The 115,343-nt window shown below is 70.7% G+C and carries 94 protein-coding genes and 4 pseudogenes; 57 read left to right on the top strand and 41 right to left on the bottom strand.

The features are described from left to right. Positions 1-32: 32 nt before the first annotated feature. From IF67_RS45110 to IF67_RS0121995, 3 genes and pseudogenes are all read right to left on the bottom strand, one after another. A pseudogene (locus IF67_RS45110) lies at positions 33-552 on the bottom strand (urease accessory protein UreD); the annotation flags it as partial. A 42-nt stretch (positions 553-594) separates the two neighbouring features. Then, positions 595-976 (bottom strand): annotated as a pseudogene (locus tag IF67_RS39455) (urease accessory protein UreF); the annotation flags it as partial. Between the two features lie 272 nt (positions 977-1,248). Beyond that, on the bottom strand, positions 1,249-2,193 hold the full coding sequence (locus IF67_RS0121995; protein ID WP_158713143.1) for a LysR family transcriptional regulator: 945 nt from the start codon (positions 2,191-2,193) through the stop codon (positions 1,249-1,251). A 559-nt stretch (positions 2,194-2,752) separates the two neighbouring features. Between IF67_RS0121995 and IF67_RS0121990 the strand changes: the two genes are divergently transcribed. From IF67_RS0121990 to IF67_RS0121955, 9 genes are all read left to right on the top strand, one after another. Next, positions 2,753-3,007, top strand: coding sequence for an NAD(P)-dependent oxidoreductase (locus IF67_RS0121990; RefSeq protein ID WP_030988203.1), 255 nt, complete (start codon positions 2,753-2,755; stop codon positions 3,005-3,007). 103 nt (positions 3,008-3,110) lie between these two features. Next, positions 3,111-4,553 (top strand): MFS transporter, encoded by a 1,443-nt coding sequence (locus IF67_RS0121985; RefSeq protein ID WP_051818417.1) that lies wholly within the window; start codon positions 3,111-3,113, stop codon positions 4,551-4,553. 223 nt (positions 4,554-4,776) lie between these two features. Beyond that, complete coding sequence (locus IF67_RS41840) at positions 4,777-5,466, top strand: hypothetical protein (RefSeq protein WP_158713142.1); 690 nt, start codon at positions 4,777-4,779, stop codon at positions 5,464-5,466. A gap of 3 nt (positions 5,467-5,469) precedes the next feature. Next, the gene (locus IF67_RS41835; protein WP_078889558.1) at positions 5,470-5,772 is read left to right on the top strand and encodes a MoaD/ThiS family protein; all 303 of its coding nucleotides are present in this window, start codon (positions 5,470-5,472) and stop codon (positions 5,770-5,772) included. Further along, positions 5,769-6,983 (top strand): cytochrome P450 family protein, encoded by a 1,215-nt coding sequence (locus IF67_RS0121975; protein WP_030988197.1) that lies wholly within the window; start codon positions 5,769-5,771, stop codon positions 6,981-6,983. The genes IF67_RS41835 and IF67_RS0121975 overlap by 4 nt, the downstream gene beginning before the upstream one ends. Beyond that, the gene (locus tag IF67_RS0121970; protein WP_030988196.1) at positions 6,980-7,936 is read left to right on the top strand and encodes a 2-dehydropantoate 2-reductase; all 957 of its coding nucleotides are present in this window, start codon (positions 6,980-6,982) and stop codon (positions 7,934-7,936) included. The genes IF67_RS0121975 and IF67_RS0121970 overlap by 4 nt, the downstream gene beginning before the upstream one ends. A 2-nt stretch (positions 7,937-7,938) precedes the next feature. Beyond that, complete coding sequence (locus tag IF67_RS0121965) at positions 7,939-9,021, top strand: histidinol-phosphate transaminase (RefSeq protein WP_030988193.1); 1,083 nt, start codon at positions 7,939-7,941, stop codon at positions 9,019-9,021. 141 nt (positions 9,022-9,162) lie between these two features. Then, on the top strand, positions 9,163-11,034 hold the full coding sequence (locus IF67_RS0121960) for a RiPP maturation radical SAM C-methyltransferase (RefSeq protein ID WP_063754376.1): 1,872 nt from the start codon (positions 9,163-9,165) through the stop codon (positions 11,032-11,034). Further along, positions 11,031-11,756 carry a DUF5825 family protein gene (locus IF67_RS0121955; protein WP_158713140.1) on the top strand — a complete coding sequence of 242 codons (726 nt, stop codon included), beginning with the start codon at positions 11,031-11,033 and terminating at the stop codon, positions 11,754-11,756. The genes IF67_RS0121960 and IF67_RS0121955 overlap by 4 nt, the downstream gene beginning before the upstream one ends. Positions 11,757-12,097: 341 nt before the next feature. On the opposite strand, the gene trpS is transcribed toward IF67_RS0121955, so the two are convergent. Next, entirely contained in the window at positions 12,098-13,210 is a 1,113-nt protein-coding gene (gene trpS / locus IF67_RS0121950; protein ID WP_030988185.1) for a tryptophan--tRNA ligase, read from the bottom strand. 493 nt (positions 13,211-13,703) lie between these two features. Between trpS and IF67_RS45105 the strand changes: the two are divergent. Next, a pseudogene (locus IF67_RS45105) lies at positions 13,704-13,867 on the top strand (HD domain-containing protein); the annotation flags it as partial. Positions 13,868-13,955: 88 nt separating this feature from the next. Here IF67_RS45105 and IF67_RS0121940 read toward each other — a convergent pair. From IF67_RS0121940 to IF67_RS0121905, 8 genes are all read right to left on the bottom strand, one after another. Further along, the gene (locus IF67_RS0121940; RefSeq protein WP_030988181.1) at positions 13,956-14,456 is read right to left on the bottom strand and encodes a DedA family protein; all 501 of its coding nucleotides are present in this window, start codon (positions 14,454-14,456) and stop codon (positions 13,956-13,958) included. 615 nt (positions 14,457-15,071) lie between these two features. Next, positions 15,072-16,265, bottom strand: a complete 1,194-nt coding sequence (locus tag IF67_RS0121935; protein ID WP_078889557.1) for a M48 family metalloprotease — start codon at positions 16,263-16,265, stop codon at positions 15,072-15,074. A 69-nt stretch (positions 16,266-16,334) separates the two neighbouring features. Then, positions 16,335-16,841: a Pycsar system effector family protein gene (locus IF67_RS0121930; protein WP_051818413.1), complete on the bottom strand. Its 507-nt coding sequence runs from the start codon at positions 16,839-16,841 to the stop codon at positions 16,335-16,337. Further along, complete coding sequence (locus IF67_RS0121925) at positions 16,838-17,959, bottom strand: hypothetical protein (protein ID WP_030988177.1); 1,122 nt, start codon at positions 17,957-17,959, stop codon at positions 16,838-16,840. Before IF67_RS0121925 ends, IF67_RS0121930 begins: the two co-directional genes overlap by 4 nt. Positions 17,960-18,029: 70 nt before the next feature. After that, a complete protein-coding gene (locus tag IF67_RS0121920; protein ID WP_030988176.1) occupies positions 18,030-20,141 on the bottom strand; it encodes a hypothetical protein in 2,112 nt (703 codons plus the stop codon). Continuing rightward, entirely contained in the window at positions 20,138-20,995 is an 858-nt protein-coding gene (locus IF67_RS0121915; protein WP_030988174.1) for a hypothetical protein, read from the bottom strand. Before IF67_RS0121915 ends, IF67_RS0121920 begins: the two co-directional genes overlap by 4 nt. A 130-nt stretch (positions 20,996-21,125) precedes the next feature. Further along, entirely contained in the window at positions 21,126-21,821 is a 696-nt protein-coding gene (locus IF67_RS0121910) for a Crp/Fnr family transcriptional regulator (protein ID WP_030988172.1), read from the bottom strand. 348 nt (positions 21,822-22,169) lie between these two features. Continuing rightward, a complete protein-coding gene (locus IF67_RS0121905; protein ID WP_030988164.1) occupies positions 22,170-22,592 on the bottom strand; it encodes a secondary thiamine-phosphate synthase enzyme YjbQ in 423 nt (140 codons plus the stop codon). Between the two features lie 145 nt (positions 22,593-22,737). Here IF67_RS0121905 and IF67_RS46335 point away from each other — a divergent pair, with 145 nt between their 5' ends. The 6 genes from IF67_RS46335 to IF67_RS39450 all read left to right on the top strand — a co-directional run bounded on the left by IF67_RS46335 (position 22,738) and on the right by IF67_RS39450 (position 29,135). Further along, positions 22,738-22,830 (top strand): putative leader peptide, encoded by a 93-nt coding sequence (locus IF67_RS46335; RefSeq protein WP_340488909.1) that lies wholly within the window; start codon positions 22,738-22,740, stop codon positions 22,828-22,830. Between the two features lie 539 nt (positions 22,831-23,369). Next, positions 23,370-24,296, top strand: coding sequence for an ABC transporter permease (locus IF67_RS0121900; RefSeq protein WP_234341240.1), 927 nt, complete (start codon positions 23,370-23,372; stop codon positions 24,294-24,296). Beyond that, positions 24,269-25,120 carry an ABC transporter ATP-binding protein gene (locus IF67_RS0121895; RefSeq protein WP_030988160.1) on the top strand — a complete coding sequence of 284 codons (852 nt, stop codon included), beginning with the start codon at positions 24,269-24,271 and terminating at the stop codon, positions 25,118-25,120. The genes IF67_RS0121900 and IF67_RS0121895 overlap by 28 nt, the downstream gene beginning before the upstream one ends. A gap of 257 nt (positions 25,121-25,377) precedes the next feature. After that, a complete protein-coding gene (locus IF67_RS0121890; protein WP_030988159.1) occupies positions 25,378-26,424 on the top strand; it encodes an ABC transporter substrate-binding protein in 1,047 nt (348 codons plus the stop codon). Position 26,425: 1 nt separating this feature from the next. Further along, positions 26,426-27,631 (top strand): LLM class flavin-dependent oxidoreductase, encoded by a 1,206-nt coding sequence (locus IF67_RS0121885; protein WP_030988157.1) that lies wholly within the window; start codon positions 26,426-26,428, stop codon positions 27,629-27,631. Between the two features lie 256 nt (positions 27,632-27,887). Continuing rightward, positions 27,888-29,135: an NAD(P)-binding domain-containing protein gene (locus IF67_RS39450; protein WP_037839681.1), complete on the top strand. Its 1,248-nt coding sequence runs from the start codon at positions 27,888-27,890 to the stop codon at positions 29,133-29,135. 569 nt (positions 29,136-29,704) lie between these two features. Here IF67_RS39450 and IF67_RS0121870 read toward each other — a convergent pair. Continuing rightward, positions 29,705-31,009, bottom strand: a complete 1,305-nt coding sequence (locus IF67_RS0121870) for an MFS transporter (RefSeq protein WP_030988152.1) — start codon at positions 31,007-31,009, stop codon at positions 29,705-29,707. A gap of 123 nt (positions 31,010-31,132) precedes the next feature. Between IF67_RS0121870 and IF67_RS0121865 the strand changes: the two genes are divergently transcribed. The 5 genes from IF67_RS0121865 (at position 31,133) to IF67_RS40405 (ending at position 36,799) form a co-directional block, all read left to right on the top strand. After that, the gene (locus IF67_RS0121865; protein ID WP_030988150.1) at positions 31,133-31,885 is read left to right on the top strand and encodes a (Fe-S)-binding protein; all 753 of its coding nucleotides are present in this window, start codon (positions 31,133-31,135) and stop codon (positions 31,883-31,885) included. Continuing rightward, a complete protein-coding gene (locus tag IF67_RS0121860; RefSeq protein ID WP_030988148.1) occupies positions 31,882-33,426 on the top strand; it encodes a lactate utilization protein B in 1,545 nt (514 codons plus the stop codon). Before IF67_RS0121865 ends, IF67_RS0121860 begins: the two co-directional genes overlap by 4 nt. Then, on the top strand, positions 33,423-34,100 hold the full coding sequence (locus IF67_RS0121855; protein ID WP_030988147.1) for a LutC/YkgG family protein: 678 nt from the start codon (positions 33,423-33,425) through the stop codon (positions 34,098-34,100). Before IF67_RS0121860 ends, IF67_RS0121855 begins: the two co-directional genes overlap by 4 nt. A gap of 75 nt (positions 34,101-34,175) precedes the next feature. Continuing rightward, positions 34,176-35,627: a hypothetical protein gene (locus IF67_RS45100; RefSeq protein ID WP_234341239.1), complete on the top strand. Its 1,452-nt coding sequence runs from the start codon at positions 34,176-34,178 to the stop codon at positions 35,625-35,627. 257 nt (positions 35,628-35,884) lie between these two features. Further along, positions 35,885-36,799 (top strand): hypothetical protein, encoded by a 915-nt coding sequence (locus IF67_RS40405; RefSeq protein WP_051818411.1) that lies wholly within the window; start codon positions 35,885-35,887, stop codon positions 36,797-36,799. Here the strand turns inward: IF67_RS40405 and IF67_RS0121840 are convergent. Beyond that, positions 36,693-37,277 carry an NUDIX hydrolase gene (locus IF67_RS0121840; protein ID WP_063754375.1) on the bottom strand — a complete coding sequence of 195 codons (585 nt, stop codon included), beginning with the start codon at positions 37,275-37,277 and terminating at the stop codon, positions 36,693-36,695. The two genes, IF67_RS40405 and IF67_RS0121840, sit on opposite strands and share 107 nt — an antisense overlap. Before the next feature lie 115 nt (positions 37,278-37,392). Next, entirely contained in the window at positions 37,393-37,833 is a 441-nt protein-coding gene (locus tag IF67_RS0121835) for an Lrp/AsnC family transcriptional regulator (RefSeq protein ID WP_030988139.1), read from the bottom strand. 77 nt (positions 37,834-37,910) lie between these two features. Between IF67_RS0121835 and IF67_RS0121830 the strand changes: the two genes are divergently transcribed. From IF67_RS0121830 to IF67_RS0121820, 3 genes are all read left to right on the top strand, one after another. Next, a complete protein-coding gene (locus IF67_RS0121830; protein ID WP_420708702.1) occupies positions 37,911-38,843 on the top strand; it encodes an SMP-30/gluconolactonase/LRE family protein in 933 nt (310 codons plus the stop codon). Between the two features lie 99 nt (positions 38,844-38,942). Further along, positions 38,943-39,761, top strand: coding sequence for an SDR family NAD(P)-dependent oxidoreductase (locus IF67_RS0121825; RefSeq protein WP_030988135.1), 819 nt, complete (start codon positions 38,943-38,945; stop codon positions 39,759-39,761). Positions 39,762-39,987: 226 nt separating this feature from the next. Continuing rightward, complete coding sequence (locus IF67_RS0121820; protein WP_030988133.1) at positions 39,988-41,178, top strand: GDSL-type esterase/lipase family protein; 1,191 nt, start codon at positions 39,988-39,990, stop codon at positions 41,176-41,178. Here the strand turns inward: IF67_RS0121820 and IF67_RS0121815 are convergent. The 3 genes from IF67_RS0121815 to IF67_RS0121805 all read right to left on the bottom strand — a co-directional run bounded on the left by IF67_RS0121815 (position 41,136) and on the right by IF67_RS0121805 (position 43,849). After that, positions 41,136-41,471: an ASCH domain-containing protein gene (locus IF67_RS0121815; RefSeq protein ID WP_078889556.1), complete on the bottom strand. Its 336-nt coding sequence runs from the start codon at positions 41,469-41,471 to the stop codon at positions 41,136-41,138. The genes IF67_RS0121820 and IF67_RS0121815 overlap by 43 nt on opposite strands. Before the next feature lie 17 nt (positions 41,472-41,488). Then, positions 41,489-41,884, bottom strand: a complete 396-nt coding sequence (locus IF67_RS0121810; protein WP_037839680.1) for a membrane protein — start codon at positions 41,882-41,884, stop codon at positions 41,489-41,491. A gap of 147 nt (positions 41,885-42,031) precedes the next feature. Continuing rightward, on the bottom strand, positions 42,032-43,849 hold the full coding sequence (locus tag IF67_RS0121805; RefSeq protein ID WP_030988127.1) for an ABC transporter ATP-binding protein: 1,818 nt from the start codon (positions 43,847-43,849) through the stop codon (positions 42,032-42,034). Between the two features lie 135 nt (positions 43,850-43,984). Here IF67_RS0121805 and IF67_RS0121800 point away from each other — a divergent pair, with 135 nt between their 5' ends. Both IF67_RS0121800 and IF67_RS0121795 read left to right on the top strand, forming a co-directional pair. Beyond that, positions 43,985-44,470: a MarR family winged helix-turn-helix transcriptional regulator gene (locus IF67_RS0121800; RefSeq protein WP_030988126.1), complete on the top strand. Its 486-nt coding sequence runs from the start codon at positions 43,985-43,987 to the stop codon at positions 44,468-44,470. Between the two features lie 31 nt (positions 44,471-44,501). Further along, a complete protein-coding gene (locus IF67_RS0121795; protein ID WP_030988125.1) occupies positions 44,502-47,465 on the top strand; it encodes an FAD-binding and (Fe-S)-binding domain-containing protein in 2,964 nt (987 codons plus the stop codon). Here IF67_RS0121795 and IF67_RS0121790 read toward each other — a convergent pair. After that, complete coding sequence (locus tag IF67_RS0121790; protein WP_030988124.1) at positions 47,455-48,825, bottom strand: alpha-amylase; 1,371 nt, start codon at positions 48,823-48,825, stop codon at positions 47,455-47,457. The two genes, IF67_RS0121795 and IF67_RS0121790, sit on opposite strands and share 11 nt — an antisense overlap. 331 nt (positions 48,826-49,156) lie before the next feature. On the opposite strand from IF67_RS0121790, the gene IF67_RS0121785 reads away from it, so the two are divergent. Beyond that, the gene (locus IF67_RS0121785; protein ID WP_030988123.1) at positions 49,157-50,590 is read left to right on the top strand and encodes a Gfo/Idh/MocA family protein; all 1,434 of its coding nucleotides are present in this window, start codon (positions 49,157-49,159) and stop codon (positions 50,588-50,590) included. A gap of 56 nt (positions 50,591-50,646) precedes the next feature. Here the strand turns inward: IF67_RS0121785 and IF67_RS0121780 are convergent, their stop codons facing one another. Both IF67_RS0121780 and IF67_RS0121775 read right to left on the bottom strand, forming a co-directional pair. Then, positions 50,647-52,068: a cation:dicarboxylate symporter family transporter gene (locus tag IF67_RS0121780; protein WP_037839679.1), complete on the bottom strand. Its 1,422-nt coding sequence runs from the start codon at positions 52,066-52,068 to the stop codon at positions 50,647-50,649. A gap of 293 nt (positions 52,069-52,361) precedes the next feature. Next, positions 52,362-53,120 carry a hypothetical protein gene (locus IF67_RS0121775; RefSeq protein ID WP_051818409.1) on the bottom strand — a complete coding sequence of 253 codons (759 nt, stop codon included), beginning with the start codon at positions 53,118-53,120 and terminating at the stop codon, positions 52,362-52,364. Between the two features lie 233 nt (positions 53,121-53,353). On the opposite strand from IF67_RS0121775, the gene IF67_RS0121770 reads away from it, so the two are divergent. After that, the gene (locus IF67_RS0121770) at positions 53,354-55,156 is read left to right on the top strand and encodes an ABC transporter transmembrane domain-containing protein (protein WP_030988120.1); all 1,803 of its coding nucleotides are present in this window, start codon (positions 53,354-53,356) and stop codon (positions 55,154-55,156) included. After that, positions 55,153-56,934 (top strand): ABC transporter ATP-binding protein, encoded by a 1,782-nt coding sequence (locus IF67_RS0121765; protein ID WP_030988118.1) that lies wholly within the window; start codon positions 55,153-55,155, stop codon positions 56,932-56,934. The genes IF67_RS0121770 and IF67_RS0121765 overlap by 4 nt, the downstream gene beginning before the upstream one ends. Before the next feature lie 206 nt (positions 56,935-57,140). On the opposite strand, the gene IF67_RS0121760 is transcribed toward IF67_RS0121765, so the two are convergent. Next, the gene (locus IF67_RS0121760) at positions 57,141-57,932 is read right to left on the bottom strand and encodes a metal-dependent hydrolase (RefSeq protein WP_030988115.1); all 792 of its coding nucleotides are present in this window, start codon (positions 57,930-57,932) and stop codon (positions 57,141-57,143) included. 938 nt (positions 57,933-58,870) lie between these two features. Here IF67_RS0121760 and IF67_RS0121755 point away from each other — a divergent pair. After that, the gene (locus tag IF67_RS0121755) at positions 58,871-61,381 is read left to right on the top strand and encodes a DEAD/DEAH box helicase (protein WP_030988113.1); all 2,511 of its coding nucleotides are present in this window, start codon (positions 58,871-58,873) and stop codon (positions 61,379-61,381) included. A 52-nt stretch (positions 61,382-61,433) separates the two neighbouring features. Next, the gene (locus IF67_RS0121750; protein WP_030988112.1) at positions 61,434-62,303 is read left to right on the top strand and encodes an acyl-CoA thioesterase; all 870 of its coding nucleotides are present in this window, start codon (positions 61,434-61,436) and stop codon (positions 62,301-62,303) included. Here the strand turns inward: IF67_RS0121750 and IF67_RS0121745 are convergent. Beyond that, positions 62,234-63,130, bottom strand: coding sequence for a DUF6397 family protein (locus tag IF67_RS0121745; RefSeq protein WP_030988111.1), 897 nt, complete (start codon positions 63,128-63,130; stop codon positions 62,234-62,236). The genes IF67_RS0121750 and IF67_RS0121745 overlap by 70 nt on opposite strands. A 79-nt stretch (positions 63,131-63,209) precedes the next feature. Next, positions 63,210-63,617 (bottom strand): roadblock/LC7 domain-containing protein, encoded by a 408-nt coding sequence (locus IF67_RS0121740; RefSeq protein WP_030988108.1) that lies wholly within the window; start codon positions 63,615-63,617, stop codon positions 63,210-63,212. A 169-nt stretch (positions 63,618-63,786) separates the two neighbouring features. On the opposite strand from IF67_RS0121740, the gene IF67_RS0121735 reads away from it, so the two are divergent. Continuing rightward, positions 63,787-64,215 carry a PPOX class F420-dependent oxidoreductase gene (locus tag IF67_RS0121735; RefSeq protein ID WP_030988106.1) on the top strand — a complete coding sequence of 143 codons (429 nt, stop codon included), beginning with the start codon at positions 63,787-63,789 and terminating at the stop codon, positions 64,213-64,215. A 75-nt stretch (positions 64,216-64,290) separates the two neighbouring features. On the opposite strand, the gene IF67_RS0121730 is transcribed toward IF67_RS0121735, so the two are convergent. After that, positions 64,291-64,905, bottom strand: coding sequence for a GTP-binding protein (locus IF67_RS0121730; protein ID WP_030988103.1), 615 nt, complete (start codon positions 64,903-64,905; stop codon positions 64,291-64,293). Positions 64,906-65,213: 308 nt separating this feature from the next. Between IF67_RS0121730 and IF67_RS0121725 the strand changes: the two genes are divergently transcribed. Both IF67_RS0121725 and IF67_RS0121720 read left to right on the top strand, forming a co-directional pair. Continuing rightward, entirely contained in the window at positions 65,214-66,701 is a 1,488-nt protein-coding gene (locus IF67_RS0121725; protein WP_030988101.1) for a purine-cytosine permease family protein, read from the top strand. After that, on the top strand, positions 66,698-67,309 hold the full coding sequence (locus IF67_RS0121720; RefSeq protein WP_030988099.1) for a class I SAM-dependent methyltransferase: 612 nt from the start codon (positions 66,698-66,700) through the stop codon (positions 67,307-67,309). The genes IF67_RS0121725 and IF67_RS0121720 overlap by 4 nt, the downstream gene beginning before the upstream one ends. Positions 67,310-67,350: 41 nt before the next feature. On the opposite strand, the gene IF67_RS0121715 is transcribed toward IF67_RS0121720, so the two are convergent. Together IF67_RS0121715 and IF67_RS39445 are read right to left on the bottom strand one after the other, a co-directional pair. Then, positions 67,351-68,247 (bottom strand): oxygenase MpaB family protein, encoded by an 897-nt coding sequence (locus IF67_RS0121715; protein WP_030988097.1) that lies wholly within the window; start codon positions 68,245-68,247, stop codon positions 67,351-67,353. A gap of 109 nt (positions 68,248-68,356) precedes the next feature. Beyond that, a complete protein-coding gene (locus tag IF67_RS39445; protein ID WP_037839676.1) occupies positions 68,357-68,773 on the bottom strand; it encodes a hypothetical protein in 417 nt (138 codons plus the stop codon). Between the two features lie 110 nt (positions 68,774-68,883). On the opposite strand from IF67_RS39445, the gene IF67_RS0121705 reads away from it, so the two are divergent. Next, positions 68,884-69,666, top strand: coding sequence for a hypothetical protein (locus IF67_RS0121705; RefSeq protein WP_030988093.1), 783 nt, complete (start codon positions 68,884-68,886; stop codon positions 69,664-69,666). 728 nt (positions 69,667-70,394) lie between these two features. Here the strand turns inward: IF67_RS0121705 and IF67_RS0121700 are convergent. Continuing rightward, positions 70,395-70,577 carry a hypothetical protein gene (locus IF67_RS0121700; protein WP_030077786.1) on the bottom strand — a complete coding sequence of 61 codons (183 nt, stop codon included), beginning with the start codon at positions 70,575-70,577 and terminating at the stop codon, positions 70,395-70,397. Positions 70,578-70,725: 148 nt separating this feature from the next. Between IF67_RS0121700 and IF67_RS0121695 the strand changes: the two genes are divergently transcribed. Both IF67_RS0121695 and IF67_RS0121690 read left to right on the top strand, forming a co-directional pair. Further along, on the top strand, positions 70,726-73,716 hold the full coding sequence (locus IF67_RS0121695) for a DEAD/DEAH box helicase (protein ID WP_030988090.1): 2,991 nt from the start codon (positions 70,726-70,728) through the stop codon (positions 73,714-73,716). Beyond that, entirely contained in the window at positions 73,713-75,053 is a 1,341-nt protein-coding gene (locus IF67_RS0121690; protein ID WP_030988088.1) for an SWF or SNF family helicase, read from the top strand. Before IF67_RS0121695 ends, IF67_RS0121690 begins: the two co-directional genes overlap by 4 nt. A 34-nt stretch (positions 75,054-75,087) precedes the next feature. Here IF67_RS0121690 and IF67_RS0121685 read toward each other — a convergent pair whose 3' ends face one another. Next, the gene (locus IF67_RS0121685; RefSeq protein WP_030988086.1) at positions 75,088-76,008 is read right to left on the bottom strand and encodes a LysR family transcriptional regulator; all 921 of its coding nucleotides are present in this window, start codon (positions 76,006-76,008) and stop codon (positions 75,088-75,090) included. Between the two features lie 252 nt (positions 76,009-76,260). On the opposite strand from IF67_RS0121685, the gene IF67_RS46000 reads away from it, so the two are divergent. The 11 genes from IF67_RS46000 (at position 76,261) to IF67_RS0121635 (ending at position 89,344) form a co-directional block, all read left to right on the top strand. Beyond that, the gene (locus IF67_RS46000; protein WP_324608891.1) at positions 76,261-76,356 is read left to right on the top strand and encodes a putative leader peptide; all 96 of its coding nucleotides are present in this window, start codon (positions 76,261-76,263) and stop codon (positions 76,354-76,356) included. 349 nt (positions 76,357-76,705) lie between these two features. Next, on the top strand, positions 76,706-77,878 hold the full coding sequence (gene sfnG / locus IF67_RS0121680) for a dimethylsulfone monooxygenase SfnG (protein ID WP_107050265.1): 1,173 nt from the start codon (positions 76,706-76,708) through the stop codon (positions 77,876-77,878). Positions 77,879-77,976: 98 nt separating this feature from the next. Beyond that, positions 77,977-79,194 (top strand): acyl-CoA dehydrogenase family protein, encoded by a 1,218-nt coding sequence (locus IF67_RS0121675; RefSeq protein ID WP_030988082.1) that lies wholly within the window; start codon positions 77,977-77,979, stop codon positions 79,192-79,194. A gap of 107 nt (positions 79,195-79,301) precedes the next feature. Beyond that, positions 79,302-79,856, top strand: a complete 555-nt coding sequence (ssuE, locus tag IF67_RS0121670; protein WP_030988080.1) for an NADPH-dependent FMN reductase — start codon at positions 79,302-79,304, stop codon at positions 79,854-79,856. A 55-nt stretch (positions 79,857-79,911) separates the two neighbouring features. After that, positions 79,912-81,117 (top strand): SfnB family sulfur acquisition oxidoreductase, encoded by a 1,206-nt coding sequence (locus IF67_RS0121665; protein WP_030988078.1) that lies wholly within the window; start codon positions 79,912-79,914, stop codon positions 81,115-81,117. 86 nt (positions 81,118-81,203) lie between these two features. Further along, positions 81,204-82,367, top strand: coding sequence for an LLM class flavin-dependent oxidoreductase (locus tag IF67_RS0121660; protein WP_030988077.1), 1,164 nt, complete (start codon positions 81,204-81,206; stop codon positions 82,365-82,367). Between the two features lie 153 nt (positions 82,368-82,520). Further along, positions 82,521-85,592, top strand: coding sequence for a glycoside hydrolase family 2 TIM barrel-domain containing protein (locus IF67_RS0121655; protein ID WP_030988075.1), 3,072 nt, complete (start codon positions 82,521-82,523; stop codon positions 85,590-85,592). A 193-nt stretch (positions 85,593-85,785) separates the two neighbouring features. Further along, positions 85,786-86,706 carry a homocysteine S-methyltransferase gene (gene mmuM / locus IF67_RS0121650; protein WP_030988073.1) on the top strand — a complete coding sequence of 307 codons (921 nt, stop codon included), beginning with the start codon at positions 85,786-85,788 and terminating at the stop codon, positions 86,704-86,706. A 216-nt stretch (positions 86,707-86,922) separates the two neighbouring features. Then, positions 86,923-87,720: an ABC transporter substrate-binding protein gene (locus IF67_RS0121645; protein ID WP_030988071.1), complete on the top strand. Its 798-nt coding sequence runs from the start codon at positions 86,923-86,925 to the stop codon at positions 87,718-87,720. 11 nt (positions 87,721-87,731) lie between these two features. Further along, positions 87,732-88,517, top strand: coding sequence for an amino acid ABC transporter permease (locus IF67_RS0121640; protein ID WP_030988070.1), 786 nt, complete (start codon positions 87,732-87,734; stop codon positions 88,515-88,517). Continuing rightward, positions 88,514-89,344 carry an amino acid ABC transporter ATP-binding protein gene (locus tag IF67_RS0121635; protein ID WP_030988068.1) on the top strand — a complete coding sequence of 277 codons (831 nt, stop codon included), beginning with the start codon at positions 88,514-88,516 and terminating at the stop codon, positions 89,342-89,344. The genes IF67_RS0121640 and IF67_RS0121635 overlap by 4 nt, the downstream gene beginning before the upstream one ends. Positions 89,345-89,492: 148 nt before the next feature. Here the strand turns inward: IF67_RS0121635 and IF67_RS0121630 are convergent, their stop codons facing one another. Continuing rightward, positions 89,493-90,335: a hypothetical protein gene (locus tag IF67_RS0121630; protein ID WP_030988066.1), complete on the bottom strand. Its 843-nt coding sequence runs from the start codon at positions 90,333-90,335 to the stop codon at positions 89,493-89,495. Between the two features lie 134 nt (positions 90,336-90,469). On the opposite strand from IF67_RS0121630, the gene IF67_RS0121625 reads away from it, so the two are divergent. Beyond that, positions 90,470-91,435 (top strand): acetylxylan esterase, encoded by a 966-nt coding sequence (locus tag IF67_RS0121625; protein WP_030988064.1) that lies wholly within the window; start codon positions 90,470-90,472, stop codon positions 91,433-91,435. A 26-nt stretch (positions 91,436-91,461) separates the two neighbouring features. On the opposite strand, the gene xylA is transcribed toward IF67_RS0121625, so the two are convergent. Beyond that, entirely contained in the window at positions 91,462-92,625 is a 1,164-nt protein-coding gene (xylA, locus tag IF67_RS0121620; protein WP_030988062.1) for a xylose isomerase, read from the bottom strand. Positions 92,626-92,755: 130 nt separating this feature from the next. Here xylA and xylB point away from each other — a divergent pair, with 130 nt between their 5' ends. From xylB to IF67_RS0121595, 5 genes are all read left to right on the top strand, one after another. Next, positions 92,756-94,186 carry a xylulokinase gene (xylB, locus tag IF67_RS0121615; RefSeq protein ID WP_030988059.1) on the top strand — a complete coding sequence of 477 codons (1,431 nt, stop codon included), beginning with the start codon at positions 92,756-92,758 and terminating at the stop codon, positions 94,184-94,186. A 64-nt stretch (positions 94,187-94,250) separates the two neighbouring features. Further along, on the top strand, positions 94,251-95,528 hold the full coding sequence (locus tag IF67_RS0121610; RefSeq protein WP_030988058.1) for an ROK family transcriptional regulator: 1,278 nt from the start codon (positions 94,251-94,253) through the stop codon (positions 95,526-95,528). A 165-nt stretch (positions 95,529-95,693) separates the two neighbouring features. Continuing rightward, on the top strand, positions 95,694-97,106 hold the full coding sequence (locus IF67_RS0121605; RefSeq protein ID WP_030988056.1) for a family 2B encapsulin nanocompartment shell protein: 1,413 nt from the start codon (positions 95,694-95,696) through the stop codon (positions 97,104-97,106). A 132-nt stretch (positions 97,107-97,238) separates the two neighbouring features. Then, the gene (locus IF67_RS0121600) at positions 97,239-98,654 is read left to right on the top strand and encodes a family 2B encapsulin nanocompartment shell protein (RefSeq protein ID WP_030988054.1); all 1,416 of its coding nucleotides are present in this window, start codon (positions 97,239-97,241) and stop codon (positions 98,652-98,654) included. Between the two features lie 245 nt (positions 98,655-98,899). Further along, positions 98,900-99,532, top strand: coding sequence for an N-acetylmuramoyl-L-alanine amidase (locus IF67_RS0121595; RefSeq protein WP_030988053.1), 633 nt, complete (start codon positions 98,900-98,902; stop codon positions 99,530-99,532). Between the two features lie 86 nt (positions 99,533-99,618). Here the strand turns inward: IF67_RS0121595 and IF67_RS0121590 are convergent, their stop codons facing one another. Further along, positions 99,619-100,476 (bottom strand): phosphatidylinositol-specific phospholipase C/glycerophosphodiester phosphodiesterase family protein, encoded by an 858-nt coding sequence (locus IF67_RS0121590; RefSeq protein WP_030988051.1) that lies wholly within the window; start codon positions 100,474-100,476, stop codon positions 99,619-99,621. Between the two features lie 87 nt (positions 100,477-100,563). Here IF67_RS0121590 and IF67_RS0121585 point away from each other — a divergent pair, with 87 nt between their 5' ends. Beyond that, the gene (locus tag IF67_RS0121585; RefSeq protein WP_030988049.1) at positions 100,564-101,778 is read left to right on the top strand and encodes a phosphodiester glycosidase family protein; all 1,215 of its coding nucleotides are present in this window, start codon (positions 100,564-100,566) and stop codon (positions 101,776-101,778) included. A 58-nt stretch (positions 101,779-101,836) separates the two neighbouring features. Here the strand turns inward: IF67_RS0121585 and IF67_RS45095 are convergent. Continuing rightward, positions 101,837-102,083 (bottom strand): annotated as a pseudogene (locus IF67_RS45095) (MFS transporter); the annotation flags it as partial. A gap of 81 nt (positions 102,084-102,164) precedes the next feature. Then, a complete protein-coding gene (locus tag IF67_RS0121575) occupies positions 102,165-102,359 on the bottom strand; it encodes a hypothetical protein (RefSeq protein ID WP_030088015.1) in 195 nt (64 codons plus the stop codon). A 437-nt stretch (positions 102,360-102,796) separates the two neighbouring features. Between IF67_RS0121575 and IF67_RS0121570 the strand changes: the two genes are divergently transcribed. Together IF67_RS0121570 and lysX are read left to right on the top strand one after the other, a co-directional pair. Then, positions 102,797-103,657: an Ig-like domain-containing protein gene (locus tag IF67_RS0121570; RefSeq protein WP_030988047.1), complete on the top strand. Its 861-nt coding sequence runs from the start codon at positions 102,797-102,799 to the stop codon at positions 103,655-103,657. A 68-nt stretch (positions 103,658-103,725) separates the two neighbouring features. Then, entirely contained in the window at positions 103,726-107,043 is a 3,318-nt protein-coding gene (lysX, locus tag IF67_RS0121565; protein ID WP_030988045.1) for a bifunctional lysylphosphatidylglycerol synthetase/lysine--tRNA ligase LysX, read from the top strand. Positions 107,044-107,184: 141 nt separating this feature from the next. Here the strand turns inward: lysX and IF67_RS0121560 are convergent, their stop codons facing one another. The 7 genes from IF67_RS0121560 to IF67_RS0121530 form a co-directional block, all read right to left on the bottom strand. Continuing rightward, positions 107,185-108,375: an alkaline phosphatase family protein gene (locus IF67_RS0121560; protein ID WP_030988043.1), complete on the bottom strand. Its 1,191-nt coding sequence runs from the start codon at positions 108,373-108,375 to the stop codon at positions 107,185-107,187. A gap of 41 nt (positions 108,376-108,416) precedes the next feature. Further along, positions 108,417-109,391 (bottom strand): hypothetical protein, encoded by a 975-nt coding sequence (locus tag IF67_RS0121555; RefSeq protein ID WP_030988041.1) that lies wholly within the window; start codon positions 109,389-109,391, stop codon positions 108,417-108,419. Next, positions 109,388-111,256, bottom strand: coding sequence for a class I SAM-dependent methyltransferase (locus IF67_RS45780; protein WP_030988040.1), 1,869 nt, complete (start codon positions 111,254-111,256; stop codon positions 109,388-109,390). The genes IF67_RS0121555 and IF67_RS45780 overlap by 4 nt, the downstream gene beginning before the upstream one ends. Before the next feature lie 5 nt (positions 111,257-111,261). Next, the gene (locus IF67_RS0121545) at positions 111,262-112,590 is read right to left on the bottom strand and encodes a glycosyltransferase (protein WP_051818407.1); all 1,329 of its coding nucleotides are present in this window, start codon (positions 112,588-112,590) and stop codon (positions 111,262-111,264) included. Positions 112,591-112,592: 2 nt separating this feature from the next. After that, the gene (locus tag IF67_RS0121540) at positions 112,593-113,384 is read right to left on the bottom strand and encodes an alpha/beta fold hydrolase (protein WP_030988037.1); all 792 of its coding nucleotides are present in this window, start codon (positions 113,382-113,384) and stop codon (positions 112,593-112,595) included. A gap of 7 nt (positions 113,385-113,391) precedes the next feature. Further along, positions 113,392-113,709 (bottom strand): phosphopantetheine-binding protein, encoded by a 318-nt coding sequence (locus tag IF67_RS0121535; protein ID WP_037839671.1) that lies wholly within the window; start codon positions 113,707-113,709, stop codon positions 113,392-113,394. Continuing rightward, positions 113,699-115,343: 4'-phosphopantetheinyl transferase superfamily protein (locus tag IF67_RS0121530; protein ID WP_030988033.1), on the bottom strand; the 1,645-nt coding region annotated here is incomplete at its 5' end. The genes IF67_RS0121535 and IF67_RS0121530, both read right to left, overlap by 11 nt.

The raw sequence follows: 115,343 nt of genomic DNA, 5'->3' as shown, positions 1-115,343 counted from the left end.
CCGGCGCCCGTCGGCGTTGTCAAGAGGCTCCTCCTCGAAGGCCGGGTCGACGAGCAGGAGTTGCCCGGTCGCACGGTGACCGGCGAGAACGGCCGGACCGTCCCAGCCGGGTACACCCGGTCCGTACTCGGCCTGTTGGTCCAGCAACGTGTGCCCACCACGTCGGACGGTGAGACGAGTCGCCACATGGCCGGACGGCTCACCCGTCCGTCCAAGGATCTGCTCCTCACGCAGGACCAGCCGTGCGGTGGGGGCGAGGCCGAGCGTCCAGCTCTGCCGCAGCTTGCTGCCGGCCGCGCAGATCAACGGCTTGGGGAGCCAGTGGAGCTGCGCTTGTTCGGCGTCCTCACGGGTGTAGATGTCGTTGGTGCCCACAGCGATGGACAACTCGTCACGCAACGCCCGGCACAGCGCGGCGACGGTGGCGGTCTTGCCCGAACCGACCGGGCCGCCCAACCCGATGAGCAGGGCCCGCCGGTTGCCGTCGGGGTGGTGGGGGTCAGCGCTGTAGGTGTGACGCTCGGGGAACGTCTCTGCATGGTCAAGATGCATACGGGCTCCAGTCCGGTGTGAGGTGTCGTGGTCGCGGTGGCGTCAGGAGGCGAAGAGACGAACCGGCCATGCGGCATGCTGTTGCGCGGTGATGTCCAGCAACGGCGCGGAGGCGGCAGGCAGCGCGTCGGTCCCTTCCTCGGCGAGGCGGTCGGCGGCCGCGGTGGCTGCGGTGGCGGTCCGGTCGACCTCGGGGGCGAGTCGGGCAAGGACCGCGGTGGCCTCGAACGGGTCCAGGCTCAGCAGCCGGACCGCCGCCGTTGCCGGCCCGCTGACGGATTCGTATGCCGCCGCATACGCGGCATCCAGCGGTGTCAGCCCGGCCGACCGCGCGGCCAGGCCCAGCACCACCGGGGTGGTGCGCGCCTCGCGGACGGGCCGCGGCCAGCGCATCCAGCTCGTTCGACGGCCACGTACGTCGAGATCCTGTCTTGACCGACCACGCCGACTTGACCGACCACATCGAGCAGCCTCATCCGGACAGGGCGTCCGCGGCGAGACGCGCAGCCGGTGCACCAGCCCCTCCTCGGGCCCAGACCATCCGCACGATGTGCAACACCTGACAATGCGTCAGGCATTGTCACCGCGTCACGTCTCTGCCGGCGCCCACCCCTGGCCCGGCTCGTGCTCGACCGGGCCGAGCAATGCCACAAGGGCCGGCGGGGGCTGACAGGACATTCCCGATAGCCCCTTTTCTCATCCGGCCGGAGAAGTCCCGCTTGATTCAGGTCTTCCGAAGAGCTTTCCGCCGGCCAGGCCCTGGGCTGCGGCCTGCGCGCACCTGACGGCGAGCCTCACCAGTTCGGAGTCGGAACCCTCGCGCCAGGCAAGGGACAACCGGGCGGCAGGCACATCCGTCACCGGTATGAAGACGACGTCCTGACGGTGCTGGACTGCGATGACGGAGGCGGGGACGAGTGCGGCCGCGTTCTCGAGGGCCACGAGGTCGATGGCCTCGTCGATGCGCGTTGCAGTCGGATGTTCCTTCCAGGTGCGATTGCCTGGGCGCACCTTCCCACCCCAGAAGTCGGACCATTCGGGTGACCCTCCGGCGGGCCGGATGATCGGAACCTCGCTCAGGTCGTCAATGGACACGGACTCACGACTGGCCAGCTCGTGGGCGGATGGCAGGCAGACGACTCGGGGCAACATGGCCACGGTCGCGCTCTCGAGGCCCGTGTGGTCTGCGGGCTCCAGCACGAAGGACACGTCAGCATCCCCCGCCTCCAGACACGCCGTCTGGTCGGTCCACTGTACGTACCGGGGTAATACTCGACATTCAGGGTTTTTTTCGCGGATGAGTTCAATGGTCCGGTGCGCCAGAGGGTGACAGACGGCCGGCCGGAACGCGATGACGAGCCGTTGGACCTCCTGCCACCTCACCTGCCGCATCCCGTCTACCATGCGCTGCCACTGTTGCAGCAAGCTCTTCGCGCGGTTCAGGAATTCACTACCGGCCGAGGTGAGTTCGACCCCATTGCCGGTTCTGTCTAGAAGCTGGAGGCCCAGCTCTCCTTCGAGTTGACGAATCGCCACGCTCAACGGCGGCTGCGTCATGTGCAGTCGGGCTGCGGCTCGTGTGAATCCGCCTTCCTCGGCTACGGCCACGAAGTACCTGAGGTGCCGCAAGTCCAGTTCCATACGAACAGCATATGACGCCATGCCCAACGCGTATTGGCGCTGTCTGTAGACGTCTGCATACGCTCATCTATGCAAGTTGCAGCCATCGAACCCTCGGCTCTTTCGCTGCGGGCTCTGTGGAAATTGCCATTGGGGGTCTTCTTGTCTGTGTCGCACGAAGTGGCTTTCAACGGGTGTACTGACGCGAACGTCACTCACGCATTGGCTGTGACTGGAATCCTCAATCGGCTCGGCGCCGGCGACACATCACACACAATTGACGATGTCTGCGCACATGAGGTGATGAAGCCTCAACTGCGTCGGTCGCTGTCGGCCGGCGCCACGTCACTGGGCAGCACGGTCACGCAAGACGGCCGTCTTGGGCTCAGGGCTCACGATCGCGTCTCTCATCCCGATGCCGGCTTCTCCGTCTATGGCGTCGGTGGGCGGCGCGATGTCGCGCGCGCTCCCTGAACTCGCCCCAGCTGTCGCGGAGGGTGAGCGCACAGTGCATCGGACGGACACTACGTGACGCCGGGGGCCGGGTCGGCCGGTCAGCGCATCCGGCGTCGGCGCGGTCATGGATGAGGCAGCGCTGCTCGAAGCCTTGACCTCGGATCGGCTGCCCGGTGCGCTGCTCGACGCATACGAGACCGAACCGCTGCCGCCCGACAGCCCGCCGTGGCGCAGGGAGGACGTCCCGGCGCTGCCCCACCGTATCCGGCATTCCCCTTACACCCGGCCGCGCGTCAACGCGGCGTTCGCATCGGAGCTCCGTCGACGGCTGCGAGGACAGCCCCTCGGCGACGTCGTCGACCTGGACGCTTGGCACTGAGCCACTACGCCTCCCATGCTCGCCTCGACCCCCTCCCCCCCACGGCAGGTTCCCTTTGTCGTACAACGGCTCTTCGGCATCTTCACCGTCGACTGGCGCAACGATGACGCTGATCGCCACCGGCGTATCCGTGCTCTCCTACGCACTCATGCAGACCATGGTCGTCCCGGCCTTGCATGTACTCCAGGTGCAGTTGCACACGACCCCCACGTGGTCGGCGTGGATCCTGAGCGTGTTCCTGCTGACCAGTGCAGCGAGCACGCCCTTGCTGAGCAAGCTGGGAGACCGCTACAGCAAGCGCAACGTCTTGTTGCTGGTGCTCGCCGCCTACCTGATCGGCACACTCGGCTGCGCTGCGGCAGGCAACATCGGGGTTCTGATCGGGTGCCGTGCATTGCAAGGAGTCAGCCTCGCGGCCCTCCCCCTGTCATTCGGCATCCTGCGCGACGTGCTTCCTCAGCACCGGCTGCGTTCGGGCCTCGGTCTGGTATCCGGGACCATCGGTGTGGGTGCCGGCATCGGACTGGTCGTGGGAGGCCTGGTCGTCGACCACCAGTCATGGCGCTGGTTGTTCGCGATCGCTGCGGTACTGATCCTCGGAGCGATGGGCCTCGTTGCGAAGTACGTTCCCGACCGGCGGAGCGGATCCAGCGAGCCGGTGGACGTGCCCGGGGCCGTGCTCCTGGCCTTGGTCCTCGTGGCGTTGTTGCTCGCACTGACCAAGGGCACCTCGTGGGGATGGGCATCCACAGGAACGCTGGTCCTGTTCGGAGCCTCCGTGGTTCTCCTGGCTGTGCTGGTCGTCGCCGAGCGAAAGTCCATCGCCCCCCTGATCGACCCCGCAGTCGTGGCCGGCCGCTCCTTGCTCTCGGTACACGGTGCGGCGTTCGTGTTCGGCGTGGTCTCGTTCGTGTTCTACGTCCTGCTGCCGGCATTCGCCCAGACCGCAGCAGACCAGCGGCTACCGGGAGGAAGGACGGTCGGCTACGGGATGGGGGCTGATGTCACCGTGGCGGGCCTGCTCCTTCTGCCCGGCTCACTGGCGCTGTTGCCGACGGGACCGCTCGCCGGTCTGCTGCAGCGCCTGACGTCTGCACGTGCGACGCTCGCATCAGGCTTTGCCGTCATGGCGGTTGGGGCGATCTCACTGTGTTTATGGAACGGCGACGGGTGGCAACTGGCGGCCGGGTACCTGGTGGTAGGGATCGGTTCCGGACTGGTGCTGGGCGGCATCCCGTCGGTGATCAGTGACTTGACGGAGGTACGGCGAACCGCAACCGCCAACGGCGTGAACACGGTGGTCCGTACGGCGGGCGGCGTCGTGGGCAGTCAGCTGGCTGCCGCCTTGCTGGCCGCGTGGCACATCTCCGGTTCCGAGATACCGACGCGCAGCTCCTTCATCACCGCCTTCTGGATCGCTGCCGCGGTAGCGGCGGCTGGGGGGCTGTTGTGCTGGGCCGGCATCAGGAGCTCCACGATCCCAGCCCCCCGTCCGCCAGGGGTCGCTGCCCTGCGTCACCAGAGCACAGGGAAACCGCACCCATGAGCGCTCCGCCGATCCGTCGGACTTCCCAGGGGCTTCTCCAGCGTCCAGCCCCCTGGGCACGTCCAGCCGCAGCACTCCGAGCCCGCTCGCGACCTCTCGCTACGGATCAACAACCTGTACCGCGATGACGAACCGTGTGCTTCTGCCCGTCTGTTCAAAATCAGGATTTGACCAGGAAATCGCAGGGGAGGCATAAGTGTCAGACACGAAAAATGCTCAGCGTGTGACTGCTGCTGCGGACTACGGTGTGGCCGGCACGGCAGACAGTGCAGCACTGTTCGGCGATCTGCCAGTGACCGTCCGATTTGAAAACGAACCTGTCAGGCGTTTCATCAGTGATGCGCTGCAAGAATACCAAAAATGCCTGGACAGCCGCGACGCCGACGGAGTTCCGAGCCATCTGCCGCGTGCGTCGGGTTTGCTGTTCGGGCAGTCGGACGGCACCGAAATATCCATCAGCGATATCGAATTCGTGCCGAATGTCCGCGACAGCGACGAGAGCATCATGGCTGAATTCGAGGCGACGATCGTCCCCCAGTTCGGCGATGTGTACAGGAATCCGAGGCGAGGATTCTGGTCCGACGAAAAGGGTGTCCTACGGGCAATCATGCAACAGTCCGCAAACGGCCTGGAGTTGATGGGCTCCATACATTCACATCCGAACTGGCATGAAATCGGCCCGCCGCACGAGCGCTACCAGAGGCTGAGTGAAAATCCGACACGGATGGACGAATACCTCTTCCGGCAGTCCTGCTGGCCGGTAAACGTCATCTGGTATGTACATGAGGGCAGCGGCGGTATCGCACATCGAGTAGCGGGCTGGCGGCCCGGTCCGGAGCAATGCGACAGGCTTGACATAAAAATTCCGTCGGCGATCCATGAGCAATTCGAAGTCCTGCTCGAGGAGGAATAAGAGATGCCCGATGTCAAACTTCCCGCGGCCTTCCATCTCCTGACCGGCGGGCGGAGGCAGCTGCCCGTCGAGGGCGGCAGCATCCGGGAGGTACTGACCGGTCTTGACCGAGCTTGTCCCGGTGTCCTCGAACGACTCATGGACCAAGAAGGGTCCGTGAAGCGCTACGTCAATGTCTACCGAAATGACAGCGACATCAGGAGCCTCGACGGCCTCGAAACGAAAGTGGAGCACCATGACGTCATCTGGATAGTGCCGGCGGTAGCTGGTGGCAGCGGCGTGGCACGAGCGGAGGAATCACGATGACGGACGTAATTCCCACAGAATTCTTCACTGAACCCGGTTCGAACCCGCACGCAGCAGCCGCGGAGTACCGGTCCAAGTGTCCGGTCCATCGGATCAATGTTCCCCCCGGCGCCGACGCGTACGCAGTCCTGGGGAGCAAAGTCGTTGAGGAAGCGCTCAGCGACTCACGCCTGTCCAAGCAAGTCGAGAACTTGCCCGCCCGGTATCGGGACAAGGCCGTGGCCAGCAGTCTGCTCGTGGTCGGTAACCTGGGGTTTGCCGACGTGCCCAAGCACACCCGGCTGAAGAAGCCGATCAGCCGCGCCTTCCTGCCGGCCACGATCGCCCGGCTACGCCCGCGCATCCAGGACATTGTCGACGATCTCATCGACGCCTTCCCGGAGAACGGTGAAATCGACCTGCTCAGTGACTTCGCTCTGCCGATGCCGCTTACCGTCATATGCGAGTACCTGGGGATACCGGTGGCGGACAGGCCGCTGTTTCTGGAGTGGAGTTATATCCTCAGCCAAGATCCGTTGCAGCACGACGAGGCGGAGCTGAAGGCGGCGAGCGAAGCGTTCGCGGACTATTTCACCGAGCTCGTGGCCGAGCGGCGCATGGACCTGCGGGACGACCTGCTGAGCGAGATCATCAGGGCCAGAGACGCGGGCATTTACAGCGAAACGGAGCTGCTGTCGACGCTCCTCCTGCTGATCATCGCCGGCCACAAGACGGTCGCCAACATGATCGCAAACGGAACAGCGCTGTTGCTCCGCCATCCCGAGCAGCTCGAGATGCTCCGAGCCACTCCCGAGCTCATTCCCTCGGCGATCGAGGAGATCCTGCGCTACGAGGGGTCGGCCGCCTGGGCCTCGCTGCGGGTGGCGGCGGAGGACATGCGGCTCGGCGAAGTGGACATACCCAAGGGGAGCTTCGTGCACCTGTCGCTGTCCAGCGCGGGTCGTGATCCCGACGTGTACGACGACCCGGACCGTTTCGACGTCACCCGGTCGCCGAACCGCCATCTGTCCTTCGGCCACGGTCCCCACTTCTGTATCGGCGCGCCGCTGGGCCGGCTCCAGGGCGAGATCGTTTTCTCCACCCTGTTGCGCCGACTGCCGCGGTTCGAGCTCGCAGTGCCTCCGGAAGAGGTTGCCTGGCTCTCCGACAGCTCGCTCAGTCGGGGCCTTGAGGCCCTCCCCATACGAGTGCAGGAGAGGTTGCCCCGATGACGGAATCAAGCAGCCCGAGCGTTGCTGTGGTGGGAGCCGGCGGAGTAGGCGGCTATTTCGGCGGCCTGCTTGCCGCCGCTGGGCATGATGTGCGGTTCCTGGCCCGCGGTGAGAACCTCGCTGCGCTCAGGCGAAAGGGATTGCGCATCAGCAACGGCTCAAGTGAGTGGTCTGTGCCGGAGGTGCGGGCATCGGACGACCCGCAGGACATCGGCGAGGTCGATTTCGTACTGCTCTGCGTCAAGACTCATCAGCTGCCGGCAGCTCTCGACGCGCTGGGACCGCTGGCCGGTGAGGACACTGCCGTGGTCACTGTGCAGAACGGGGTGGAAGCTCCTGAGCAGGTCGCAGCCAGGATAGGTCGCCGTCGGGTACTCCCCGGCAATGTCAGGGTCGTCGCCTCGGTGACTGGTCCGGGTGAGACAAGGCACGTGGGTCCCCCCGGTGCACTGGGCTTCGCAGAGTGGGACAGCACCGTGTCCGACCGGGTGGTTCGACTGCGCGAGGTGCTGCGTGATGCCTCGGTGACGGTGCCGGAGCCGAGCGACATCTGGGCCGACCTGTGGGCGAAGTTCCTTTTGGTGGCTCCGATCGGAAGCCTTGGAGCCGCCACCGGTGGGGCGACCATCGGCGAGCTCCGGTCGCGAGCCGGCACCCGGAACATTCTGATCGCCGGCATGCGGGAGATATACGAGACCGGGGTCGAGCTCGGAATCAAGCTGCCGGGAGATGCCGTGGACACCGCGACAGGGCTCATGGACCGGCAGTCGCCCGACGTCACCTCCTCGCTGCAACGGGACATCCTGGCGGGACGGCCGTCAGAGCTTGAAGCGTGGACCGGGGCCGTGGTCCGCCTTGCCGGCCGGGCAGGCCGGACCGCGCCGGTCCACGAAATGCTCTACGAACTGCTTGCCATGCGCGAATCACGGACAACGAGGAGTGTCCAGCCGTGAACATGAGATTCGCAGAACGCAGCACCCTGCGGGCCGTGAGGGCATACCGGGACACGGAGTCGTCGAACGCCGAAGGCAGCTCGCCCATCACCTTCGATCTGTCCAGCAACGAGCTGGTTCTTCCCCCGCTGCCTACCGTGCTTGCCGGTATCGAGAAAGGCTTTCCGCAACTTGCTCGGTACCCTGACCCCACAGCACGGGACCTGACGGCAGAGATTGCCAGGCACTTGTGCGTCTCCGCGGAGGAGTTGGCAGTCGGTCCCGGGAGCGCGGGCGTGCTCCAGCAGCTCCTTCTCGCACTGTGCGGCAAGGGCGACGAAGTCGTCTACGCCTGGCCGGGGTTCGACGCATATCCAACGTTGGTCGCCATTTCAGGTGCCACCAGCGTCCACGCGCCACTGGCTGTGTCCGGAGGACACGATCTCGATGAGATCCGCACCCGGGTAAGTGCGCGGACCAAGGTAGTGATCCTGTGCTCCCCTCATAACCCGACCGGCGTCACGATTGATCACGGCGAGTTGCACAGTTTCCTGAATTCTCTGCCGGATCATGTGGTCACGGTTCTCGACGAAGCGTACGTGGAGTTCGATCGGGGCAGCGATCCTCCGGGCACACCGGTGTTGCTGCGCGAGCACAGCAACACCGTGGTACTCCGAACCTTCTCCAAAGCCTACGGGCTGGCCGGCCTGCGGGTCGGATATGCAGCCGGGCCACGGCAGGTCATGGCCGCCGTCCGCAAGGCGGCGATCCCTTTCGGAGTGACGCGCTTCGCGGAACAAGCCGCAATCCTCTCTTTGCGCAGTGAGGTCGAACTGCTTGAACGTCTGGCCGCAGTGGCGGCGGCGCGCGAAGAACTGACTGCGGGCCTGCGGGAATTGCGGCTGCCTGTCCTGCCTTCCCGCGCCAACTTCGTCTGGCTCCCGCTCGCCTGGGCCGCCGAGTCCTTCGCCCGGGCCGCAGCCACCGCAGGGGTCAAGGTCCGAGCCTATCCGGGACATGGTGCACGGATCTCCGTGGGAGAGCCCGAGGCACATCGGATGCTGCTGACGGCGCTGGACCGGAGAGACCATGGAGACGCGTTCTGAGATGCCTTGACCACGGCTGGAGAATTACTCGAGTTTTCTCCGGGGGTTCTTCCGCGCCCGCCTGTTCTGAGAAGTCTCTGAAGAGATTTCTTTGCCCGTTCTCATGCAGCTCCTCGACAGACACCCTAGGGTAGGCATTCTGTGAAAATCCTGATGATCGCCATGCCGTGGCAAGGTCTCGACACACCGTCCAGCGCACTGGGAGTACTGGGGCCCTGCGTCCGCAAAAACGCCGCCGACTGGACCGTCGATGAGCTGTACGCCAACCTCCGATGGGCCGAATGCCTGATGGGTGAGAGCAACGGCTCCATCACGTGCGAGGATTACGGGAACGTCGCGGATCAAGTCTTCCACGGCGTAGGTGACTGGGTGTTCACCCCCGCGCTGTACGACGTCGACAGTTATCAGGTCGATGAGTACTCGAAGTTCCTCGAGCAGCGGGACACAGACCCGACGCTTCCCGTTGAGATGCAGAAGTACGCCCGGGGATTCATCCGGGATCTCGCGGCCGAGATCGCTGCCGACCCACCCGACGTGGTCGGGTTCACGAGCACCTTCATGCAGAACGTGCCGTCACTCGCGCTGGCCAGGGAGCTGAAGAAGATCGCACCGGGCATCCTCACGGTGCTGGGCGGCAGCAACTGTGACGGAGCACAAGGTCCTGCCCTGCACCGGAATTTCGGGCAACTCGACTTCGTGATCAGCGGCGAGGGCGAACGTGCACTGCCTGCGTTGCTGAATCGCATCGCCAAGGACGAGAGCCTCGCTGACGTTCCGGGGCTCAGCTGGAGGGGAGACGACGGGCAGACGGTGGTGAATCCACCGTCCAAGGCGGCACTGCCGTTCGCCATGGTGCCTGCACCCGGTTACGACAGCTACTTTCAGGCAGTGGACAAGTCAGCCGTCCGGCACCACGTCCGTCCGATGCTGGTGCTGGAGACCTCTCGCGGTTGTTGGTGGGGAGAAGCTCATCAATGCACGTTCTGCGGCCTGAACGGATCGAATATTGACTTCCGGAGCAAGGCCCCTGAGCGCATCGCTCAGGAAGTCCGCGAGCTGGCCGAGCGACACCAGGTTCTCGACCTGGTCATGGTGGACAACATCCTCGACATGAAGTATCTCCATACGGCCATGCCAGAGATAGCTGCTCTCGACTGCGATCTGAGAATCCACTACGAGATCAAGTCGAATATGAACCGGGAGCAGTTGAGCAAGCTGAAAGAGGCGAACGTCCTGTTCGTGCAGCCCGGCATCGAGAGCCTGAGCAGCCATGTGCTGCGCCTCATGGACAAGGGCGTCAGTGCCGCACACAACGTGCGGATGCTGCGTGACGGGCAGGATCTCGGGCTCAACGTGACATGGAGCATCCTCTACGGCTTCCCCGGTGAGACCGAGGGCGAGTACCGCAAACTGCTCACGAAAATGGCGACACTTGAGCATCTGGAGCCGCCGAGCGGGGCCTGGCGCATTGCACTGGAGCGGTTCAGTCCCTACTTCGAGGAACCCACCCAGGGCTTCATGTTCCGCCGCCCATCGGAAATATACGACTTCATCTACCAGGTCCCACGAGATCAGCTGTACGACATGGTGTTCTTCTTCGACACCAGCGTCCAGGGAATCTCGGGGCCCATCGAGGACGAGATGAAGCAGGCATGCGAAGAATGGGCCAAGGCGTATCCGCAGAGCACCCTCTCCTACTGGACCGATGACCGAGGCCGCGTCACCCTCGAAGACCGTCGTGCCAGCTGGCCGGAGGAAGTAATCGAGCTGGACGACGTCCAGAGCAATGTGTACCTCGGCATGTTCCAGTGCGCCGCCCGCGAGGGCATACGCCGGCGGCTTGCCGACAGCGGGCACGTCGTCGGCGACGGGGAGATCGAGGAGATGCTCCGATATTTCGTCGATCGCGGCCTGGCGTTCGAGGACGAGGGGCGCTACGTGAGCGTCGCCCTGGAGGTTGACCCGTATCGCCGAAAGCTGGTTGGCGGCAAGGAGGTGGCGGCTTCACTATGAGCGCATTGATGGAAATCGATGAACTCAAGGCCCGAGGTTCGGACGAGGGACGGGTGCCGGCCGGTGGCCGGCCCGCGACGCTGGCCCTCGGATCCGACTGGGCTGAACTTCCCGCCGCCGCCGAGCTGGCGGCGCTACTGCTCCGGGTGCCTGTCGCCGGGGTGCAGCTGACGGAGCCCGCCGACTTCTCGGCACTCCCCAGTCACATGATCGTGCGGATCATCGCCTTGCTTCGCGAATGTTCCGCGATCGGTGCCAGGGTTACCTGGTCACTGATCCTGGGCGCCGAACAGCTCGACCTGATCCCGTGTCTCGATCACCTGCCCGCACCCGTCAGCATCACGGTGCTGGAGAAAGGGATTCCGTCCGTCGGCGAGTGGCGGTCTTCCAGTAATTTCGGGCTCCTGTACTTCCGCAAGGGACCGAAATTCTTGTCCGTCGTCGATCAACGGCCCGAATCCAAGAGCCTGATCACTGTGAACGATCCCACCACGATGGAGGTCTTCCTCCAAGGCCTGGAGGGGTGCACGTGGGCCGAGGTGACCCGGGACCCGCGGTACGCCGCCGCCGCGCGGGATCTGGTGAACAAGGGCCTGGTCATGCACATCGGGGATCATTACGTGACCCTTCCAGTGCACATGCGTTCATGGCCCCTGGGTGTGGCGCTCCTGGGGGGCACCTTGGCCTCAGCCGGGAAGAAATCGGAAGATTTCACAGAGTAGTTCGGGCGATACCGGGGATGGGGTTCCTGTCGCGAAAGGCTCGCGCGCGAGATGACAAGAGCATGCGTGGGCCGCAGGCGGGAACCCCTGCCGCTGGAAGGGTCCGCATGCCGCCCGCGGACGCGTTGATCCGATGCAACAGTGCGCGTGGCCAGCGGTTGCAGGAGGTCAGCGCGACACGTGCTCGTCTCCAACGTCTCCACAGCGGACGCCTGTTCGGACTCGACCTGGGCTGCTCGACGGTGCGGCCGTTGCGCAGCCGGGAACGGAGGGTAGGAGCTGGGCGGTGAGACACCGATTCGTCACAAGAGGACGACGGTGTCTCACCGGGCCGGGGATTGTCAGTAATGGCTGTTCATGGCAGCACGCACCTCGGCGAGAGTGGCATCAGCCACCGCTCGGGCTCGCTCGTTGCCTTCGCGCAGCGTCTGGCGGAGGTAGGCACGGTCCTGCGCGAACTCGATTCGGCGGGCCCTGATCGGGGCCAGGTACTCGTTGACCGCCTCGGTCACGGTCTTCTTCAGCGCGGCGGCTCCCGCAGAGCCGATGTCGGCGGCCACCTGCTGGGGTGTGCTGTCCAGACAGAGGGCCGCCAGCAGGAGGAGGGAAGACACCTCCGGGCGAGTGGTCGGGTCGTAGGTGATGTGGCGCTCGGAGTCGGTCTTGGCCCCCTTGAGCAGACGGGCGGTCTCGTCGGCGTCGGAGGCCAGAGTGACGGCGTTGCGGCGGCTCTTGCTCATCTTGGTGCCGTCCGTGCCGAGCAGGAGCGGTGCGCTCGACAGCAGGGCATCGGGCTGGGGGAACACGGCGGTGCCGTTGCCGTAGTGGTCGTTGAAGCGGCGGGCGATGGTGCGGGTGAGTTCGAGGTGAGGAAGCTGGTCCTGACCGACCGGGACCACGTTGCCCTTGCAGAAGAGGATGTCGGCGGCCTGGTGGACGGGGTAGGTGAACATCAGGCCGCTGACGGACGACTGGCGCGAGTGAGTGATTTCGTCTTTGACCGTGGGGTTGCGGTTGAGCTCGGCGACGGAGACGAGGCTGAGGAAGGGCAGCATCAGCTGGTTGAGGGCGGGGACGGCACTGTGCGTGAAGATCGTGCTGCGCGCCGGATCCACACCGATGGCGAGGTAGTCCAGTACCAGTTCCTCGACGTACCCGGTCAGGTTCACCGCTACATCGCGGTCGGTCAGTACCTGGTAGTCCGCGATGATCACGAACATCTCTACTCCGAGGTCCTGAAGACGTACTCGGTTCTGCAGCGTGCCGAAGTAGTGGCCCAGGTGCAGGCGGCCGGTCGGGCGGTCGCCTGTCAGCACACGGAATTGCGCGGGGTCCTTGAGGATCAGCTCTTCCAGCACCGCACTGCGGTCCTGCGCGGCAGAAATCCCGAGCGTGTCGGCGGAGGGACCTGAAGCAGAGGCGTCGGGGCCTACGGTCTGGGGGGTGGTGTTCACGAGGTCTCCTGGTGGGCGGTCTCGCCGTCCGGATGACTCGAGCCCTGGTCCAGGGGACGTAAACGGGCCGTCCATCCGAACGGCCCGGTCATGCATGAGAGGCGGCCGCTCCTAAGAGGAGCGCCACCAGCTCAGACATGACGAAAGATGCATGGCCCCATCATAACGTCAGCTGCCGTGATCCGGGTGGATTCGCGCTCGCACGGTGGAGGACTCCTGCCATCCATCGGCCAGTCAGGAGGGGGGAGTTCGGGCCGGAGAGGCCCGTGCCCGGATGGCGCCGAGCGGCCTGCTTCTGCCGACGTGGCGCGGGATGCGCGAGGCCACTGGGCACCACGCAACCGCCGAGCCCGGTGATTCCGGTGACTACGCGGGACTTCGGTTCAGTGCATTACGCACTACGCGAGATTCACACGTAGCACACCGGAAGACGCATCTCATGGCGGACATCGAGCAGGAGCAGGCGAAGGGCACATCAGACTTCCTGCCGGAGATGGGGGTGGGGATGGGATGGGATGGGATGGGGATACTGAACGGGCCAAGCGGTCTGGCTGGTGGATCGCCGGCGTCAAGGACCCCGAGACGGTCGCCGAGCACAGCTTCGGGGTCGGTCTCATCGGCTCTGTGCTCGCGATGATGGAGGGCGTCGCCCCGGCCGTACCGCGGAAGATCTCTCCGTTTCGGCACGCAGGGTACGGAGAATTTCGCGGCCCTCCCCAGGACGATCTCGGTCAGCCCAGGAAGCTCAGTCGGACCTGAAGGTTGACGTTGTCGAGGTTGGTGTCCGCGAAGCTCCGACCGCAGCGTGTTTGCGCCGGTACACCCCCACGCCGCAGACCGCGAGGAGGAGGGCGGCGACCACGGCCACTCCGAGCGCCGTCTGCTCGGCGAACAGCTTTGCCAGCATTTCCAGTGCGCCGATCCCGGCGGTCGCGTAGACCAACGCCCAGCCCGCTCCCCCCACGAACAGTGCAGGGAGGTAACGCAGCAGGGGCATGCGCAAACTCCCCGCGAGGAAGTTGGCAGCAGTCTGGAAACCGACGGTCAGGAAGGAGAGTGCCACCACCGGCGCGCCCCACCGCTGGATCAACCGTTCGGCGCGCTCGAACTTGGCCGGGGGGATCCGCTCAGCGAACCTGCTGCGCCTGACACCGGCACCGGCGAGCCACCCGACCGTGAATGTCCCTCCGGCTCGCAGCAGAACGATCACGTAGAGACCTGCGGCCGTGAGCGCGACCTTATCCACGACGCCTCGCCCTCGGCGCCAGGCCCTCGCCGTGGCCGGTCTCCCCCGCCACCCGCTTTCGCGGTTCTCGCCGAAGCGGGCACACGACGGGCACGAGCCTGTTGTCCATACCTCACCCGCATCTGCTTCTGCCGGTTCCGTCCCTGCGTTCGTGCCGGGGCGGCGCCGGTTCCCGGGCCCGACGCAGAGCACTGCTGCATCTGGGGCTTCCAGGTACGGCCCCTCGCCAGGGGCACCCGACACAGCCAGGGTAAGCGAACGCGCGTGCCCCCGGTGGACGGCGCCGGGCGACGGAGAGGCAAGACGTGGCTTCTCGGCCGTCGAAGCTGCGGACGGCCTCGCTGAGAGGCGTAGCCGGGTGGCATCGCGCGGCAGGGCCCTGAAATGATCAGATCTGGGGCGGCGCAGAGGCCATGCCTTGGCCTGGACCGGCGAGGACCTCAGACGCTACGCGCCGTGCCCTGGAACACCTTCGGCCCCCGTACCGGCCGATGTCCGAGCTCGCCGGGCCGGGCTGGCGACCGCGCGCCGAATCCGACGGACCATGGTTCGTGGTTACCAGGGCCCGCAAGGGTGCGGCGGCAGCGCAGCCCCAGGATCCGACTTGGAGCAGATTCATCGCCGCTCCAGATACGGCGCCAGGTGGTGCAGGCGCGTGTAATAGTCGGGGTGCGAGGACAGAAGCTTGCCCGAAAGGCTCCGCCTACCGCCGCGAGCAGCGGTTCCCGGGTCAATCGCAGCCGTCTTGCCGCACCCGGACAGAGCGGAACCCGTCGCATGCCCGCCCTCCCGTTCCGCCGCCTGCATCAGGTGCAACACCTCGGCGAGCATCGGCCCGAAACCAGCCGCTACCGCATGGTGATCCGCCCTCAGTTCGGTCCGACGGGTCACGGCGGCGAGGAGATACGGAGCGGCCACCAGCGTCAGGGTGAGGAACCAGTACTCCCACGCGACCGCCAGCACGATGGCGCCCACCGCAAGAAGCAGCACTGCCGCCCAGAAGCTCATGCGCCCACAGCCCACGACGGTGACGAGCCGGATCAGCCTCCGCACAGCGGCCCACGCAAATCGCCCCGGAACCGCATACCACTGCCCCAGGATCAAGGACCACGCGTGACCGCGGACGTGGTGCCCCAGCTCATGAGCGAGGACGGCGGCCAACTGGCCATCAGACAGACGCTCCAGTGAAAACCGGGTGATGCCCACGATGTGAACCGCCGCGGCCAGGGCGTTGAGGTGATCGCTGTCCTCGATCCACAGCTCGTAGGCGCGGCCCTCTACACCCGTCCGCGCCGTCACTTCCCGCCACAGCGGTTCCAGCCGGTTCAATTCCCCCGGGGTGGGGTGACGGAGGTGAAGCAGATGACGGGCCAGGGCTCTTTCGGTGGGCCGGTGAAACGCCATGGCACCTGAAGCGAGCCAGAGCAGAACCCCCAACCAGCCCATGCCGGGGAACAGGAGGTGGGAGAGTGTCGCCACGATCACCAGGCCGGCGAGGAACGAGGGCAACTGCAGCAGCAGTTGGCCCACGGCCGTGGCGTCGATGCCCCGCTGCCGCTTGGCGAGGTGCACACGCCCACGACGGCCGAGACCCTCTTGCGGCGCGCGCTTCTCGGAACCGGACTGCTGTTCCGGCTTCCCGGCGGGGTGAGCGGCCTCGGACGGCGTCGCGCTGCCCGGGTAGGGCGGTGGAGGCGGAATCGTCTCGTCCGGACAGCGCGGGGATGGAAAGGGAACAGCAGCCGGATAAGCCGGAGCTTCGGGCAGGGAAATGCGGCCGGGGTGGGCGGAGTCGAAGGGAGTGGTCATGAGAGATTCCTGTCTCGGCATACGGCCGGATCATGACGACGCGGTAAGAGGCAGGCCGGCGCGGTGCGTTCAGCCGACGAGCCGCGCGATGGGCAGAAGCACCACGCCCGCGCAGTAGGCGGCCAGACCGACGCGGATCCACCGGTGTTTGGCACCGACGATGCGGCTGTTCTGGGCCAGCGCCTCCAGTACTCCGTCGGCCTGGTGTGCCTCGGTGACGGCGAGGGCCTCGGCGAGCCGGCCGCCCTCCGCGGCACGGCGGATGTCGTCGAAGTACGTCAACGGCCGCCCCGGAGACCACCGGCTGGTGCCGTACCGGGGCAGGACGGCGAGGAGCAGGCATCCCAGTGCGCCGGCCAGAGCGGCCATGGCCACCCACAACAGCACGCTCCCGGGGGCGGAGAGCCCGGATAATGACCATCCCCGAGCCGCGAGCAGGCCACCGAGCAGGCTCACCGTCATGCTCATGGCCCCCAGGAGCAGCGACGCCTTGCTGTCCGCACGAGCTGTCTCGGAGCGCAGCTCCGTGAGCAGACGGGCTCCCACCGTCGGAGTTAGCACACCACCACTGCTCATCGCCCCTCCTCGGTGCTGTCGGCGGACGTCCCGCCCCGCTGCTTGTGGAAATGCACCGAGGTGCCGGGGGACCCGGCCCAGGGCAGGGAGCCCGGTGCGGGAGGAGCAGAAGCGATACCGGGCAAGTTACGTGCGAGGAGCCCCTCCAGGATCTCCACGGCCTGCTTGTTCAGTCCCGCACGCTGGTAGTCCTCCGGGTTCCCTTCCTTCAGCACCTGCAGGGCGACCTCTGACTGACTCCGGATCAGCTGCAGTTGGTCCCTCTGCAGGTTGTCCATGACCAGCCGGGAATCCTCCGGGTGCTGTGCCAGGTGCAGGGCCCACATCGCCACGCCGCCGTGCTGGAGGTGATACTCGTAGTAGCGGACCTTCTTCGCCTCCAGCTCCTTGGCTTCCTCATCCTGACGGCCCTGCAGCATGACCAGTTCGTGATCACGCCGGGCCTGCTCCACATTCCGCTCCGCCCTGAGCCGGTCCTCCCGCATCGCCACGTCGTGCGACAGTCCCAGCTGTTCGTCGCTGTACCGGATCCGGCGGAGCTCCCGCTGGTGGCCGATCGCCGCGTCGTCCAGTCTGAGCCGCACGGCGTACGACGTGCGCAGCCCCGCCTCATCCCCCAAATTGCCCGCTCTGGCGAGAACTTGGTACACGGCGCGTTCGGCGTCCGCGCTCCGGTCGAGCGGGAAACCGCGGCTTACCGGGTACATCAGCTTTCCCAGCCGGCGCCTCAGGAGAGCGGGCACGTCCCGTTCTCCGCCGGCCACGAACCGTTGCGGCCGGGTCACCTGCCAGGTCAGCTCCACCTCGGCAGTGAAGTCGAAGGCGTCGTTGTCGCTGGGCAGCAGCAGGGACACGCTGCAGGCGTGCACCCCCATGTCGACTTCGTAGACCGCCGTGTACCGCGTCGCGGCGAACAGGGAGCGCGTCGGCCGATGGGGTGGCAGGTAGACCTCGAACTCCCCTTTGTCCGTGGTGAATACCAGCGCGTTGTCGATCCGGCTGTAACCCCTGCGGTGGTCGAACCGGGACAATTGACGCACGGTCAATACCGGGTCGATCAGCTCGCTGTGCCGGTCTGCGCCCTGGTCCCAGTCGGGTTCGCGACGGAAGTCCGCCATGGTGCCTCTCTCCTCACTCAGTGGTGTTCCGAAACTTCGCGGCCCGTGGCCGCAGACGAGAGGCGGCACCTCACAGCACGCCCCGCAGACGGTCGGCCACCGCGGGTGGGGCATCCGCACTCCCGCGGCGACCGCGCAGCGTCAGGAGCATGTGATCGAGGCGCTTGCGGTCCTCGTCGGAACCGACCAGCGTCGGAAGCAGCATCGCCAGTTCCCGCTCGGCCTGCGGATCGCCGTCCGCCTCACGAGCCCAGCCGGCCAGCGCCTTCAACGCATCGGCGGTGTACCCCAGATCGCCCATGGCGGTCCGCCACAGCAGGGACAGCTGTTGCGCGTCCTCGGCCGGGCCCTCTGAGGCGGCGGCCGCGTACCACCGAAGCATCAGCCGGCTGTCGGCGCGCGTGCAGGCCAGGACGAATGCGTGCAGCGCCAGTCGGCGGCCGGAAGGCCCGTCCCGGAGGATTTCGAGGAGACCCCGCAGCAGCCGGCTGCGCACCTGCGCCGATTCGTCGCTCAGCAGCAGCGCGACGGACTCGGCGATGTGCTGCGCCTCCTGCTCGTCGTCCCCAGTGCGAGCGGCTTCCGCCAACGCCTTCAGGGCTTCGTCGGGCATCCTGGCGCCCACCAGGGCGTAGGCCCGGATGGCTGTCCAGCGAAGCCGTGGTCCGGCTTCCTCGTCGCACCAGGAGCGGAGGATCTGCGGGATGTTCGGCGCACCGATGGCATGCGCCGCCGCGAGGGCGTTGGCGGCGACGAGGCAGTCGCGATACGCCTTCGACTTCGCCCAGCCCTCGATGAGCAGTGCCATCGCCGACGGCAGGTCGGTCTGGGCGAGCACCGCGGCCGTCACTGCCGCGCGGGTACGTACCAGCGGCCGGCCGTCCTGTGCGAGCTTCCGGAGCCACGCGAGCAGAGCAGGCCGCGCGGAGGGGTGACTCGTCCAGACCTCGCGGAGGACTTCTACAGAGGCTCTGGGCTCCTGGAATCGGGCCATGCGCTGGAACACGGGGCCCCACTCGGTGTGCTCCTCCTTCCGGTACTCGACGGCTCGGGCCAGGCGCAGGCGTTTGGTGATGGACGTCCCAAAGATGCCGACCTGGGGCTCCCTCCCGGCGTCCTCGGTTCTCTGGAACTCTGCGTACAGGGTGTCGCTGAGCTCCGCGGTCAGGGCGTAGGCGGCTTCGTCGAACGCCGACAGGGAGATGAGGAAAGCCCTGTCCCGGAGAAGGGTCTCGTCGTCCCCGAACCATTCCCTGACCTGCTCACGGACCAGCTCCGGGCCGACGTCCGCCAGCTTCTCCCGAGTGATCGTGCCGTCCGCGTGCCCGGCCAGGGCCTTCGCGAACTGCGCCGCCTCCCGCAGCTGGTGGTCGTCCCGGTCGAGGAACTCCCGGGAGAGGTCCAGCGCCAGCAGATCGCGCTCTCTCCGCGGGTCATCCACCAGGGCGTGCAGATGTGACCGGAGCACCGCCTGAGGCGACGGCGGTTGCCACGAGACGGCGTCGATGCCCCGCAGGATCGCGAGCAGGTCGACGGTGATGACCAGATAGGCATCCTTCTTCCGGAGAACATCCCGCATGGCCCACAGGTCGATGTCGCGCAGCGGGTTCTCCCTGCCCGTCACCAGATCGCTGACGAGGTAGCCGTGCTGATCGCCGTTGACCTCGTCCATCAGCGCGGTCGGCCGGGTGTTGGGATCGATGGCGCGTACGGGCACGGCATCCAGGGAGCGCAGCAGCATCAGGGCGGCGCTGCGACGGCCGGTGAAGGGCGCGCCGTACAGCACGAGGACCCGCTCCTCCCGCAACCGGTCGCGCAGGGGGTGCACAAGTTCCTCGTATCCGGCGAACTCCAGGGCCAGCTGGTCGAGTTCGGCAGAGGGAATGTTTCCGGAGATGTGGGTGGTGGCGCCGAAGCGGTAGTGGTGCTCCACCTTCGTGCCGAGGACAACGTCGCCTCCTACGCTGCCCCCGCTGACCCCGGTCTGATCGCCGCCGACGAGGCTGCCGCCGACGGCGGCCGGGACGTGTTCGTACAGATCACGCCGGGCCGCCCAGGCGTCCTGCGGGCGGTCATCCTCCGTTTCAGTGTGCTCGTCGTTCGTCTGCTCCTGTTTGCCGTCCGCCGGGTCGGTGTCGTCCTGAGGACGGTCCGATGGCTTGTCACCGGGCTGCTCGCTCATGCCTGCTCGCTCCGGCCCTCATGCCGGACCGTGCCCATGATCACGTCGCCCGTGACGTTGCCGCCCCTGACCCCGGTCTGACCGCCGTTGACCTGGCTGCCGCCGACCGACACCGTTCCGCCGTTGAAGGCGAATGCTGCCCCACTGCTCACAGGCGCCCCGGCAGGTGCCGCCGGAGACTGCCCGGCGGCACCCTCGTGCGCACCCCTGCCGCCGCGCCCCGCGGACGCCGGCTCCGGTACAGGGGTGGTGGTGCCGTCCGGCAGGGACCCGTGCAACCACAGGTCAAGCCGGTCCTTCTTCACGGACACCGCCGCGTGGTGGAACTCCTCCGGGCGCAGCCCGCGGTGTCCGTGGCGAACCACGCCTTCGTAGACGGGGGACGAGACCCCCAGCACACAGTCCGCTTCCCCCTGCGCGAGCGCTTCGCGCAGGGCGTCGGCATCGAGCAGCCGGCAGGACTGGTTGAGGTCGTGGCCGACGAGCCCGCCCACCGTGCCCTGCTTCGGGTCGAAGGCGACCTCCCCTGCGGCCAGCACCATCCGCAGCCGCATCTGCGCGCTGCTCGATGCCAGCCGGTTGTACTGGCACAACGCATCCGGGACGGTCGTCAACAGGGCCCGGAGCAGCACCGTTTTCGGGATGTCGGCACTGACCAACATGATCAGACCGTCCCCGCGGTCCTCTCGGTACTGCATGTTCCGCTCGACACCCGCCGCGGCCAGAGTGTCCTCCACCACGTTGTGCAGTTCCCGGCGCAGGCAGGCCTGCACCACATCGTCCCGTCGGCTGAAGTCCTCGATGTCCAGCAGCAGAATGGTGCGGTTGACGGGTTCCGTCAGGACCAGGGTCATGGGTGCCTCTCGGACGGTCGGGCTCGGTCCGGAGCACTATCTCGTGGGGGTCTGACAATGGAGAAGGAACACCTGCACACAGCGTCTGTAACCGATGGCACACAACTCGCCCCGGCTGCACGGCCGTCGGCTATTCGCCGCCCGCTATCCGGCGCAGCTGGTCCGGGCGGACGATGACCAGTCCCCTGCGGCTGGTCCGGACGACGTCGCGTTCCCTCAGTTCCTTCAGAAGCCTGGCCACCGCCTCGCGAGAGGCTCCGACCGCGCCTGCCAGCTCGTGCTGGCTGAGGCCGCTGGTCAGGCGCACTCCCTCCGCGTCCTGCACCCCGTGTGTGCGCGACAGCTCCAGGAGCAGGAGCGACAACCGCTGACGGGCTCCGAGTGCGCCTTGCTCCACGCGTCGCCGATCGCTGGCCTGTGTCCGGTCTCCGATAAGGCTGAGCAGCTGGAGGGACGAGGCCGGGAATTCCGCGAGATGGCCCAGGAACCGGTCCCTCTCGATCGTGACGGCCTCAACCTTCCCGAGCGCGGTAACCGTCGCCGAGCGCGGGCGGCCGCTGACTGCGGAGGCCTCCCCGATGACGTCGCCCGGACCCCGCAGGGCAAGCAGCGCTTCGTAACCATTGGCTGTGGAGCGGGTGACCTTGGTCCAGCCGGCGAGGATGACCACCACGTGGGTGGACGGTTCGTCCTGACGCACCAGTACGGACCGCGGGCTGTACTTCATGGGCCGGCCCAGCTCCAGCAGCGCGACACGTTCCTGGTGTTCCAACCGGGCCAGGAACGGAACTTGGTCGTCGAGCCTGCCGGTTCGTGGCGGTGCCATGGGCCTGCACGGCACGGAAACGGCCGCTGGTCCCTGCTGCCCCGGCACAGGGCCGTCCACGCCGTCGGTTTCCACCCGCACTCCCCCAAGGCCAGTTCGCCCCATGGCATTTCAGCGAAGCCTTCCCCTCACGCTGTGCATCCAGCCTATGACATATGGATCAGAGCACCCCAGTTGCGCGCTTCCTCCGGGTGCCGCCACAGGCCTACGTCTGGGAAGGCGTGACACCGTCGACGTCGGCCCCACCGAACGAACCGGCGCGGCGGGCACCGGGCCCTGCAGCCCTGCCTCCCGGGAGCGCGCGAGAGCCGGCAACCGGAACAGGCCTGGCAGGGGCCCGGCTCAAGGTCACCCCAGGAAGCTCACCCGTACCTGCCGGTGCGGATTGTCCACGTTCGTATCGACCAGGCAGACGGACTGCCACGTGCCGAGCTCCATCCGGCCTCCGACGACGGGGAGGGTGGCGTGGGGTGGGACGAGGGCGGGGAGGACGTGGTCGCGGCCGTGGCCGGGGCTGCCGTGGCGGTGGCGCCAGCGGTTGTCGGCGGGGAGGAGGTCGTGCAGGGCGGCCAGGAGGTCTTCGTCGCTGCCTGCGCCGGTTTCCAGTACGGCGATGCCGGCGGTGGCGTGGGGGACGAAAATATTCAGCAGGCCGTCACGGCCGTCTGCTGCCTCTCGGAGGAAGGCGGCGCAGTCGGCGGTGAGGTCGGCGACGGTCTCGGTCGCCCCCGTGGTGAGGTCAAGGGTGCGGGTGGTGAATGCGGTGCTCATGCCTTCATTTTGGTACGGACATCCCGCCCTGGTTCGCCACCCCGCGGGCGTCTCCCGCAATGCTGCCTCAATGCTCCGGCAACAAAGGTCCACCAGCCGAGATGACGTTTGACCCCCCTTACAGCGCACCGCTACGTTCAGCGACATGTCTACATCAGCCCTGCTCACCACGCGCGGTCACATCGACCTGCTGCGGGTGGCCTCTGCCGCGTGTCGCCGCGGCGGCTGTTGTTGTTGATGCCGCGTTGCTGTTGATGTCGTTGCAGCGCCGTTGTCGTTGTCGTTGCTGACGCCGTTGCTCATGCCGTTCTAGGTTTTGTGCGCGTTGCGGCGGGGCTCTTCGTCGGTTTCCTTGCGGCTCTTCGCGGCTGTTTCGAGGCTTCGGCTTTCTGGTCCGGCTCTGGCTCTGGCTCTGGCTGCCTTTCGGGGGTGGTTTTCAGGGACTGTCGTGGATCGATTTGGGTTCGCTCGTGGTCGGTTTTCCGGTTGTCGGTAGTCGGTTCTCTGTTGTCATTTCGCCGGGTTCCGGGCTTCCGGCTTGCGCGGCCGGCTTGCGCGGTTTGTCGCCTTGTCGGCCTGGCCCTTTGTCGCTTGTTGGTGCCTTTGTTGGGCCGGCCGGCTTCGCCTGTGCGTTGTGGCGTCGGGCGTTCGGACGTTCGGGCGTGACATGTGCCTTCGGTTCCCGTCCCGCTGCTCCCCGGCCCCGCTGTTCGTCGTCCCCTCCCCCGCCCCCGCTGTTCTCGCATTCTTCCTCCCTCACCTCCCTGTGGAGCATTGATGACTCTCGATCAGGCCGTGGCCCGCGACGCGCCACCCGATATAGCTGCTGATGCAGAGCAACCGTCCCTTGCGAAGGACGTCGTGGAGGCGGCGGTGACATCCGCGTCCGGCACCGAGGGGCTGGAGCTTGCTCGGGTGGTTCCGGTTTCCGGGCGTCGGTGGTCGGTGCCGCGGTGGTTGCGTCGTACGGTGGGGCCCCTCGCGCTGCTGGTGCTGTGGCAGGTGCTCAGTGCGGGCGGTGTGCTGGAGGCCGACATTCTGGCGTCGCCCGGGACCATCGCCGCCACCGCCGGGGACCTGGTTGCGGACGGCACGCTGCCGTCGGCGATGTTGGTGTCGCTCCAACGGGTCGCGGTCGGGCTGTTGTTGGGTGGCGTGACCGGCGTGGCGCTGGCGCTCGCGTCGGGGCTTTCGCGGCTCGGCGAGGATCTGGTCGACGCGACGGTGCAGATGCTGCGGTCCGTCCCCTGGGTGGGCGTGATTCCGCTGTTCATCATCTGGCTGGGCATCGGCGAGGCACCCAAGATTGCCCTGATCTCGTTGGGCGTTGCCTTCCATCTTTATCTGAACGTCTATGCCGGGATTCGTGGTGTGGATGCGCAGTTGGTGGAGGCGGGGAACTCGCTCGGGCTGAGCCGATGGGGCCTGATCCGCCATGTGGTGCTGCCCGGCGCGCTGCCGGGTGCCATGACCGGGCTGCGCTATTCGCTGGCCACCGCATGGCTCGCGTTGGTCTTCGGCGAGCAGGTCAACGCCGATGACGGCCTCGGCTTTCTGATGAACCAGGCCAGGGAATTCTTCCGCACCGACGTGATCGTGGTGTGCCTCGTGGTCTACGCGATCCTCGGGCTCATCGCCGACTTTCTCGTCCGTACCCTCGAAAGGCTGCTGCTGCAATGGCGACCGACGTTCACGGGTCAGTGACCGACACCCGGCACGAGGAGCGGCCGGACTCCGCAGCCTCCGGTTCCGCTGTGCAGGTGAGCGGGCTGGTGCGCGCCTTCGGCGAGCGGGCCGTCATCGACGACCTCCAACTGTCCATCCGGCCGGGCGAGTTCGTGGCGCTGCTCGGGCGCAGCGGCTGCGGAAAGTCGACCTTGCTGCGTGTGCTGGCCGGCCTCGACCGGGAGATCGAGGGCGAGGTGCTGGTGCCGCGCCGCAAGGCCGTGGCGTTCCAGGCCCCACGGTTGATGCCCTGGAAGCGGGTCTGGCGGAATGTGCTGCTGGGGCTGCCGGGACGGCCGGAACGCGACGCCGCCGTACGGGCGTTGGAGGAGGTCGGGCTCGGTCATCGGTCGGACGCCTGGCCCAAGACGCTGTCCGGCGGGGAAGCCCAGCGGGCGTCGCTCGCCCGTGCCCTGGTGCGTGAGCCGGATCTGCTGCTGCTCGACGAGCCGTTCGGTGCCCTCGATGCGCTGACCCGGATCAAGGCCCAGCGCCTGGTGTCCGAGCTGTGGCAGGAGCGTGGCTGCGCGGTGCTGCTGGTCACCCATGACGTGGAGGAGGCCCTGCTGCTGGCGGACCGGGCGCTGGTGATGGAGGGCGGCCGGATCGCGTACGAGACCACGGTGGACCTGCCGCGACCGCGCGATATCGCTGATCCGCACTTCGGCGCGTTGCGTGCCCGATTGCTCGACCGGCTCGGTGTGGAGGCCGCGGACGGCGGTGGAGGTTCCGGAGCGGATGCGGAGGGCGCGCCGGTGGCCGCCTCTCCCGGCACGACCGAGACCTCCCCTGCCGCCGCCTGACACCTGAGCGGATTGCACGGCAGTTGCATTGCGCGGCAGTGCATTGTTCGGCAGTGCATTGCGCGGGCGTTGCGCGGCAGGTCGCCCGGCGCCCGGTGCCCATCTGACGACCGCGGGCGGAACTGAGAGCTGACAGCCGGCGCGCACCCCTCCACATCCCCCACCCAGATCAGCCCCCGACCGCAAGCCACCTACTCACCCCACCGCCTTCCCCCAACCTCACCCCAGTCCCACCCCAAGAACGAAACGGACGCCCCATGAGAGCACGCCCCATCGCCCCAGCCGCCCTGTTGCTCCCGCTCACCCTGCTGCTGGCCGCCTGCGGTGGTTCGTCGGGGGCCGCGGGAGCCGGCGGGGGCGCCGGTAGCGGGACGGACGGCGAGGGGTCGTTGACCCTCAACGTCGGTGACCAGAAGGGTGGTTACGAGGCGTTGCTGCGGGCGGCCGGCGAGCTGGACGACCTTCCGTACAAGATCAAGTGGTCTACCTTCACCTCGGGACCGCCGCTGTTGGAGGCGGTCAACGCCGGGGCCGTGGACGTCGGTGGGGTCGGCAACACCCCGCCCGTGTTCGCCGCCGCGGCGAAGTCGAAGATCAAGGTGATCGCCGGGACGCACAGCAGCTCGGACGGCGAGGCGGTCCTGGTGAAGAAGGGCTCCCCGCTCAAGCGGCCTGCGCAGCTGAAGGGCAAGTCGATCGCCGTTGCCCAGGGCAGCTCCGCGCACTACCAGCTCATTGCCACGCTGAAGAAGGCCGGGCTGACGCCGAAGGACGTCACGCTCAACTACCTTCAGCCGGCCGATGCGCTCGCCGCTTTCACCCGGGGGAAGGTGGATGCCTGGGCGGTGTGGGACCCGTACACCTCGCAGGCCCTGGACCAGGCCGATGCCCGGGTGCTGACCAGCGGGCAGGGCGTCGTCAACGGACTGGGCTTCCAGGTCGCGGCGCCTGCCGCGTTGGACGACAAGAAGAAGGCGGCGGCGCTGAAGGACTACACGGGCCGGGTGCGGCGGGCGCAGAACTGGGTGTTCAAGCACCCCGACGTCTGGTCGAAGGCCTGGGCGAAGGAGACCGGGCTGCCGGAAAAGGTAGCGCTGGACGCGGTCAAGCGCACCCGGGGAACGGCGGTCGCGGTCGCCGTGGACAAGGACGCCATCGCCTCCGAGCAGCAGATCGTCGACTCGTTCGCGGCGCTGAAGCTGATTCCCCGCTCCTTCGACTTCGGGGAATTCGTCGATCCCCGTTTCAACGGTGGCCTGCCGCCTTCGAGCACGGCGCCGCGTACCTATGGAAAGGCTCAGTGAGATGTCCGTACACCTGCATTGGTTTCTGCCCACCGGCGGCGACGGGCGGACCCTCGTCGACCGGCATGCCTACACCGACGGCGGCATCCGGCGTGACCGCATCACTCCGGTCAGCGGGGTACGCGCCCCGGACATCGAATATCTGGCCCAGATCGCCAAGGCTGCCGAGCAGTTGGGGTTCGAGGCGGTGCTCACGCCGACCGGTACGTGGTGCGAGGACGCCTGGCTGACGACGGTCGCGCTCGCCCAGGTCACCGAGCGGCTGAAGTTCCTGGTCGCGTTCCGGCCAGGGGTGATCTCGCCGGTGCTGGCGGCGCAGATGGCGGCGACCTATCAGCGGATCTCGCGTGGACGGCTGCTGCTGAATGTGGTGACCGGGGGCGATTCGACCGAGCAGAAGCGGTTCGGCGATCATCTCGGCCATGACCGGCGGTATGCCCGTACGGATGAGTTCCTACAGGTCGTACGGGGTGTGTGGGGCGGCAAGCCGTTCGACTTCCGGGGCGAGCACTATCAGGTCGAGGGCGGCCTCACGGCGCTGCCGCCGGACCCCCTGCCGCAGATCTTCTTCGGCGGCTCGTCCGCCGCCGCGGGGCCGGTCGCCGCCCGGAACGTGGATGTGTACCTCACCTGGGGCGAGCCGCCCGAGGAGGTCAGGCAGAAGATCGACTGGATCCGCGGGCTGGCGGAGAAGGAGGGGCGTACCGTCCGGTTCGGCATCCGGCTGCACACCATCTCCCGGGACTCCTCGAAGGAGGCCTGGGCGACCGCGGACCGGCTGCTCGACGACCTCGATCCGGAGACGGTCGCGGCCGCGCAACAGGCACTGGGCAGGAGCGAGTCGGTGGGGCAGCAGCGGATGCTGGCGCTGCACGGCGGCTCGCGCGACAAGCTGGAGATCTCGCCCAATCTGTGGGCGGGTGTCGGCCTGGTACGCGGTGGCGCCGGCACCGCGCTGGTGGGCAGCCATGCCGAGGTGGCCGACCGGATCGAGGAATACCACTCGCTGGGCATCGAGCACTTCGTGCTCTCCGGCTATCCGCACCTGGAGGAGGCTTACTGGTTCGGCGAGGGGGTAAGGCCGGAGCTTGCCGCCCGTGGGCTGCTGGATGCGGGGCCCGCTCCGCTGGACGGCGTGCCGGCCGCCCATGGCCGACCGGCATCCGCACCGGGCGGGGCGCCGCTGCTGGTCGCCGGCGGCCGCTGAGCGGGATCCGTGCGCTGCGCCCGGCAGAGGTTGCCGCCGGGCGGGATCCGTGGGGCGCGCCCGGCCATCGCTGTCGGCGAGCGAGTTCTGTGGGGCGCCCCGGCCGTCGTTGCCGGCGAGCAGGTCCGCAGGTCGGCCCGGCCGGCCTGCGCCCCGCCGGGGCGTCCCACAGAACCGCAGCGGCGCGCGGCGCGCGTCGCGGAAGCCGGCCGCGTCCCCCGGGAAGAGATCCAGCCCACCCCGAGTTAGGTGAAACATGAACTACACCGGGGTGCGCGAAGTCGATGTCGTGGTGATCGGCGCCGGGCAGGCCGGCCTGGCCGCCGCCTTTCATCTGCGGCGGGTGGGTGGAGTACCGGACCGGGACTTCGTGGTGCTCGATCACTCTCCGCGCCCCGGCGGGGCCTGGCAGTTCCGGTGGCCCACGCTGACGTACGACAAGGTGCACGGGATGCATGCGCTGCCGGGCATGGAGCTGACCGGCGCCGACCCGCAGCGCCCCTCGTCCGAAGTGATCGGCGCGTACTTCGACAGCTACGAGCAGACCTTCGGGCTGCGGGTGCACCGGCCGGTGAGCGTGACGGCGGTGCGCGAGGGCGGTGGGGTTCCCCCGTGGGCGGAGCCTGCCGGATGGACGGGGACTGCCGGATGGACGGGGACTGGTGGAGGGACAGAGCCCGTCGGATGGGCGGGCACTGGTGGACGGACGGAGCCTGTCGGAGTCCTTGGGAGAGGACGTCTGCTGGTCGAGACGTCGGTGGGGGACTATGCGACGCGGGCGCTGATCAATGCCACCGGGACCTGGGACCGGCCGTTCTGGCCGCGGTTTCCCGGGCAGGAGACGTTCCGCGGCCGTCAGCTGCACAGTTCCCGGTACCCAGGGCCGGAGGACTTCCGCGATGCACGGGTCGTGGTGGTGGGCGGCGGCACGTCGGCCGTTCAGCAACTGATGGAGATCGCGCCGGTCGCGGCCGCCACGACCTGGGTGACCCGCCGGCCGCCGGTGTTCCGCGAGGGGCCGTTCGGTGAGGCGCAGGGCCGGGCCGCGGTCGCCCTGGTGGCGGAGCGGGTCAGGCAGGGGCTGCCGCCGCGGAGCGTGGTGAGCGTGACCGGGCTGCCCATGACCGAGGCGATCCGGCAGGCCCGCGAGAGCGGCGCGCTGGAGCGGCTGCCGCTCTTCGAACGCATCACGCCCACGGGCGTGGTCTGGGACGACGGACGCGTCGTCGAGGCCGATGTGATCCTGTACGCGACAGGGTTCCGCGCCGCCATCGACCATCTGGCCCCGCTGCGGCTGCGCGAGCCGGGCGGCGGTATCCGGATGGACGGCACCCGCACGCTGCGTGATGCGCGGGTCCATCTCGTCGGTTACGGGCCGTCGGCGAGCACCATCGGCGCCAACCGCGCGGGCCGTGCCGCGGTCGGCGAAATCCGCCGGCTGCTCGCCGAAGACCCTCAACCGGCGGACGGGCAGGCGGGGTTGGCGGGCAGCTTCGTCTCGTAGGGCGGGTCCGCGCGCTCGACCGGGCGGCGGTCCCGAAGTCCGGCAACGCCGACGAACCGTCCGCGCGGCGAGGCACCGCGAGCCCCCCGGCCACGAGTCCCCTTCGCGCCCCGTACGCAACCCGCGCGTGTCCCGTACGCAGCCCGCGCCCGTCCCGTACGCACCCCCTACGCACCCCCCAGGCGACTCGCCATGTGACTCGCCATGCGAACGAACGACCCCGGGATCACCCGTTCCCCAGTAAGCATGATCGAAGAGGTGAGGGCTTCAATTGACTCATTGCGACCGGCAATGATGACGGGGCGCGAGCGGCGGAATGCAGTCCGTTACCGCGTCTCCGGCCGATACCCCTTGCTGGGCCGGAGAGTTGAGTCCCCCAACTTCAAGGAGAAGATTCCGATGGACATCCTCACCGCCCTCCTCGCCCACGTACTCCACCTCGTGGGCTGGCTCGTCTGACAGACCGCGCTCCGAAGGCGCCGCCCCTCCCTGTCCCGGGACGGGCGGCGCCTTCATGTGTTCCGCAGAGCGCGGTCCGCCGGGCCTGGTCCCCGCGCTCACCCTCCGGGCTATTTCTCCAGCTTCTGCCGGGAGGTCTCCGGAAGCGTCAGATAGACGAGGAACGAGACGAGGCAGAGCGCGGACACGTACCAGGGGAAGAGGTCGGCGTGGCCGGCCTGCTTGAACCAGGTGCCGACGTAGGGGGCGGTGCCACCGAAGAGGGCGACGGTGAGCGAGTACGGGAAGCCGATGCCGGCGGCACGTACCCGCGCGGGGAACACTTCGGCGTTCACCGCCGCGGCGATCGCGGTGTAGCCGGTGAGCAGCACCATGCCCGCGCACTGCACCAGCAGCAAGGAGGCGAACGAGTCGGTCACCAGGTGCAGGAGCGGTACGGCCAGGACGGCGAAGCCCAGCGAGAAGCCGAGCAGCAGCGGTTTGCGGCCGATGCGGTCCGAGAGCATGCCGCCGAGCGGCTGGAGCAGGGCGAAGAAGGCGAGCGAGAGGGTGCCGACGGTGAGTGAATCGCCCTTGTCGAAGCCCGCGTTGACCTGTGCGTAGGTGGGCAGATAGGTCGTCCACGTGTAGTAGGCGATGGTGCCGCCCGCGGTGATGCCGCAGATGAGCAGGGACTGCCGGGGGTGGCGGCGCAGCGCCTCGAAGATCCCGGGGCGGTCGGCCGCCTGCTGCTCGGAACTGCGCGTCTCTTGGGCGCCGCGCCGGATCCACAGGCCCAGCAGGCTCAGCAGCGCGCCGACGAGGAACGCCACCCGCCAGCCCCACTCCCCCATCTGCTGTTCGTTGAGCAGGGCCGCGAGCAGCGCCGCCGTCCCGGAGGCCAGCAGCTGGCCGGCGGTCGTGGACACGTACTGGAAGCTGGAGAACAGCCCACGCCGGCCGGGCCCCGCCGATTCGACGAGGAAGGTCGTGGAGGCCGCGAATTCGCCGCCCACCGACAGGCCCTGCACCAGGCGTGCGACGACCAGGGTGAGGGGCGCCAGTACGCCGGTGGCCGCGTAGGTGGGGGTGAGTGCCACCAGCAGGCTGCCACCGCCCATCAGCAGGATGGTCAGGGTCAGTGCGGTCCGCCGGCCGCGGCGGTCGGCGACCGCACCCATCAGCAGTCCGCCGACCGGCCGCATGAAGAAGCCGACCGCGAAGACGGCGAAGGTGGAGAGGAGCGGCACCAGGGAGTTCCCGGCGCCCTCCGGGAAGATCTGCCCGGCGAAGTAGACCGCGAGGAAGGAGTACGCGTACCAGTCGTACCACTCGACGGCGTTGCCGATGGAGGCGGCGGCCAGCTGCCGCAGCCGTGACGGCGGGCGGGCACCGTCCGGCGCCTGGTCCTTGGCTATGTGTTCGGCACTCGACATGGTCCTCCGCTCCTGGTTCTTCTCCTTGGCCTGCTGCTGGGGCAGGATGAGCCGACAGGTGATCATGTACCGCGGAAGCGGATGACCGCCAGAGGCCGGGGGCGGCCGAAAGGAGATGGCAACGTGCGGGTAGCACTGTTCGTCACCTGTATCAACGACTTGCTCCATCCGCGGACGGGGCAGGCGGTGGTGGCGCTGCTGGAGCGGCTGGGGGTGGAGGTCGATTTCCCCGCCGAGCAGAGCTGCTGCGGCCAGCCGCAGTTCAACACCGGCTACCGGCATGCCACCGAGCCGCTGGTGCGCCGCTTCGACCGGGCGTTCCGGGACTACGAGTACGTGGTCACGCCGTCCGGCTCCTGTGCGGCGATGGTGCGTGACAACTACTCGCGGATCGGGGCGAAGGCGGCCGCCGAGGGACGGGGCCGGGGGCTCATCGACGCGGCGGCGGTCGCGGTGCCCAAGACGTACGAGCTCACCGAATTTCTGGTGGATGTGCTGAAGGTGGAGGATGTCGGCGCCTATTACCCGCATACCGTCACCTATCACCCCACCTGCCACGGACTGCGGCTGCTGGGACTGGGCGACCGGCCGCGGCGGCTGCTGGAGCACGTCAAGGGGCTGGAGCTGCGGGAACTGCCGGGCGCCGAGGAGTGCTGCGGCTTCGGCGGCACCTTCGCGGTGAAGAACCCGGCCGTCTCGGCGGCGATGGGCGCCGACAAGGTCCGCAACATCGTCGGGACCGGCGCCGAGGCGGTCTGCGCAGTCGACAACTCCTGTCTGCTGCACATCGGCGGCACCCTCACCCGCCAGGGCTCGGCGGTCCGCCCGGTCCATATCGCCGAGATCCTGGCCAGTACGGAAGGGAGCGTGCGGTGAGCGGCACCTACCTGGGCATGCCGGCCTTCCCCCGGGCCGCCGCCATGTCCACCCGCGACAGCCAGCTGCGCGCCAACCTCACCCACGCCACGCACACCATCCGTGACAAGCGGGCCAAGGCCGTTGCGGAGCTGGACGACTGGGCGCAGCTGCGAGCCGCGGGCGCCGCGGTGAAGGACCGTACGCTGCGCCATCTCGACCACTATCTGGAGCGGCTGGAGGCCGCGGTCACCGCCGCGGGCGGGCAGGTCCACTGGGCCGTGGACGCCGACGAGGCCAACCGGATCGTCACCCGGCTGGTACGGGAGACCGGCGAGACGGAGGTCGTCAAGGTCAAGTCGATGGCGACTCAGGAGATCGGGCTGAACGAGGCCCTGGCCGAGGCCGGTATCCGCGCGTACGAGACGGATCTCGCCGAGCTGATCGTGCAACTGGGCCACGATCTGCCGTCCCACATCCTGGTCCCGGCGATCCACCGCAACCGCTCCGAGATCCGCGACATCTTCCGCCGGGAGATGGGCAGTTGGGGGCGCCCGGCACCCGAGGGGCTGACCGACTCCCCCGCCGAGCTGGCCGAGGCGGCGCGGCTGCATCTGCGGGAGAAGTTCCTGACCGCGAAGGTCGGGATCTCCGGCGCCAACTTCATGGTCGCGGAGACCGGCACCCTGGTCGTCGTGGAGTCCGAGGGCAACGGCCGGATGTGTCTGACCCTCCCCGAGACGCTGATCTCCGTCGTCGGCATCGAGAAGGTGGTGCCGAGCTGGCAGGACCTGGAGGTCTTTCTCCAGTTGCTGCCCCGTTCCTCCACCGCCGAGCGGATGAATCCGTACACCTCCATGTGGACGGGCACGACGGACGGGGACGGGCCGCGGACCTTCCATCTGGTGCTGCTCGACAACGGGCGCACCGACACCCTCGCCGACACCGTCGGGCGGCAGGCCCTGCGCTGTATCCGCTGCTCGGCCTGTCTGAACGTCTGCCCGGTGTACGAACGGGCCGGCGGGCATGCATACGGCTCGCCGTACCCCGGCCCGATCGGCGCCATCCTCACTCCCCAACTACGGGGAACGGAAGGGTCGTTGGAGGCGTCGCTGCCGTATGCCTCGTCGCTGTGCGGGGCCTGCTACGAGGTGTGTCCGGTGGCCATCGACATCCCCGAGGTGCTGGTGCATCTGCGGGAGCGGGTCGTGGAGGGCGGGCCGGTCACCCGGGGCGGGGCGCGCACCGTCCTCAAACCGGCCAAGGGCCACGCCGCGGAGCGGGCCGCGATGCGCGCGGCGGCCTGGGCGTTCGACCACCCGGGCGCGCTGCGCAGCGGAATGCGCCTGGCGGCCCGTACCCGTCGGCTGCATCCACAGCGGCTGCCGGGCCCGGGCCGCGCCTGGTCACGGACGCGCGATCTGCCTGCGGTGCCGGCCGAGTCCTTCCGCGACTGGTGGCAGCGCACCCGAGGGACGGCATCGGAGCACGGGACGGCGTGGGAGCACGGTACGGCTTCGGAGCGCGGGACGTCGTCGGAGCAGCGAGGAGGCGCCGAGTGAGCAGCCGGGACGTGGTGTTGGCGCGGGTGCGCCGGGCGCTGGTGGATGTGCCGCGCGGGGAGGGACCGGGCGGTTCGCCGGTGGCGCGTGACTACCACCGGGTGCACGGGTCCCGTACGAGCGCGCAGAACGTCGATCTGCTCGCGGAGAATCTCGCGGACTACCGGGCGGTCGTACACCGCAGTGATGCCGAGGAGCTGCCGCGGCTGATCGGCCGGCTGCTGGCGGAGCGCGGGGCGCGGACGGTGCTGGTGCCGCCGGGCCTGGACGCCTCATGGACGGCCGGCAGCGATGTCACCCTCGTCGGGGACCGCGCATCGAGCACTCCCCGTGAACTCGACGCCGTGGACAGTGTGCTGACGGGCTGTGCGGTGGCCATCGCGGAGACCGGCACCCTGGTCCTGGACGCCGGTCCCGACCAGGGCAGACGCCGGATCACACTGGTGCCGGACCATCATCTCTGTGTCGTACGCGTCCCCGGCCAGGTGGTCGGCTCGGTGCCCCAGGCGCTGCCGCGGCTGGCGCCGGACCGCCCGCTCACCTGGATCTCCGGGCCGTCCGCGACCAGCGACATCGAACTCGACCGGGTGGAGGGGGTGCACGGGCCGCGGACACTGGAGGTGATTCTGCTGGCAGCGGCGTCGGAGGCAGAGGTGGAGCCGGAGGCGGACTGAGCGAAGGCGCGGGCGGGGAGTGACTGCGACAGGTGTGCGACCCCGCTGTCAGTGGGGATTCCTACACTGATCGGGATGCCCTGCGCACACGCGGTGCGGGGGCGCGCGCCCGGGGTGGGGAGGGAGCACATGGTGCTGCGGCAGGTCTTACCACCACGGCGTTCCGGCGCGACAGGCCGCTCGCCCGCACCGGATCCCGGACCGCCGCCCGCTGCCGACGCGCCCGCCTCCGCACCGTCCCGGCTGCTGACATGGCTGGGGCGGCTGGGCGTCCCGGCCGCCGCGTTCGCCGTGTTCCAGACGCTGCTGGGGATCCTGCCGCAGAACCTCGCGGGCGAGGCGGCACGGTACTTCGTGGCGGCGACCGCCGGATGCGGGGTCGGCGCCGTGGTGTGGCTGGCGGCGGCCCTGCTGCGGACGCGCGCCGCGGCCGCCCTCGCCGCGTCGCCGCCCGACCCCGCGCCCTCACCCGCCGGATCGCTGCCCGAGCTGATGGACGGCACGTACCAGGCACTGCGGCGCGGTCTCTCGGTGATCGAGGTGTCCGGACGCGGACCGCTCACCGGCTGGCCGCACTCCCTCGCGGAGAGCGATCCGCCGGTGCACCCGACGGCGTTCGGCACGGCGTACGGGCTGCATCTGCTGCTCGACATCGCGCCGTACGACGGCCGCATACGGGCGGGGCAGGTGGCCGAGACGCTGTGGCGGCTGCGCCTTCCCGGCGGCGGGTGGGCCGCCCGCTCCCAGGGCAGCGGAGCGCGGCCCGAGGTGACCGCGGTCGTGCTGGGTGCGCTGGCGCGGGCCGGTGCCGATCCGCGGCTGCTGGAGGCGGAAATACGCTCCTGCGAGGTGCTGTGGAACCCCGACCATGACGCGTCGGGGCTGGCAAACACTTATGTGGTGACGAATGTGCTGCGCGGGCTGCTGCGTGCCGCGCCCGGCTCCACCGCGCTGGACGGACTGCGCGAGGTGCTGGTGAACGGCGCCACGGCCGACCCGGCGCGCGGCAACCACCGCTGCTGGGGCGCGGCGCTGGCCACCGGCCGCGGCAATCCGGCGCCGTCCGCGGCGCACACCGCGCGGGCGGTGGTGGCGCTGGACCGGGCCGCACGGGTACTGGGCGAGGACGAGCGGCAGCGCACAGTACGCGAGGAGGGGCTGCGCTGGCTGCTGGCCGCCCCCGCGACGCCGGCGGGCGGGGTGGCCGATCTACAGAACTGCCAGGAGGAGGTACGCCGACCGGACCAGGAGGATCCACTGCATCAGGAGCTGCTGTCCGTACGGCATTTCGCGGCCGCATGGGTGGCCCGTGCGCTGATGACGGACGGTGCCCGGAAGGTCGCCGCCGAGGGAGTGGGGCCGGCGGCGTGGGAGGCGCAGCTGACCGCCGCCGTGGCGCGGGTCCGCGGCATGCAGCGGGGCGGGGTGTGGCGGTGGGACGACGGGCCCATGGGTCACCCGGTGTGGATGGCGTACCAGGGCCTGTCGGTACTGCGGCGGCATGCGCTGATGGTCTACCGGCCGTGAGGCGGACGGCAGGGTTCCGAGGGGGCGGGGCCAGGCCTGGTGGTGCTCCCGCCCGGTGAAGGCCAGGGGCGGGTCGGTTCGGATCGGGTCGGTTCGGATCGGGTCAGGTCAGGTCAGGACGGGTCAGGACGGGACGGTCAGGGGCACGAGGGCTGTCGGGCGGATGATGAGGGCCGGTGTGATCAGCGCGAGTGTGATCAGTGCCGGGGCGGTCAGGGTCGGGGCGGTCAGGGGGTCGGCGAAGGGAAGGCGGTCTCATGCAGGTCGAGGAAGCCCGGCGGCTGTTGGCGGAACGGCTGGGCGGCGGGCCGGCGCCGCCGTCGCCCGAGTCGGCACGCGCGGTGACCGCCCGGCTGGCACACCCCGATACGCTCGGTCCGCTGGTGCGCCGATTATCCGCCGGCGATCTGGACCTGGCGGAGTGCACCCGGCTCTCGTACCGCCATGTGCTGGGCTTCGACAAGCTGTTGCTGCTGGCCGGCGCCCCGCGGTTCATGCTGCGGGTCCATTTCTGGCACGGCAGGACCGGCCCGGCCCCCGAGGACATTCACAACCACCGGTGCGCGATCGCCTCGGCGGTGCTGCGCGGAAGCGTCCGGATGGAGTGCTACGAGCCGGCCGCGGACGGCGTACCCGCGACCGCCTACCAGGAGACGATCGACGGCCCCGGCGGCGCCTGGCGGCTCCAGCGGGTCGGGGACGCACGCCTGCGGCTCCTGTGCACGGAGCAGTACGGCCCCGGCCGGAGCTACGGCCTGGCCGCCCGTACGCTGCACCGGGTGGTGAGCGAGGGGCCGACGGTGACGCTGTTCCTGGAGACCGCCCCACAAAGGTCGGTGACCGATGTGTACGTCAGGAACAGCAGCCACGTCACGAGCACCGGGACCGGGCGCAGCGACTCCGCCTCGGACGGCGGCCCCGCCACGTACAGAACTTCCGCCACCGCCGGAGGTTCCGTCACGGACACCGGTTCCGTCACGGACATCGGCGATGACCGGATCACCGACCACGACCGAAGCAGCGGCGACGACCGAAGCGGTGGCGACAGCCGGACCGTCGGCGATATCAGGACCGGCGGCGCCGAGCGGGCCGGTCCGCCGCCCAAGACTCCGCTGCCGCCGGCCGTCTATCTTGCCGAACTCGACGCGCTGGCAAGGTCTTTGGGCTACTGAAGGCCGGTGGCGCCGGGTAGCGGATGCGGGCCGTCATGGCGTGGAGCCCGGCCGCGTCCAGCCGGCCGGCGAGCGCCTGGCGGATCACCTCGAGGTTGTAGGCGTCCACCCCGATCTCCGCCAGTTCGGCGGGCCGTGCCCACAGATAGGCCTGATCCGGGCTGGGCAGGACGACATCCAGCGTCAGCGGCCGGACGATGAAGTTCTCCTGGTGGTTGTGGACACGGCGGCCCCGATAGTCGCTCAGGAAGCTGGACGAGCCGGTGTGCGCGACGATGGTGCCGAGGATTCCGGTCTCTTCCTTCAGCTCCCGCAGGGCACCGCTCTCGGCGGACTCCCCGCGATCGAGCTTCCCGCACGGCACGCCCCACGCGCCGGGCAGAAAGCGCTCGCGGTAGCTGCGGCGCACGATCAGCACACAGGCCTCGTGCACCACCACCGCCGCGGCCAGATGGGTATCGGCTGCAATCTGGTTCATCGGACATCTCGCAATCCGAAGAGACGGGCACAGGCCCGTGGCGGAGGTCCACCGTACCGACGATGACGCAGCTACGGGCCGGTTCCGGGGCACCCGCCGGAGCACCGTGAGGCGGCTACCCCCGCGGGGAAACCGGGCGCTCGAAGAAGGTCTCCAACGAGATGATCGCCTGGGTTCCGCTGACCCCCTCGATCGCATACAGCCTGCGCAGGACGTCCTGAAGCCCCTCGGTGGTGGCGGTTCGCACCTTCACCAGGACGGAGGCGCTGCCCGCGATCACATGTGCCTCCTGGATCTCGGGGACGGCAAGGAAGGCGGCGGCCGAATCGCCCATCCATGCCGAGGACTCGACCATGACGAACGCCAGGACTCCGCGGCCGAGGGCAGCGGGGTCCACGTCCACGGTCGTACGCCGGATCACTCCGCGCTCCCTGAGCTTGCGGACCCGCTCATGGGCGGCACCGGCCGAGAGGCCGACCGCCTTGCCGAGCGCCGCATAGGCCTGGGTGGCGTCCTGTTGGAGCAGGGCAACGAGTTCACGGTCGACGTCATCCATGCTTGCCACCATATCTCGTTCCGAGATATCACTACACTGCTGAATGTGGTTCAGGTCCTCACTCAGAGAGGCTTAACGTGTCTGATTCCCTGGCGACTTCGCCATACGAGATACTGGACGACCGCTTCCGGACCGGAAGGTGCGCGAACGGCGACGCACGCCTGGAGACGCTGCACGAGAACTGCCGCTGGGCCGAGGGCCCGGTCTATCTGCCCGCCTGGCGTCAGTTGATCTGGAGCGACATCCCCAACGACCGGATGCTGCGCTGGGACGAACCGACCGGCACGGTCGGCGTCTTCCGTTCCCCGGCCGGACACAGCAACGGCAACACCCTCGACGGGCAGTCCCGGCTGATCAGCTGCGAACAGGGCAACCGCCGCGTCACCCGCACCGAGCACGACGGAACCCTCACGGTGCTGGCCGACCGCTTCGAAGGCAAGCGGCTCAACAGCCCGAACGATGCGGTCGTGCACTCCGACGGCACCCTCTGGTTCTCCGATCCGGACTTCGGAATCACCAGCGACTACGAGGGCCACCGCGCCGAGAGCGAGATCGGCGCCTGCCATGTCTATCGGATCGATCCGTCGACGGGCGCCGTCACCCTTGCCGCGGACGGCTTCGGCGGGCCGAACGGGCTGGTCCTCTCCCCCGACGAAGAGCAGTTGTACGTCTCGGACACCCGCGCCGGTCAGATCCGGGTCTTCGACGTACGGGCGGACCGGTCGCTCTCGGAGGGCAGGGTCTTCGCCGAAACCACCGACGGCGAGAGCCGGTTCGACAACATCCGCTTCGATGACGAGGGCCGGCTGTGGGCGGCCGCCATGGCCGGCGGGGTGCACTGCTACGCCCCGGACGGCACCCTGATCGGGCGGCTCCGCGTCCCCGAGGCGGTCTCCAACATCGCCTTCGGCGGCCCGAAGAACAACCGCCTCTTCATCACGGCGACGACCACGCTGTACTCACTGGTGATGTCGGTGACGGGGGCGCCCCGGATCCGCCGCCCGCGCTGATTCCGCGCATCGTCGCGGAACGGCCCGAGCCTGGTGGTGACGACACCAGGCTCGGCCCGTACTCCCCAGTCACCGCCCCGTGCCGTCACGCTGGCTGTCATGAACCCACGCACCACCTTGATCACAGGCGCCACCCAGGGGCTGGGCCGCGGCCTCGCGCTCGACCTCGCCGCCCGCGGCGGCACCGTCCTGCTGCACGGCCGCGACCGCAGCCGTCTGGAGCACGTGGCGGCCGAAGTACGGGCCGCCGCCCCTCGGTCCACTGTCCGCACCTACCTTGCCGATCTGGCCGACCTCGGCCAGGTGCACGCGATGGCGGCGCGGATCCGTGCGGCGGAGCCCCGGCTCGACGGCTTGATCAACAACGCCGTCGCGGGCGGTGGCACCGAGCCGCTCAAGCGCGAACTGAGCCACCAGGGACACGAGTTGCGGTTCGCCGTGAACCACCTCGCCCCGTACGCCCTCACCCGCGATCTGCTGCCGCTGCTGACCGCCTCGGCACCCGCCCGCGTGGTCAACGTCGCCTCGATCGGGCAGGAGGCCCTCGACTTCGACGACCTCATGCTGGAGCGGGACTACGAAGGACTGCGCGCCTACTGCAAGAGCAAGCTCGCCCTGATCATGGCGACCTTCCACCTGGCCGCCGAGCTGGAGGGCACCGGCGTCACGGTGAACACCCTCCATCCGGCCCATCTGATGGACACCGCCGGTGTGCGCGCGTACGGCCTGACACCGGTCACCGGTATCGACGAGGGCGTACGCCCCACCGTCCGGCTGCTCATCGACCCGGACCTCGCCGCCACCACGGGCCGCTACTTCGACCAGTTCACCGACACCCGGGCACACGCCCAGGCGTACGACACCGAGGCCCGGGAGCGCCTGATGAAGCTGACGCACGCCCTCATCGACCAGGACTGACCGGCCGGATCGCGGCGGCACGTGCATGCACGGCCCGCCGCGCCCAGGCCACGACATCGCGCCGCGCGTGAGGCCTGCCGCCCGCAGAGCGGTGAGGCGACAAGGGTGACCCTGGTCTTGGTAGGCATCGGATGCGTACCAAGACCAGAGGTCTGGGTAGCCCTCGCGGCCGCCCGCAGACTCTCTGTCATCGCCACCGGGCGCACGGCAGAGAGGCAGCAGCAGCATGAACCGCACCGTCACCGGCCACGCCGACTCCCCCTTCTGGAGGGCCGGTTGGTCCGCCGCCGTACAGCGCCCCAGCGAGGGGTTCCACAAGAACTGGGCGCTGGAGGGGTTCGCCGACCAGACCGTGCGCCAGATCGTGCGGGTCACCGGCTCCGGCACCTCGGCCCGTATCAAGCTCTCCCACCGCTACGGGACCACGCCGCTGGAGGTGTCCGGTGCCACGATCGCCCGTACGGGCCAGGGGGCGGCCGAGCAGGCCGGCACGGTTCGGCGGCTCACCTTCGGCGGGGCCCATGCGGTGCGGATTCCGGCAGGCGGCGAGATCTACAGCGACGCCGCGGAGTTGAGCGTGGCGCCGTTCGACTCGGTGACGGTGTCGCTCCACTTCGCACGGCCGACCGGCCCCGCCTCGTTCCACGCCCAGGCGTACGCCACCACGTACCGGGCCGCGGGCGACCGGCTCGCCGCGGCCGATCCGGTCGTGTTCAGTGAGACGACGGTGTCCTGGTACTACCTCGCCGCCGTGGAGCTGACGGACGGCACTCCGGCGCGGGACGACACGGTGGTGGTCTTCGGTGACTCCCTCACGGACGGGTTCGCCTCGACCATCGACGGCAACCACCGCTACTCGGACGCGCTGGCCGAGCGGCTGGCCGACCGGGGCATTCCACGCCCCGTGCTCAATCAGGGCATCGGAGGGAATCTGCTGCTCAGCGACTCGGCATGGTTCGGCGAGCGGGCCGGGGGCCGCTTCCGCCGCGATGTGCTCGGCCAGCCGGGGGTGTGCGCGGCGGTGGTGCTGGTGGGCCTCAACGACATCGGCTTCAGCGAGGTCGAGCTGCTGACGTACCGGCCGAATCCGGACCGGTCGGTGGCTGAACTCATCGCCGGTTACCGCGAGTTGATCGCCATGGCGCGCGCGGCGGGCGTGCGGGTCACCGGTGGGACGATCATGCCGTTCAAGGGGGCGGAGTATCACACGCCGGCCGCCGAGGCGAAGCGCCGGGAGGTCAATGAGTGGATACGCCACGCGGGCGAGTTCGACGCGGTGGCCGACTTCGCCGCGGCGCTGGCCGATCCGGCGGACCCGGACGCGCTCGCGCCCGCCTACGACAGCGGCGACCACAAGCACCCCAACGATGCGGGCTACCGGGTCATGGCCGCCGCCGTCGACCTCGTCGCGCTCTGATCCCGGCAGCCGTCGCCCTCGGCCCGCGCATGCGCCCGGTCGACCTCCGCCAGGCGCAGCACCCGCACCCCGGTCACCTCGATCACGGCCACCGGCCGGCCGGCGGAATCGGGCATGACCGACCGGTGGCCGACGGACGGCACCGGCTCGGCACAGCGCTCGTACTCGGTCAGCAGCCCGGTCGTGGCGGTCTTGGTGCCGGAGAGCACCGCGGCGACAAGCCGGTCGCGCAACGGGCCGGGGAATCCGAGGGCGAACTCCGGGAGTTCCGGGCGGTCCTGGGGTGGGGTCATACCGCGCAGCGTAGGCGCTACCGCCGCGGGGCGCCCGTGGTCCGGCGGGCCGCGTGGGCGGTGTGCAGGGCCCAGCCGATCAGTGGGAGCTGGCCGGGCAGCCGCGCGTAGGCCAGGGCCTTGAGCGGCGCAGGGCGGTGCCGCCAGTCGTGCGCCATCTTGATGTTGGCCGGGAAGACGGCGGCGAACAGGCCGGCCGCCGCCAGGGCACCGGCCCGGCGGGTGCGCGGCAGGGCGACGGCGGCGGCGACGGCGAGTTCGGCGACACCGCTGGCGTACGTCCAGGTGCGGGGGCTGCCGGGCAGCTGCCGGGGCACGATCGCGTCGAACGGCTTCGGGGCGAGGAAGTGGAGGGTCCCCATCCCCGCCAGCAGACGGGCCAGCGCGTGGGCGGAACGGTCGTCAGCTGTCACGGAGAGCTCCCTGATCGGACGGGCAGAGGCAGAGCAGGAAGGGCAACGGGTGCCGGAACCCGCAGGCCGGGCGGCCGGGGAGTGGGTGCGGCGGCCACCCCGACCAGTGAACTGGCCGCCGCGACTCCGACCTTACCCGCGGGTCACTTACTGGGCCATCTCTTGATCGGCGGCCGGGGTGAGGTGTGCGTCACGCCGTACCAGCGCCGCATAGCGCCCGTCCGCGGCGAGCAGCTCGTCATGGGTGCCGCGCTCGGCGATCCGGCCGGCGTCCAGCACGACGATCTGGTCGGCGTCGCGGACCGTGGAGAGCCGGTGCGCGATGGTGAGGGTGGTGCGGCCCTCGGACAGCTCGTCGATGGCCTGCTGTACGGCGCGTTCGGTGCGGGTGTCCAGAGCGCTGGTCGCTTCGTCCAGGACGAGGACGGGCGGATCGCGCAGGATGGTGCGGGCGAGGGCGAGGCGCTGTTTCTCGCCGCCGGAGAAGCGGTAGCCGCGCTCGCCGACGAGGGTGTCGTAGCCGTCGGGCAGGGCGGCGATGTGGTCGTGGATCTGGGCGGCCCTGGCGGCGCGTTCGATCTCGTCGTCGGTGGCGTCCGGCTTGGCGAAGCGCAGGTTGTCGGCGACCGAGGCGTGGAAGAGGTAGGTCTCCTGGGAGACCACACCGACCGAGCGGGCGAGGCTGTCGAAGTCGAGGTCGCGGACGTCCGTGCCGTCGAGGGTGACCCGGCCGCCGGTCACGTCGTAGAGCCGTGGCACGAGATAGCTCAGGGTGCTCTTGCCGCTGCCGGTCGGTCCGACGACGGCGAGGCTGCCGCCGGCGGGGACGGTCAGATCGATGCCGTCGAGGGTGGGGGCGGCCGCGGGGTCGTAGCGGAAGCGGACGTTCTCGAAGCGGATCTCGCCGCGCGGCGCCGGGAGGCGGACCGGCTCGGCGGGCTCGGTGATGGCGACCGGCAGATCGAGGTATTCGAAGATGCGCTGGAAGAGCGCGAGCGAGGTCTGCATCTGTACGCCGGTGGACAGCAGGGAGACGGTGGGCCGCAGCAGGCCCTGCTGGAGCGAGACGAAGGCGACCAGGGTGCCGAGCGAGAAGACCGGGCCGCCGAGCCGGAGCACCATGCCCGCCGCCCAGTAGATCAGCGCGGGCATGGCGGCCATGACGATGCCGATGGTGGCCATCCGCCAGCGGCCGGCCATGTTGGCGCGGACCTCCAGGTCGACCAGGCGCTCGGACTCGTCGGCGAAGGTCTTGGTGAGGGAGTCGGCGCGGCCCATCGTGCGGCCGAGCAGGATGCCGCTGACCGAGAGGGATTCGGTGACGATCGCGGACATCGCGGCCATCTGCTTCTGCCGCTGGGTGGTGATCTTCTTGCGTTCGTTGCCGACCCGGCGGCTGATCCAGACGAAGAGCGGAAGCAGCAGCAGCGAGACGACGGTCAGCCGCCAGTCGAGGGCGAGCATCGCGCAGACGGTGGCGATGACAGAGGTCAGGTTGGATACCAGGGAGGTGGCGGTGGTGGTGACCGTCGCCTGCATTCCGCCGATGTCGTTGGCGATCCGGGACTGGACCTCGCCCGTGCGGGTGCGGGTGAAGAAGGCCAGCGGCATCCGCTGGAGTTTGGCGTAGACGGCGGTGCGCAGATCGTGCATGACGCGCTGGCCGACGGTGGTGGACAGCAGGGTCTGAAGTACGCCGAAGACGCTGGTGGTGACGGCGGTGACGATCATGCCGAGGGCGAGCAGGGTCAGCAGTCCCGTGCGCCGGCCGGGTATCGCCACGTCCAGGATCTCGCGGAGGAGGAAGGGGGAGGCGACCGAGACCAGCGACGAGGCGCCGACGAGCAGGCCGACGAGGCCCAGCCGGGCGCGGTAGGGGCGGAAGAGAGCGAGGATCCGCCGCAGCTGGACCGGCTTTTCCGGATCCTTGGGCGGTGGAGTCCACTGGGGTTCGTCGCTGCGCATGGGCTCCTTCGAGGGGTGTGGCTGCGCGGGGCAGGACAACGGACAGGCAGAGTCCGAGACAAACAACGTGGAGCCTAGCTCATTGTTACCTATGCTCACAATGAATTACGTCCTGTCATCCGCTATCCTCGCGCCATGCCCTCCCCCGAGCCGACGGTCAGCACCACCAACCTCGCCGAGCAGCTGGTACGGCTGACCCGCCGGATGCACCGCGCCCAGAAACACCACCTGGAGCACCTGGACATCGCCTTCACCCCCGCACAGTCCCGGCTGCTGCGGATCGTCGACCACTACCGCGACACCCCGCCGCGGATGGCCGACCTCGCCGAGCGGCTGGAGGTCGTACCGCGGGCGGTGACGACACTGGTGGACGCGCTGGAGGCACATGGCGCGGTGCGCCGGGTGCCCGATCCGGCCAACCGCCGGGTGGTACGGATCGAGCTGACCGGCACCGGCCGTTCCACGCTGCGCGCGTTGCGCAGCGCGCGCCGGGCCGCGGCGGAGGAGATCCTGGCCCCACTGACCGCCGATCAGCGCGAGGTGTTCGGCGACCTGCTGTCCACCCTGGTCGACGATCCGGACCGGCCGCATCGACCGGACCGACCGGACCGACCGCATTGAGCTGACGCGGAGTCAACCGGAGGAGTGCCGCATGCCCCTGCTGGAGCCGAACCCCCAGACCCTGCGCCCCACCGCCCCCGGCAGCCCCGCGCACGACCGGGTGGCCGGCCACCTGGCGTCGGGCACCCCCGAGCCACTGCGCGGTGACCTGACCGCGCTGCTCGGCCCGGACAAGGTGCTCCACAAGATCTCCGACCTGGTCCGCTACGCCTCCGACGCCAGCCCGTACCGCTTCGTCCCGCAGGTCGTGGTGGTGGCCGAGGACCTCGACGACATCTCCGCGGTCTTCTCCTACGCCCACGGAAAGGGCCGCAACGTCGTCTTCCGGGCCGCCGGGACCTCGCTCAACGGCCAGGCCCAGGGCGAGGACATCCTCGTCGACGTCCGCCGGCACTGGAGCGGGATCCAGGTGCTCGACAACGGTGCCCGCGCCCGGATCCGGCCGGGCACCACCGTGCTGCGCGCCAACACCGCCCTGGCCCGGTACGGCCGGCTGCTCGGGCCCGATCCGGCCAGCGCGCTCGCCTGCACCCTGGGCGGTGTGGTCGCCAACAACGCCTCCGGGATGACGGCCGGCACCACCCGTAACTCCTACCGGACGCTGGCCTCGGTCACCCTCGTCCTGCCGTCGGGCACGGTCGTGGACACCGCCGAACCGGACGCCGACGCGGAGCTGGCGCACGCCGAACCGGCGCTGTGCGCGGGCCTGCTGGCGCTGAAGGCGGAGATCGAGGCGGATGCGGAGCTGGTGGCCAGGATCCGCGCCAAATACCGGATCAAGAACACCAACGGCTACCGCCTGGACGCCTTTCTCGACGGCGCGACACCGGTACAGATCCTGCGCGGGCTGATGGTCGGCTCCGAGGGCACCCTCGGCTTCCTCGCCGAGACCGTCTTCGACACCCTGCCGCTGGACCGGCGCACCTCCAGCGCGCTGCTGTTCTTCCCCACGCTGAGTGCCGCGGCCGCGGCCGTCCCGCGCTTCAACGAAGCGGGTGCACGGGCCGTGGAGCTGATGGACGGCAATACGCTGCGCGCCTCGGTGAGCGTGGCCGGGGTGCCGGCCGACTGGGCGGCGCTGCCCAAGGAGACCACCGCGCTGCTGGTGGAGTTCCGGGCGCCCGACGAGGCCGCTCAGGAGGCGTACGAACGGGCCGCGGCACAAGTACTGGCGGAGCTGGAGCCGGTCGCGCCGGTCGCGTCCGTCACCAACGCCTTCACCCGCGACCCGGCAGTCATCGGCGGCTACTGGAAGGCACGCAAGGCGTTCGTGGCCGCGGTGGGCGGTACCCGGCCGTCCGGTACGACGCTGATCACGGAGGACTTCGCGGTGCCGCCGGACCGGCTCGCGGACGCCTGTACGGCCCTGCTGGAACTCCAGGTGCGGCACGGCTTCGACGCGGCGGTCGCGGGTCATGCCGCCCACGGCAATCTGCATTTCCTGCTCGCCTTCGACGCGGCGAAGCCGGCGGATGTGGCGCGCTATGCCGCGTTCATGGACGAGTTCTGCCGGCTGACGGTCCGGCGCTTCGACGGATCGCTGAAGGCCGAGCATGCCACCGGCCGGAACATCGCACCGTTCCTGGAGCTCGAATGGGGCCCGCGGGCAACGGAGTTGATGTGGCGGATCAAGCAGATCGTGGATCCGCACGGCATCCTGGCTCCGCGCATCCTGCTCGACCGTGATCCGCAGGCGCATCTGCGCGGGCTGAAGACCATCCCGGAGACCGAGGCCGTCGCCGACCCGTGCATCGAATGCGGCTTCTGCGAACCGGCCTGCCCCAGCGGAGATCTGACCACCACGCCCCGCCAGCGGATCGTGCTGCGCCGGGAAATGCTGCGCCAGCCGCCGGGCTCCCCCGTCACCACCGAGCTGCTGGACTCGTACGGCTATGACGCGGTGGACACCTGCGCCGGCGACTCGCTCTGCCGGCTGTCCTGCCCGGTGGGGATCGACACCGGCGCACTGATGAAGGACTTCCGGCACCGGCGCCACTCACCGCGCGAGGAGTGGGCTGCCGCGCAGACCGCCCGGCAGTTCAAGGCCGTCGAGAAGGCGGCGCGGCTGGCGGTGGCCGCCGCCGACCGGATCGGCGACCGGCTGACGGCGTCGCTGACCCGCGCCGCCCGCAGAGCCGTACGCCCCGACCTGGTGCCCGAGTGGCTGCCGCGGATTCCTGGCGCGGCGGCCCGTACGCTGCCCGCGACGCGGCGGGCCGGGGCGGCCGCGGTCTACTACCCCGCGTGTGTGAACCGGATCTTCGGTGAGCCCGCCGGGTATCGGGGGCCGTCGCTGCCGGAGGCGGTGGTGGCGGTGTCGCAGCGGGCGGGCCGGCCGGTGTGGATCCCGTCGGACGTGGCCGGGACCTGCTGCGCCACGATCTGGCACTCCAAGGGATACGAGCGCGGCAACGTGGTGATGGCCAACCGCATCGTCGAGGCGGCCTGGGGGTGGACGGCCGGCGGCACACTGCCGCTGGTGGTGGACGCGTCGTCGTGCACCCTGGGCCTCGCCCGGGAGGTCGTGCCGTATCTGACGCCCGACAACCGCGCGCTGCACGCCGAGCTGACGGTGGTCGACTCGGTCGTCTGGGCCGCCGAGGAGCTGCTGCCGCGGCTGGAGATTCTGCGCACGGTCGGCTCGGCGGTGCTCCATCCCACCTGTTCCATGCAGCACTTGGGGGACGAGGCGCAGCTGCGCCGGGTCGCCGAGGCGTGTGCGCGGGAGGTGGTGGTGCCGGACGACACGGGCTGCTGTGCCTTCGCCGGTGACCGCGGGATGCTGCACCGGCAGCTGACGGAGTCGGCCACCGCGAAGGAGGCTGCCGAGGTCACCTCGCGGCACTTCGACGCGCATCTGTCGGCGAACCGGATGTGCGAGATCGGCCTGGATCATGCGACGGAGGGCCGAGGCTATTACTCGGCCCTCCTGGCGTTGGAGCGGGCCACACGGCCTGTTCCTCAGCCTCCTTCCGGAGCGCACCTCAACGCGTGACGTGCAGCGCCACCGCTCCCTTGGCCGGAACCGAGAGCTGCGCCTTCCCGTCGTCGCCGACCGTGACCGTGTGGCCGTCACACGAGGACGGTGCGGCCGCGACGACATTGCAGTACGTGCCGGCGGGCAGCGAGGTCGCAAACGTGCGTGGCAGCTCGGAGTCCCCGTTGTTGAGCGCCACGAACCCCTTGCCGCCCCGGCCGAAGGCGATGGCGCTGCCCCCGTTGTCCCACCAGTCCGTCAGCTCTGCCGAGCCCACCGCGTTGCGGAACCCCACCATGCCCGTGATGGCCTGCTTGGCATGCTGGTTGGTCCAGCCGCCGCTGCCGCTGGGCGGTCCGGCGTCCTTGTCGGACCACTCGTAGCCGGAGTAGACGTTCGGTGAGCCGTAGGGCGAGGCGAGCATGAAGACGTTGGCGAGGGTGTGGGCGGCGCCGTCCTTGTAGGTCAGCGTGGAACCGTTGCGCTCGGTGTCCCAGTTGTCGACGAAGGTGCGGGCCCTGTCGCTGCCGAGCTTGCCGTCCGCGACGGACTTGAGCTGAGCGAGGTTGCCGCCCTGGAAGGCGCTCTTGAGGTGGCTGCCGTAGCGGAATTCGTCGACATCGCCGGTGCCGGTGTACTCCTCGGGCCGGACCGCTTCGCCGGCGCCGGAGATGACCTCCTGCACCCAGTAACCCGGGTCGCGCATCTTGCCCTTGATGGCGGCGAGGTCGGTGGCGGAGAGGTGCTTGGCGGCGTCCACCCGGAACCCGTCCACGCCCAGCGACCGCAGGTCGTCGAGGTACTTGGCGAGGGTGGTGCGGACGTGGTCGCTGCCGGTGTCGAGGTCGGCGAGCCCGACGAGTTCGCAGTTCTGGACGTCGTCGCGGTCGGTGTAGTCGGAGATGCTCTTGCGGCAGCCGTGGAAGTCCTGGTCCTGGTAGTAGCCCGGGTAGTGGTACTTGGTGTACTGGGTGCCGCCGGTGCCCGTACCGGATCCGGCCGCCATGTGGTTGATGACGGCGTCGGCGATGACCTTGACGCCCGCGCCGTGGCAGGCGCTGACCATCGAGGCGAACGCGGTCCGGTCGCCCAGCCGTCCGGCAATCTTGTAGCTGACAGGCTGGTACGAGGTCCACCACTGGTCGCCCTGGATGTGCTCGGAGGCGGGTGAGACCTCGACATAGCCGTAGCCGGCCGGGCCCAGCTGATCGCCACAGGCCTTGGCGACATCCGCGTACTTCCACTCGAACAGCGTGGCGGTGACGGTCTTTTCACCGGGCGGGGCGGCCTGGGAGGACCACGGCGCGAAGGTGGCGAGGCCGGCCGCGGCCAGCACTCCGGCCAGCGCCCCGCCCAGCACACGGGAACGTTGCTGCATCTTGCGGCTCCTTCGTCATGGGGCACGGCAGGGCACACCGCGCCCACGAGTGCAGCCACGCGCCGGGCCGCCATGGGGGGATTCGCCTCGGAGCCTGCCGTTTACCTCGCGGACACGTCAAGGCTTTCTGCAAGGGTTTTCAGCGGCTTGCGAAAGGTACTGGCGGCGGCACCCTCGGTGTTGCCATGAGCCGTCCGGTATTGCGGCAAAGAGTCCAAGAGTGCCGCATCAAGAGTCCAATCGGCCCTCTTGTGCCTCAGGCCGTCGGCCGACAGGGTCCTGACCGAGGTTCACGTATGCCCCGGCACGCCAGCGCTCCCCTGGAGGACCGATGAACGAGGCACCATCGCAGAACCACGACCACAACGAGGCGGGCCCGAGCCGCCGTTCGGTCCTGTGGACCGCCGGTGCGGCGGGCGCCGGACTGGGGCTCGGCGGCCTCGCGTCCGGGACGGCAGCGGCGGCCGCCCCCACCGCGGCCGGCTCCGCGACGGCCGCCGCCGCATCCTCCGACACCAAGGCCAGAACCATGATCGGGGTGCCGTTCGAGCGGCGCAGCACCGTACGCGTCGGCATCGTCGGGCTCGGCAACCGCGGCGGCAGCATGATCGATCTCTTTCTCGCGATGCCGGGCGTCCGCGTCGTCGCCCTGTGCGACCCGGTGAAGGAAAAGACCGCCAAGGCCGCCAAGAAGGTCACCGCCGCGGGACAGCCCGCACCCGCCGTCTACACCAACGGCGACCACGACTTCGAGAACCTCTGCAAGCGCGGCGACATCGACTTCGTCTACGCGGCCACGCCCTGGGACTGGCACTTCGAGATGGCGAAGACGGCCATGCTCAACGGCAAGCATGTGGGCGTGGAATGCCCCCTCGCGCTGCGCCTGGACCAGCTGTGGGAGCTGGTCCATCTCTCCGAGCGCACCCGCAGACACTGTATGCAGCTGGAGAACTGCTGTTACGGCAAGAACGAGATGCGGGTGCTGCGGATGGCGCACGCGGGGCTGTTCGGCGATCTGCTGCACGGCGCCGGTGGGTACAACCACGATCTGCGCGGCCTGATGTTCGATCCCAAGTACTACGAGGGGCCATGGCGCCGGCTGTGGCACACCCGGCTGCGCGGCGACCTCTACCCCAACCACGGGTTCGGTCCGGTCGCCAACTACATGGACGTCAACCGCGGCGACCGCGCCGTTCGGATCTCCAGCTTCGGCACCCCCGCGCTCGGCCTCGCCGCCTACCGCAAGGAGCACATGCCGGCGAACGACCCGAGCTGGAAGGAGTCGTACATCGAGAGCGACCGGACGATCAGCCTCGTCCAGACCGCCAAGGGCCGGGTGATCCGGCTGGAGCACGATGTCTCCACCCCGCACCCCTACAGCCGCATCAACAGCCTCGGCGGCACCAAGGGCGTCTTCGAGGACTACCCCGAGCGGATCTACCTGGAGCCGGACCAGAGCAATGACGAGTGGGGCGACTTCGCCAAGTACGCGGAGTGGGACCACTGGCTCTGGAAGGAGCACGCCAATCCGCCCGGCGGGCACGGCGGCATGGACTACATGCTGGTCTTCCGGCTGATGCAGTGCATGCGGCTCGGCCTCGTACCGGACTTCGACGTCTATGACGCGGCAACCTGGACCGCGCCGGTGCCGCTGAGCGATCTCTCGATCAAGGCGAACGGCGCCCCGCAGGAGATTCCCGACTTCACCCGTGGGCTGTGGAAGAAGGCGCGGCCGGGGATGGATTCGCAGAAGCCGGAGGAGTAAGGGCCCCGGCGCCGTGGGGCCCGGCGGGCGGCTGTGCGCCCGCCGGGCCCGTCGCGTCAGGTGTCGCGGGTGGTGACGGAGGCGGCGCCCGGCCCGGCCGCCGCCTCCCGCGGCTTCGCCGCATCCGCCGTCGCCGGTTCCGCCGCCCGCTCCTGCTCCGCCGGGCGGTCGGGCTGCGCGGTGGCCGGCAGCTCGCCGTTCAGGACCTTCTTCGCCGTCACCCGGTCCAGTGCGCCCTCCCAGCGGGACACCGCGAAGACCGCGACACAGTTGCCGAGCAGATTGGTCGCCACCCGCATCGAGTCCATGATCCGGTCGACACCGAGCAGCAGGGCGACCGCGGCGGCCGGGATGACGCCCAGCGCGGAGGCCGTCGCGGACAGCGCGAGGAATGCCGAACCCGGCACGCCCGCCATGCCCTTGCTGGTCAGCATCAGTACCAGCACCACGGTGATCTGCTGGCCGAGCGACAGATCGACACCGATCGCCTGGGCGATGAAGAGCGTGCCGATGGAGAGATAGATCGAGGCGCCGTCGAGGTTGAAGGAGTAGCCGGTCGGCAGCACCAGCCCCACCGCATCGTCCCGGCAGCCCGCGGCGCGCAGCTTCTGCATCATCCGCGGCATCACGGTCTCGCTGGAGCCGGTGCCGAGCGCCAGCAGCAGCTCCTCGCGGGTGTAGCGGACGAACTTCCACAGGCTCAGTCCGGTGACGGCCTTGAGCGCGCAGCCGAGCAGCACGAGGAAGACCAGCGCGACGCCGTAACAGACCGCGATCAGCTTGCCGTATGTCGACATCGCGCCCAGGCCGTACTCCCCCACCAGGTGGGCGGTGGCACCGAGGACCGCGAGCGGGGCGAGCTTCATGAGGAAGCCGACGATGGTGAACACGACGTCCTGAGCCTGCTCGATCACCGGCAGGATCTGCGGCACCTTCTTCTGCCCGAGGTGCAGCAGCGCGGCGCCCACCAGGCAGGCCAGCACCAGGACTTGCAGCAGCGAGTTCTCGGCGAACGCGCCGACCGCGCTGTCCGGCAGCGACTCCAGGACGAACTGGGCGGCGGAGGGCAGCTGGCCGCCTCCCGTCTTGGCGTCCACCGCGCCCTTGTCCAGGGACGCCGGGTCGATATGCATCCCGGCGCCGGGCGCGAAGACATTGCCGGCCAGCAGACCGACGACGAGCGCGATGCTGGTCGCCACCTCGAACCAGATCAGGGCCTTGACCCCGATCCGGCCAAAGGCCTTGAGATCACCCGCCTTGGTGATCCCGGCGACGACGACGCAGAAGACCAGCGGCGCGATCATCGCCTTGATCAGACGGACGAAGCCGTCACCGAGCGGCTGGAGCGACGCCCCCGCCTGCGGCCACAGGCGCCCGACGAGCACACCGAGGACCAGGGCGACGAGTACCTGCGTGAACAGGCTGGTGCGCAGGAAGCGGCCTGCGCGGCGGGTGAGGCTTGCGGTGGCGTGCGGCACGGGCACTCCTCCATGGACGGATTCTGTGATGCGGAAGTGGACTTCCGCGATCCGTCACTATGGTCGCTTGTTGTTCACCACGAAAGAGGTCCGTGTAACTTCCTGGGAAATCTTGGAGCTTGATCCAAGGGGCAGCGCACGGGCCATCCACTTTCGGGCAGGGGTGACCGCCGCGTCCACTTCCTCCTGCTTTGCCGTGCCGCGTGGCGCCGCGCCCCGTGAGCCCGCGCGCCCCCGCCACCCGCGTACCCGTTGACCCGCGCGCGCCTCGTCTGCGCGCCGCGCCCGTACGCTCAGGCCGCCAGGTGCGCCTTGTCCCCCATGACCACCACCGGGTGCCGCGCCGGGTCGAGGGCGCGCAGCAGTGCCTGCATCCCGGACTTCGGAACGCTGACGCACGCGGACGTTCCGCTGCCGTGGTCCATGTGCAACCAGACCCCGCCCCCCTTGGACTGCCCCTGCGGGCGGGTCGGGTCCAGCGGGGAGGTCCCCTTGACGCGGTTGTAGTTGATCGCGACGACGTAGTCGAAGTCGTGACGGGTGTTCTTGGACCAGTACGACGGCGGGGTGAACGCCGATGAGTGCGTATAGGGCAGCTTGGCACCGGGATCCGCCAGCACGCCGCCCGCATCGGTCAGGGGGAAGACTCCGACGGGGCTGCGCTTGTCCCCTTCGTGATGATCCGCCGTCCAGCCGCGACGGCCGTTGTGCGCGTCCCAACTCCCCTTGCGGTCCCAGCCCTTGGGGCCCTTGTCGTAGAGGACGACGGTGGCGTCGGCGGAGTTCACGTCCTTGCCGTAGACGGCCACGACCTGCCGGGAGCCGGCCGGGAGCCGCGAGCGCAGGGCGGTACCGACCTCGGGGATGTTCTTGAGGTGGGTGGTGGCCGACGAGCCGCGTGCCGGACCGCCTGGGCGCTCCCCCTTGCCCGCGCCGTCACCCTTGCCGTCACCGTGGCGGCCGCCGCTCGCACCGCCTCCGCAGCCCGCCAGAAGAACCAGCCCCGCAGCGGCCATCGCCGCCGTCCGCATCGCACCGACCGCTGTTCGCATGCCCCCATGGTCGCACCGTCCGGCTGACGACCGTTCAGCACCCGGCCACCGCCCACCGGCCGCCGCACGATTGTCCGAATCGCATGGCCACAGCGGAAAAACCGTTTGAAATCAACCCAGGGCGCGGGCCAATCTTCCAGGACCTCGGCCGGAGGCGAGACGGGCGAGAGGGGCATTTCGGCTGCCGGGACGTCCTGTTGCCGACCACCCACCACGACTTCGCCTGGGACATCATGCACATTCGCGATCTTCCGCATCCCGACCCGGGCGTCCCGGACGTCCGTACGGGCGGCGCCTTCCTGCTGTGGCTCTACAAACAACAGCTCGGCGGACAGCTCAAGGCCCTCGCCTGGGGGCTGGTGAACGTCGGCGCCATCGCCGCCTCACCGCTGCCGGTGGGGCTCGCCGTGCAGGCCGTCGTGGACCGCGACGGCGGCCGGCTGCTCCTGGCCGGCGGCCTGATCATGGCCTTGGGCGTACTCATCGCCCTCGGCGGCACCATGCTCCACCGCGAGGCCGTCACCAACTGGATCACCGCCGTCGCCCGGATGCAGCAGCTCCTCGCCCGCAAGACCACGGAACTGGGGTCGGCCATGACCCGACGGGTGGCGGCCGGTGAGATCGTCGCCGTAAGCACCGGCGACCTGGAGAAGATCGGCTGGTTCGTCGAGGCGGTCTCCCGGTTCGGCGCCTCCGCGGTCACCACGGTCGCCGTCGCCATCGCCGTGGCCGTCTACCAGCCGGAACTGGGAGTGCTGGTAGCCGTCGGCGTACCGGTCATGGCGCTGGCCGTGCTGCCGTTGCTGCCGCCCGCCACCCGGCGCGCCGACGCACAGCGCGAGAAGGCCGGCCGGGCCACCGAGCTGGCCTCCGACACCGTCGCCGGGCTGCGCGTACTGCGCGGCATCGGCGGCGAGGAACTCTTCCTCGGCCGCTACCGCAGCGCCTCCCAGGAGGTGCGCAAGGCCGCCGTCCGCAGCGCCCGGATGTGGTCGCTGATCTCGGCCGTCCAGGTACTGCTGCCGGGCCTGCTGCTCATCGCGGTGGTCTGGTACGGCGCCCGGCTCGCCCTCGACGGCACGATCGCCGTCGGCGACCTCGTCACCCTCTACGGCGCGGTCGCCTTCCTGCTCTTCCCTCTCCGGCACTTCGAAGAGATCGCCCAGGCCTACTCCTTCGCCAAGCCGTCGGCGAAGCGCACCGTCCGCGTACTGGCACAGACCCGGCCGTCCGGCGGCCCGGCCAGGAGCCAGGGGGCGACGCCCACCGGCGATCTGCACGACCCGGTCAGCGGCCTGACCCTTGCGGCCGGCCGGCTGACCGCGGTGGTCTGCGGCGACCCCGACACCGCGGGCCGGCTCGCCGAACGCCTCGGCGGACACCCGCCGCAGCACGACGAAGACGGTGCTGACAGGACCGGCCCGCTGTCCGTCGTCCTCGGCGGTACCCCGCTGGACGAGCTGCCGCGCGACGTCGCCCGGGAGGCAGTACTCGTCCAGGACAAGGACCCGATGCTGCTCTCGGGCACGCTCGGCGAACTGCTCGACGTACCGGCCTCCGGGCGGGTGGGCGCGACGAAGGCACTGGCCGCCGCCCAGTGCGGCGATGTGCTGACCGCACTGGCACAGGCGTCCGTCGACGATGCGGGAGACCCGATGCACACCCACATCACCGAGCGCGGCCGGTCGCTGTCCGGCGGGCAGCGGCAGCGGCTGGCACTGGCCAGATCGCTGGTCACCGACCCGGAGGTGCTGGTGCTCGACGAGCCGACCAGCGCCGTCGATGCGCACACCGAGGCCCGGATCGCCGACGGCCTGCGGGAGATCAGGACGGGGCGTACCACCGTCGTGCTCACCTCCAGCCCGCTCCTGCTGGACCGGGCCGAACAGGTGGTCTTCCTCCAGGAGGGCAAGGCCGTCGCCGAGGCCACCCATCGCGAACTGCTGCACAGCCACCCTGCCTACCGCGCGGTCGTCACCCGCGAAACGGACCCCGAGCCGGCGATGTCGACCGGCCAGACCGAGGAGAGCGCATGATCGGCCTGGCGCCGCCCGAGCACGATCCGGACGCCCCGCAGATCCTCACGACCCTGCCCGTCGGCTCACCGGCAACGGTGCGCAGCTATGTCGGGGGCCTGATCCGCCGACACCGCACGGCGTTCACCCTGCTGGTCGCCGTGAACGCGCTCGCGGTGATCGCCTCCATGGCCGGCCCGTATCTGCTCGGCGGCGTCGTCGAGAAGCTTGCCGCGGGCGCCCGGGACCTCCAACTGGAGCGCACCATCGGGCTGTTCGCCGTCGCACTGGCCGCCCAGACGGTGTTCGTCCGCCTGGTACGGCTGCGCGGGGCGATGCTCGGCGAACAGATGCTGGCGGATCTGCGCGAGGACTTCCTCGTCCGCTCCGTGGCGCTGCCGCCGGGCGTCCTGGAGCGGGCCGGTACCGGCGATCTGCTGTCGCGGATCACCACGGACATCGACCGGCTCTCCAGCGCGATGCGCGAGGCCGTACCACAGCTGGCCATCGGCGTGGGGTGGGTGGCGCTGCTGCTCGGCGGGCTGACCGTGACCGCGCCGCCGCTCGCCCTGTCCGTACTGGTCGCGCTGCCACTGCTGATCGTCGGCTGCCGCTGGTACTTCAAGCGGGCGCCCGGCGCCTATCGCTCGGAGGCGGCCGGTTATGCCGCGGTGTCCGCGGTGCTCACCGAGTCCGTGGACGCGGGACGCACGGTCGAGGCCCATCGGCTGGGCGCCCGCCGGATCGCCCTGTCGGAGCGCCGGATCCGCGAGTGGACCCAATGGGAGCGCTACACGCTTTTCCTGCGCTCGGTGCTCTTCCCCGTCGTCGATCTGACCCATGTGCTGCTCCTGGGATCGGTGTTGCTGCTCGGCGGAGCGTTCGTCATCCAGGGCTGGATCACTCCGGGACAGCTGACGACGGGGGCGCTGCTGGCGCAGATGATGATCGAGCCGGTGGGCATGATCCTGCGCTGGTACGACGAGTTGCAGGTGGCCCAGGTGTCCATCGCGCGGCTCGTCGGCGTCCGGGAGATCGAACCGGAGGCCGCCGGCACGGAGCGGCTCCCGGATGGCCGGGACGTCCGCGCCGACGGGGTGAGCTTCGGCTACCGTGCCGGCGTCGACGTACTGCGTGAGGTCTCGTTGCGGGTCCCTCCGGGAACCCGGATGGCGCTCGTCGGGCCGTCCGGCGCCGGCAAATCGACACTGGGCCGGCTGCTGGCCGGAATCTACGGTCCCCGCGTGGGCACCGTCACCCTGGGCGGGGCCGAGCTCTCCGCGATGCCGGCGGAGCGGGTCCGTGAGCAGGTGGCACTGGTCAACCAGGAACACCATGTCTTCGTCGGCTCGCTCCGCGACAATCTTCTGCTGGCGCGCGGGGGTGCCGCCGATGCCGAACTGTGGGCCGCGCTCGGCGCGGTGGACGCCGGTGACTGGGCGCGGGCCCTCGGCAAGGGGCTGGACACCGAGGTCGGCTCGGGCGGGCACACGCTGACGCCCGCCCAGGCCCAGCAGATCGCCCTGGCCCGGCTGGTGCTCGCCGATCCGCACACCCTGGTGCTGGACGAGGCGACGTCGCTGCTCGACCCGCGGGCGGCCCGCCATCTGGAGCGCTCACTGGGCAGGGTGCTGGACGGCCGTACGGTCGTGGCGATCGCGCACCGGCTGCACACCGCGCATGACGCCGATGTGATCGCGGTCGTCGAGGACGGCCGGATCAGCGAACTGGGCAGTCACGACGAACTGGTCGACGCCGATGGCGCATACGCGGCGCTCTGGCGCTCGTGGCACGGCTGAGCACGGCTGACAACGGCTGAGCACCTCCGACACGGCTGACACGGAACGGGAGCGGCGGGGCTCGGGGCCGAGGAAACGGGGGTTCCGGGGTCCGACAGAGGGCTCCGGTGCCCGGGGCCCCGCCGGTAGCTCCGGTTCGGTCCCCTGCGCCCGCCGTGCGCGTCAGATGCGCCGCGCGCGTCAGAGGTGAGCGTCAGGAGTACGCGTCAGATGTAATTGAGCGCGCCCAGACCGCCGAGGCCGCCCAGCACCATGAAGACCGGCATCAGCACCTTCAGCTCCACCCAGCTGCCTGCCTTGAAGCGCATGCCCTTGGGCGGGCCGAGCGGATACCAGCGCTTACGGCCTATCGGTATGGGCCACAGGACGGGGCAGCCGGAGACGGTCAGGGCATCGCCGATGTCATGGACCAGCGCACCCAGGACGACCGGCAGACCCAGCCAGAGGTACTGCTGCCCCGGTTCGGCGAACAGCCAGCTCGCCCCGTTGCCCGGCTGGTCGAGAATGCCGGCCAGGATCCAGGCCGAGGCCGCGCCCAGCAGCCACACCAGTACATCGCTGGAGACCCGTGCCGCCCGCCACAGCAGCCCTTCGATGGCGAGCACCATGTGGACGAAGAGGATGCCGAGCACCGCCCAGCGACCGCCCTGCATCGCCAGCAGCGACATCCCGCCGCCGACCAGCACCGCCCATACCCAGGTGTGGGTGAGCGTGCGGTGACCTCCGTTGCGGGTCGAGTCACCGCGCATCTTGGTCGCCTTGTAGACCGCGTGCGAGATCGCATCGACCACCTCGCACAGCAGCCGCGAGAGCGGTCCGAAGGCCCGCGAGATGGTCGCGGACTTGTGGTCGAGGTCCGGGGCGAGCGCCGCACCGGCACAGATCAGAGCCCCGCAGACGATTACCGGCCAGGGCATCGGATGACCGGCGGCAGCGGCTGCCGCGCCCACCCCCAGCCAGGCCGCGGCCCCGGACAGCGAGTGCGCCGGTCCCATCATGGTTGTCCCCACCCCTTGTTCTCTTGCGCCGCTTGTTCTCCTGCGCGCGCCGTCTGCCTCGCGCACTGCTGAGCCGCGCCTCTGACGCCCGGTCGGCGACTCAGCGTAGCGTCAGATGATCTCCCTACGAGGAGGGGGTGAGCCAACCTCTGTGTGCGGGCGTCGGCAGAACATCAGCAGGACCGACCACCGGAGCGGCGCCGGACTGCCGGAGCCAACTGCTCACTACAGGCGACTTCCTGGCTTTTGTCCCGGAAAGCGCCCGGGGAACGCGCCCCACCTTCTGCACCAACTCCGCCTGCACACACCGCCCTTGGTATGGACATCCCCACTGGGACCAACACCCCCGCATGACTGCCTGACCGGACTCGCCGTCCGAGGCCACCGACCGCCGGCGGAACGATCCCGAGCCGCCTGCCTCGACTCCGGGTTTCTTGATCGCGCACCTTTGCTCGGTCTCCCGACCGGGTGCTGTGATCCCGTTTCTCGATCCTGTTCCTTGATCGGGCCTCGGGGTCGGGCCTCTTGGTCAGGTCTTGAGCCGGGTCTCTTGATCGGGGCTCTTGAACCGGACGAGGTGCGTGCTCTGCTTGCCGCGCTTGCCGCGCACGGTGCGTGAGGTGCGTAAGGCGGGTGATCTCTGACACGTACCGGCGGCGCCGCGGCGCAGAGGGTGATCGTCGGAGACGACAGCGCGCCCAGCAGTTTGTACGGAGGGTGATGGCGCTGCACCATGCGCCTTTCCGGCCTGCGCTGGCGCGGAACAAGATTCCGCAGGTCAAGGCTGCCGAAGCGGCGTCTTGGGCCGACGCGGCGGGTGGGACGGCGGGGCCCGGGGGTCCGCCGGCCGGGCGGGTTTCGGCGTTGTCGATCATCAGCTGATCTCCGTCCGGGTCGCCGGTTCCCTGATCCGGGCCGAAGGCAGGCAGTATGGGGGCGTGACCCTCATCGATCATCTCCCGAACGACGCCGACCCCGATGCCCTCTTCGAAGCCTTTTCGGGCTGGGCCGAGCAGCAGGGCATCTCGCTCTACCCTGCCCAGGAGGAGGCGCTGATCGAGGTGGTCTCTGGGGCGAACGTCATCCTCTCCACCCCCACCGGCTCGGGTAAGAGCCTGGTGGCGGCCGGTGCGCACTTCACCGCTCTCGCCAATGACCAGGTCACCTTCTACACCGCGCCCATCAAGGCGCTGGTCTCGGAGAAGTTCTTCGACCTGTGCAAGTTGTTCGGCACCGAGAACGTCGGCATGCTCACCGGTGACGCCTCGGTCAACGCCGATGCACCGGTCATCTGCTGCACCGCCGAGGTCCTCGCCTCGATAGCGCTGCGGGACGGCAAGGACGCCGACATCGGCCAGGTCGTGATGGACGAGTTCCATTTCTATGCCGAGCCGGACCGTGGCTGGGCCTGGCAGATTCCGCTGCTGGAACTGCCGCAGGCGCAGTTCATCCTGATGTCGGCGACGCTCGGCGACATGTCGCGCTTCGAGGAGGACCTGACCCGGCGCACGGGGAAGCCGACGTCGGTGGTGCGCTCGGCGACGCGTCCGGTGCCGCTGTCGTACGAGTACCGCACGACGCCCATGACGGAGACGCTCACCGAGCTGCTGGAGACCCGCCAGTCCCCCGTGTACATCGTGCACTTCACTCAGGCCGCCGCCGTGGAGCGGGCACAGGCCCTGATGAGCATCAATATGTGTACACGTGCGGAGAAGGACCAGATCGCCGACCTCATCGGGAACTTCCGGTTCACCACCAAGTTCGGCCAGAACCTGTCGCGGTATGTCCGCCATGGCATCGGCGTGCACCACGCCGGCATGCTGCCGAAGTACCGCAGGCTCGTCGAGAAACTGGCGCAGGCGGGCTTGCTGAAGGTCATCTGCGGTACGGACACCCTCGGCGTGGGTGTCAACGTCCCCATCCGTACGGTGCTGTTCACCGCACTGACCAAGTACGACGGGTCGCGGGTGCGGACGCTGCGGGCGCGGGAGTTCCACCAGATCGCCGGGCGTGCCGGCCGGGCCGGCTTCGACACCGCGGGCTTTGTGGTCGCGCAGGCCCCCGAGCATGTCGTGGAGAACGAGAAGGCGCTGGCCAAGGCGGGCGACGACCCCAAGAAGCGCCGGAAGGTCGTGCGCAAGAAGGCGCCGGAAGGCTTTGTCAACTGGGGTGAGAACACCTTCGAGAAGCTGATCGCTTCCGATCCGGAGCCGCTGAACTCCCGTTTCCGGGTGACGCACGCGATGCTGCTGTCCGTGATCGCCCGGCCGGGCAATGCCTTCGAGGCGATGCGCAAGCTCCTCGAGGACAACCATGAGCCGCGCAAGAATCAGCTCAGGCACATCCGGCGGGCCATCGCGATCTATCGCTCGCTGCTGGACGGCGGGATCGTCGAGCGACTGCCGGAGCCGGACGCGGGCCGGATCGTCCGGCTGACCGTGGATCTTCAGCAGGACTTCGCGCTCAACCAGCCGCTGTCGACATTCGCCCTCGCCGCGTTCGATCTGCTCGACCCCGAGTCGCCCTCCTACGCGCTGGACATGGTCTCGGTCGTGGAGTCCACGCTGGACGATCCGCGCCAGATCCTGGCCGCGCAGCAGAACAAGGCGCGTGGCGAGGCGGTCGCCCAGATGAAGGCCGACGGCGTCGAGTACGAAGACCGCATGGAACGGCTCATGGACGTCGAGTACCCCAAGCCGCTGGAGGAGCTGCTCTTCCACGCCTACGGCCTGTACCGCAAGAGTCATCCGTGGGTCGGCGACCATCCGCTGTCGCCGAAGTCGGTCATCCGCGATATGTACGAACGCGCCATGACCTTCACGGAGTTCACGTCCTTCTACGAGCTGGCGCGCACCGAGGGGATCGTGCTGCGCTACCTGGCGAGTGCGTTCAAGGCCCTGGACCACACCGTGCCGGACGATCTGAAGTCCGAGGACTTCCAGGACATCATCGCCTGGCTGGGCGAGATGGTGCGGCAGGTCGACTCCAGCCTGCTGGACGAGTGGGAACAGCTCGCCAATCCGGAGGTGGAGACGGCGGAGCAGGCCGCGGAGCGGGCGGATCAGGTCCGGCCGGTCACATCCAATGCGCGGGCGTTCCGGGTGCTGGTGCGCAATGCGATGTTCCGGCGGGTGGAGCTCGCGGCACTGGACAAGGTCGAGGAGCTCGGCGCGATGGATGCCGAATCCGGCTGGGACGAGGACGCCTGGGGCGAGGCGATGGACGCCTACTGGGACGAATACGACGACCTGGGCACCGGTCCGGACGCACGCGGCCCGAAGCTGCTGCAAATTCAGGAGGATGCCGAGCACGGGCTGTGGAAGGTGCGGCAGACTTTCGCCGACCCGAACGGTGATCACGACTGGGGCATCTCCGCGGAGGTGGATCTGGCCGCCTCCGACGAAGAAGGCCGTGCGGTGGTGCGGGTCACGGATGTGGGTCAGTTGTGAGGCGACGGCTTCGACCGAGGCCGCCGAAGGATCTGACGGAGGGCCACCGGTCATGACCAATCCCGCCGATAAGCTGGTCGATCTGCTCGATCTCGAGCAGATCGAGGTGAACATCTTCCGGGGCCGCAGCCCGCAGGAATCGTTGCAGCGGGTCTTCGGCGGGCAGGTAGCGGGCCAGGCGCTGGTGGCGGCCGGGCGGACCACGGAAGGTGACCGCCCGGTCCACTCGCTCCATGCGTACTTTCTGCGGCCGGGCCGGCCCGGGGTGCCGATCGTGTACCTGGTCGAGCGGGTCCGCGACGGGCGGTCCTTCACCACCCGCCGGGTCGTCGCCGTCCAGCAGGGACGCACGATCTTCAATCTGACCGCCTCCTTCCACAAGCCGGAATCCGGCTTCGATCATCAGTTGCCGTTGCGTCGGGTGGTGCCCGACCCGGAGGAGCTGCCGACGGTCGCGGAAGAGGTCCGCGAGCGCCTGCACGATCTGCCCGTATCGCTGGAGCGGATGGAACGCCGGATGCCCTTCGAGATCCGGTATGCCGACCGGCTGCGCTGGACCCCGGAGGAGATCGAGGGTGCGGAGCCCCGCAGCGCGGTGTGGATGCGCGCGGTCGGGCCGCTGGGCGACGATCCGCTCGTGCACACCTGCGCGCTGACCTACGCCAGCGATATGACGCTGCTGGACGCCGTCCGCATCCCCGTCGAGCCGCTTTGGGGTCCGCGCGGGTTCGACATGGCCTCGCTCGACCACGCGATGTGGTTCCACCGTCCGTTCCGCGCGGACGAGTGGTTCCTCTACGACCAGGAGTCGCCGATCGCCACCGGAGGCCGCGGCCTGGCCCGCGGGCGGATCTACGACCGGGAGGGCAGGCTGCTGGTCTCGGTCGTCCAGGAAGGGCTGTTCAGGAAGCTCGGGGACTGACCCGGGCGGGCGCTGGAGGGAACGGCGGCAGGGGTCCGCAGCCGCCCCGGATCTTCTCGGCGGGCCCTTTCCAGGCACCGGGAGAGATGGACGCGGTACCACAGCACTTCGTCGAACTCATCCGCCGTCAGCACCCGCTCGTAGGACTCCCGGGCGGCCGGGGTCACCGTGATCACGGACGCCAGGGTGGGCCTGAGCCGGCGCAGCAGGGACCGCTCCAGTGGTTCCTCGGCCACCGAGGCCAGCTCCTCCGGCGGCAGCACGGCGGCGATCACCGCTGCCGCTTCCCAGGGGTCGTCGGTCTGCCCCATGAGCTGGGCGACCCGTCGGCTGCGCCACTGGCGTGCCCGCCAGTCCTGTCCGCTGTCGAGCATCACCCGCATCGCCGGCGGGGTGTTGCCCCGCATCAGGTCGGGTTCGCGGTCGGCGAAGTCGGCGACCTCGGCCGCGAGATAGAACCAGACCACCGCGCCGAAGCGGTTCACATAGAAACGGACGGGGCTGAAGCAGCCGGCCCGGGTCAGACGCCCGGCCCGGCCGGGGCCGATGCCCATGAGTGCGGCGGCCTCGGTCGTGCTGACCGTGCGGATCCGGTCGCGGAGCGCGTCCGGGAAATCCGGCTCGGCCTGTAGCCGGGTGATCTCCTCCGCGGGGACCCGGCGCCTGCCGAGCGATCCCGTCCCGGCCGACCGGTCGTCGGTCCCGGCCGGGACCGTCCGCACTTCTCCGAGCTGGGTGGCGAGCTCGAACTCGCCGGTCCTCAGCTCCAGTTCGCGGGCCGCCCGCCCCATCGTGAGCGTCTGCTGCCCCTCGCACATCACTGTCATGCCGCTTCCCCCGCAACTCGGTCGATCACTGACAGTGACGACGATAGCCGCAGGTGGTGACAGTGGGTCAAGCCCCGCCTCAGACCTGTGGATAACTCTCCGGCTGGCGGACCGCAACGCCCAGATGCTCCCCTACGCGATTGACCAGCAGCGTCATTTCGTAGGCGACCTGGCCCATGTCGGCGTCGGCGCGCGCCAGCACGCACAGACAGCTGCCGTCCCCCGCCGCCGTCACGAACAACACCCCGTCGTCGAACTCGACCATGGTCTGGCGCACCCGACCGATGCCGAAGTGGAGCGCCGACCCTTTCGCGAGGCTGTGCATTCCCGAGGCGACCGCCGCGAGGTGCTCGGCGTCGCCCCGCTCCAGTCCCTCGCTCGCCCCGGTCACCAGCCCGTCGTTGGAGAGCACCAGCGCGTGCCGTACCTTCTCCACCCGTTTGGTCAGGTCGTCCAGCAGCCAGTCGAGTCCGCTGCTCAATGCCATTGCGGCTTCCTCCCCGTGTCCCCGTCCGCGCTCCTGGCCGGACGGCAGCCCGCGGCCCGTCCGCGACCTGCCGTGCCAGCCTGTCCCACCTCCGCCGTCTCGGCAAGCGGCCCCACGGACCGGCGTGCCACGCGGCGGTCGGATGTGCCGCATGGCTGAGGATGTCGGCATGGCACACAAGATGACGAAGGATGCGTGGCAGAGGTTCCTTTCCGAGGGCACCCGTACCGGGAAGCTGGCGACCGTACGGGCCGACGGCAGCCCGCACCTCGCCCCGGTGTGGTTCCTCATGGACGGTGATGAGCTGGTGTTCAACACCGGCGAGGACACGGTCAAGGGCCGCAATGTCGCCCGCGACGGCAGGGTGGCACTGTGCGTCGACGACGAACGGCCGCCGTTTGCCTTCGTGGTCGTACAGGGGACGGCGGAGGTGAGCGACGACCTGGCGGACGTACGTCACTGGGCGGCCCGGATCGCGGCCCGCTACATGGGCGAGGACCGGGCGGAGGAGTACGGCGCCCGCAACGGAGTGCCGGGCGAGCTGGTGGTACGGATCAAGATCGACAAGGCCGTCGCCCTCGCGGCTGTCGCCGACTGAGGCGTGCGTGGCGCCGGCCGAGACATGTATGGCGCGGGCCGTCCCGACCTCCGCGCCACGTCGGCCGTACGCCGGTCAGCCCACCGGATCGAGCACCCGGGCGGAGTGCCGCCGTCCCGCGTGCTCGACGAGCCGGACCAGCACCTCCTTGCCGGAGTCGCGGTCCCTTGCGTCACAGAGCACGACCGGTGTGCCACGGTCCAGGTCCAGTGCGCGGGCCACCTCGTCGGCCCCGTAGGACCGTGCCTCCGCAAAGCAGTTGACGGCCACCAGGAACGGGATCGCGCGGCGCTCGAAGTAGTCGACGGCCGGAAAGCAGTCCTGCAACCGCCGGGTATCGGCCAGCACCACGGCACCCAGCGCGCCCTCCGACAGGTCGTCCCACAGGAACCAGAAGCGGTCCTGTCCAGGGGTGCCGAAGAGGTAGAGGGACAGGCCCTGCCTGATGGTGATGCGGCCGAAGTCCATCGCCACCGTGGTGGTGCCCTTGTCGTCCACTCCCCCGGTGTCGTCCACGGTCTCGCCCACCTCGCTGAGCCGTTCCTCCGTGCGCAGCGGGTGGATCTCGCTGACCGAGCCCACCAGGGTCGTCTTGCCCACGCCGAAGCCGCCCGCGACTAAGATCTTCAGGGTCAATTCGGCGTCGGGGTCCGGGGCTGCGTCCTCCGGGGCCCCTTGTGCGGCGTTCATCGGCCGTCTCCTCCAGGATGCAGGGTCCTGCGCGTCACGGGGTATGCGGATCCATGGCTCGGCGGGGAGCGAGCCTTCGGCGGCGGAGGGCCGTCCGAAATCCATGGCGAGGACCGTACCCCCCGTGGAGGGGGATTTCCCCGGATTCGCCAAAGCCGCCACGTCTTCGGATCAAGAAACCCATCCACCGCCGGATTCGTGGTAGTTGGACCTCCACGGCGCACCGCCACGGGTCCCGGGGGCGCGGCCATATCGGGCAGGATATGTGCGCCCGGAGGCCGGCCGGGCCCGTGCGGGATCATGAGCGCATGACGCAGCAGCAGTCACAGAAGCCGGTCGGCCCACCGGTGACGGCGGCGACCCCGTCGACGGGGTCGGTCGAGCGCAACGGCATCATTCCGGTGCCGGATGCCGAACGGCACGGCACGCCCAGGTCGCTTTTCTGGCCGTGGGCCGCGTCCGGGCTGTCCTTGCTGTCCATCGCCTACGGCGTCTACCTCATGGGGCTCGGGCTCAGCCCCTGGCAGACGATCGTCACCGGGGCCCTCGGCTATGTGCTGTCCTTCCTCCTGGTCGGTCTGGTCTCGGTCGCCGGGGCGCGCACGGGCGCACCCACCATGGCCATCGGCCGGGCCGCCTTCGGGACACAGGGCAACAAGCTGCCCACCGTGTTCAGTTACGTGTCCAACGTGGGCTGGGAGACCGTACTGGTCGCGCTCTCCTCGCTCGGAGGGTCCGTGATCCTGGCCCGGGTCGCGCCCGGCACGTTCGCCCGCGCCGACGGGGAGACACCGACCACGGCGGCGCAGGCGCTGTGCTTCGTGGTGACCGCCGTCTCGGTCGTGGTCGTCGGGATCTTCGGGCACGCACTGATCATGAAGGTGCAGAAGTATCTGACCGCGGCGATCACCGCCCTGACCGTGGTGTACATGGTGCTGATGGCCGACCGCATCGATCCGTCCGCCCTCGGGAACGGCCCGTCCGGCAGCCTCGGCACCTGCATCGGGGGCGTCGTGTTCGCGATGACGCTCCTGGGCCTGGGCTGGGTCAACTGCGGCGCCGACTACAGCCGATATCTGCCGGCTACGAGCAGCGGGCGGGCGGTCACCTGGTGGACCACGCTGGGCGGGGTGCTGCCCCCTCTGGCGCTGCTGGTCTTCGGCGTGCTGCTGAACGCCGGTGATCCTAAGCTCGCCGAGGCCGCGGCCGCCGACCCCGTAGGCGCCCTCGCGGCCGAGCTGCCGACCTGGTTCCTGGTGCCGTATCTGCTTGCCGCCATCGGGGGCTTCGCCTCCGGGGCGATCATGGACATCTACAGCTCGGGCATGTCGATGCTGGCCCTGGGCATCCCCGTCCGCCGGCACCTCGCCGTCCTGGTGGACGGTGCGCTGATGGCCTTCGGCGGCTGGTACGTGCTGTTCGTCTCCCCCAGTTTCTTCGCCACCTTCCAGGCGTTCCTGTCCGTCATCGGGGTGGCGATGGCCGCCTGGGCGGCCGTCTTCCTGGTGGAGCAGTGGCGCCGCCGCCACACCGGCTTCGAGCTGACGTCCGTACGGGCCCTGGGCTGGCCGGCGATGCTCTCGCTCGCCGTCGCGACCGCGGTCGGACTCGGCCTGGTCACCTCCGGCGATCCCCATATCGCCCGGGCCGTGGGCTTTCTGCTCACCGACGGCGCCGCCCGGGGCACGCTGGGCGCCATGAACCTCGGCGTCGTGGTGGCCCTGGCCGTCGCGGCGGCCCTGTACGCCTGCACGGCCTCCCTCGCCGGCCGTCCCACCTCCGGAGGAACCCGATGACCGACCACCACGCCGACCGGCCGCACGAGGTCCGTGCGTTCTTCGCGTCACGCGCCGCCGACTGGGACACGAAGTTCCCCGACGACGGTCCCGCCTATGCCGCGGGCGTCGCCGAACTGGTCCTCCAGGAGGGCGACCGGGTCCTGGACGCCGGCTGCGGTACGGGGCGCGCGCTGCCCGCGCTGCGGGCGGCCGTGGGACCGCGCGGGACGGTACTGGGCGCGGATCTGACGCCCGAGATGCTCCGGGCCGCCGTGCGGGCCGGGCGCGACCGTGACGCGGCGCTGCTGCTCGCGGACGTGACGCGGCTGCCGCTGCCCGACGCCGCACTGGACGCGGTCTTCGCCGCCGGGCTCCTCTCGCACCTGCCGGACTCGGCGGGCGGCCTCGCCGAACTCGCCAGGACCGTACGCCCCGGTGGCCGGCTGGCTCTCTTCCATCCCATCGGGCGGGCCGCCCTCGCCGCCCGCAAGGGCCGCCCGCTCACCCCCGGCGACCTGCGGGCGGAGCCGAATCTGCGGCCCCTCCTGGACGACTGCGGCTGGGACCTGATCCGGTACGAGGACGAAGACTCCCGCTACCTGGCGCTGGCGGTCCGCCGGGCCTGACCGGGACGCCGGGCCTGACCTGGCCGGCGGCGTGCGGGGTTTCAGGGCGCCGCCGGGCCCTCCACGTGGGGCACCGGGCAGCTGCCCGTGCGGCGGGCGGTGGGGAAGGTACCGAGTTCGGCCACCTTGAAGCCGTTCGGATAGCCCTTGATCTCGGGGTTCTGGCGGGCGTAGTGGGGCGTGCGACGGGGCGGCAGCAGCCGCACGGCCTTGGCACGCAGCTTCAGGGCGGTGCGTACTGTCTTCTGGACGGCCGGCCGGGGCCGCTCGTACCGGAACGCCGCCAACAGCGAGTCGTCCAGGAGGGCCATGCTCGCTCCGCGCACCACCGGAGCGAGCGGGCCATACCACCCCGCCATCAGGTCCAGCGTGGCGTCCGACACCCTGCGCGCACCCTCGTCCCAGCCGAAGTGCGCCTCCTCGTAGGCATCGAGGCACCGCTCGAAGTCCTCGTAGGTCTGCGGGAGTTCGGTGATGCCCATATGACGGCCGAGGGTGCGGTAATAGACGGCGACGGCCTGCTGTTCCTGCGCGGTCAGCCGCCGCCAGCCGTACGCGTCGAGCCAGCGTTTGGGCACCACCACGAACGTGCACAGGACATAGCGCATGTCCTCGTTGCTGATGTCATAGCTGCGGTGCATCTGGTTGATCCGGCGGATCGCCGTCCGGCCGTCCTCGCCGTCGAAGCCGTGCTCGACGACGGCGTCCAGGAGGAGAGCGGTGTCGTCATAGCGCTTTTGCGTACGGCCCGTCAGCTCGGCGGTCTCGGCGAGCAGCCGGCCGATGCTCGGCACCGCGTAGGTGCGGTAGAGCGCCAGCTCCAGGGCTCTGGTGATGTCCCAGGGGAATTCATGGGTGGCGATGATGCGGTAGATCCGCAGGAAGTCGCGCTCCGGGTCGAGCCGCCGGATCTCCCTCAACCAGTCGTAGCGCCGCACGTGACGTCCGTCCCTTCGTTCGCCGACGTGCCGATTTTAGGGGGGCGGAGGGAAGTTGGAGGGGGTGACGGGCGACAGATCGGGCCGTGTGGTGGCCGGATTCCGTAGTTCAGGCGGTCTTCGGTGAGTGCTGGGGCACCCCGGTCGCGCGAGGTGCGGTGCGGGTGCCGCGTCCTGGAGTGCGCGCGGCGGCGCCATAGCGGTCCGTGAGCGCCGGATCCACTACGGACAGCGCCTTCTTGACGGGCATGCCGGTGCGGCCGGCGAGCGCCAGCCGCTCCTGGACCTCGCGCGGGGTGCGCGGACGGTAGCCGGGGCCCGTACCGCAGCAGCCGCCGTGGAAGGTCAGGCCCGCGCGCAGTACGGCCTCCAGGGCGCGCCAGCCGGCTTCGTCGCGCCTCTTGGGGACCGCCAGGTCGGCGCCCGCGTTGATCAGCTCGGCGCGGCATTGCGGGCAGCGGACCGGGCCGTACGAGGCCGGCGTCTTCTTCCACGCGGCCCGGCAGGCCAGGCACACGAAGTGCATGCGGCGGCTGTAAAAACACATCTGCGCAGCGTACGGCTGGTGACAAGCCCCTCCCAAGCCAATTAAGGTGCGCCGACGTACTCCGCGACGGATTGGATGGGGAGGCCCGCGTGCCCACGACCGAGAGCGCCGACAACGACCAGTTGTTCGTGCTGACGGCGGTGCTGCTGACGCCCGCGCAGTTCCCGAGCGTGCTCGGCGACGACTACCCCGAGGTGTGTGCGGGCCTCGGCCTCGAACCGTATGCGGAGGGCTACGGGCTGGTCCTCGGTCAGGACAGTGAGGGCGCGCGCTGGACCGTGGCAACGGAGGATGTGTCGCTGGTCGCGTGTGCGATCGCGGCCTGGGACTGCGGGATGGAGTACGACCTCTCCCCCGGCGAGGGCAGCATCGTCGGGGCGATGCCCGGCTGGCCGCTCGCACTCGCCGTCGCGACGCCGGGGGTACCGCAGCCGCACGATCCGGAACCGCAGGAAGGCGACCCGGCGCCGCTCGCGCCGCCGGACGCCGAGGAGTGGGGGCCGGCGCAACGGCGGCTGGGCGCGGACGAGATCGCCATGCAGTGGGCGGCGTGGCGCGAGCAGGTGGATGACGACGACAGCTTTGCCGAGCCGGGGGATCATGCGCACAAGGGAGTGCGGCGGGTGCTGGAGGAGGCGCGCGGGTATGTGAACGAGCCGCCGCCGCCGGGGCGGGTGCGGTCGTCGTTCGCGGCGGGCGAGGCGCGGACGCTGCGGGTTGACGGGCCCGGCTGGAGCTTGGTTGCTCGTACCGATGACATTGCGTTCGTGCTGCTGGATGACGAGCCGGGTGAGGTGCATCCGGTGGGGCGGGGGCCTGCGCTTCCCGGGCTGTTGTCGTCGCTTGATGAGTTGGCGGCGCGGCCGGTCTGAGGTGGGCCGGTCTTGGGCGGGTCGGTCTTGGGCGGGCGGTTTTCAGCGGGGCGGCCTGAGGCGGGTTGGCCTGAGGCGGGCGTTCGTGGGGGTGTGGGCGGGGTTCGCGGGTGGCAGGCTCGGTGGGCAGTGGGTGGTGCCTCGGCTGTGCGGTTCGTGGCGGGCGTGCGGGTGGTGGGCCGGCGCCCCTGCTGTGCGGTTCGTGGCGGGCGTGCGGCCGGTGGGCCGGCGCTCTGCCGTGCGTTTCATATCAGGCGTGCGGCCGGTGGGGGCCGTGCGTGCGGCGCTTGGGGTTGCCGCGGGGGTCGGAGGGGACGCACCGGGGCCCTCCCCCAGCCTTCGGCCGGGAGGTGCCCCCACGGCGCGGGCGCATCTGGTCCGTGAGAGGGAGTACCCCGGCGTGTGCTCCGGTCCTGCGGGCGGTCCCCGGTACCTCCCCTCCGACCTGCGCCCGTTCCCGTCAGCGGCCCGGCGGCGCTGTCCGTCACCGATCGCACGCCGGGCCATGGGGCCGGCCGCGCCCGTGCCAGGGATGGCCGAGTCACCCGAGTTACGTGGCCGGAGTGGTGGCCAACGGCGCCTGCCCGGCAAGTGCCCACCCGCAGCCCCGGCTCGCTCGAACCGAGCGTGGGTCGGGAGAGCCAGCCGTCGGTACGTGCGGGTGGTGGCCCGTACAGCGCGCGGGCCAGGCGAGGGCGTGGGTCCAGGTAGGGCGGGTGTCTGCTCAGTCAGCGGCCGATTTGTTTGCGGCTGACGCGGCGCAGTCGGCGTCGTTGGGAGGAGTCGAGCGTCAGATACGCGACGGCCGGGACCCCGACCATGACCAAGAGGGCCGCCCAGAAGGGCAGCAGCCACAGCAGGATCACTCCCACCGCGACGCCGCCGACCGCGACCTTCGCCTGTGTGGACATCCTTCACTCCCCTTCCGCGGCGTGCGCCGCGCTCTGTGTACTCCATTGAACGCCGTTTTCGTGCCGCAGGTTCCAGGAAGGCGCGTGCTGTCCTGTACTCTCGGGCGCTCCAGGCGTCAGTAGTCAAACTTGAGGAGTTCGGGAAGCAGTGACATCCCTTGCCGTGGTCACGCCCGCTCAGCTGTCCGCGCTCTCCCGCTGTGCAGCGGTTTTCCTGCCGTCGGATCCGCCACGAGCAGGGCGGGTCGCCTTCTGGCGGCCTGATGGCGAGCCCCTGGGAGAAGTGCTCGGCGCGGACGGTGCGAGGGGCGGGGCCGGGGAGGCGACGGAGCGGCTGGAGGTGGCTCTGCCGGGTGAGGACGGTGGGGTTTCACTGTGCGAGGTTCCGGCCCTGGTCCTGACGGTTGCTGAGGCGGTGCCGGTGCTCACCCGTGCGCGGGCCGCGCGGGGTACCCATCCGGCTGCCGCCTTCTGGGGAGCCGCGGCCGTACTGGCACTACAGCTCGCGGCTCGTGGCCGGCTGCTGCCCGGGGTGAGTCCCGCCGGATATGACGCCTGGCGGATGGGTCCGCTCGACCCGGCGGACCTGGAGCGGCTGCGCGATCTCGCCGCGGCGATTCCCCCGTACGCGCATGCCGCCCCGCTCCCGGATTCCGACCCGTTGGCGCTGCCGGACCCCGAGGGGCAGGTACGGGCCTTTCTCGACGCGGTGGCGGACGGGCTGCCGCGCTCCCCCGGTGCGGCGCTCGTCACCGGGGCGCCGGCGTTTGCGGTGCTCGCCCCGCAGCACATCCCCGAGCAGCGTGTCTGGGCCACGGAGGTGGCCGCGGGACATGACGCGGGTGTGCGGATCTCGCTGCGGGTCGAAGTGCACGGCATGGCGGGGGAGGGAATCGGTGGCCAGGGGGGCGGTGATGTCGGGGCGGTGCCTTCGGGTGCCCGCACCGGCTTCACTGCCGCGCTCCAGTTGCACAGCCTCACCGATCCGACGCTGGTCGCGGATGCCGCCGAGGTGTGGGCGGGGACTTCGCCCGCGGGGCAGGCCTTCGGGTCGCGGGCGCGGAGGGACACGCTGTTGACGTTGCGCCGTGCGGCGGCAGCCTGGGCGCCGCTCACCCCGTTGCTGTCCGCGGCGGTCCCCGGGGCGCTGGACCTCGCCGATGAGGAAATCGCCGAGCTGCTCGGTCCGGCCGGGCGGGCGCTGGCCGCCGCCGGGGTGCAGGTGCACTGGCCCAAAGAGCTGGCGCGCACGCTGACCAGCCGGGCTGTGGTGGGACCGCCCGATGCCGGGGACGCCAATGGGTGGGACAGGCCGGAGTCGGGGCTGCCTTCGCTGTTGTCCGCGGATGCCCTGCTCTCCTTCAGCTGGCGGTTCGCGGTGGGCGGCCAGGAGGTGGACAGGAATGAGCTGGACCGGCTCGCCGAGGCGGGACGGCCGCTGGTGCGGCTGCACGACCAGTGGGTGCTGATCGACCCGGAGGCGTTGCGGGCGGCCCGGGACCGTCAGGACCGTAAGATCACGCCGCTCGATGCGCTCGGCGCCGCGCTCACCGGCACCGCCGAGGACCCGGACGGCAGCCGGGTGGAAGTGGAGGCCTCCGGCCCGCTCGCCCGGCTGCGCGACCGGCTCGCCGACCCGGAAGGCGGCGACGCCGTACCCCTCCGGCAGCCGGCGGCGCTCGCCGCCACGCTGCGCGACTACCAGGTGCGCGGGCTCGGCTGGCTGCACCGGATGACGTCGCTGGGGCTGGGCGTCTGTCTCGCCGACGACATGGGGCTGGGGAAGACGATCACGCTCATCTCCCTGCATCTGCACCGGCAGACCTGTCCCGGGTCCGCCGGCCCCACGCTGGTCGTCTGCCCCACCTCTCTCATGGGCAACTGGCAGCGGGAGATCGAGAAGTTCGCGCCGGGCACGCCGGTGCGCCGCTTCCACGCCGGGCGGCGCAGCCTGACGGAGCTGGCGGACGGCGAGTTCGTGCTCACCACCTACGGGACGATGCGGCTCGATGCCGGGAAGCTGGCGGAGGTGGGCTGGGGTCTGGTCGTCGCGGACGAGGCACAGCACATCAAGAATCCTTTCTCCGCGACCGCCAGGGCGCTGCGGACCCTCCCCGCCGAGGCCCGGGTGGCACTGACCGGCACCCCGGTGGAGAACAACCTGTCGGAGCTGTGGGCGATCCTGGACTGGACGACGCCGGGGCTGCTGGGGCCGCTGGGCCGGTTCCGTACGCGCTATGCGCAGGCCATCGAGGGCGGCGCGGCGGCGTCCCCCGAGGCGGGCGCGGCGGCCGGGCGACTGGCCCGGCTGGTGCGGCCGTTCCTGTTGCGCCGCCGTAAGTCCGATCCGGGGATCGCGCCGGAGCTGCCGCCCAAGACGGAGACCGACCGTGCGGTGGCGCTGACCAAGGAACAGGCCGGGCTGTACGAGGCCGTGGTGCGCGAGGGGCTCGACGAGATCGCCGGGACCGACGGATTCGCCCGCCGCGGGCTGGTGGTCAAGCTGCTCACCTCGCTCAAGCAGATCTGCAACCACCCGGCGCAGTACCTGAAGGAGAACGACCGGGCGGAAGGCGGCCGTGCGGCGGGAGCGGTGCGGATCATGGGGCGTTCGGGGAAGGTCGAGCTGCTGGACGAGCTGCTGGACACCCTCCTGGCCGAGGGCGCGAGCGTGCTGGTGTTCACGCAGTATGTGCAGATGGCGCGGCTGCTGGAGGGGCATCTGGCGGCGCGCGGGGTGCCCACACAGTTCCTGCACGGCGGGACACCGGTGGCCCGGCGCGAGGAGATGGTGCGGCGCTTCCAGGACGGCGCGGCGCCGGTGTTCCTGCTGTCGTTGAAGGCGGCGGGTACCGGTCTGAACCTCACCCGGGCGGCGCATGTCGTGCACTTCGACCGCTGGTGGAATCCGGCCGTCGAGGCACAGGCCACCGACCGGGCCTACCGCATCGGGCAGAGCCGGCCGGTGCAGGTCCACCGGTTCATCACGGAGGGCACGATCGAGGACCGGATCGCCGAAATGCTCTCCCGTAAGCAGCAGTTGGCCGATGCGGTGCTGGGGTCCGGCGAGGCCGCACTGACCGAACTCACCGACGCCGAGCTGGCGGACCTGGTCGCACTGCGAGGGAGTGAGCGATGAACGCGCTCGGAGGGGAAGAACCGAGGCATCCGGAGCGGGACGGTTCGAGGTGTCCGGACGAGGAGGGCTCGGCGGACTGTGCGCGGACGTTCGGCGCCCTGCCTGTGGCGCGTGGGCGTGCCTTTGCGCGGAGCTGGTGGGGGCAGGCGTGGCTCAAGGCGCTGGAGGACACCGCACTGGACGGTGAGCAGCTGAGGCTGGGCCGGCGGCATGCGCGGGCCGGGGCGGTCGGCGCGGTGTCCGTGCGCCCCGGCCGGATCACGGCGGTCGTCCAGGACCGCGACCATACGCGGCACCGGTCCGACGTCCTGCTACAGCAGCTGAGCGCGGCGGACTGGGACCGCTTCCTGGACATGGTCGCGGACCGGGCCGGGCATATCGCGGCACTGCTGGACCGGGACATGCCCCCGGTGCTCGTCGAGGACGCGGCCGCCGCCGGGATCGAGCTGCTCCCCGGCATCGGCGACCTGGAGTCGGAGTGCGGCTGCGGCGCATGGGACCACTGCGCGCATTCGGCCGCACTGTGCTACGAGTTGGCGCGGCTGCTGGACCAGGACCCATTCGTCCTGCTGTTGTTGCGCGGCCGGGGCGAGCGGGAGCTGCTCGACGAGTTGCAGGCGCGCAGCGCGGCGCGGGCGGTGGGGCCGGCGGACGAGGACCTGGCGGCGGAACGGTCCGGCGCGGGGGTGCCGGCGGCCGAGGCTTATGCGGCGCGCGACATTCTGCCGCCGCTGCCCGCGGCACCGCCGCCGGTTGACGCGCCGGGTGCCCCGCCGGTGCTCGGTGGCGGCACCCCGCCCGCGCCCGGGGTGGACGTGGCCGCCCTGGAGTTCCTGATCGCGGACACGGCGGCGCGCGCCCAGCGGCTGCTGGCGGATGCGCTCTCCGCCTGGCAACCGGACAGTCCGCCGCCGGCGGTGCTGACTCCCGCCCAGGATGCGGTGCGGCTGGCGGCCGCCGGCCCCGGAGAGGTCATATCGGCGCGGCTGGCGGCCGGTTCGGGCCGGGAGGCACGGAGTCTGGCGGCCGCCGTACGGGCCTGGGAGCTGGGCGGCACGGCCGGGCTCGCGGTCCTGGAGGAGGACTGGACGCCGGGGCCGGAGGCGCTGGCACGGGCAACCAGCAAGCTCGCGGCCGCCTGGGAGGACGGCGAGGCCCGGCCGCGGCTGCGGGCCACCCGCAACCGCTGGACGGTGGTCGGCGGCGCCGCCCAGTTGCGCTACGGGCGGGACGGCCGCTGGTGGCCGTATCGCAGGGAGGGCGGGCGGTGGGTGCCCGCCGGTCCGGCCACGGAGGATCCGGCGGGTGCGTTGGCGGGCCTGTCCGCGGAGGGGTGAGCGGCAGGGTGACGGGGTGACGGGGTGGGGCGGGTCAGCTTCCGCCTTCGGCTGCCGCCGGGTGTGCGGCCGCTCGTCGTACGAAGAGGTCGTGCAGATCGCGGGCGGCCTTCGGGACCGAGCCGGAGCGGCGGCGCTGGATCACCATCAGGACGTCGGTGGGGTCTGCCGCCAGCGGGCGGTAAGTGATGGTGCCGCTGCGTTCCAGCGGGTCGCCGATGATGCTGAAGTCAGGCAGGACCGTGGCGCCCAGGCCCTCGGCGACCATCAGCTTGCCCATTTCGGCGCCGTCGGTGGAGTACGAGAAAGAGGGTGTACGTCCCTCGAGGAGCCGGTGGAGGAAGCGGTGCATGACATAGCCGGAGCGCATCACGATCAGCGGCTGGGCGAGCAGTTCGGTCACCGAGACCTCGGTGAGTCCGGCCAGCGGGCTGTCCGGCCGGATGCACACCACCGGGCGGCCCCGCAGGAGTTCGGTGGTGTGGACGTCCGGTGGGAGGTCGTCACCGCGTAGGTAGTTGACGAGGCCGAGGTCGAGGCTGCCTTCCAGCAGCGCGCGGTGGATCTCGGCCTGCTGGGCGCCGATCACCTCGACCTGGGTCAGCGGGTGCCCGGTCCGGAACTCGCGGACGGCCGGGACCAGCAGCGGAACCGTGGCGGCGTTGACCGTGCCCAGGCGCACCATCCGGCTGATGTGGTGCTGGTCGTCCGCGGCCCGGCGCAGTTTGTCGACCGCGTCGAGCACTCCGATGATGTGCGGCAGCAGCTCCCGGCCGTCCTCGCTGATCTTCGCTCCGGAGCGCTTGCGGTCGAGGACGTCCACACCGAGTTCGCGTTCCAGATTGCGGACGGTTTCGCTCAATGCGGGCTGGGACAGATGGAGTTCCTCGGCGGCTCTGCGCAGTGAGCCGAGGCGGGTGACAGTCGCTATGTATTCGAGTTGTTCGATCCGCACGGAATACGCACCCCGGTGATCCGATACCGATGGTGAACCTCGGTGGATTCACTCGCCTTTGAGGCCTTCTCGGTGGGGAGCTTGCCTCCGGTTCAAGGGGAACCCTATCACCACTTCACCTATGCCGTATCGACGCTTCGCAGTTCGATCGCTAAACTCGGCAGGGCGGCGGCCACATGGACCGGAAAAGACCGCAGGAGCCGTCGCCCATTGGCCGGCGCGGAGCAATTTTTGCGAGGAGGTGGCACGTTCATGAAGCAGCAACAAAAGCAGCTCACCCGACGGCGTCACGTCGATCTCGCACGGATCTCCAGTTCGCTCTGTCGCGGTGTCGGCCGGCAGCGCTGACGAATGCTGGTGCTGACGGGAGCGAGCGCTGAAGAGTGCTGCCGCTGACGGCTGGGAGCGCCGGCACCGGTCGTTGACTTCCCTTCCGGAATGACATTTCGCGGCGATCACTACCTCGCCGACCGTGCGCTTCTGCCCATTCAGCACCTGTATTCAGCACCCGAATTCAGCAGTTGCTCACGCCATTCCGTGCGGAAGGGGCGCACTCACTTAGATGCGCCTTCTTGCGCGGCTTCTCGCGCGGCTTCTCGCGCGATCTCATGACGCCCGCCTTCCCGCACACGGTTCCTGCACGCAGTTCCTGCGCGTGGTTCTTGCACGCGGTTTTCCTCACCTCCTGGAGATCTTGATGTCCGACCTGCCCGCCCCCGGCCCCGCACGCTTCGCCTATTGGGTGCCCAATGTCAGTGGCGGCCTGGTGACCAGCACCATCGAGCAGCGCACCGATTGGGGGTACGACTACAACCGCAAGCTGGCGGTGCTGGCCGAGAACAACGGTTTTGAGTATGCGCTGAGCCAGGTCCGCTATATGGCCAGCTACGGCGCCGAATTCCAGCACGAGTCCACGAGTTTCAGCCTCGCGCTGCTGCTCGCCACCGAGCGGCTGAAGGTGATCGCGGCCGTGCATCCGGGGCTGTGGCACCCGGGTGTGCTGGCGAAGCTCGGTGCCACCGCCGATCAGCTCTCCGGCGGCCGGTTCGCGGTGAACGTGGTCAGCGGATGGTTCAAGGGCGAGTTCAGCGCGCTCGGGGAGCCGTGGCTGGAGCACGACGAGCGCTACCGGCGAGCGGAGGAGTTCATCCGGGCGCTGCGCACCATCTGGACCGAGGACCATGCGGAACTGGCCGGGGATTTCTACCGGATCCGGGACTTCTCGCTCAAGCCGAAGCCGCTCAACACCGCCGAGCGCCCGCATCCGGAGATCTTCCAGGGCGGCAACTCCACCGCGGCGCGGGCGATGGCCGGCCGGGTGTCCGACTGGTACTTCAGCAACGGCAAGGACTTCGACGGCGTCACCGAGCAGCTCGCGGACGTCCGGGCGTCGGCCGCAGCCGCAGGCCGGCCGGCCCCCCGCTTCGGGCTGAACGGATTTCTGATCGCGCGGGACACCGAGGCCGAGGCCCGCGACGTGCTGCGGGAGATCATCGCCAAGGCGGACACCGAGGCGGTGCACGGCTTCGGCTCGGCGGTCAAGCAGGCCGGACAGTCCACGGCCGACGGCACGGGCATGTGGCAGGACTCCTCGTTCGAGGACCTGGTCCAGTACAACGACGGCTTCCGTACGGGCCTGATCGGCACACCGGAGCAGATCGCCGAGCGGATCGTGGCCTACAAGCGGCTGGGCGTCGATCTGTTCCTGCTCGGGTTCCTCCACTACCTGGAGGAGGTCGAGTACTTCGGCGAGCGGGTGCTGCCGCTGGTGCGCGAGCTGGAGGCACAGGAGGAGGGCGCGCAGGCGCCGTCCCGGGGAGCGGGCGCGGCGCCGTGGTCCGGCCCGGTTCCGGCAGCCGCCCGGCCCTGAGCGCGTGAGCGCCTGAACCCGAGCGCCCTGGTGTCCGAGCGCCTGAACGCCCGAGCGCACCCTCCCCCCTACCACCCCACCATCCAGGGAGACTTGATATGAGCACCGTCGCTCCGACCGACTGGGCCACCCGGCCCGCACCCGAAGGCCCGCAGGGCTGGATCGAGCGCGCCGCGGAGGTCGCCGCCGTCCTCGCCACCGACGCGGTCGCCCGTGACCGCGCGGGCGCCACCCCGTATGCCGAGGTCCAGCTGCTCAAGGACTCCGGCCTGGTCACCCTTCTCGGGCCCACCGCGCACGGGGGCGCCGGCCAGGACTGGCCGACCGCGTACCGGGTGATCCGGGAGGTCGCCAAGGCGGACGGGTCCATCGGCCAGCTGCTCGGCTACCACTATCTGTGGAACTGGGCCGCGCGGCTGGTCGGCACCCGCGAGCAGTGGGAACACGTGGAGGCCGAGGCCGCCCGGCAACGATGGTTCTTCGGTGGCGCGGTCAACCCGCGTGACAAGGACGTGGCGGTACGGGACGAGGGCGAGACCCTGGTCTTCACCGGCCGGAAGTCGTTCTCCACCGGAAGCAAGGTCTCCGACGTCACCGTGCTGGAAGGGGTCCTGGAAGGCACCGACGACCATGTCTTCGCCATCGTGCCGTCCGACAGCGCCGGGCTGACGTTCCACGACGACTGGGACAACATCGGGCAGCGGCTCACCGAGAGCGGCGGCGTCACCCTGGACGGGGTGCGGGCACCGTGGTCCGCGGCCGCCGGGTACGTCGACAAGGCGTTTCGGCCACGTGTCTACAACACCCTCAACGTACCGACCATCCAGCTGGTCTTCGCCCACTTCTACCTCGGTATCGCGGCGGGCGCCCTGGAGACGGCAGCGGTCTACACCCGTACCAAGGCGCGCTCCTGGCTGCACGGCGGCCATGAGCGGGCGGCCGACGAGCCGTACGTCATCGACATCTACGGCGATCTGACGGGCAAGCTGTGGGCCGCCGAGGCGCTGGCCGACCGGGTGTCCGAGGAGGGGCAGCGGCTGCACGACGATCCGGACGCGGTGACGGAGCAGGACCGTGGTGAGTTCGAGGTCAGGGTCGCCGCCGTCAAGGCGCGCGCCACGGAGGTGGCCCTGGAGGTCACCCAGCGGATCTTCGAGGTGACCGGGGCCCGGTCCACCGCCTCCGCCGAGGGCCTGGACCGCTTCTGGCGCAACGTCCGCACGCACACCCTGCACGACCCGGTGGCCTACAAGCGCCGTGAGGTCGGCCGGTTCGTGCTCGACGGCGCACTCCCCGAGCCGACTTGGTACTCCTGACGACCGGCTCCGCTCCCTGCGCTCCGCCCCGCCCCCGGCGCTCATCGCCTCCCTCTCCCATCTCTCCCTTCTCCCTCTCTCCCCCTGCACTTCGAGGTGATCCCTTCATGGCCACCGTTCTGTCCGTCTCCGGAAGCCCCTCCGCGACCTCGCGTACCGCCCGTCTGCTGCGTCAGCTGGACGCCCGGCTCGCCGACGAGGGGCACCACGTCATTCCGCTGGACGTCCGCAAGCTGCCCGCCGAGGCCCTGCTGGGGGCCGATTTCGGCCATCCGGCGATTGTCGAGGCCACCGAACTGTTCGCCCGTGCCGACGGCGTCATCATCGGCACGCCCGTCTACAAGGCCGCCTACTCCGGTCTGCTCAAGTCGCTGCTGGATCTGCTGCCGCAGTACGCGCTGACGGGCAAGACCGTGCTGCCGCTGGCGACCGGCGGCAGCACCGCCCATGTCCTGGCGATCGACTACGCGCTGCGGCCGGTGCTGTCGTCCATGGGCGCCGCGCACATCGTCCAGGGCTGGTTCGTCCTCGACCGGCATCTGGTCGTACGGGAGGACGGCTCCCTGACCGTGGACCCCGGCGCGCGGGAAGGGCTCGACCAGGTTCTGGACCAGTTCTCCGGGGCGCTCGGGCGCAGCCGGTTGCTGTCCGTCGCGAGCTGACGCCGCCTCCCCCGCCACCGCCCCGCCCTTTCGACGCGCCCCTGGAGGCAGCACCGTGACCGCTACCGCGCGGCCCGCCACCGCCCATGTGATCTCCGATGACGCCGAGGCCCTGGCGGTCGCGGCCGAATTGGCCGAGGCGTTCCGGGCCGGTGCCGCGGAGCGGGACGCCGTTCGCCGACTGCCGCACGCCGAGCTGGCGCGGCTGTCGGCGAGCGGACTGCTGGCCATCACCGTGCCGCGCTCCCACGGGGGCGCACAGGTGCGGACCGAGACGCTCGCCGAGGTCGTACGCCTGCTGGCGACCGGGGACGCCAGTCTGTCCCAGATTCCGCAGAGCCACTTCGTGTACCTCAATGTGCTGCGCCGTCAGGGCACCGCCGGTCAGCAGGCCTTCTTCTTCGGTGAGGTGCTGGCGGGGCGGCGGCTGGGCAATGCCCAGTCGGAGGCGGGGACGCGGCATGCGCAGGACATCCGTACCCGGCTGGTGTCCACGGCGGACGGTTCGTATGTGCTGAGCGGGGTGAAGCACTACGCGACCGGTGCGCTGTTCGCCGACTGGATCCCGGTGCTGGCGCGCGGCCGGGATGAGGCGCTTTATGTGGCGTATGTGCCACGGGAGGCGCCGGGGGTACGGATCGTCGACGACTGGGACGGAATGGGCCAGCGGACCACGGCCAGCGGGACCGTGCACCTGGAGGACGTGACGGTGCCGGCCGACCGGGTCGTCCCGCATCACCTCACCTTTCGCGGCCCCCAACTGCACGGTGCGGTCGCCCAGTTGCTGCATGCCGCGATCGACACCGGGATCGCCTGCGGCGCACTGGCCGAGGCCGCCGCTTTCGTCCGCACCAAGAGCCGGCCGTGGTTCGAGAGCGGTCTCGACAGCGCGGCCGAGGATCCCCTGCTGATCCAGCGGTTCGGGGAACTGGCGGTACGGGTGCGGGCCGCCGAGTCGCTGCTGGCGTCGGCGGCGCGGACGGTGGATGCCGCGGCGCTCGCGCTGACCGACGACTCCGCCGCCGAGGCGTCGATCGCGGTGGCCGCGGCGAAGGTGGTGGCCGCGGAGGCAGCGGTGGAGACCGGCAGCGCGCTGTTCGAGGTGGCCGGGACCCGGTCCGCCCTGGACGGGCTGAATCTTCACCGGCACTGGCGGGACGCGCGCACCCACACCCTGCACGACCCGGTCCGCTGGAAGGTGCAGCACATCGGCCGGTACGTCCTCAACGGCACCCGGCCGCCCCGGCACGGTCTGCTCTGACGACCGGCCCCACCCCGCCCCGGTCTGCCCCTGACGACCGGCCCCGCCCCCATCCCTCCTCCTCCCTCTTCCCCTTCGGAGCCCGTATGTCCTCCCTCACCTTCCACTGGTTCCTGCCCACCTACGGCGACAGCCGGCATGTCGTCGGCGGTGGCCATGGCGTCCCCACCGGGTCCGCCGGCGGCGAGCGGCCCGCCACCCTCGGCTATCTGACGCAGATCGCCCGCGCCGCCGAGGACCTGGGCTTCGAAGGGGCGCTCACCCCCACCGGAGCGTGGTGCGAGGACGCCTGGCTCACCACGGCCATGCTGGCCCGCGAGACCGAACGGCTGAAGTTCCTGGTGGCGTTCCGGCCGGGGATCGTCGCGCCGACCCTGGCCGCCCAGATGGCCGCCACCTTCCAGCGGCACTCCGGCGGACGGCTGCTGCTGAATGTCGTCACCGGTGGCGAGAGCCATGAACAGCGCGCCTACGGGGACTTCCTGGACAAGGACGATCGTTACGCCCGCACCGGCGAATTCCTGGAGATCGTCAAGCAGTTGTGGGACGGGAAGACGGTCGATTTCACCGGGGAGCAGCTGCGGGTGGCGGGCGCCCGGCTGGCCCGGGTGCCCGATCCGGTGCCGCCGGTGTACTTCGGCGGGTCCTCACCGGCCGCCGGAGAGGTGGCCGCGCGCGCCGCCGACGTCTATCTGACCTGGGGCGAGCCGCCGGCCGAGGTCGAGCGGAAGACCGCCTGGATCCGGGAGCTGGCCGGCCGCGCCGGGCGCCGGGTGCGGTTCGGCATCCGGCTGCATGTGATCACCCGGGACACCGCGGAGGCGGCCTGGGCGGAGGCACAGCGGCTGCTGGACGGCTTCGGCCCGGAGGCGATACGTGCGGTGCAGGCGGGGCTGGCCCGCAGCGAGTCCGAGGGGCAGCGCCGGATGCTGGCGCTGCACGGCGGCCGCACCGACGGGCTGGAGATCGCGCCCAATCTGTGGGCCGGCATCGGGCTCGTACGGGGCGGGGCGGGCACCGCGCTGGTCGGCAGCCACACGGAGGTGGCGGAGCGGATCGTGGAGTACCAGCGGCTGGGCATCGAGGAGTTCATCCTCTCCGGGCACCCTCATGTCGAGGAGGCGTACTGGTTCGGGGAGGGGGTGCTGCCGGTGCTGCGGGACGCCGGGCTGTGGCGGCATCCGGCGGCGCGGGCCGACGATTCCCGGGCTGCCGCGCAGGTCCCGTTCGCCGCCGGGGTGGGCCGCTGAAGCAGCGACCGGGTGGGCCGCTGAGCCATGGGCCGGGCGGCCCGCCGCGCTGCCCTGGCCCAATCCTCCCCATCCGGCTGCGCCCTGCCGCCGCACATGATTCGCTGAACTGATCCCCCACCGCCAGGCACCCCGCCCGCAGCAGGAGGACCAGTGACCGGCACCTCGCAGCACGCGCCGCACCACATCTCGTACGCACAGCCCCCGCGGACCGCCGACGGGACGGACAGCGCATCGCACCACCCCGGCCGCCCCCGGAACCCCCCGTACTACGAGGACCGCTCGCCGGGAAGCGGAGTCCTGCCGCCGCGCGCCTGGTACCCGAGGTCGGATGCCGCCCGGCTGTCCCTGCACGGCCGTTGGCGGTTCCGGCTCTCGGCGAGCGCCACCGCCGTGGACGAGTCGTTCGCCCGGCCCGACTTCGACGACGCACAGTGGGAGGAGCTGCGGGTCCCCGGCCACTGGGCGCTCCAGGGACGCTTTGCTTCCGAAGGCTCCTACGAGGGCAACGGCACGGCGCAGCCGAACGGGGCGCCCGCGTACACCAACACCGCCTACCCCTTCCCGGTCGATCCGCCGCGGGTGCCGGACGAGAACCCGACGGGCGATCACCGGCAGGTCTTCGATCTGCCCGAGGGGTGGGGTGAGGGGCCCGCGGTGCTGCACTTCGCCGGGGTGGAGTCCTGCGCCCGGGTCTGGCTCAACGGGCAGGAGCTGGGCCACTTCAAGGGCAGCAGGCTGCCGCACGAGTTCGAGGTGGGGGCGCTGCTGCGGCCGCGCGGCAATGTACTGGCGGTACGTGTCCACCAGTGGTCGTCGGGCAGCTATCTGGAGGACCAGGACCAGTGGTGGCTGCCCGGTATCTTCCGGGAGGTCGCGGTCCACCGCCGTCCCGAGGGTGCGGTCGCCGACCACTTCGTCCACGCCGGGTTCGATCACGTCACCGGCCACGGCACCCTGCGGGTGGAGTGCGCACCGGCCGGCCGGGTGACCGTCCCGGCGCTCGGCCTCGATCTGGCGACCGGCGAGAGCGCCACCGTTCCGGTGCGCCCCTGGACGGCCGAGCAGCCGCATCTCTACGACGGGGAGCTGGTGACCTCCGGGGAGCGGATCCCGCTGCGGATCGGGTTCCGTACGGTCCGCGTCGAGGACGGGCTGCTGAAGGTCAACGGCCGCCGGATCCTGCTGCGCGGCGTCAACCGCCATGAGTTCCATCCGCGCTACGGACGCGCCCTGGACCCCGGGACGATGCGCCGCGATCTGCTGCTGATGAAGCAGCACAACATCAACGCGGTGCGCACCAGCCACTATCCGCCGCACCCCGCCTTCCTCGACCTCTGTGACGAGTTGGGCCTGTGGGTCGTCGACGAGTGCGATCTGGAGACCCACGGGTTCGGCGGGCAGGGCTGGCGGGACAATCCGGTCGATGACCCGCGCTGGGAGCCGGCGCTGCTCGACCGGGCCCGGCGGATGGTCGAGCGGGACAAGAACCACCCCAGCATCGTGCTGTGGTCACTGGGCAACGAGTGCGGCACGGGGCGCGGGCTGTCCGCCATGGCCGCCTGGATGCGCGAACGCGACCCGTCCCGGCCGCTGCACTACGAGGGCGACCCCAGCTGTGCCGACACCGATGTCTACTCCCGGATGTATGCCGACCACGCCGAGGTGGAGCGCATCGGGCAGCGCGCCGAGGCGCCGCTGTCCGACCCGGAGCTGGACGCCCGGCGGCGCCAACTCCCCTTCCTCCTCTGCGAGTACGCGCATGCGATGGGCAACGGTCCGGGCGGGCTGAGCGAGTACCAGCGGCTGTTCGAGCGCTATGAGCGCTGCCAGGGCGGTTTCGTCTGGGAGTGGATCGACCACGGGCTGCGGCAGCAGACGCCCGCCGACGAGGTCTTCCACGCCTACGGCGGCGACTTCGGCGAGGAGCTGCACGACGGGAACTTCGTCTGCGACGGCCTGGTCTTCCCCGACCGGGTGCCCTCCCCGGGCCTGCTGGAGTTCAAGAAGGTCGTCGAACCGGTGCGGATCGAGGCCGAGACCGAGGCCGGGACCGACGAGGACGGCACGGCGGGCGCGGTCCGGATCACCAATCTGTACGACTTCGCCGGCCTCGGCCATCTCGGCTTCCGCTGGATCTACGAGGTGGACGGTGAGCTGCGCGGGCACGGCCGGCTGGAGGTGCCGCCGTTGGCGCCCGGCGAGTCGGCCGTGGTGCGGTTGCCGACGCCGCCGGTCGAGCCGGGCGACGACGGGGAGGCGCTGTGGACGGTCCGGGCCGTGCTGGACGAGGACAGCGCATGGGCGGCGGCCGGGCACGAGGTCGCCTGGGGCCAGCTGCCGGCCGCACCGCGCCCCGCCGTCACTCCCCCGGCGGCCACCGCCGCACCGCGCCGCGGTGAGGGCAATGTGATCGTCCTCGGCCCGGGGACCTTCGACGCCGGCACGGGGGCGCTGGCCTATCTGGACGGCGTCCGGATCGGCGGCCCCCGGCTGGACGTCTGGCGCGCGCCGACCGACAACGACGAGGCCGCCCCCTGGCAGCCGGGGCCGCGGCCGGCCACCGAGTGGCGGCGGATCGGCCTGCACCGGATGCGGCACCGCGTCGATGCCGTCGAGACCGGCCCGGACACCGTGGTGGTACGGTCCCGGGTCGCCCCGGCCGGGTCCCCGCTGGCGCTGCGCACGGTCTACCGCTGGACGGCTCAACGGGACCTGCTGCGACTGGAGTTGAGCGTCGAGCCCGAGGGCGACTGGCCGGTTCCGCTGCCGCGGCTCGGGGTGCGGATGCGGGTGTGCGGCAGCCTGGGGCTGGCGAAGTGGTTCGGCGGCGGGCCGGGGGAGGGCTATCCGGACACCCGGGCGGCCGCACGGGTCGGCCGCTGGTCGATGCCGGTGGATGCGCTCCAGACGCCGTACGTGCGGCCGCAGGAGAACGGTGCGCGGCCCGGTGTGCGCTGGGCGGAGCTGACCCGTACGGACGGCTCGGGCCTGCGGATCGAGGGCGATCCGGACTTCTTCCTCACCGCCCGCCGGTGGTCGGTCGAGGAGCTGGCCGCGGCCCGCCACACCACGGATCTGCGGCCCGGCGACGGCCTGTGGCTGCATCTCGACCATGCGCAGCACGGCATCGGCAGCCAGTCGTGCGGGCCGGGGGTGCTGCCGCAGCACCGGCTGGAGGTGGCACCGGCGCGGTTCACGTTCGTGTTCTCGTCGCTGCACTGAATCCCGCGCCGTACCGTGCGCCGGCCGCCGGGTGGCCGGCCGGCCGGTGCCGTACGTCGCGTCGCGCCGTGCCATACGTCGCGCCGTGCGTGCGACGCACCCCTCCGGCCAGGGGTCTTGTCACCTGCGGCGATACGATCCGGGGTGAGGCGTGCGCACCCACGCGTCCCGCACCACCGAGAGGCTTTGCACCATGGTCAGCACCTCCCCGCCGCTCGCCGACGCCCTCGCCGCGGGGCCGGTCGTCCTCGACGGCGGGCTGTCCAACCAGCTGGAGGCAGCCGGGCACGACCTCAGCGACGCGCTGTGGTCGGCCCGGCTGCTGGCCGAGGAGCCGGAGGCGGTGGTGCAGGCGCATCTGGCGTACTACGAAGCCGGGGCGCAGGTCGCGATCACGTCCAGCTATCAGGCGACGTTCGAGGGGTTCGCGCGGCGCGGTATCGGCGAGGAGCAGGCCGCGGCGCTGCTCGGCCGGAGCGTGGAGCTGGCCCGCGAGGCGGCCGGGCGGGCGTCGGCCGGCGGGGTCGCCGGGCCGCTGTATGTGGCGGCTTCGGCGGGTCCGTACGGGGCGATGCTGGCGGACGGCTCCGAGTACCGCGGCCGCTACGGCCTGTCGGTGGACGAGCTGGAGCGGTTCCACCGGCCGCGTCTGGAGGTGCTGGCCGCGGCGGGCCCCGATGTGCTGGCACTGGAGACGGTGCCGGACGCCGAGGAGGCCCGTGCGCTGCTGCGGGCGGTGCGCGGGCTGGGTGTGCCGGCCTATCTGTCGTACAGCGTCGCGGGCGACCGCACCCGGGCCGGGCAGCCGCTGGCGGAGGCGTTCGCAGTGGCGGCGGACGTGGACGAGGTGATCGCGGTGGGGATCAACTGCTGCGCGCCGGACGATGCGGACCGGGCGGTGCGGCTGGCGGCGCAGGTCACCGGCAGGCCGGTGGTGGTCTACCCCAACAGCGGGGAGAGCTGGGACGCCGCGGCGCGGGCCTGGTGCGGCAGCCCGGCGTTCAGCGCGGACCGGGTCGCCGCCTGGGCCGCGGACGGCGCCCGGCTCATCGGCGGCTGCTGCCGGGTGGGCCCGGATGCCATCGCCGAGCTGGCGGCCGGTCTCGGCCGCTGACGGGACGGCCCGGTAGCGGGAGCCCGGCGGGCCGCCACGGACGCGACGGCCACCCCGGGAGCGGAGCCGGCGGTCGCCACGGGCCAGGATGCGGGCCGAAGGCGTTACACAGACGCAACCGAAGCAGCGGCGACAGGGCCCCGGGCCGATGGCAGTATGCAGCCACATCGCAGCACGCACGGCTTGGTTGATGTTCATCCTGCCCCTGGAGGGCCTGTGTCCGCTCGCTCCGCGTTGCCTGTCATAGCCGCTGCCGCGGCCATCGTCGTTCTGGCGGGGTGCAGCAGCACCAAGTCCGACGGGAAGAAGGGCTCCGGTGGCCTGGAGCTGGTCTCCTCCGGGACCTTGAAGACCTGCACCCACCTGCCCTACGCGCCGTTCCAGGTGAAGAAGGACGGCAAGGTCGTCGGGTTCGATGTGGATCTGGTGGACCTGGTCGCCAAGGACCTGGGCGTCAAGCAGGAGATCGTCAATACGCCCTTCGAAGGCATCGAGACCGGCCAGGACTTCACCATCCGCAAATGCGATCTTGCCGCGGCCGGCATGACGATCACGTCCGCGCGGGACAAGGTCATGGATTTCTCCGACCCCTATTTCAATGCCACCCAGGCACTGCTGACGAAGTCCGGCAAGCCCTTCAAGAAGGTCGAGGACCTCAAGGGCAAGAAGCTCGGATACCAGAAGGCCACCACCGGCGGGATCTACGCCAAGAAGCACGGCAAGGGCGTCGAGCTGGTGGAGTTCGAGGATCTGGGGCTGCTGCTGACCGCCGTGAAGTCCGGGCAGGTCGATGCCGGCATCAATGACAACGGCGTGCTCTTCGACTATGTGAAGCAGAACGCGGACACCGAGGTCACCGCGGAATTCAACACCGGTGAGCACTACGGCATCGGCGTACGCACCGGAAATGACGCGCTGCGCAAGAAGATCAACGCGGTCATCAAGAAGGCGAAATCCGACGGGAGTTACGACCGGATCTACAAGAAGTGGTTCGGCACCACCCCGCAGAGCTGAGGCCGGCCGTCATGTCACTGTCCAAACGACAGCGCGCGCGGGCGATCCGCGGCGTGCAGTACGGCGTGCTGGTCGCCGCCGTGGTGGCCTTTGCGCTGGTCGCCGACTGGCACCAGCTGCGGATGGCGTTCTTCGACGTGGAGGTCGCCAAGGCGCTCTTCCCGGAGATCATCACCACGGCGCTGGTCAACACCGTCCTCTACACCCTGCTCGGCTTCGGTTTCGGTCTGGCGCTCGGCCTGGTGCTCGCACTGATGCGGCTCTCGTCGGTGCCGCCCTACCGCTGGATCGCCGTCACCTATATCGAGTTCTTCCGCGGGATCCCCTGTCTGCTGGTGTTCATCGCGCTCGGCTTCGGTGTGCCGCTGGCCTTCGAGGTCGCGCTCGATATGAACATCACGGTGATGCTGTCGCTCGGACTGGTGGGCGCTGCCTATATGGCGGAGACCATCCGGGCCGGTATTCAGGCGGTCCCCAAGGGCCAGACCGAGGCGGCGCGTTCCCTGGGGATGTCGCACGGCCGGGCAATGATCTCGATCGTCATTCCCCAGGCGTTCCGTATCGTGCTGCCACCGCTGACCAATGAATTGATCCTGCTGACCAAGGACTCCTCGCTGGTGTATCTGCTGGGACTCTCCCTCACCCAGTTCGAGCTGGCCAACTTCGGCCGGGATGCCCTCAATGAGCACAAGAGCCTGACCCCGATCCTGATCGCCGGGCTGCTCTATCTCGTGATCACCCTCCCGCTCGGCCAGCTGGTCCGTCGGCTGGAGGCCCGTACGGCGAAGGCCAGGTGAGCGGCGTGACGACCGACCAGGCGGCACCGGAGACGGCGGATGCGAAGGCCATCGACGTACAGGGCCTGCGCAAGGCGTTCGGTGAGCTGGAGGTGCTGCGCGGGATCGACTTCTCGGTGGCGCGCGGCGAGGTGGTGTGTGTCATCGGGCCCTCGGGGTCGGGGAAGTCGACCTTGTTGCGCTGTGTGAATCTGCTGGAGGAGCCGAGCGCGGGGCGGGTCGTGGTGGCCGGCACCGAGGTCACCGACCCGGATGTGGACATCGACCGGGTCCGGCGGCGGATCGGGATGGTCTTCCAGGCCTTCAACCTCTTTCCGCATCTGACCGCGCTGGAGAATCTGACGATCGCCCAGCGCCGGGTGCTGCGCCGTGACCGCGGCGAGGCGGAGCGGATCGCCCGCGCCAATCTCGAACGGGTCGGGCTGAGCGACAAGGCGGGGTCCTATCCCGCGCAGTTGTCGGGCGGACAGCAGCAGCGGGTGGCCATCGCCCGTGCGCTCTCCATGGAACCGGAGCTGATGCTCTTCGACGAGCCGACGTCGGCGCTGGACCCCGAGCTGGTCGGCGATGTGCTGGCGGTGATGCGAGCGCTGGCGCAGGAAGGCATGACGATGCTCGTCGTCACCCACGAGATGAGCTTTGCGCGGGAGGTCGCCGACCGGGTGGTGTTCATGGACGGCGGGGTGATCGTCGAGGAGGGCACACCGGAGCAGGTGGTGGGCGCCCCGCAGCACGAGCGGACCCGGACCTTTCTGGCGCGGGTGCTGGACCCGGCGGCCGCGGAGGTCACGGACACCGGCGCGGCGGGCAAGCGGGTCGACCGCTGACCGGTCGAGGGCGTCGCGGCCGGCGGGCCGCGCACCGCCCGCTCGTCAACGGCCACGGCGTCGCCAGGAAGGACGGCCCCGATGCGTTCAACGCTCAGGGCCGTCTCGTCGACGGCCGGGGTGCCGACGACGGCGGTGACCGTCCGGCTCAGGAAAGCGGCTTGGTCAGCTTCTTGGTGGCAGTGCTGTTGCCCGCCAGGCTACAGCTGACGGACTTGATGCCGATCTTGTAGCCGTCGAGGGTGGGGTACTGGATGTAGGTGCCCTCGGCGGTCCCCCTGGGCTGCCGGGCCGCCTTGCTCTGCAGCTCGTTGCGGCACAGCGAGGACGCCTTGGCCCGGATCTCGGTCTCGGTCGTCAGGCCGGATCCGAGGCGGTGGACGGTGACGACCTCGGCATCGTGCGGGCCGTTGCAGGAGGCCTTGTCGTTGTTGCCGCCACCGCCGGCCGGACGGTCGTAGCAGTCGCCGGCCTTCATCAGGTAGAAGGGGATCTTGTCGTCGTCGGGCGTCGGCGTGCTGCTCTCGAAGTCGCTGCCGGTGGGCGTCCCGGTGGGGGTGGCGTCATAGGAGGGCGTCGCGGACGGTGTGGCGCTGGTGCTCGAAGCGGGCGACTGGGCACGGTTGTTGCTGCCGCCGTCGTCGCTGTTGTTGATCACGATGAAGGTGATGACGGCGGCCAGCACGACCACACCACCGCCGATGATCGCCGCGATGGTCTTGCCGTTGCCGCCACCGCCGGGCGGGCCGGGCGGCTGCTGCCAACCGCCGGGGCCACCCGGGCCGGGAGGGCCGTAGCCGCCGCCTGCGGGCGGTCCGAAGCCACCGGGGGGCTGGTTGCCGCCCGCGGGCGGGCCGTAGCCGCCCGGGCCGAACCCGCCCTGGCCCTGGCCGCTCGGGCCGTAGCCACCGGCCGGCGGGCCATAGCCGCCCGGGGTGCCCTGAGGCGGCTGAGGCGGCTGGTTCGGCGGCGGAGGCGGAGGAAAACTCATGTGGAAATGATCGCTTCTTTACTCGGTTTTCAGGGACTCGGTGACCAACCTGGAACATTTCAGGTCTGAAATGTCCGGCCCATGGGCACCGTTGGCGACAGGCAGCAAGCCACCCTACGGCTCGGAGGTTCTTCGTGTTCACCGACCTGCCCCTGGACGAGCTGCACACCTACCGCCCGCCGCGCCCCGAGCCGGCCGGCTTCGACGCCTTCTGGCGGCGCACCCTCGACGAGGCCGGTGCCCACGACCTCGACGCGCGTTTCGCCGAGGCCGATGCGGGGCTGGCCCTGCTGCACACCTATGACGTGACGTTCTCCGGCTTCGGCGGGCACCGCATCCGCGGCTGGTTCCTGTTCCCGCGGGCGGCCGACGGGCCGCTGCCGTGCATCGTGCAGTACCTCGGCTACGGCGGCGGCCGGGGCATGGTGCACGACTGGCTGCTGTGGCCGTCCGCGGGGTACGCCACCCTCGTCATGGACACCCGTGGACAGAGCGGCCCCAACCGGCCCGGCGACACCCCCGATCCGGTCGGCTCCGGCAATCCGGGCGTACCCGGCAAGATGACCCAGGGCCTGCTCGATCCCGATGACTACTACTACCGGCGGCTGTTCACCGACGCGGTACGGGCCGTGGAGGTGGCACGCGGACACCAGGCGGTGGACGCCGGCCGGACCGTGGTCGCCGGCGGCAGCCAGGGCGGTGCCGCCGCCCTGGCGGTGACGGGCCTGGTCCCCGGCCTGGCGGGCGCGTTGATCGATGTCCCGTTCCTAACCCACATCCGCCGCGCGGTCGAGATCACCGACACCGGGCCGTACGGCGAACTCACCCGCTACTTCGCGGGTGCGCGCGGCCACATCGACACCGCGCTGCACACCCTGGACCACTTCGACGGCCTCAATTTCGCGGCCCGGTCCTCCGCCCCCGCCCTCTTCGGCACGGCGCTGCGCGACGAGGTGGTCCCGCCCTCGACCGGCTTCGCCGCGTACCACCACTACGGGGGCGAGAAGGAGTTGAAGGTGTGGCGGTTCAACGCCCACGAGGGGGGCGGCGGCGAGCAGCGGGCAGCCGAAATAGCCTTTGTGCGCAAGCTGTTCGGCTGAGCGGCCACCCGCCTTCCTGGCACCCCTCAGACGGCCCCCAGCAGGTGTTCCAGCGCCAGCTGGTCCAGATGCTCGAAGGCCATCCCGCGGGCGGCTGCCGCCTCGACGTCGAAGGTTTCGTAGGCGGTGCCGTCGGCGAGCAGTCCGGCCAGGCCGTCCTCGGCGGTGGGCCGGGCCAGCTGGTCCAGGCGCGCGGCGCGCAGCGCGTCCTGGACGGCCGGGTCGGCCCGGAAGGCCGCGGCGCGCTCCTTGAGGAGCAGATAGTTGCGCATGCAGCCGGCCGCCGACGTCCAGACGCCGTCCAGGTCCTCGGTGCGCGGCGGCTTGAAGTCGAAGTGCCGCGGTCCGCCGTAACCGGCCGTCTCCAGCAGGTCGACCAGCCAGAACGCGGACCGCAGGTCGCCCGCGCCGAAGCGCAGGTCCTGGTCGTACTTGATCCCGCTCTGGCCGTTGAGGTCGATGTGGAAGAGCTTGCCGGCCCACAGCGCCTGGGCGATGCCGTGCGGGAAGTTCAGCCCGGCCATCTGCTCGTGCCCGACCTCGGGGTTGACGCCGTAGAGCTCGGGGCGCTCCAGCCGCTCGATGAAGGCGAGGGCGTGGCCGACGGTGGGCAGCAGAATGTCGCCGCGCGGCTCGTTGGGCTTGGGCTCGATGGCGAACTTCAGGTCGTAGCCCTGCTCGACGACGTACTGGCCGAGGAGGTCGAAGGCCTCCTTCATCCGGTCCAGGGCGGCCCGTACGTCCTTGGCGGCCCCGGACTCCGCGCCTTCCCGTCCGCCCCAGGCCACATAGGTGCGGGCGCCCAGCTCGGCGGCCAGGTCGATGTTGCGGAGTGTCTTGCGCAGTGCGTAGCGGCGGACGCCACGGTCGTTGGCGGTGAAGGCGCCGTCCTTGAAGACGGGGTGGGTGAAGAGGTTGGTGGTCGCCATCGGGACGATCAGGCCGGTGGCGTCCAGTGCCTGCCGGAAGCGTTTGACGGCCGTCTCGCGCTCGATGTCGCCGGCGCCGAACGGGATCAGATCGTCGTCGTGGAAGGTGACGCCGTACGCGCCGAGGTCGGCGAGGCGGTGGACCGACTCGACGGGGTCCAGGACCCGGCGGGTGGCGTCCCCGAAGGGGTCACGGCCCTGCCAGCCGACGGTCCACAGGCCGAAGCTGAACTTGTCCCCGGGCACGGGCTGACGGCTCATCGTGACTCCCTCGATCATTTAGTCAACGCACTTTACAAATTCCGCCGCGGCCAAACTAATATGCGACAGCACACCGGGGAACCCCCTGGACCGACACCATGGGATACGGGCCGCCGAGGGAGAGTGCACGATGGGCGCACAGTCAGCCGGACCGCTGGTCGTCGGGGTGGACAGCTCGACGCAGTCCACCAAGGCGCTGGTCGTGGATGCCACGACCGGCGTGGTCATCGCCCGGGGGCAGGCCCCGCACACGGTCAGCGGCGGCGACGCCAAGGAGAGCGACCCCGGCCGGTGGTGGCAGGCACTGGGCGAGGCGCTGGCACAGTGCGGCGACGCGGCGCGGCAGGCCTCGGCGCTGTCCGTCGGCGGTCAGCAGCACGGGCTGGTCGCGCTGGACGCGGCCGGTGAGCCGGTGCGCCCCGCCCTGCTGTGGAACGACGTACGCCCGGCGCCGCAGAGCGAGCGGCTGATCGCGGAGCTGGGGGGCGCGAAGGCCTGGGCCCAGCGGGTGGGCAGCGTGCCGGGTCCGGCGTTCACCGTGGCCAAGTGGGCCTGGCTGCGGGAGACCGAGCCGGCCGCGGCCGCCGCCACCGCCGCGGTGCGACTGCCGCACGACTACCTCACCGAGCGTCTGACCGGCGAGTCCGTCACCGATCGCGGCGACGCGTCCGGGACCGGGTGGTGGGCGTCGTCCACCGAGTCCTACGACGCGGAGATCCTGGAGCACGTCGGACTGTCCCCCGAGGCGCTGCCGCGGGTGGCGCTCCCGGGTGAGGCCGCCGGGACCGTGCACGCCGACGATCTGCCGCTGCCCCATGGTGCGTTGGTGGCTGCCGGGACGGGGGACAACATGGCGGCCGCGCTCGGGCTGGGCCTGCGTCCCGGGCAGCCGGTGCTGAGCCTGGGCACCTCGGGGACGGTCTATGCGGTCTCCGCCCACCGGCCCGCCGATCCGACCGGCACCGTGGCGGGCTTCGCCGATGCCCGCGGCGACTGGCTGCCGCTGGCCTGCACCCTGAACTGCACGCTCGCCGTGGACCGGGTGGCGGCGCTGCTGGGGCGCGACCGGGAGGCCGTGGAGGCGGGCGGTGAGGTGGCGATGCTGCCGTTCCTCGACGGCGAGCGCACCCCGAACCTGCCCGGCGCCTCGGGCCTGGTCCACGGGCTGCGGCACGACACCACCGCCGGTCAGCTGCTCCAGGCCGCCTACGACGGTGCGGTGTTCGCGCTGCTCCAGGCCCTGGACCGGGTGCTGGACGCGGATGCCGCGCCCGATACGCCGCTGCTGCTGATCGGCGGCGGCGCGAAGGGCCGGGCCTGGCGGGAGACGGTACGCCGGCTGTCGGGCCGCCCGGTGGTGGTGCCCGAGGCGCAGGAACTGGTGGCGCTCGGCGCGGCGGCGCAGGCGGCCGGACTGCTGCTGGAGGAGGACCCGGCGGCGGTGGCCCGTCGTTGGGGCACGGCGCGCGGCGCGGAGTACGAGGCTCAGCCGCGGGACGTCGCCGCCTGGGACCGGCTGGCGACGACGCTCGCCGACGGCGAGGCGCTGCTGCGACGGTGACCGCAGCACCGCAGCCGTACACCAGGAGGGACCGCACCCTCGCCATCACCCCGAGGAGAACCCTGTGACCGCGCCCGGCGGCGACACCCAGCACGGCATCCGGCGGCGCAATCTGGCCCGGGTGCTCCGGACCGTGGCCATGCAGGGTCCGCTCTCCCGGCCGGCGGTCGCGGCGCGGATCGGGCTGACCCGGGCGGGTGTGGCCCCGCTGGCCGACGAGCTGCTGCGGGCCGGGCTGCTGGTCGAGACGGCGCGGGCGGCGACCGGCGGCCGCGGGCGGCCGGGCAGTGAACTGACGGTCAGCGACCGTGGCCCGGCCGGGATCGGGGCCGAGATAGGCGTCGATCATCTGGCGGTGTGCGCGGTCGATCTGCGCGGGCGGGTCCGGGCCAGGGCGGCGGTCGGTGCGGCGAACCGGCACAGCGCTCCGGGGCCGGTGCTGCGGCGGCTGTCCGCGCTGCTCGCGGAGGTGACCGAAGAGATCGCCGCCGAGGGACTGCGGCCGGCCGGGCTGGCGGTGGCCGTGCCCGGTCTGGTGGCCCGCGGTTCGACGACCGTGGTGCACGCGCCCAACCTCGGCTGGCGGGCGGCCGATCTGGCCCCGGGGCTCGCCGGGGCAACGGCCCCGGGCGACGGCTCCCTCCCCCTTCCGCTGACCGTCGAGAACGAGGCCAACCTCGGGGCGCTGGCCGAACTCCGGCTGGGCCGGGACGACGGCCGGCCGGCCCCGCCGCCGGACTTCGTGCATGTGTCGGCCGAGATCGGTATCGGTGCCGCAGTCGTCGTGGACGGTCAACTGCTGCGGGGGGCACGGGGGTTCGCGGGGGAGCTGGGACATGTGCCGGTGTATCCGGACGGCCCGGCGTGCGACTGCGGCGGCCGGGGCTGTCTGGAGCGGTACGCGGGGGAAGAGGCCGTGCTGCGCGCAGGCGGGCTCACCCCCGGGCGGGCGGCGGCCGCGCATCCGGGCCCGGGGGCCCGTATCGGCCTGCTGGCGCGCCGTGCCGCCGACGGGGACGCGGCCGTCGTGCGGGCGCTGCACGAGGCGGGGACGGCGCTCGGGATCGCGCTCGCCGGGGCGGTGAATCTGCTCGATCCGCAAGCGGTGGTCCTCGGCGGTGCGCTCGCCGGGCTGGCGCCCTGGATCCTGCCGTCCCTGGAACGGGAGTTGGCGCTGCGGACAACCGTCGCGGCGGATCCCGGGCGGGCCGACGGCCCGTTGGTGACGGTCTCCCGGCTGGGCGCGGACGGGCCGCTGCTCGGGGCGGCGCACGCGGCGCTCCAGGCCGTACTGGACGATCCCCTCCACTCCTGCGCCCCGGCACACTCTCCCCGGAATTGAACCCGCTAAACCTTTCCAGGGAACGAGAATTCCATGCCACCCCATCGAGCGATTGTGCCGATAAAAACAGCACCACTACCTTCGGTTCGGCGGGTTGCCGCGGAACGGCCTTGAAAAAGGTGTTCCTGGGCTGTCCGCACAGCACCCTCCGAAGAGACAGGTGGCATTGTGACGATTGCCGGTGAATCGCTGCACGGCAGTGCGGAAGACGCCCAGAATTCCAGTCTGAGTACCACCGCCGCGCGGAATCTCGCGACGACCACCAAGACCGCGCCGCAGATGCAGGGCATCACTTCCCGCTGGCTGCTGCGACTGCTGCCCTGGGTGCAGGTGTCCGGCGGCACCTACCGGGTGAACCGCCGGCTGACGTACACGCTCGGCGACGGGCGCATCGATTTCCATACCAGCGGCGGCGATGTCGAGATCATCCCCGATGAGCTGCGCGAGCTGCCCGCGCTGCGGGAATTCACCGATACCGAGGTGCTGTCCGCGCTCGGCGAGCGGTTCACCCAGCAGGAATACGCGCCCGGTGAACTCATCGCCGAAGCCGGCGCGCCGGGCGACCGGCTGGTGCTGATCGCGCACGGCCGGGTGGACCGTATCGGCACCGGCAAATACGGCGAAGAGGCGGTGCTCGAAGCGCTGGCGGGCGGCGACCACCTGGGGGACGCGCCACTCACCGACCCCGACGGGACCTGGCAGTTCAGCTATCGCGCGGTGACCCGGGTGACGGTCATGGCGCTGCCCCGGCAGGCCGCACAGGAGATCGCCGACCGCTCCCCCGGGCTGCGCGAGCATCTGGCGGCGGCCGGGCAGGACGCCGCGCAGCCGACGAACACCAGCGGGGAGTCGGCGGTCTCCGTCGCCTCGGGGCACCATGGCGAGCCGCCCCTCCCCAGCACCTTCGTCGACTACGACCTGGCGCCGCGGGAGTACGAACTCAGCGTCGCGCAGACGGTGCTGCGCGCCCACAGCCGGGTCGGCGACCTCTACAGCGACCCGATGAACCAGGTCGAGGAGCAGCTGAAGCTGACCGTCCAGGCGCTGCGGGAGCGCCAGGAACACGAGATGATCAACAACCCCGGGTTCGGGCTGCTGCACAACGCCGACCTCAAGCAGCGCATCCACACCCGCACCGGCCCGCCCACCCCCAACGACCTCGACGACCTGCTGGCGACGGTCTGGAAGGACCCGGGCTTTCTGCTCGCCCATCCCCTCACGATCGCCGCGATCGGCCGGGAGTGCAGTGCCCGCGGGCTGTATCCGACCGCGGTCGATTTCATGGGGCATTCGCTGCCCTCCTGGCGCGGGGTGCCGATTTTCCCGTGCAACAAGATTCCGGTGACACCGGAACGGACGAGTTCGATTCTTCTGCTGCGCACCGGCGAGGAAAAGCAGGGCGTCGTCGGCCTGCACCAGACCGGAATTCCTGATGAATACGAGCCGAGCCTCTCGGTGCGTTATATGGGTCTCGACGACCGGGCCGTCCTCAAATATCTCGTGAGCGCCTACTATTCGGCGGCCATTCTCGTGCCCGATGCCCTGGGCGTTCTCGACGACGTACAGATCGGCCACTGAACGGCCCGTGGAAGGACCCGGAGCGCCCGGCGAACGGCCGCGTCCCTCCGCTTGCCCTGCCGCGCCGACCGTACGCACGTGCAGGCGCCGCACGCACAGCACAGCACCGACAAGAACAGGTGAGCCTTCTTCATGACCACATCGGTGGATCCGACGTCCGGACCGCAGCAGTCCGCGATCGAGCAGAGCCGGTCCAGCCTGGACACCGCGGCCGCCCGCAAGCTGGCGACCACGACCAAGACCGTGCCGCAGATGCAGGGGATCTCGTCCCGCTGGCTGCTGCGCATCCTGCCCTGGACGCAGGTTTCCGGCGGTACGTACCGCGTCAACCGCCGGCTTACCCACACCCTTGGTGACGGCCGGGTGGATTTCGTCTCGACCGGCTCCGAAGTCCGGGTGATTCCGGCGGAGCTGCGGGAGCTGGCGCCGCTGCGCGGCTACACCGACGCCGGGACGCTGGAGGCGCTGGCGGACCGCTTCGTCCAGCGGGAGTTCGCACCGGGCGATGTGCTGGCCCGTGCGGGCGGACCGGCGGACCGGGTCATCCTGATCGCCCACGGCAAGCTCGACCGCCTCGGCACCGGCAAGTACGGCGACGAGACGGTACTGGGGGTGCTGGCCGACGGTGACGCCCTCGGCGCCACGGTGCTGCTGACAGGGGACGCGGAGTGGGAGCACTCCGTGCGGGCGGTGACCCGGGTGACCGCACTGACCCTGTACCGCAGCGACCTCGAAGAGGTGCTGGGCCGGTCGGAGTCGCTGCGCACCCATCTGGAGGAGTTCCGAGGGGCGTTGGCGCCGTCGCAGAACAAGCACGGTGAGGCGGCCATCGAGCTGGCCGCCGGCCATGTCGGCGAGCCGGCCCTGCCGGGCACCTTCGCCGACTACGAGCTGGCGCCGCGGGAGTACGAACTCGGCGTCGCCCAGACCGTGTTGAAGGTGCACTCACGGGTCGCCGACCTCTACAACGACCCGATGAACCAGCTGGACCAGCAGCTGCGGCTGACCGTGGAGGCGCTGCGCGAGCGCCAGGAACACGAGATGATCAACAACCCCGAGTTCGGGCTGCTGCACAACGCCGACCTCAAGCAGCGCATCCACACCCGCAGCGGGCCGCCGACCCCCGACGACCTGGACGAGCTGATCTCCCGGCGCCGTAAGACCCAGTTCCTGCTGGCGCATCCGCGCACCATCGCGGCGATCGGGCGGGAGTGGAACGCCCGGGGAATCTACCCCACCACCGCGGAGTTCGAGGGCACGGCGGTCCGCGCCTGGCGGGGCATTCCGCTGCTGCCCTGCAACAAGATCCCCGTCACCCCGGAGCAGACCAGCTCGATTCTGGCGCTGCGGGTCGGCGAGGAGAACCAGGGCGTGGTCGGACTGCACCAGACCGGCATCCCGGACGAGTACCGGCCCGGCCTGTCGGTGCGGTTCATGGGCATCAACGACCAGGCCGTCATCAATTACCTGGTCAGCGCCTATTACTCGGCGGCGGTGCTGGTGCCGGACGCGCTGGGCATCCTGGAGGACGTAGAGATCGGTCACTGACCGGCGGGGGGTCCGGTCCGGGTCCGCGCGCACGGTCGGCCGTCAGGCCCGTGTGCGCGGCACCCGAGTGACGTCCGATCAGGTATCTCGCCACTCCTGACCTGCGCCGTTCTGCCTTTGGTCGAGCCCATTGGCAGAACGGCCATTCCCTTGGCAGGGCGTGCCCTGTTGCGCATCATGAACGCACCGCATGTGTGCGTGACATGTACGCGACCACTCCCCCTCGGTCCTTGTCAGGAGTTCACATGGAGCCCGACCACCATCGCCCGGCCCGTCGGCGCCTGCTCACCGGTGCGGCCGCGCTCGCCGCGTCCGCCGCACTCGTCCCCTTCACCGCGGCCGGTGCCGCTCCCGCCCGGCGGTCGCCGCGCGGCGGCGCCTACCCCCCTGTCCACCAGGTGCCGGCCAGTCCGGCCAACTTCACCGCCGCCAACCGCCCGACGCAGTATCCCGTCGAGATGGTCGTGGTGCATGTGACCCAGGAGACCTACGCGGACACCCTCGCGCTCTTCCAGGACCCCGCGCACAAGGCGGCCGCACACTATGTCGTACGGTCCGCCGACGGCTATCTCGCGCAGTGCGTCAGCGAGCGGAATGTCGCCTGGCACGCCGGGAACTGGGGCTACAACACCCGCAGCATCGGCATCGAGCACGAGGGCTGGATCGACGACCCGCTGTGGTTCACCGATCCGCTCTACGAGCAGTCCGCCCGGCTCACCGCCGCCATCTGTGACCGCTACCGGATCCCCAAGGACCGCGAGCACATCATCGGCCATGTCGAGGTCCCCGGCACCGACCACACCGACCCCGGTGAGTTCTGGGACTGGGCGCGCTATCTCCAGCTGGTCAACGACGCCTCCTGGCACGGCGCCGGATGACACGGCACGCCGTACCGCGCCCTTCGGGGTGCCCGAAAGGCCTCGGCACGGCGTGCGTACACCGGCGACGGCGCCCGGCGCGGCGGTCAGTGAGCCGACCGCAGAAAGCGCGCCAGGCCCGCGAGGTCATCGGTGTTGAGGTGGTCGACGCCGGCGCCGACCAGCTCCGTCCACACCGCCTCGCGCGCCGCTCCGGCCGCATCCGGTGACGCCCAGAAGCGCAGCCGGCGCCCCTCACCGTGCGCGGCCGCCACCAGCCGGCGCAGCCGTTCCCGCTCGGCGGACGGCATCGGGCCCACGCCCTGCCAGCCGAAGAGGTCCGTCCAGGAGGCGGAGACCAGCGGGGCGAAGGAAGCGGGGGCGGCGGTCCCCAGGTCCTCCGGGCGCCCGTCGTAGAAGGCGTGGCGCACCCGCTCGGCCTCCATGGGCGCACGGGCGGCCCGGTCCCCGGAGATCACGGCGGTGACCGGACCGCCGTGTACCCGGCCCGCGCGGCAGACGCTCAGCAGATCCCGGTAGCCGTGCAGGACCCGGGCCAGCGCGCGGTAGGTGGGATCGCCCGCGGTCTTGAGGTCGATCAGCAGCTGGAGGGAGAGCCGATGGCCCCGGTAGACCGTGCCGCCGTTGGCGCGAATCCGTCGGCGCAGCGGATCCAGATAGAGCGCCTCCAGGGTGCGGGCCGGGTCGAGACCGCCCTCCTCGTGGGCGACCAGCAGACGGCCGTCCACCAGCCAGATGTCCGCCTCCACGCTGCCGAAGCCGTGGTCGAGGGCGTCGAGCAGGGGCCGGGCGTGCTCGTAGTCGTTGTGTGCATGGGCACGGCGCAGCGGCACGGGGCCGGTGGGCCGTACGGCCGTGTCACGGGCGGCGGCGGGCGCGGTCAGGCCCGCGGCGAGGACGGCGCCCAGCGACACGACGGCCGTTCTGCGGGTGTACGGATTCATGACATCTCCGGGTCATAGTGAGCGTCTTCGGCACCTGGGACAGTTGGCACGACGTCAGGGGGGATCGTGAAGCGGCGATTCGGTCGAGTGCGTGCGGTACTGACGGTGCTGGTGGCATGGGGTGTGCTGGCGGGCGGCGGGATGGCGGGCGGGGCGCCGGCCACCGCCGCGGACAGCACTCTCCACCGCTCCCCTGCCAGGTCGGTGGCGCCTGGTGTGGCATACGGCGAATTCCGGATGACGGTGCCGCGCGGCCTCGTGCACGGGCATCTGCTGACGGTCGATCTGGCCGATCCGCGGGTCTCGGTGGATCTGCTGTACCCGGGGGCGGTCGGCGCGCGGTCGCCGGTGTCCCAACTGGCGGCCGACCGCGGCGCGGTGGGGGCCGTCAACGGCGACTTCTTCAATATCACCGAGACCCAGCACCCGGGCGTGGAGGCCACCGGCGCCTCGGTCGGCCCGGCGGTGGCCTCGGGGCGGCAGCTGAAGGGCGCGGTGCCCGACGGCCAGCGGTTCGGGCCGGTCATGCCGCCGGGCGCGACCACCGAGGACGTCATCGGCATCGGCTACGACCGCCGGGCCCGGCTGGACCGGCTCACGCTGCGCGGTGCGGCGCTGACCGCCGAGGGGGCGCTGCCGCTGCGCGGGCTGAACCAGTACGCCCTGCCGGTCGACGGAATCGGCGCCTACACGCCGCAGTGGGGCCCGGCGTCCCGGGTGCGCGCCACCTGCGGCACGGACACCGACCGGGCGGCGCCGTGCACGACGGACACCGCGGAGGTGACCGTCCGGCACGGCCGGGTGACGGCGCTGGACGAGGTGCCGGGCGCCGGCGGGGTGGCCGCGGGGAGCGTGGTGCTGGTGGGCCGGGAGGAAGGGGCGCGGCAGCTGCGCAAGCTGCATATCGGTGAGCCGGTGCAGATCACCCATCACCTCGTCGGCCGGGGGCCCGGTCCCCTGCGGTTCGCGGTGGGCGGCTTCCCCATCGTGCGGGACGACGCGCCCGTGGCCGGTCTGGACACCGTCGCGGTGGCGGTGCGGACGTCCGCGGGGATCGGGGGCGGCGGACGGCTGCTGTATCTGCTGGCACTGGACGGGGCCCCTGGCCAGACCGGGCTGACGGTGCATGAACTGGCGGACCTGATGGCGCAGTTGGGTGCGCGGGACGCAATGGATCTGGACGGTGGCGGGTCCTCCACGCTGGTCACCGGCGACAGGTACGGGGCGACGGTCCGCAACCACCCGTCCGGCGGGGCGGAGCGGCCGGTGCCCAATGCGGTCGGAGTGTTCTCCTCCCGGTGAGCGCCCCGGGCTCCCGGGCGGCCCCCGGGCCTTTCTTCAAAGTCCCGCCTGCCTCTGTTCAGGCCTTCCCGGCGGTCGCGGCACCCGCGGTGCGCATCCGGGCCAGGGCGTAGGCGACGCCGGCCAGGGCCAGGCCGGCGAGGAGCATGAAGCCGAGGGCGCAGGTGCCTTGCCGCGGTGGACCGCGCCCGGAGCGAGCGGCGGCATTTGAAGCCGCCGAGGCCCCCGGCGGCACCGACGATGCCGGTGACGTTGCCGAGCTGCGACTGCGGCGTCACCTGCGAGACGAGCGCGAGGGCGTGCCCCAGGGGGAGAGCAGGTTCCAGGGCCAGAGGGTGACCGTCAGACCGAGGAGGTGAGGACGAGGTTCCGGCAGGCCGCCACCGTCATGGACGCACACTGCTCACCACGTCGGCGGCGCCGGACAGTCCTTGGTGGATGTCCGGAGCGAGGCTGCTGTTCGCCAGGTAGAAGCCGAGCAGCGCGCACACCAAGGCGTGCGAGATCTTGAGCTTGCCGCTGCGCAGGAAGATCACGGTCAGGATCACCAGCAGCAGTACGACCGAGATGGAAATGGCCATGGGACGCACACCTCCTCAACCGCCGCCCGAACGGGCAGCAAGGGGTGGCCAGTTTGGCGTATTTCAGAGTATGTCCGGTTCTCGTCCGGGTGCTCCAATCAGGTGATCACTGCGGGTCACGGGGGCCGGTGGTGGGGCGCGGTGGACGGCAGCCGACCGGGCCGCGCGGCTCACCCACCCGGAGGCGGGGCGCGCGATGCCGTTGACCGGCCGGCCGGCCACCGATCCACCCCCTCGCCTGCAATCGACCGGCCCCGCGGAAGGAATCGCCCATATCCCCGCAAGCACCAAGCGACACTCCGGCATTCACCCCCACGCCGCACCCCGCCCCATCGTTGTGTCGTGGATCACATCACTCCCTGCAACGAAGTGTGGCGATCTGCCGTCTTAGCGGCCGACACCGCCGCCCTCCCCGTACCGCAGACGGAAGCCCCGACATGATCCAGCCCCCCTCCCGCCGCCGCCGGCCGTTCCGGCCGCGGCGTGCCGTACCCGCTCTGGCCCTGGTGGTCGGCGTGGGCACGCTCGCCGCGTGCGGGAGCGTCGAGGGGCCGGCTTCCCAGGGCGACCCGGTGAAGGTGGCGCTGGGCGCGGCAAGCGGGACCGGCGCCGTGCAGGCCGGCGACAGGCTCCGGGTGACCGCGAAGGGCGGGGTGCTGACCGAGGTGACGGTCACCGACTCCAGGGGACAGCAGCTGCCCGGCGGGCTCGGGAACGGCGGAACCCTCTGGACGTCCCGGGCGAAAGCCGCCCCGGACACCAAGTACTCCGTCGTCGCCAGGACCAAGAACGCACAGGACGGCGTCGGCGCGGCCAAGGAGTCGCTGACCACCGGGAAGGCGGCCAGGCTGAACACCCTGACGCTCGGGCCCGGATCACCGGGCACCGTGGTCGGCCCCGGCCGGCCCCTCACGCTCACCTTCGACTTCCCGGTGACCGACCGGGCCGCGGTCGAGCGGCGCCTGAGCGTCACCAGCGACCGCCGCACGGCCGGATCGTGGCACTGGGCGAAGGACCGCAGCGGCAGGGACCGGGTGGACTGGCGTCCCGCGCAGCAGTGGAAGCCGGGCACCCACGGCACGTTGCGAGCGGCCCTCGACGGGGTGTACTCCGGCGGCGGCCGTTACTTCGCCGACGACTATGACCTGAACTTCACCATCGGCCGGAGTTGCACCGACTCGGACATGGGACGGGATTGTGGCAAGGTCCAGGTGGGTGACCCCGTAGAGGTCACCGCACCCTCCGAACGAGGGGAAGACAACAGGACCACCGGGATCGGAGACTGGCATGACGGCTGATCCCCGTGGCAGAGAACCAGCGCCCACGCGTCGAGCAGCTGACCCCTTTCAGAGCCTAGTGTGACGGAATGAGCACCGTGCAGGACCAGGATCAACTCACGGGGTGGCGGCGCTTCCGGCGCCGTGTCCCCAATGGCTTCGCCATCATCTTCAGTCTGTTGGGGCTCTTTTGTGCCCTGACGGCACTGATCGGGCCGCTCCGGCGCGGACTCCACCCGGTGATCTACTGGTTGGACGCCCTCACCATCCCGGTGACGCCGAACTTCGCCTATGCGGTGTTCCTCTTCCTCCTGGGCGCCGCGATGACCGCTCGCAAACGGGTGGCGCTGTGGTTCGTGGTGGCCTACATGGTGCTGGTCATCCTGGCGGACGCACTGTTCCTCGCCAGGGGGTACTGGGAGTACGCCTTCTCCTTGGTGCTGTGTGCCGGAGCGCTGGTGCTGCTGCTCGTCTCGCACCGCGAGTTCTATGCGATCACCCGGCGCGGCGCGTTCCTGCGCGCCATTCTGGTGCTGATCGGCGGGCTCGTGGCGGCGGTGCTGATCGGCTGGGGACTGGTGTCGCTGGCCCCCGGCACGCTGGAGCCCGGCGGCGCCAACCGGCTGCTGTGGGCGGCCAACCGCGTCTGCGGCGGACTGGTCGGCGGCCGGCTGGTCGAGGGCCATCCGGCGCACTGGACCAGCGCCGTCCTGGGGCTGCTCGGCGCGCTGGCAGAGCTGAACGCCGCGCTCACGCTGTTCCGTTCGCAGCGTATGGAGGCCGCGCTGCACGGCGACGAGGAGGCCCGGATCCGGGCGCTGCTGGACCGCTACGGCAGCCAGGACTCGCTCGGCTACTTCGCCTCCCGCCGCGACAAGGCCGTGGTCTTCTCCCCCAGCGGCAAGGCCGCCGTCACCTACCGCGTCGAGGCCGGTGTCTGTCTGGCCAGTGGTGACCCGGTCGGTGACCGCGAGGCGTGGACGCAGGCCATCGAGGCGTGGCTGGAGGTCGCCGGACGGTACGGCTGGCAGCCCGCCGTCATGGGTGCCAGCGAGAGCGGCGCCAAGGCGTTCGCCCGCTGCGGCCTCGGCGCGCTCCAGCTCGGCGACGAAGCGATCTTGCATGTGAAGGACTTCGACCTGGACGGCCGGGAGATGCGGGTGACCCGCCAGGCCGTCAACCGGGTCGAGCGCACCGGCGCGACCTTCCGCGTACGGCGCCACTCCGAGCTGACCGACGAGGAGATGCAGGAGGTCATCCACCGGGCGGACGCCTGGCGGGACACCGAGACCGAGCGCGGGTTCTCGATGGCACTGGACCGGCTGGGCGACCCGGAGGACGGCGCGTGCCTGCTGGCCGAGGCGTTCGACGGCGACGGCAACATGATCGCGCTGCTGTCGTTCGTGCCGTGGGGCAAGGACGGCATCTCGCTGGATGTCATGCGTCGTGACCGCTCCGCGCCCAACGGTGTCATGGAGTTCATGGTGGCCCGGCTGTGCACCCAGGCCGGTGCCATGGGCGTGCGCCGGGTCTCGCTGAACTTCGCGGTGTTCCGGTCCGCCTTCGAGGAAGGCGCCCGTATCGGTGCCGGGCCGGTGCTGAAGTTCTGGCGCAGGCTGCTGCTGTTCTTCTCCAAGTGGTGGCAGCTGGAGGCCCTCTACCGTTCCAACGCGAAGTACAACCCGGAGTGGTACCCGCGGTTCCTGTGCTACGCGGACACCGGCGCGCTGGCCCGTATCGGTCTGGCCTCCGGCATCGCCGAGGGCTTCGTGGCCGTGCCGAGCCTGGGCAAGCTGTGGGGCAAGGGCCACAAGAAGCGGGTGCTGGCCCCGGCCAGCACCGCGGGCCTGCCGTCGCTGGACGAGCTCGGCCTGGTGCAGACCGGCCCGGCCACCGAGGAGGAGCTGCACGAGCAGGAACTGGCCGCGCTGCCCGAGCAGGTGCGGGTGCGCCACCGGAAGCTGGAGCGGCTGCGGGCGGCCGGCACCGACCCGTATCCGGTGGGCGTGCACCGTACGCACACCCTGGGCGAGGTCCGCGACGAGTACCCGGACCTGACGCCCGGCACGCGCAGCGGCAAGTCCGTCAGCATCGCCGGGCGGGTGCTGCTCACCCGTGACCACGGTGGCGTGCTCTTCGCGGTGCTGCGGGACTGGTCGGGCGATCTACAGATCGCGCTGACCCGGGAAGGCAGCGGCAAGGACCTGCTGGACCGCTTCGGTTCGGACATCGACCTCGGTGACCATGTCGAGGCGGAGGGCGAGGTCGGCACCAGCGACCGCGGTGAGCTGACGGTGTTCGTGACGCAGTGGCGGCTGACGGCCAAGTGCCTGCGTCCGCTGCCGGACAAGCGGCGCGGGCTGTCCGACCCGGAGGCCAAGGTCCGCCAGCGGTATGTGGACCTGGTCGTGTCGCCGGACGCGCGGGACAACGTACGGGCCCGCAGCACGGCCGTACAGGCGCTGCGCCAGGGACTGATCGACCGCGGCTATCTCGAGGTCGAGACGCCGATGCTCCAGCAGATCCACGGTGGTGCCAACGCCCGCCCGTTCCAGACCCACATCAACGCCTACGACCTCGATCTGTATCTGCGGATCGCGCCGGAGCTGTATCTCAAGCGGCTGTGCGTGGGCGGTATGGAGAAGGTCTTCGAGATGGGGCGGACCTTCCGCAACGAGGGCATCTCCTACAAGCACAACCCCGAGTTCACGATGCTGGAGGCCTACCAGGCCTTCGCCGACTACGACGTGATGCTCGACCTGACCCGGGAGCTGATCCAGGGCGCGGCGATCTCCGCGTTCGGCAGCGCCACGGCCCGTAAGGCGGACGCGAACGGCCGGCTCGTCGAGCACGACATCTCGGGGATCTGGCCGGTCAAGACCGTCTACGGCGCGATCTCCGAGGCGCTCGGTGAAGAGGTCGATGCGGACACCGCACCGGACCGGCTGCGCCGGCTGTGCGCCGCCTCGGCGGTGCCGGTGAAGCCGGAGATGGGCCGCGGCGACATCGTGCTGGAGATGTACGAGCGGCTGGTGGAGGAGAAGACCCAGCTCCCCACGTTCTACAAGGACTTCCCCACCGATGTCTCGCCGCTGACCCGGCAGCACCGCAAGGACCCGCGGCTCGCCGAGCGCTGGGACCTGGTCGCGTTCGGCACCGAACTGGGCACCGCCTACTCGGAGCTGACCGACCCGGTCGAGCAGCGGCGGCGGCTCACCGCCCAGTCGCTGCTGGCGGCCGGCGGTGACCCGGAGGCGATGGAGCTGGACGAGGACTTCCTCCAGGCCCTGGAGTATGCGATGCCGCCGACCGGTGGTCTGGGCATCGGCGTGGACCGGCTGGTCATGTTCCTCACCGGTCTGTCGATCCGCGAGACACTGCCGTTCCCGCTGGTGCGGCGCCGCTGACGGCCCTGCACGGCGGGCGAGACGGCGAAGGCCACCTCCTTGCGGGGGTGGCCTTCGCCGTTCGCGGGCACTTTCCGGAGGCCGGCGCCGTGGTCGCCGGGAACGGCATGGATGTCGTGGGGAGATCCTTCCGCGGAGTCCTCAGAACCAGTTGACGGTGAGCGGGAAGGCAGCGGTGGCGGTGGCGCCCTTGGAGTCGGTGGCGGTGGCGGTCACCGGGAAGGTGCCGGTCTGCCAGGGTCTGCCGCCGATCCGGCCGCCCGCGGCGTCGGCGCCCAGGCCCAGCGGCAGACCGGTGGCGCGGTAGGTGAGCGGGGGTGTGCCGCCGGTAGCGGTCAGCTGGACGGTGCATTCCTGTGCGAAGCGGCAGGTCTGCGGGCCGGGGGCGGTGAGCTGAAGGCCGCCGTCGGGCGGCTCGGTGCCGTCGGTGTCGAACACTCCGGTGACGGGGGCGGCGGTGGCGGCATTGCCCGCATGCCCGGTGCCGTACATGTCCTCGATCGTGCGCAGCAGGCTGAAGTGGTTGTAGGCGCCGCTGACACTGCCCCGTGTGACATGGGCTCCGTGGAACACGGTCGCGATCCGGTTGGAGCCGAGGTAATTGTCCTCGTCCCAGGTCACCATCAGCAGGCTGTTGTGGTCCTTGGCCCACGTGGCGTAGGAGGCGAGGTTGTTCTTGATCCAGGTGTCGCCGCTGCCGACGGCGCAGTCGTGCATGTCGTTGCACATGTCCGGGATGACGAACGACACGGTGGGCAGCCGGGTGAAGTCGTCCTTGGGGAACTGGGCGAAGGTCTTTCCGGTGTTCAGCGGCACATTCTTGAAGGCGAACCAGGGGTTGTGCTTCTGGGCGTACCGGCCGGCGGAGCAGGTCGTGGAGCCCTCCTCCGGCAGGCCCTCGTTGTAGCTCGCGAAGGTCTTGCCGGCGGCGATCAGCTCCTGGCCGAGGTTGGGGGCGGTCATCGACTGCGCGGTGTAACAGCCGTCGCCGGTGACGCCCTGGGTGGTGCCGGAGAACAGGTTGAAGTAGTTCGGCTGGCTGGGGTGGGTCAGCGCCTTCATACCGGTCAGTTCGGCGCCTCCCTGGGCGAGTTGGTTGAGGTAAGGCGCCTGGGAGCTGCCGATGATCTCGCCGTACTGCTTGTTCTCGAAGACGACGATCACGATGTGGTCGTAGGACGGCAGGGCCGCCCGGGTGCCGGTGCCGCTCGCGTGGACCGCCGTGCCTGTGGGGGTGGTGTGCGCGTCGGCGGCGGTGGCGGCCACGGTCAGCCCGAGCGCGCCGAGCATCGCCACGAGTGCCCTGCGCAGATGGACCGCTGTGCGTTGCATGAGGTCTCCCTCCTTGCCTGAGGGTGCCGGGGTCGGGGTCGTCAGTCCTCGCGGCGGGCCGCGTCCGCGACGGCGATGCGCAGGATGCGGGGAGCGGGCAGGCCGCAGCGGCGGAAGGCGTCGGCAGCGGCGGTCCGAACTGCCGCGCGCCGGTCCCGGGGCACCAGCAGCAGCACACTGCGGCCCGGACGGGCGCCGGGCCACCAGGCGGACCACGCACCGGCGCGCAGGGCTTCACGGACCGCGGTGGCGAGGCCGGTGGCCACGGAGGAGGGGGTGGCGCCGGCCGCGGCACCGCCGTCCGCCCCCGCGTCCCCGCCGGTGGTGAGGCGGGCCGTCAGGAGCAGCAGACGGGGATCGGGGCTGCCGTCAGGGGCGCGCAGCGGCTGCTGGGTGCTGCCGTCGGCCGCGAGGAGGTGGCCGGCCCGGGCGAAGAGCACGGCGCGACGCAGCCCGTCGTCGCCGGGTGCGGCGGCGCTCAGGAGACGCGCCAACTGGGCACGGTTCGGCGGGCATCCGCCCCGGCCGGCGTGCGCGCCCGCGACGGCCAGGGCGACCGCGCACTCCAGCGGTTCGGCGACGGGCAGCCCCACGGCCTCGGGCAGCGGGGCGTTCAGCTGGAGATCGGCGCCGCCCCGTCCGCATCCGGCGGCGGCGAGGGCGCGCAGCACGGCGTACGGGCGGGCCACCCAGCCGGGGGCACCGGCGGCCGGTCCGGTGAGGGGGAGTTCGGCGGTCTCGGCGGGGTGGTTGAGCGAGCCGCAGCGCAGCACTCCGTCGGCGCGCGGGGCGACGGCCACGTCGACGTAGTGCCCGGCCGCCGCGAACCAGTCGGTCCGTGGCGCGGTCCCGGCGTGCGGCGGGCCGGGCGGAACGGCGGCCGCGGCGACCCGGAAGGCGTACGGGGCCCGCCACACCGCGTCGGGCGGGCGGTGGTACGCCGTCGCGAAGCCGTGCGAGAGCAGGCGCAGCAGCGGGTCCGCCGTGGTGCGGTACGCCAGGCCGCCCGCGTTCACCCCAGCTCCTTGCGGGCGAGCAGCCGGTAGGCGTTGCCGCCGTCGGTGGCGCGGGCCGCCACGGTGCGCAGGGAGTCGAGGGCGAGCGCGGCGGCGTAGCAGGGCACCGCCATGGCCTGTACGGCGCTGCGGGCGGCACGCCGGGCCGGGGTGGCGGGGACGGTGGACCAGGGGGCGTCCGGGTCGGGGGCGAGTCCGTTCGCGGCGAGGGCGACGGCGCCGAGGAAGTCGCCGTTGGGCTGGTGGGCCGCGCCGTGCTGCTCGGCGAGGAGGGTGAATCCCCTTGCGGTCAGGGCGTCTGCGAGGTTTCTGGCCGGCATGAGGTGCTGGTGCTGGGGCTGGAACCAGGGCAGCCAGTAGCGGCCGAGCAGCCGGCCGGCCCGGGACCGGGGGTCGGGGAGTTCGATGAGCAGATGGCCGCCGGGGGCCAGGACCTTGACGGCCGCGTCGAGTTCGGCGAAGGGGTCCCGGGTGTGTTCGAGGTAGTGGTGCATGCTCACCGTGTCGTAGCGGCCGGCGAGCCGGTCGGCGAGGTCGGGAAACTGGCCCTGGTAGGCGGTGTCGATCCAGCCCCGGCGTGCGGCCTCGTGGACCCCTTCGCCCATGTCCAGTCCGTCGAAACGGGTGTCGGGCCATACGGCCCGTGCCGCGTTGCAGAAGTGGGCCGCGGCGGTGCCGACGTCGAGCCAGGCCCTGGGGGTGGTGAAGGGCCGGAGCATTTCGGCGCGGGCGCGGTAGGTGTCGCTCATCCGGCCCAGGACCAGGGCGGCGCCGTCGCCGCCGAGGCCCTCGTAGAAGTCGCGGTAGTAGAAGTCGAGGCCGTCCTGGGTGAGGCGGGGGTTCTGGAAGATGTGGCCGCAGTGGCGGCACTCTTCGAGGGTGAAGCGTCCGGGCTTGCCCTGGAGCAGGTCGGGTGTGCGGAGCCGCACGGCGGGTTCGGGTGCGGAGCACCAGGGGCAGTCCGGGCGGCGGCGCTCGAAGAACCGGTCCGTGCCGGCCGCCAGTTCGGCGGTGTAGGCGGCCCGGCGCGTCGCGTCGCCGGCGGCGTCGGCGTCGGGCGTGTCGGCGGCCGGTGCGGCCAGGGTCCGCAGCGCGCCGGACAGGGCGCGCAGCGGACGGGAGGCGGTGTGGCGGGCGAGGCCGGCGGGGCGCGGTCCCCGGGCCGGGCCCAGGACGACGGCGGGCTGGAGCCAGTACAGGGCGGTGGCCGCCGCGCCCCAACGCGGCGCCGAAACCAGGGACTTCACCAGCAGGGCGAGACCGGCGAGCCGGGCGGCGGACAACAGGCCCGGCGGGAGTCCGCGGGCGCGGAGCTCCTCGGCGTGCCGCGCGGGGTCGGGGGGCGGCACCGTCAGACCGGGGGCAATGGCCCAGCCGGTGGCGTCGGGGGCGTACTCCTTGAGGGTGCGGACGAGACGGAGCAGATCGGCCGTCGAACGCGGCGGTACGGCGGTGTCGAGCCCGGCCCGCCGGTGGACGTCCTCGGACACCAGCAGGGCGTGGCCCGCGCCCTGTCCCGGGGCGCACCGGTCGGTGCGGTGGGCCGCGGGGTCGAGCAGCCGGAGCAGACCGAGGGTGCTCTCGGCGTCCAGGCGAGCCGGGATGAGGTCCACGACCTCCAGCCCTTCGCGTGCGGCGTGGCCGGCCGCGGCACGCACGGTCGCCTCGTCGGCCGCGACACCGGGCGCGGTGATCAGGTGCCAGCCCGGTAGGGGTGGCCGCGGGGCGCCGTACGGCCCGGCGGGGGCGAGCACGGGCAGCGCGGCGAGCCTGCGGCGGGCGCGCACGGTGCCCGCTCCCAGGGCGGTCACAGCGGCGGCCGCCACCCACCGCGTACGGCGTCCCGAACGGTGCGCTCGCGTCATCTGGCTCACGGTCCCTTCTCGTTCTCGTTCTCGGTCGGGGCGGTGCCGGTCCCGGGCGGGGCGGGGTGCCGTACGGCGGACCGGCCGGGGCCCGTGGCGCCGGGCGGCAGCTTCTCCAGGCGGTCGGCCGCGGCGAGGGCGCCGCCCGCCGCGGCGAAGGACGCCTGGATGCGGCGGGCCGCACGGCGGTGGGCCGGCTCGTCCAGTACGGCTGCCAGCGCCCGGTGCAGCTCGTCCGCACGGGCCCGGCCGAAGCGCACCCGCACTCCCGCGCCGGACCCGGCCACCTGCCGGGCGACGATCGGCTGATCGTCGCGGACGGGCGCCACGACCAGCGGCAGTCCGTGGGCCAGCGCCTCGCAGACGGTGTTGTGGCCGCCGTGGCACAGCACGGCGTCGAGGTGCGGCAGCAGGGCGAGCTGCGGGACGTACTCCTGGTGCACCATGTGGTGCGGGACGGTGCCGGCAAGGTCGACGGGGGCGGCCAGGATCAGCTGTGCCCGGTCCGCGAGGGCGTCCGCGGCGCGCAGTACCGCGGGGTAGAAGCGGGCGCCCGCCTCGCGGTTGAGGGTGCCGAGGGAGACCAGCACCCGCGCGCGTCCGGGGTCGAGCCGGTGCCACGGGAAATCGTGGGCGGACGGGCGGGCGCCGAAGGCGGGCCCGACGAAGGCGTAGTGGGGCGGGTACCTCCGCTCTCCGGGGCGGGCGGCAGCGCCGGGCGGGCCGTCGGCCGTCCCGCTCGCGCGTGCCCCGTCCCCGGACGGCCCGTCGTCCCCGATGAGGGCGGGGGTGGAGAAGACCAGGACGAGGTGCGGGGAGAAGCGTGGGTCCCAGCCGCTGGGCGCCCCGGATTCGGCGAGCAGCGCCGCGATGCGCTGCGCCACCCACTCCCCCACCTTGGGGACACCGTCGAAGGGCCGGGTGAACTCGGCCGAGGTGGTCGCCGAGGTCGCCCAGGGCAGACCGTGGCGGCGCGCCACCAGCGGTCCGGCCAGGGCCTGTTGGTCGGCCACCAGCACATCGGGCGCAAAGGCCTCGACGGCGGCGTGCACGCCGGGCAGCATCGCGCGGGCGAGCGGGATGAGGACCTCCGCCCACAGGAAGCGCAGGGCCGCGACGCCCCGTAGGTCGCGCCACCGCCCGTGCAGGACGTCCGTGCTGTCGGCCGCGTCCCCGTCTCCCGCCGCGTACAGGAGGGAGCCCGCGGGAAGCAGCGGCGCGAGGGCCGCGGCGGGGCCGGTCCAGGCGACCTGATGGCCGCGTGCGGTGAGTTCGGCGGCGACGGCGATCGTGGGGTTGACGTGTCCGGCCAGCGGCGGGACGACGAACAGCACTCTCATCCGGTCACCGCCCCGGCCGGGGCACCGAGCCGTGCCAGCACCGCGGCGCACAGCCCTTCGGTGGCTTCGTTGAGCACGGTGTGCCCCACGCCGGGGAGCACACACAGCTCGCAGTCCGGCGCCGCACCCGCCAGTTCCCGTGCTCCGGGCAGGAGTTCGGAGTGCTCTCCGTAGACGGCGAGGACCGGGCAGGCCAGCCGGGCGAAATCGGGGGCGGTGAAGGCGCTGCCCGCGGCGATGTCCTCGATCAGGGTGGTGCGGTTGAGCAGGGCGTCGGCGCCGGCGGTCAGCCGGGCCTGCTTGCGCCGCCCGAGCGCGGCGAGCTGCTCGGGCAGCCGGCGGTGTTCGAGGCCGAGGGCCGCGACGGAGAGGGTGTCGGTCATGTCCTCGACCCAGTCACCGGTCAGCTGGGCGTCGATCAGCACGAGTGAGGCGACCAGATCGGGCCGGACGAGTGCGGTGTGCAGGGCGAGCGCACCGCCGTAGCTGTTGCCGATCAGATGGACCGGGCGCCGGTCGAGGCCGAGGGAGGCGAGCAGGGCGGCGAGATCGTCCACCGCGGTGTCCCTGTCGTAGCCGCCGGGCGGGCGTTCGCTGCGGCCGTGCCCGCGCTGGTCGTAGAGGAGCACCTCATGGCCGGCGCGGGAGACGGGGCCCGCCAGGGTGCAGTAGAAGCTCGACAGGTTGTCCATCACGAGGCCGTGGAGGAAGACGACCGTGGGGCCGCCGCCGCGGCCCGGCAGCCGCTGGGTGTGCAGGCGCAGCCCGCCTGCGGGGGTCAGGGCCATGGTGCGCTCAGCCCGCGCAGGCCTGGTCGGCGGCGGTGGCCCGGTCGATGTGGACGGCGAGTTCGCCGACCGTCATGGCCAGGATCTGGTCGATGTCCTTCTCCGCGAGCAGGCCGAGGAGATCCACCGAGCTGCCGTAGCGCTGCTGGAGCAGCTCGGCCAGGGCGACGAACTCGATGCTCTCCAGCGCCAGATCGTCGTTGAAGGTGGTCGCGGGGGTGATCTCGCCGACGACGAGCAGCTCGTCGCCGACGACGCTCACCAGCATGTCGGTGATCTCGGCCAGGATCGTCCGGGTGCGCTCGGGGAACGGGTCAGCTGCCATGGGTGGCCTCCGTGGGAGTGGGGGTGTCGGTGCCCGTCCGGTCCTCGGGCGGCGGCCCGGTCCAGGCGACGACATGGCGCGCGGACAGGTCGTGGACGGAGTCGAGGTGGACGAGGTGGCTCCGGCCGTCCGGGGAGACCACCCGGAGCGCGCCGCCCGGCGCGGACGTCACGGACCACTCCAGCGGCCTGCCGCCGAGGCCGCTGCCCGCCGCCTTCGCCGCGGCCTCCTTGGCGCACCACAGGGCGGTGACCCAGTAGGCGCGGCCGGTGCCCGGGCCGGGTGCCTCCCGGGCGTGGAGGCCGTCCGCCAGGCGGCGTTCGGCCGGGGTGAGGGCGATCCGTTCGAGGGCCCGCGGATCATCGGTGACGGACTCGATGTCGATGCCGACGGGGCCCGACCGGTGGGCGAGGGCGACAGCGACATGGTCCTTGTGCGCGAGCGAGAGATGGACTCCCCCGGCGAGCGGGCCTTCGGGCCGGGGGCGGCCGTGGTGGTCGTTGCCGACGGGGACCTCGGCTGGGAAGACGGGCCCGGCTCCGGACTCCCACAGCAGCTCACGGACCGCGTCCTTGGCGGCGATCCGGCCCAGCAGCCATGCCGCGCGGGCGCGCGGTGCGCACCGTTCGTAGCGGGCGCGTTCGGCCGCGCCCAGATAGCGGCGCATGACCAGCTCCTGCGAGGCCGGGTCCGACCAACGGCGCCGGGCCAGGCACCAGCCGCCCGGCCGGGGTTCGCCGATGCCGCAGACCTCCGGGGTGAACTTCATGGGCCACACCCGCTCGTCCGCTCCGAACCGCCGGTACGTCCAGCCCTCCAGCCGCGCCCATACGCCGCCGTCGGGACCTTGCAGTTCCACATCGCCGCGCACCGAGCCGGGCCGTACCTCACGGATCCGGGCGGTGGCCGTCAGCAGTGTGCCCGCGCGGGGCGGGGGTCCGTAGAGCCGTACGCGGTCCAGGGTCGCGGGGAAGACCAGCCGGTCGCCGGTCAGTTTCAGCTGCATCCAGTGGCCGAGGAGCTGGCCCGCGGCGTCCAGGAGGGCACCGGGCGCGGGCAGGGCGCGCAGCGTTCCGCGGATGCCGTCGGCGGCGAGCGTGCCGACCTCGTGGACCCCGGCGAACGCCGGGCCGTGGAACATCCACCGGTCCCGGTAGAGCGCCTCGGCGCTGACGGGCGCGGGCCGGCCGGAGGCCAGGGCCGAGGGGTCGGGGGGCGGCGGAGCCGGGCGGCGGGCCGCGAGATGGACGGTGACGGCGGCGTGGTCGCCGAGGCGCACCCGTACCCCGCCGTCGTCGGCAGGCGTTGCGGTGACGGCCAGGTCGACGGGCGGGGCGACGGGCAGCCAGCGCAGGGCCCGTACGTCGGAGTAGCCGGTGACGAGGTGTCCGGGCCGCGCCTCCTGGGCCGCCTCGGCGGCCAGTTCCAGCAGCGTGGTCATGGGGACGACCGGGAAGCGGTCGGCGGGCTCGGGCCAGTCGTCGGGCTGGAGGTAGACGCAGTGGTCGCGGACGTACGGCAGGGTGCCGAGGGAGAGGTGGCGGGTGGTGCGGTAGGGAGCGGGAACGGGGGTGGGGGGCGGCTGGGTGGTGCGGAGGGGGCCGTGAGCCGAGGGCGGCTGCGTGGTGGGGACG

Origin of the sequence: Streptomyces sp. NRRL S-1813 (genome assembly GCF_000719605.1) — a bacterium.
Classification (GTDB): Bacteria; Actinomycetota; Actinomycetes; order Streptomycetales; family Streptomycetaceae; genus Streptomyces; species Streptomyces decoyicus.
The sequence above is the reverse complement of the archived record's forward strand: the minus strand, read 5'-3'. Positions and strand labels throughout refer to the sequence as shown.

Coding starts and splice junctions, on each gene's coding strand:
- IF67_RS0121995 (WP_158713143.1), bottom strand. CDS start 2,193: ATGGAACTGGACTTGCGGCACCTCAGGTACTTCGTGGCCGTAGCCGAG.
- IF67_RS0121990 (WP_030988203.1), top strand. CDS start 2,753: ATGGATGAGGCAGCGCTGCTCGAAGCCTTGACCTCGGATCGGCTGCCC.
- IF67_RS0121985 (WP_051818417.1), top strand. CDS start 3,111: ATGACGCTGATCGCCACCGGCGTATCCGTGCTCTCCTACGCACTCATG.
- IF67_RS41835 (WP_078889558.1), top strand. CDS start 5,470: ATGCCCGATGTCAAACTTCCCGCGGCCTTCCATCTCCTGACCGGCGGG.
- IF67_RS0121975 (WP_030988197.1), top strand. CDS start 5,769: ATGACGGACGTAATTCCCACAGAATTCTTCACTGAACCCGGTTCGAAC.
- IF67_RS0121970 (WP_030988196.1), top strand. CDS start 6,980: ATGACGGAATCAAGCAGCCCGAGCGTTGCTGTGGTGGGAGCCGGCGGA.
- IF67_RS0121965 (WP_030988193.1), top strand. CDS start 7,939: ATGAGATTCGCAGAACGCAGCACCCTGCGGGCCGTGAGGGCATACCGG.
- IF67_RS0121955 (WP_158713140.1), top strand. CDS start 11,031: ATGAGCGCATTGATGGAAATCGATGAACTCAAGGCCCGAGGTTCGGAC.
- IF67_RS0121935 (WP_078889557.1), bottom strand. CDS start 16,265: ATGACCACTCCCTTCGACTCCGCCCACCCCGGCCGCATTTCCCTGCCC.
- IF67_RS0121930 (WP_051818413.1), bottom strand. CDS start 16,841: ATGAGCAGTGGTGGTGTGCTAACTCCGACGGTGGGAGCCCGTCTGCTC.
- IF67_RS0121925 (WP_030988177.1), bottom strand. CDS start 17,959: ATGGCGGACTTCCGTCGCGAACCCGACTGGGACCAGGGCGCAGACCGG.
- IF67_RS0121920 (WP_030988176.1), bottom strand. CDS start 20,141: ATGAGCGAGCAGCCCGGTGACAAGCCATCGGACCGTCCTCAGGACGAC.
- IF67_RS0121915 (WP_030988174.1), bottom strand. CDS start 20,995: ATGACCCTGGTCCTGACGGAACCCGTCAACCGCACCATTCTGCTGCTG.
- IF67_RS0121910 (WP_030988172.1), bottom strand. CDS start 21,821: ATGGCACCGCCACGAACCGGCAGGCTCGACGACCAAGTTCCGTTCCTG.
- IF67_RS0121905 (WP_030988164.1), bottom strand. CDS start 22,592: ATGAGCACCGCATTCACCACCCGCACCCTTGACCTCACCACGGGGGCG.
- IF67_RS46335 (WP_340488909.1), top strand. CDS start 22,738: ATGTCTACATCAGCCCTGCTCACCACGCGCGGTCACATCGACCTGCTG.
- IF67_RS0121900 (WP_234341240.1), top strand. CDS start 23,370: ATGACTCTCGATCAGGCCGTGGCCCGCGACGCGCCACCCGATATAGCT.
- IF67_RS0121895 (WP_030988160.1), top strand. CDS start 24,269: ATGGCGACCGACGTTCACGGGTCAGTGACCGACACCCGGCACGAGGAG.
- IF67_RS0121890 (WP_030988159.1), top strand. CDS start 25,378: ATGAGAGCACGCCCCATCGCCCCAGCCGCCCTGTTGCTCCCGCTCACC.
- IF67_RS0121885 (WP_030988157.1), top strand. CDS start 26,426: ATGTCCGTACACCTGCATTGGTTTCTGCCCACCGGCGGCGACGGGCGG.
- IF67_RS39450 (WP_037839681.1), top strand. CDS start 27,888: ATGAACTACACCGGGGTGCGCGAAGTCGATGTCGTGGTGATCGGCGCC.
- IF67_RS0121870 (WP_030988152.1), bottom strand. CDS start 31,009: ATGTCGAGTGCCGAACACATAGCCAAGGACCAGGCGCCGGACGGTGCC.
- IF67_RS45100 (WP_234341239.1), top strand. CDS start 34,176: ATGCCCTGCGCACACGCGGTGCGGGGGCGCGCGCCCGGGGTGGGGAGG.
- IF67_RS40405 (WP_051818411.1), top strand. CDS start 35,885: ATGCAGGTCGAGGAAGCCCGGCGGCTGTTGGCGGAACGGCTGGGCGGC.
- IF67_RS0121840 (WP_063754375.1), bottom strand. CDS start 37,277: ATGAACCAGATTGCAGCCGATACCCATCTGGCCGCGGCGGTGGTGGTG.
- IF67_RS0121835 (WP_030988139.1), bottom strand. CDS start 37,833: ATGGATGACGTCGACCGTGAACTCGTTGCCCTGCTCCAACAGGACGCC.
- IF67_RS0121825 (WP_030988135.1), top strand. CDS start 38,943: ATGAACCCACGCACCACCTTGATCACAGGCGCCACCCAGGGGCTGGGC.
- IF67_RS0121820 (WP_030988133.1), top strand. CDS start 39,988: ATGAACCGCACCGTCACCGGCCACGCCGACTCCCCCTTCTGGAGGGCC.
- IF67_RS0121815 (WP_078889556.1), bottom strand. CDS start 41,471: ATGACCCCACCCCAGGACCGCCCGGAACTCCCGGAGTTCGCCCTCGGA.
- IF67_RS0121805 (WP_030988127.1), bottom strand. CDS start 43,849: ATGCGCAGCGACGAACCCCAGTGGACTCCACCGCCCAAGGATCCGGAA.
- IF67_RS0121800 (WP_030988126.1), top strand. CDS start 43,985: ATGCCCTCCCCCGAGCCGACGGTCAGCACCACCAACCTCGCCGAGCAG.
- IF67_RS0121795 (WP_030988125.1), top strand. CDS start 44,502: ATGCCCCTGCTGGAGCCGAACCCCCAGACCCTGCGCCCCACCGCCCCC.
- IF67_RS0121790 (WP_030988124.1), bottom strand. CDS start 48,825: ATGCAGCAACGTTCCCGTGTGCTGGGCGGGGCGCTGGCCGGAGTGCTG.
- IF67_RS0121785 (WP_030988123.1), top strand. CDS start 49,157: ATGAACGAGGCACCATCGCAGAACCACGACCACAACGAGGCGGGCCCG.
- IF67_RS0121775 (WP_051818409.1), bottom strand. CDS start 53,120: ATGCGAACAGCGGTCGGTGCGATGCGGACGGCGGCGATGGCCGCTGCG.
- IF67_RS0121770 (WP_030988120.1), top strand. CDS start 53,354: ATGCACATTCGCGATCTTCCGCATCCCGACCCGGGCGTCCCGGACGTC.
- IF67_RS0121765 (WP_030988118.1), top strand. CDS start 55,153: ATGATCGGCCTGGCGCCGCCCGAGCACGATCCGGACGCCCCGCAGATC.
- IF67_RS0121760 (WP_030988115.1), bottom strand. CDS start 57,932: ATGATGGGACCGGCGCACTCGCTGTCCGGGGCCGCGGCCTGGCTGGGG.
- IF67_RS0121750 (WP_030988112.1), top strand. CDS start 61,434: ATGACCAATCCCGCCGATAAGCTGGTCGATCTGCTCGATCTCGAGCAG.
- IF67_RS0121745 (WP_030988111.1), bottom strand. CDS start 63,130: ATGACAGTGATGTGCGAGGGGCAGCAGACGCTCACGATGGGGCGGGCG.
- IF67_RS0121740 (WP_030988108.1), bottom strand. CDS start 63,617: ATGGCATTGAGCAGCGGACTCGACTGGCTGCTGGACGACCTGACCAAA.
- IF67_RS0121735 (WP_030988106.1), top strand. CDS start 63,787: ATGGCACACAAGATGACGAAGGATGCGTGGCAGAGGTTCCTTTCCGAG.
- IF67_RS0121730 (WP_030988103.1), bottom strand. CDS start 64,905: ATGAACGCCGCACAAGGGGCCCCGGAGGACGCAGCCCCGGACCCCGAC.
- IF67_RS0121725 (WP_030988101.1), top strand. CDS start 65,214: ATGACGCAGCAGCAGTCACAGAAGCCGGTCGGCCCACCGGTGACGGCG.
- IF67_RS0121720 (WP_030988099.1), top strand. CDS start 66,698: ATGACCGACCACCACGCCGACCGGCCGCACGAGGTCCGTGCGTTCTTC.
- IF67_RS39445 (WP_037839676.1), bottom strand. CDS start 68,773: ATGCACTTCGTGTGCCTGGCCTGCCGGGCCGCGTGGAAGAAGACGCCG.
- IF67_RS0121700 (WP_030077786.1), bottom strand. CDS start 70,577: ATGTCCACACAGGCGAAGGTCGCGGTCGGCGGCGTCGCGGTGGGAGTG.
- IF67_RS0121690 (WP_030988088.1), top strand. CDS start 73,713: ATGAACGCGCTCGGAGGGGAAGAACCGAGGCATCCGGAGCGGGACGGT.
- IF67_RS46000 (WP_324608891.1), top strand. CDS start 76,261: ATGAAGCAGCAACAAAAGCAGCTCACCCGACGGCGTCACGTCGATCTC.
- sfnG (WP_107050265.1), top strand. CDS start 76,706: ATGTCCGACCTGCCCGCCCCCGGCCCCGCACGCTTCGCCTATTGGGTG.
- IF67_RS0121675 (WP_030988082.1), top strand. CDS start 77,977: ATGAGCACCGTCGCTCCGACCGACTGGGCCACCCGGCCCGCACCCGAA.
- ssuE (WP_030988080.1), top strand. CDS start 79,302: ATGGCCACCGTTCTGTCCGTCTCCGGAAGCCCCTCCGCGACCTCGCGT.
- IF67_RS0121660 (WP_030988077.1), top strand. CDS start 81,204: ATGTCCTCCCTCACCTTCCACTGGTTCCTGCCCACCTACGGCGACAGC.
- mmuM (WP_030988073.1), top strand. CDS start 85,786: ATGGTCAGCACCTCCCCGCCGCTCGCCGACGCCCTCGCCGCGGGGCCG.
- IF67_RS0121640 (WP_030988070.1), top strand. CDS start 87,732: ATGTCACTGTCCAAACGACAGCGCGCGCGGGCGATCCGCGGCGTGCAG.
- IF67_RS0121630 (WP_030988066.1), bottom strand. CDS start 90,335: ATGAGTTTTCCTCCGCCTCCGCCGCCGAACCAGCCGCCTCAGCCGCCT.
- xylA (WP_030988062.1), bottom strand. CDS start 92,625: ATGAGCCGTCAGCCCGTGCCCGGGGACAAGTTCAGCTTCGGCCTGTGG.
- xylB (WP_030988059.1), top strand. CDS start 92,756: ATGGGCGCACAGTCAGCCGGACCGCTGGTCGTCGGGGTGGACAGCTCG.
- IF67_RS0121600 (WP_030988054.1), top strand. CDS start 97,239: ATGACCACATCGGTGGATCCGACGTCCGGACCGCAGCAGTCCGCGATC.
- IF67_RS0121595 (WP_030988053.1), top strand. CDS start 98,900: ATGGAGCCCGACCACCATCGCCCGGCCCGTCGGCGCCTGCTCACCGGT.
- IF67_RS0121590 (WP_030988051.1), bottom strand. CDS start 100,476: ATGAATCCGTACACCCGCAGAACGGCCGTCGTGTCGCTGGGCGCCGTC.
- IF67_RS0121575 (WP_030088015.1), bottom strand. CDS start 102,359: ATGGCCATTTCCATCTCGGTCGTACTGCTGCTGGTGATCCTGACCGTG.
- IF67_RS0121570 (WP_030988047.1), top strand. CDS start 102,797: ATGATCCAGCCCCCCTCCCGCCGCCGCCGGCCGTTCCGGCCGCGGCGT.
- lysX (WP_030988045.1), top strand. CDS start 103,726: ATGAGCACCGTGCAGGACCAGGATCAACTCACGGGGTGGCGGCGCTTC.
- IF67_RS0121560 (WP_030988043.1), bottom strand. CDS start 108,375: ATGCAACGCACAGCGGTCCATCTGCGCAGGGCACTCGTGGCGATGCTC.
- IF67_RS45780 (WP_030988040.1), bottom strand. CDS start 111,256: ATGACGCGAGCGCACCGTTCGGGACGCCGTACGCGGTGGGTGGCGGCC.
- IF67_RS0121540 (WP_030988037.1), bottom strand. CDS start 113,384: ATGGCCCTGACCCCCGCAGGCGGGCTGCGCCTGCACACCCAGCGGCTG.
- IF67_RS0121535 (WP_037839671.1), bottom strand. CDS start 113,709: ATGGCAGCTGACCCGTTCCCCGAGCGCACCCGGACGATCCTGGCCGAG.